The sequence below is a fragment of the Terrabacter sp. 01T434 genome (genome assembly GCF_056398545.1).
Map to the genome: position 1 here is coordinate 279,132 of NZ_JBFTPP010000001.1, position 112,164 is coordinate 391,295.

Here is a 112,164-nt window from a genome sequence, read left to right on the forward strand (position 1 = left end):
GGGCGACGGACTGGTGCACCCATCCGAGCGACCTTGCGGTGCAACGGGTTCGCGGCACCAAGAATCCTGACCTCAAGGCCATCGCGGCCTTGCGTCCCGACCTCGTCGTGGCCAACAAGGAGGAGAACCGCGAGCTCGACGTGCGGCGGCTGCGCGCCGACGGCATACCCGTGTGGGTGACCGACATCGAGACCGTGCCGGGCGCGCTCGACTCCCTGGGCCGCCTGTTCGCCGAGGTGCTGGACCTGGGGACGCCCGACTGGCTCGCGGCCGCCCGGAACGAGTGGGACCAACCCGTGCCCGAGCCGTGCCTCGACGTCGCCGTGGCGATCTGGCGCGACCCGTGGATGGCCGTAGGGCGCGACACGTTCACGGGTGACCTCGTGGCCCGGCTCGGCTGGCGCAACGTCCTGGCCGCCCACGCCGACCGCTATCCGCACGTCGAAGTGGTCGATCTCGACCGCGACGGCCTCGTCGTCCTGCTGCCCGACGAGCCCTACGTCTTCACCGCCGACGACGGCCCCGAGTCGTTCGCGCACGCGCGGACCGCACTCGTCAGCGGCCGACTGCTCACGTGGTACGGACCGAGTCTCGTCGGGGCCACCGCGGCCCTGACCGCGGCCGTCCCCGTCTGACCGGCAACACGTGGCCTCTCGACGGTCGTGACCCGACCAGACGTGGCCTCTCGACGGTCGTGACCCGGCCAGACGTGGCCTCTACACGGTGTGACCCGGCCAGACGTGGCCTCTCGACGGTCGTGACCCGGCCAGACGTGGCCCCTCGACGGTGTGAACCGTCGAGAGGCCACGTGTGGCCGCCTCGGCCACGTCGAGTGGCCAAGGTCTGCCGTCAGTCGTCGGTGGCGACGACGAGGCCGGCGAGCATGAGACGCCGAGCGAGGTCGAGCCCGATCATGTCGGCGCGCAGCACCCCTCCGGCGACGAGCGCGACGAACGTGCCGACGTCGTGCGCCTCGACGGGGAAATCGGCAAGCCGGGTGCGCAGGGTCGCGGGGCCGTCGCCCGAAGGGACGAGTCGAGCTCCCACGTAGGGCCGGAGCACGAGGGAGGCATCCGGGCGCAGGGCCTCGGCGGCCGCCACCTGGGCCAGTGGCCCGATGGGAGCGGGACGCTGGGTGCCACGCGCTCGCGCCTCGAGGGCGTCGACCACGGCGGCAGGCTCGATCGCGTCCAGCGCGCGCACGAGGGCGGCCCGGACGAGCTCGACGTCCGGGGCGACGGTGTCGTGGTCGAAGCCCGTCGGTGAGATGTCGAGCGAGGCGCGCACGCGCTCGTCCCGGCTGGCGGCGGCCAGGGCCATCGTCACGAGCTCGTCCGCGACGTGGCGCCGGGTCCAGACGTGGACTCCGAGGGTCACGTGCGTGCTGACACCGCCGAGGGCGGTGGCCGAGTGGATCCACCCGCGAGGCAGGTAGAGCACGTCACCGGGACGCAACGTGAACTCGTGGTCCGGCTCGCGCCGCCCGGCCTCCTCGACCTCGGGGCGGTGGTCGGTCCAGGGCTCGTCGCGCAACGGTGAGTCGTGCACCGGGGAGCGCACCTGCCAGCGCTTCTCACCGGCCATCTGGAGCACGAAGACGTCATGGACATCGTAGTGGTCGCTGAAGCCGGTGTTCTGACTCGGGGTGACGTAGGCGTTGGCCTGGACGGGATGGCCCAGCTCCTGCGCGAGCTGCTGGGTGAAGTCGATGAGCGGACCCCAGGTGCGGTGCAGGCCCTGCAGGACGAGGGTCGCCCCGCTCGCGAAAAGGCCGAGCAGCTTGTCGTCGCTCACCTGGTCGGCGATCGAGGCGCCGACCCCGCCGCCCTGGGTGAACTCGCGGTCGCCGAGGGTGCGGCCGTTCTGTGCGACCCGGAGGAAGGGGGCGCGAAGGCCGCGCCGCGAGACGAGCTCGTCGACGGAGCTCTCATCGAAGAGCTCGAGCAGCCCTCCGGGCAGGTCGGCGGCTTCCGTGACCACCGGCGTGTGCGCCCAGTGATGGCGGGCGAACGCGTCCGTGTCGAGGGCGACCAGAGACTGGAGGGCCGAGCGCCCACGCTGTCGCGCGGACACTCGGCTCGTCGTGCCAGCGGGCATCAGATCGAGATGCTCGGGTCCGCTCCGGCCCCACCGTCGGCGCCGCCGTCCTGGGTGCTGGTGTCGGCGCCGCCGTCAGCGGGGCCCTCGGTGTCGGCGCCGCCGTCGGCGCCACCGTCCTCGGCGTTCGTGTCGGCACCGCCGTCAGCGGGGCCCTCGGTCGTCGGGTCGTCGCTCACCGGGTCCAGCGGGTTGTCGCTCATGGCTGCTCCTCCAACGGGTGTGAGGCGGCGCCGGACGACGCCGTCGCTCGTGCACCTACCCGGTCGCGGCACCTCTGGCACAGACGCGGCAGGCGTGTTCTGATCGGTGCCATGGCCATCAGCAAGGGGGACACCGTCCACTGGAACACCTCACAGGGCCGCACCACGGGCACGGCCGTCGAGAAGCGCGTCTCGGAGTTCACCTTCGACGGACAGAAGTTCAAGGCGGCGAAGGACGAGCCCTACTGGATCGTGGAGTCGAGCAAGACCGGAGCGAAGGCCGCGCACAAGGAGTCCTCCCTCGACGCCGGGTGACGCGGGCACTCACGTCAAGTGGTCGAAGTCGCCCCGTGCCCACGCCGCGTGGCGATCCGCCGACCGGCGCAGCACCGCCTTGGCGTCTGACGGCACGACGGCGCCGAAGTTGTTGTAGAGCCGGTCGAAGTGCAGCCCCTCGAGGTGCCCGGCGATGCGCTGGACCACGTTGCCCGACAAGGGAATCCGGTTCGGATAGCTACGCATGAAGCTCACCGACCGACGATCCGGGTTGGGGAAGACGGCATCGCTCGCGAGGAGCACCCCCCGCCCATCAGCCCCCGCCGCCCACTCGACGACGGCCTGTCCAGGGAAGTGCCCGCCCACCCGATGGAGGGTGAGCCCGGGTGCGAGCTCGCGCCGCTCGTCGTAGAGCTCGACAAGGCAGTCCCGCCGGCGCACCCATTCGGCGTCCGGGGCCGCGACGAGGACCGGCACGTCGCCGAGCGCCCGGGCCCACTCCGTCTGGACGCCGTACATGTGCGGGTGGCTGGCGGCCACGGCCAGCGTCGGCCCGAGCGACCGCACGAAGTCGAGCGCCGCCTCGTCGACGTAGCCGACGCAGTCGAAGAGCAGCACGCCGTCGGGAGTGCGCACGACCATCGTCTGTTGGCCTATCCCGACGGCTGGCTGCGCACGCAGGCCCCAGAGTCCCGCCTCCACCTCGGTCACGGTGATGCGCGTCCCGGCCTCCCGCAGCTCTTCCAAGGTGGTCCAGCGCTGCCCGTCCTCCGGCACCCACTGCCGCTCGTCCTCGCAGACGGCGCACTCGACGGGCGGCGCGGGCAGGTCGTCGGTCTCGACGGCGCACGTGGCACAGATCCAGATCACGCGCCCAGAGTGCCCGTTCGCGGCGGCCTGCACCAGCAGGTTTGCGGGAGGATGCAGGGGTGATCCTGCACCTGCGCGCCGCCGTCGAGCAGCTGTATGCCGTCCCGCCCGCTCGCTTCACCCCGCTGCGTTCCGAGCTGGTGGCCGAAGCGAAGTCGGCCGGTGAGAAGGATCTTGCGTCCTCGATCGGTGCCCTGCGCAAGCCGACGGTGGCCGCGTGGGCGGTCAACCACTTCGTGCGTGAGCACGGCGACGAGGTCGACGAGCTCCGGTCGTTCGCCGCCCTGCTCCGCGAGGCGCAGCGCACCCTGGACGCCGACCAGCTGCGCCTCCTCGGGCGCGAGCGGGCCAAGCGCGTCGACGCCCTCGCCGACCGCATCGCCGAGGTCGCGGCGCAGGAGGGTCAGAAGCTCGGTGCCGGAGTCGCCCAGGAGGTGCGCGAGACGCTGACGGCCCTCATCGCCGACGAGGAGGCCGAGGCGTCCGTCGTCACCGGGTCCCTCGTCAAGTCCCTCAGCTACTCCGGGTTCGGCTCCGTCGACGTCGCGGACGTCGTCGCCCTCGGGGACCTCGGCGGCGAGTCCGACGACGCATCCCCGCGCCCGTCGCTGTCCGTGCTGCCCGGCGGCGGCGGCGATCCCGTCGACCTGGAGGAGCGGCGCCGCAACCGGCGGACCGCGGAGCGGGCGCGCCTCCAGTCGGCCCTCGAGACCGCCCGGGCCGAGCTGCGCGCCGCCGACCGTCAGGTCGCCGTGCTCACCGCCCGCCAGGAGGAGGTCACGGAGGGCATCGCCGACCTCGAGCGTCGCCTGGCTACTGCCAGAGCGCGCCTCGAGAAGGTGACGGGCGAGCTCGACGAGGCAGGCGGCATACGCGATCGGCGGGAGCGGGAGGAGGCTGCGGCGCAAGAGGCGCTCGACGCCCACGACGACGCCGATTGACCGCTACGACGATTTCCACCTCTGGCGGGACGGTGTCGAGGCTGCCCGCGGGAGGGGCGACGCCGGCGTCCCGACGAGCGGTCGCCAGACGCCTCCCCGATTTCGTATCCGCGCCGCCGACCGTGTAGTCTCGCCGTCGCACAACAGGTCGACCTGAAGGCGTTCTCGTGACGCTTTCTCCGTGTCGGCCGTGCCCCAATAGCTCAGTCGGCAGAGCGTTTCCATGGTAAGGAAAAGGTCTAGGGTTCGATTCCCTATTGGGGCTCTGGTCGGTCGGTCTCCGGTCCGGGTCGCAGTCGCGGCAGGACCGGAGGGCGACAGCCCATGGCGGGGTAGCTCAGCTGGTTAGAGCGCACGACTCATAATCGTGAGGTCGCGGGATCGAGCCCCGCTCCCGCTACCACTTCCGCGTGCACCCGGACGGATTTCTCGAATCATCGGGGTGTCGCGTAACCTTGGACGTCGCGCCTGCGTGCCACCCCGGGAGCCCGGAACGCGTGACGCGCCGCGCGACACCCGTCGCAAGACGACCGAACACCCGAGTACGTTTCCGAAAGAGCAGGTTGCCGTGGCCAGCAAGAGCAGCGACGTCCGTCCGAAGATCACGATGGCGTGTGTGGACTGCAAGGACCGCAACTACATCACCAAGAAGAACCGTCGGAACAACCCCGACCGTCTCGCGATGAACAAGTTCTGCCCGAAGTGCGGCAAGCACACGGAGCACCGCGAGACCCGCTGAGCACGACGCACGTCGACCGCTCCCTCGGCCCTCCCGGGCCGGGGGAGCGTTGTCGTTCCTGACGTCGACGAGTGCGGTGGACGCCGCAGGCTCTCGTCGGGCGCGGGTCGATAGGGTGCCCGTATGCCGGTGAACGCAGACTTCCAGGGCCGGGTCTACCCGCCCACCGAGACCTATCGGGTCAGTGCCGCCAAGATCCGCGAGTTCGCCGAGGCGGTCGGCTCCTCCGACCCGGTGCACGTCGACGCCGACGTGGCGCGAGCGCACGGCTACGCCGACGTCATCGCGCCGCCGACGTTCGCGGTGCTCATCGCCCAGCAGTGCGACGCGCAGCTGATCCGCGACCCCGAGGCCGGCATCGACTTCTCCCGCGTCGTCCACGGTGAGCAGCGGTTCACCCACCACCGGCCCCTGACGGCCGGCGACGCCGTCGTCGGCACGCTGCACGTCGACACGGTGCGCGAGGCCGGTGGCCACGCCATGGTCACGACCCGCACCGAGCTCGCCACCGAGCAGGGCGAGGCCGTCTGCACGGCCACGTCGACCATCGTCATCCGGGGAGGCGAGTGATGAGCACCCAGCAGAGCACCCCGAGGCCCGCGACAGTCCGGGCCTTCTCCGAGGTCACGGTCGGCGAGGCGCTGCCCCCGATGACCGTTCATGTCGACCGTGCCCGCCTCGTGCAGTACGCCGGAGCTTCGCTCGACCGCAACCGCATCCACTGGGACGAGCGGTTCGCCACGCAGGTCGGGCTGCCCGACGTCATCGCCCACGGGATGTTCACGATGGGTTCGGCGGTCACCCTCGTCACCGACTGGGTCGGCGACGCCGGGCGCGTCGTCGAGTACGGCGTCCGCTTCACCAAGCCGGTCGTCGTGCCCTACGAGACCGGCGCCGACATCGAGGTCGCCGGCGTCGTCAAGGCCGCCGACCCGGAGACGAAGCGCGTCACGGTCGAGCTGACCGCGACCAGCGGCGGCGAGAAGGTCCTCGGCCGCGCCCTGGCCGTCGCCGTCCTCGACTGAGCCGGCAGGTCCACCTCGTGCGCGAGCAACACGACGTCCCCCTCTCCACGCTGACGACGATGCGGGTCGGCGGCCCGGCGGCCCGGCTCGTGACCGTCGAGACCACCGACGAGCTCGTCGACGCCGTCCGCGAGGTCGACGATGCCGACGAGCCCCTGCTCGTCCTCTCCGGCGGCTCCAACCTCGTCGTGTCCGACGACGGCTTCGACGGCACGGTCGTGCACGTCGCCACCTCCGGCATCACACCCGAGTCCGCCGACTACTGCGGCGGAGCGGTTGTCAGGGTCGCCGCCGGCGAGGTGTGGGACGACGTCGTGGCCCGCGCGGTCGCGGAGGGCTGGGCCGGTGTCGAGGCGCTCAGCGGGATTCCCGGGTGCACGGGGGCCACCCCCGTCCAGAACGTCGGCGCCTACGGCCAGGACGTCTCACAGACGATCGCCCAGGTGCGCACGTGGGACCGGCAGGAGCAGGCCGTGCGCACCTTCATGAACGCCGACTGCGCCTTCACGTACCGGCACTCGCGCTTCAAGGGGCACTCGCGCTACGTCGTGCTCGACGTGCTCTTCCAGTTCGAGGTGGCCGACCTCAGCCGCCCGGTGGCGTATGCCGCCCTGGCGAAGGGTCTGGGCGTCGAGCTCGGTACGCGCGTCCCCCTCTCGGACGCCCGCGACGCGGTCCTCGAGCAGCGTCGGGCCCGCGGCATGGTGATCGACGACGCCGACCCCGACACGTGGTCCTGCGGGTCGTTCTTCACCAACCCGATCCTCACCCGCCGGGAGTTCGACGGGCTCGACGAGCGGGTCGGCGAGCGGCTCGGGTGGGAGGGGCCGACCGCGCCGCGCTTCCCCGAGCCCGACGGTCGGGTCAAGACGAGCGCGGCCTGGCTCATCGAGCACGCCGGGTTCGCCAAGGGCTTCGGCCTGCCCGCGCCGGCGGCCCTGTCGACGAAGCACACACTGGCGGTCACCAACCGGGGTGGCGCGACCACCGCCGACGTGCTCGCTTTGGCGCGGCAGGTGCGCGACGGAGTGCATGACGCGTTCGGGGTCACGCTGGTGAACGAGCCCGTCATCGTCGGCGAGCAGCTCTGAGCCGACGGGAGTCGCGTCTGTTGGGGCTCGCGGCAGGCGAAAGCGGTGAAGGCTACTTCGTCAGGACGACGGAGAAGGTCTTCTGGGGGATCGTCTTGCCAGTCGTACTGACGGTGTAGGGCGGGCGGTTGAAGGCCAGGCTCAGTGCGCTCGTCGTGCCCCGGTTGACCTTGAAGAAGACCCAGCCGGCCGTCTTCTGCGAGCGCGTCGCAGCCTTCAGCGGCGTGGCGCCCCACTGCTTGGCGAACTCGGCGGTGGGCATGACCGTCTGGGCCGGGCTCGCTGCCACGAGCGAGAGCATCGACGGCTCGACCGAGGCCGAGTAGCGAGAACCGGCGGCAACCGACACCCAGACGCCCACGATCTCGAACTGCTTCGCCCCGACGGGCTGTCCGGCCGGCCACGGGAAGTGCCGGACCACGCTGTCGGCCTTGATGGTGTGCCCGAGGTCGGGGTCCGTGATGGACGCCGCGATCTTCGTGGGCACCGGCCGGTCGACGATGGAGCCATCCGTGGCTGTCGTGCTCGTCGTGCTCGGCGTGCTCGGCGTGGCGGTCGAGGGCGACGCCGTCGTGCTCGACGTGCTCGTCGAGGCGGGAGTGGTGGCGGCCTGCGCGGTCGCGTCCGCGGTGGCGCCGGACCCGCCGCTGCACGCCGCGAGCGCGACGACAGGGGCGACGAGACCGACGACGGCGAGACGTCGCAGCTGGGCGCGGGAGGCGGTCGATGGGCGTGCGGGGGCAGGGGCAGAAGTCTTCATCTTCCCTCCAGCATGACCGGGCGCACCGATCCTGAGCAAACTCGATGGACCGCGGCGACCGCACTGACCCCTCGGCCACCGCCCGTCCCGTCCGGATACGACGCGATCGTGGAGGGGCTCGCCGTCACGCCGGAGCGGCGAGCCACGCGTCCACGTCGGCGAGCGCAGCCTGTCGCCGGGAGGGCGGCATCCGGCTCCCCTCGAGCGAGCCGCGAGCGAGCCGCGCGAGCTCCGCGTCGTCGAGACCCAGGTCGCGGGCCGCGGAGTACTGCGCGACGAGGCGCGAGCCGAAGAGCAGCGGATCGTCCGCACCGAGCGCCACGTGGATGCCCGCGTCGACGATGCGACGCAGCGGCACGTCGCCGGGGTCGGCATAGACCCCGAGGGCGACGTTGCTGCCGGGACAGACCTCCAGGGTCACCCCGGCTTCGGCGACGGCGTCGAGCACCTGGGGGTCCTCGACGCTGCGCACGCCGTGGCCGATCCGGTCGGGCTCGAGGTGCTCGAGCGTCTCCATGACCGACTGCGCGCCGAGCAGCTCGCCGCCGTGGGGCACGAGCGCGAGCCCGGCGCGCCGGGCGATGGCGAAGGCCGGCGCGAAGTCGGCGACGAGCCCGCGCCGTTCGTCATTGGACAGCCCGAAGCCGACGACGGACCCTGCGTCGTCACCAGCGTGGTGGGCAGCGAGCCGGGCGAGCGTCCGGGCCTCGAGGGGGTGGCGCATCCGACTCGCCGCGACGACGACGGCCACGCCGATCTCGCCCTCCGCCGTCACCTTCCGGGCCTCGTCGAGCACGATCTCGAGGGCTGGCGTGATGCCCCCGACGAACGGGGCGTACGACGTGGGGTCGACCTGGAGCTCGAGCCAGCGAGACCCCTCGGCCACGTCGTCCGCGGCGGCCTCACGCACGATGCGGCGCATGTCGGCCTCGCTGCGCACACATGCCCGGGCGCCGTCGTAGAGCCGTTGGAAGCGGAACCAGCCGCGCTCGTCGGTGGCCTTGGCCAGACGCGGCGGCCAGTCCTTGACGAGGGCGTCGGGCAGCCGGATGCCATGCGTCGCCGCGAGGTCACGCACGGTCTCGACCCGCATCGACCCCGTGAAGTGCAGGTGCAGGTGGGCCTTGGGGAGATCCCGCACCGAGCGTGTCATGCGCGTCAGTGTGTCACCCGCCCAACGGAGTCGTCCTCAGGCTCTGTCAGGCGTCGTCGGGCTCGGAGGCGATCTCGTCGACGACGTGCATCGCGGCCTCCTCGGCCGACGCCCCGGCGCCGTCGACACCCACGTCGCTGGCCCACACCTGCTTCTCGTCGTCCTCGTGGGCACCCTCGTCGTCCGCGACGAGGCGGCCGGCGCGGGCGTCGCCCACCTCGTTGTCGCCGAGCCAGTCGTCCTCGGCGTCGATCGAGTCGGGGTCGTCGCCGCCGACGCGGTCGTCGTCGAGGCCGCTCTCGTTGTCGGGAGCGCCGTAGGCCGAGTTGGGGTCGGGCACCTCCTGGCGGATGCGCTCGTCGATCGTCTCGTCGACGGACTCCTCGTAGGCGGTCGTGCCGTGGGCGTTGACCCCCTGCGGGCGATCGTTGGGGGAGTATCCACGGTCGAGCACGTCGTCGAGGTCGCCGTCCTCGAGGGTGTCCTCGGGCTGGAGCTGGTCCTCGTCGTCGACGCTGTAGGTCGTCAGGTCGTCGGAGATGTTCTCGTTGGGACCGGTGTCGCTCATCGCGAGACTCCTTCGGTGGCAGGGTTCGTGGCGTCGGGGTCCGACGCTGTCGCGCCGTCGCCTCCTGCCCCTACCCGCGTAGCGCGCTCGTGCGTCAGCTTCTCGGCGGCGGCGAGGGCGACGCAGGTGGCCACACCGGCCATGGCCGTGCGCACCTCGTCGAGCACCGGGAAGGTCGGCGCGAGGCGGATGTTGCGGTCGCGCGGGTCGTTGCCCAGCGGGAAGGAGGCGCCGGCGGGCGTGAGCGCGATGCCGGCCTCCTTGGCGAGGGCGACGACCCGTGAGGCGGTGCCGTCCAGCACGTCGAGGTTGACGAAGTAGCCGCCGGTCGGGTGGCTCCACTCGGCGACGTCGAGACCGTCGAGGCCGGTGGTCAGCGCCTCGTCGACGGCAGCGAACTTCGGCGCGATGATTTCCCGGTGCCGCCGCATGTGCGCCCGGACTCCGTCGGCGTCGCGGAAGAACTCGACGTGACGCAGGTGGTTGACCTTGTCCGGTCCGATCGAGCCCATCGCGAGGTGCCCGAGGTACCACTTCACGTTGGCCTCGCTGGCGGCGAGGACGGCCACGCCGGCGCCGGCGAAGGTGATCTTGGAGGTCGACGCATACATGATCGGTCGGTTGGGGTGTCCCGAGGCGGCGCAGAGGCTGAGGATGTCGGCGCTCTTCGCCTCGTCCTCGGTGAGGTGGTGGAAGGCGTAGGCGTTGTCCCAGAAGATCGTGAAGTCGGGGGCCGCGGCCGGCATGGCGGCCAGGCGCGCGGCGACCTCGTGCGACACCACGGCGCCGGAGGGGTTGGCATAGGTGGGGACGATCCAGATGCCCTTGATGCTCGGGTCGTCCCTGACGAGCGACTCGACGGCCGCCATGTCCGGTCCGTCCTGGTGCATGTCGACGGTCACCATCTCGATCCCGAACGACGCCAGCATCGAGAAGTGGCGGTCGTAGCCGGGGACCGGGCAGATGAAACGGACCTTCTCCTCCTGGCTCCAGGGGCGCGGGGAGTCGACCCCGCCGAAGAGGAGGAAGTCGACGATGGTGCTGTACATCATCGTCAGGCTCGAGTTGCCGCCGGCGACCACCTGGGCCGGCTCGACCCAGAGCAGCTCGGCGAAGATCTCGCGCAGCTCCGCCAGCCCTTCGAGGCCGCCGTAGTTGCGCACGTCGACGCCGTTGCGGTCCTTGGTCGACGTCGGCAGGTGGAGCAGGTCGTTGGCGAGGTCCAGCTGCGCTGCCGACGGTTTGCCCCGCGTCAGGTCGAGCTTGAGGCCGCGCGACTTCAGCGACGCGTACTCTGACCTCTGCTCGGCGAGGAAGCCGGCCAGGTCGTCGTCGGACAGGGACGCAAGGGGGGTGCGCGGGTTCGTCACGTCTCGATCCTGCCACTGCCTCAGGCGCCTCGGGCGGCCGAGTCCGTATGCCGGGTGGCCCGTCTCGACAGGGTCCGCCCAGGGCGTCGCGGGGGTGTTCCGGGCCGGTTCGCGCTGGGACGTGTCCGTCCCGTATGATCGTCCCTCGGACGGCTTCGCTGGCCATGCTGACGCATGCCGTCCCACCGAGGACACCCAACGTCCACGGTGAAGGGCAATAGCTCAATTGGTAGAGCACTGGTCTCCAAAACCAGCGGTTGGGGGTTCGAGTCCCTCTTGCCCTGCGCATCCCAGTGATGTGGTCGTCGTGCAAGGCGGCACGCGGCTTCTGCCCGACGCGGGACACCACGCGTCCGGGCTCCTGTCGCGGGTCGACACCCAGGCAGAAAGAAGGAATCGTGACGGAGACGAGCGCCAAGCGCGGGTCCGGCCGTGCCGACAAGGCTCGCGGCGGCAACCCGGTGTCGCGTCTCTTCGGCGCGATCAGCCTCTTCGTGCGCCAGATCCTCGACGAGCTGCGCAAGGTCGTGCGTCCCACGGGACCTGAGCTCGTGCGCTACACGACCGTCGTGGTCGTGTTCGTCGTGATCATGATGGCGCTCGTCTCAGGGCTCGACTTCGTGCTGAGCCGGCTGATCTCCTGGGCCTTCACGGGTTCGCCGACCTGACGCACCAGCCCTGCGGCCCGCGTCACGGATGTCACCGCCAGCCCGCACCGGTTGGTCCACGAACATGGAAGTAGGTCAGAGCGTGTCCGAGCAGTTCGCCCACGAGGGCGCCCCGAACGGCGAGAGCACCGAGAGCGACGTCGTCGACCCCGCGGTCGAGACCGACGACCTCTCGGCGTCCGACGTCGAGTCGGGTGCTGGGGACACCGACTCCGACGTGAGCGACGACCTCGAGGCCGGCGCGGTCAGCGCCGAGTCCGACGAGTCCGAGCAGTCCGACGCGTCCGAGCCGTCAGACGACGCGGAGCCGGTTGCCCAGGGCAGCGGTGACCCGGTCGCGGACTTCAAGGCCGACCTGCGCAGCCGCTTCGGCGACTGGTTCGTCATCCACTCCTACGCCGGTTACGAGAACCGCGTGAAGGCCAACCTCGAGACGCGCATCCAGACCCTGAACATGGAGGACTTCATCTTCGAGATCGAGGTCCCCATGGAGGAGGTCACCGAGATCAAGAACGGCCAGAAGAAGCAGGTCCGCCGCGTCCGGATGCCCGGATACGTCCTCGTCCGCATGGACCTCACCGACGAGAGCTGGGGCGCCGTGCGCCACACGCCCGGCGTCACCGGGTTCGTCGGCAACGCGCACCAGCCCGTGCCGCTGTCGATCGACGAGGTCTTCACGATGCTCGCGCCGACCTTCGAGGCCGCTGCCGGCGCCGAGGGCGCGGCCGCGTCGGGCACCGGCGCTCCCAAGGACGTCCGCGTCGTCGACTTCGAGGTCGGCGAGTCCGTCACCGTGATGGAAGGGCCCTTCGAGACCCTCCCCGCGACGATCTCCGAGATCAACCCCGACACCCAGAAGCTCAAGGTGCTCGTCTCGATCTTCGGCCGGGAGACCCCGGTCGAGCTGTCCTTCGCCCAGGTCGCCAAGATCTGAGCAAGGTCCCACCACGTTCGGTGCGGCATCCCGCACCGGCATGCAACCGGGTCATCGCCCATGGCGTCGGTCCACAACGAAGAAGGTAGGCACTCATGCCCCCCAAGAAGAAGGTCTCCGGCTTCATCAAGCTGCAGATCCAGGCCGGTCAGGCCACCCCCGCCCCGCCCGTCGGCCCGGCCCTCGGTCAGCACGGCGTCAACATCATGGAGTTCGTCAAGGCGTACAACGCCGCGACGGAGGCCCAGCGCGGCAACGTCATCCCGGTCGAGATCACGGTCTACGAGGACCGCTCGTTCACCTTCGTGACGAAGACCCCGCCGGCCGCCGAGCTCATCAAGAAGGCCGCTGGCGTCGCCAAGGGTTCCGGCGAGCCGCACAAGACCAAGGTCGCCAAGCTCTCGCGCGACCAGGTCCTCGAGATCGCCCGTCAGAAGATGGAAGACCTCAACGCCAACGACGAGGAGATGGCGGCACGCATCATCGCCGGCACCGCTCGCTCGATGGGCATCGACACCGAGCTCTGAGCCCAGCTCACGACTCGGGCGTCACCCCGGCCGCACGGCATACGGACCGTATGCCGTCGGCCACGTGGGAGGACCAGCGCTGGTCCGCACCACGACTCCACCACCACGCAAGGAGCAGTTCCATGAAGCGCAGCAAGAACTACCGCGCAGCCGCCGAGCTCGTCACGCCCGGCAAGGTCTACGCCCCGCTCGAGGCCGTCCGCGTTGCCAAGCAGACCGCCAAGGCCAAGTACGACGAGACCGTCGAGGTCGCCATGCGCCTCGGCGTCGACCCCCGCAAGGCCGACCAGGCCGTCCGCGGCACGGTCAACCTGCCGCACGGCACGGGCAAGACCGCCCGCGTCCTCGTCTTCGCCAACGGCGACAAGGCCGAGGCCGCCCGCGAGGCCGGCGCCGACCACGTCGGCTCCGACGACCTGCTCGAGAAGGTCCAGGGTGGCTGGCTCGACTTCGACGCCGTCGTCGCGACCCCTGACCTCATGGGCAAGGTCGGTCGTCTCGGCAAGGTGCTCGGCCCGCGTGGCCTCATGCCCAACCCGAAGACCGGCACCGTGACGATGGACGTCGCCAAGGCCGTCGCCGACATCAAGGGCGGCAAGATCGAGTTCCGCGTCGACAAGCACGCGAACCTCCACTTCATCATCGGCAAGGTCTCCTTCGACGAGGCCAAGCTCGTCGAGAACTACGCCGCGGCGCTCGAGGAGATCCTGCGTCTGAAGCCGGCCAGCTCCAAGGGCCGCTACATCGAGAAGGCCACCGTCTCCACGACGATGGGCCCGGGCATCCCGCTCGACTTCTCCAAGACGCGCAACCTCCTCGCCGAGGACGACCAGGCCTGACCGCCTGACCCAGCAGTCCGAGAGCCCGTCACCCCACTGGGGTGGCGGGCTCTCGTCGTCACACGTGTCTCGCTCCCCGGATCCGCGGGATGCTCCGGCGCGACCGCGGGGGAGTGCGCGAGTACGGTCGATGGATGACTCGTCACAGTGCACGCACCACGACACGGTCCAGATGGGTCCTCGGCGCCCTCGTCGTCGGACTCCCACTCTCCCTCCTCCCCGCCACGGCGGGCGCGCAGCCCACCACGGCACCCGCACCCCAGACCGATCGAGGCTGGCACGGCCGTCCGACGCCGTTGCCGAAGGTCCCGGTGATGACCGGGTCGGGCGGCGCCGTCAGCTCCGTCGACCGCGACGCCTCGCAGGTCGGCATCGACGTGCTGGCCCGCGGCGGCAACGCGGCGGACGCCGCGGTCGCGACGGCGGCGGCGCTCGGGGTCACCGAGCCCTACAGCGCCGGCATCGGCGGTGGCGGGTTCCTCGTCTACTACGACGCAAAGAGCAAGAAGGTCACGACCATCGACGGCCGCGAGACGGCGCCGGCGTCGTTCACGGACAAGACCTTCACCGACCCGGCCACGGGCAAGGCGATGAACTTCAACACCGTCGTGAACTCGGGTCTGTCGGTGGGCATCCCGGGCACCCCGGCGCTCTGGGCCAAGGCCCTGCGCGACTACGGCACGCTCTCGTGGGGCGAGGCCCTGAAGCCCGCCGAACGCCTCGCCGACAAGGGGTTCGTCGTCGACCAGACCTTCCACGACCAGACGGTGGCCAATGCCGCGCGCTTCTCGGTTTTCCCCGCCACGGCCAAGGTCTTCCTGCGCGACGGCAAGGCGCCGGCGGTGGGCTCGGTCTTCACCAACCCCGACATGGCCAAGGCCTACCGCACCCTGCGCACCCAGGGCGTCGACGTCCTCTACCGCGGACGCCTCGGTGAGGCCATCGTGCGCGAGTCCAACGCCCCGCACACCGCCCCCGGCGTCAGCGTCATGGGCGGCCAGATGACCCTGCGCGACCTCGCCGCCTACCGGGCGCTGACCAAGGCGCCGATCCACTCGCAGTACAAGGGGCTCGACGTGTTCGGCATGCCGGTGCCGAGCTCCGGTGGCATCGCCGTCGCCGAGATCCTCAACCTGATGAAGGCCTACGAGCGGCGCACCGGCACGCCGACGTCGCAGGTCTCCGACGTGCAGTACCTGCACCGGTTCTCCGAGGCGTCCGCCACGGCCTTCGCCGACCGCAACCGCTGGGTCGGTGACGTCCGGGGCGTTCCGGTCAAGGAGCTGACCGACCCGGCCTTCGCGGCCGAGCGGGCGTGCCTCTTCGACCCCATGAAGGCCCACCCGCGTCCCATCCCGTTCGGCTCGCCGGACGGCTCGTACACCTCCTGCGCCCCCGGCGCGGTCGCACAGGGCCAGCCGTACGAGGGCCAGTCGACGTCACACCTGACGGCGACCGACCGCTGGGGCAACGTCGCCTCCTACACCCTGACCATCGAGCAGACCGGCGGCTCGGGCATCACGGTGCCCGGCTACGGCTTCCTGCTCAACAACGAGCTCACCGACTTCAACTTCACCCCGCTGACGCCCGGTGTCCCGGACCCGAACCTGCCCGGTTCGGGCAAGCGCCCGCGGTCCTCGATGAGCCCGACCATCCTGCTCGACGGTGGCAAGCCCTTCCTCGCGGTCGGGTCGCCCGGCGGCGCCACGATCATCACGTCGGTGTCCCAGACGATCCTCGGCTACCTCGACCGACACCTCTCGCTCGTCGACGCGATCGCTGCTCCGCGCCTCAGCTCGCGCAACGGAGCGAGCGAAGGGGCCGAGCCGGCCATCCTCGACGGACCGACGGGTGCTGCGCTCACGGCCATGGGCCACACGCTCGCCTCCGCGGGCACACCCAACGAGATCGGGGCGGTGACCGCGATCCGCAGCCTGGGTCGGGGCATCTTCGAGGCGGCAGCAGAGCCGACTCGTCGTGGCGGCGGCTCGGCAATGGTGGTCCACCCCCGCTGACCGCTCCCTCCCACCACAGGACGCGTCAGGCCGGCCCCCGCACGGGGTCGGCCTGACGCGTTCCCGGGGGGTCGGGCGCCGTGCCCGTCGCGACGCGACGTCAGGCAGGCTTGGGCGTGGGCCACGGCCAAGCGGTGCAGCCCTGCAGGCCGTACGTCTGCTGCATCATCACCGGAGCCACCTGGCCCGTGCCGCCGCAGTACTCGTGCGGGTGGCCGATCCCGTGGCCGACCTCGTGGTTGACGAGGTAGACGCGGTACGTGGCGACGTCCTTGCCGTACGCCGCGGCTCCGAGCACCCAGCGACGAAGATTGAGCACGACCCGTCCGGAGTTGTGGCAGCTGACCTGGCCGCGCGTCTCCAGCGGCGCGCACAGCCGGTCGGTCGTGTCGGGACTGGCCAGGGTGATGCGAAGGTCGACCTTCGCACCCTTGGCCGCCTCCGCCGGCGGCACGTCGACGAACCGGACCCCGTCCTTGGTCTGCCAGCCACGGGGGTCGGTCAGGACCGTCCCGACCGTGGTGGCGAAGTCCTCGCCCGAGATGCCCGTGCCGTCCTCGACCTCGACGGTGTAGCGGACCGTGCGTCCGCCCGCAGGCGTCGGGCGAAGCGCCGCGGCCGGCATCGACACGACCGTGAACCTGCCGGACCCGGCCTCGATGACGGCGCCGGCGGTCGAGCCGGCGGCCTTCCCGGCCGCGCTGCTCCGGGGGGTGGGCGAGCTGCCACCGACCTGCGAGTCGGTCGACGCGTCAGGAACCTGCTCGGCCTGGTCCGCCGGCGAAAGGGGTGACCCACTCGCCGAGGGAGCGGGTGAGGCCTGCGGAGTGGGACGGTCGGACATCGGTTCGCGGGCGCCGGCCCGGGACACGGTCCACATGTCGGCCGCGAGGCAGAGCACGACGGCCAGCAGCGCCAACCATCGACGGCGGCGGACCGCCCGCCGCTCGGCGGGGGTCGGCCGGCGCACAGGACTGTCACTCGCCATCGATGTCACGGTAAATTCCTACCCGCTGCGGCCGGGGGACAGGCACAGGACCCGCCGGGGAGCGCCGAACCCGATTTGGTCGGGAGGGATCGAGCCCGTACTCTGGTCCACGACCAATGACCGCCGGTTGGAGGGCGTGGGCAACCACGATCTCCCGAAGGTTCCGCACGCGTTGCGGGCAGCCAGCGCAGGACACTCAGCCTCACGGCATACCTCGTGTATGTCGCTGCGAGCCCCGAGCGCCCTGCGCCGGGGCTCTTTTCGTGCAGGCCCTCCGGGCCCTTTCGACGGGCGGCACCACGCAAGGGAAGGAGGCCCAGATGGCAAACGCCGAGAAGAGCGCAGCCATTGCCGAGATCACGGACAAGTTCCGTGAGTCCGGTGCGGCCGTTCTCACCGAGTACCGCGGTCTGACCGTGGCCCAGCTCTCGCAGCTGCGCAGCTCGATCCGGGAACACGCCACCTACGCCGTGGTCAAGAACACGCTCACGGAGCGCGCCGCCAAGGAGGCCGGTATCACGGCCTTCGACGGCCACCTCCAGGGCCCCTCGGCCATTGCCTTCATCACCGGTGACCCGGTCGAGGCGGCCAAGGGTCTGCGTGACTTCGCCAAGGCACACCCCCTCCTCGTGATCAAGGCTGGCGTCCTCGACGGCAAGACCTTGTCCCCCGAGGAGATCACGAAGCTCGCGGACCTCGAGTCCCGCGAGGTTCTGCTGGCCAAGCTTGCGGGCGCCATGAAGGGCTCCCTCACCAAGGCCGCCTACCTCTTCGTTGCTCCTCTGTCGCAGACGGCCCGTGTGGTCGAGGCTCTGCGTCAGAAGCGCGAGGAGGAGGGCACCGCCACGGAGGCTCCGGCCGCCGAGGCAACCACCGACGTCGCCGAGGGTGGCGACGAGAGCTGACGCCCACCGGCGTCCGCTCGATTCATCAATCAGCCACTCACGGCAAGTAACAGGAAGGAAGCCACCATGGCGAAGCTCAGCACCGACGAGCTCCTTGACGCTTTCAAGGAAATGACCCTCATCGAGCTCTCCGAGTTCGTGAAGCAGTTCGAGGAGACCTTCGAGGTCACCGCTGCTGCCCCCGTCGCCGCCGCCCCCGCGGCCGGCGCTGGCGGCGCTGCCCCCGCCGAGGAGGAGGAGAAGGACTCGTTCGACGTCGTTCTCGTCGCCGCCGGTGAGAAGAAGATCCAGGTCATCAAGGAGGTCCGCGCGCTCACGAGCCTCGGCCTCAAGGAGGCCAAGGACCTCGTCGACGGCGCTCCCAAGCCCGTTCTCGAGGGTGTCGACAAGGCTGCGGCCGAGAAGGCCAAGGACCAGCTCGAGGGCGCCGGCGCCACCGTCGAGCTCAAGTGATCTGACCCGGCTGAGCCGGGATCACTGCTCTACCGCGAAGGCGGGTCCGACCACTGGTCGGACCCGCCTTCTGCTGTCCCCGGTCGGGGGGCGCGGGGCGCGGTCGCGGGGCGCAGCGGCACTCGCGGCGTGGAGCGTCGGCGGCCGTCCCAGCCAACGCACGGCTTCCGTATGCCGGGTGGCCGCCTCCGATGCCGCTCCCACCGCCGCGCCCCGCGTGGGTCGAGGTGATCCGCGACGGCATACGGTCGCGCAATACCTCGACCGGTCGGGGACGGGGGTCAGGCGGCGTGGGCCAGGGCGTCCTTGAGGGCGGCGAGGACGAGCGCGACGCGGTCGGGTCGGGCGTTGTGGCCCATCAGGCCGATGCGCCACACGGTCGAGGCGAACTCGCCCACCCCGGCGCCGATCTCGAGGTCGTGCCGCTCGAGCAGGTAGGCGCGGACCGCGGCGGAGTCGACGCCCTCGGGGACGCGGACCGTCGTCAGCTCCGGGAGACGCGCGCCCTCCTGCGCGAAGAGCGTCAGGCCCATCTCCTCGAGGGCGTCCTGGAGCAGGCGTCCGGCCTCGGCGTGGCGGTCCCAGACCTTCTCGAGGCCCTCGTCGGCGATGCGTTGCAGACCGGCGTGCAGGCTGACGACCATCGCCGTCGGGGCGGTGTGGTGGTAGGTGCGCTTGCCGGACCCGGAGGCCTCGCCGACGTAGCCGCCGAGCAGGCCGAGGTCGAGGTACCACGACGAGGGCTTGAGGACGCGACGCTCGAAGGCGCGGTCACTGATGGTGAAGGGGGCGAGTCCGGGGGCGACGCCGAGGCACTTCTGGGTGCCGGCATAGCCGATGTCGATGCCCCAGTCGTCGGCGCGCAGCTCGATGCCGCCGATGCTCGTCACGGCGTCGACGAGGAGCAGCGCGTCGCCCTTGAGCGCTCCGAGCGCGGCGATGTCGGAGCGGACACCCGTGGAGGTCTCGGCGTGGACGGCGGCGATGATCTTCGGTGACGGGTGGGCAGCGGCCACCCGCTCGGCGTCGACGGGGGTGCCCCACTCGTGCTCGACGCGGACGACGTCGGCACCGTGGCGTCCCGCGACGTCGACCATGCGCTCGCCGAAGAGGCCGTTGACCGCGACGACGACGACGTCGCCGGGGGAGACGGTGTTGACGAAGGCTGCCTCCATCCCGGCCGACCCGGTGGCCGACAGGGGCAGGGTGCGGCGGTTGTCGGTGCCCCAGACGTAGCGGAGCAGGTCGCAGGTCTCGTCCATGATGGCGAGGAAGTCGGGGTCGAGGTGCCCGAGCAGCGGCGCCGCCAGGGCCAGCGTCGCCTCGGGGTAGGGGTTGCACGGGCCGGGGCCGAAGAGGTGCCGGTCGGCGATCGGGCGGCGGGTGGTGGCGGGGGGAGTGGTCATCAGAATCCTGCTCCGGGGTTGAGGATGCCCTGCGGGTCGAGGGCGCTCTTGATGCGATGGGTGAGGGCCATGACGTCCGGCCCGAGCTGTTCGGGGAGGGCGTCGCGCTTGAGGCGGCCGATGCCGTGCTCGCCCGTGATGGTGCCGCCGAGACCGATCGCGAGGCTCATGACCTCCGAGAAGGCCAGGGTCGCGCGCTCCTTCGCGCCGGGGTCACCGGCGGGGTAGACGATGACGGGGTGGGTGTTGCCGTCTCCAGCGTGCGCGACGACGGGGATCTCCACCTCGTGGCGACGGGAGATCTCGGCGATGCCGGCCAGGAGGTCCGGCAGGCGCGGCACCGGCACCCCGACGTCCTCCAGCATGATCGCGCCGCGGCGTTCGATGGCGAGGATGGCGGCGCGGCGGGCTGCCACGAACATCTCTCCCTCGACCGCGTCCGTCGTCGTGAAGCACTCGCGAGCGCCCCCGGCCTCGCACAGCTGCTGCATGACGGCGATCTCCTCGCCGCGAGCTGCGCCGGGCGCGTCCGACTGCGCGAGCAGCATCGCCCCGGCGTCACGGTCGAGACCCATGCTGCGGTGGTCCTCGACGGCGTTGACGGAGGTCTGGTCCATCAGCTCCATCATCGACGCGCGGAGGGTGTTGCCGACCGCGACGACCACTCGGGCCGCGTCCTCGACGGTGTCGAAGGTGGCGACGAGCGTCGCGGGCGGCGCCTGGGCCGGAACGAGCCGCAGGGTCGCCCGCGTCACGATGCCGAGGGTGCCCTCGCTGCCGACGAAGAGCTTGACGAGCGAGAGCCCCGCCGTGTCCTTGACCCGCTGTCCGCCGAGGTGCACCAGCGTGCCGTCGGCGAGGACGACGTCGAGACCCAGCACGTAGTCGGTCGTCACGCCGTACTTGACGCAGCACAGCCCGCCGGCGTTGGTCGCGACGTTGCCGCCGATGGAGCAGATCTCGAACGACGACGGGTCGGGCGGGTACCAGAGCCCGTGCTCGGCCGCGGCCTGCTTGACCTCGACGTTGAGGGCGCCGGCCTCGACGACGGCGGTGCGCGTCGCCGGGTCGATCCCCACGGCCCGCATCCGCTCGAGACTCAGCACGAGGCAGCCGTCGATGGCGTTCGCGCCGCCCGACAACCCGCTGCCCGCTCCTCGAGGCACGACGGGTATGCCGTGCTCGCCGGCCCAGCGCACGGTGGCCTGCACGTCGGCCGCGCTCGACGCGCGGACCACGGCGAGCGGCACACCGGCGCCGGCGTCAGCGGTGTAGTCGAAGCGGTAGGCCGCCACGCTGTCGGGCTCGGTCACCAGGGCGCCCGGCGTCAGGGACTCGGCAAGCCCCTCGAGGGCCCTCAGGTCGGGAGCGTCCTTGCTCACTGTCGTCACCGGACCACCGTAACCACGACCGTCGGGTCGTGCGCCCGGCGATGCGATGGCGTATGCCGTTCCGCCCGGTCGGGACCGGCCGACCCGCTCCAGCGGACACCCCGCCACGCCACGTCGATCCGTCGACCCCGCCCGGTAGGTTTGCCGCATGGGATGGCTGTCGCGCACCTTCAGGCCCGATGCCGGCGACGTTGCCGAGGCAACGGCGCCCGCCGCCGGCGGCGCACCGCCGGCGCCGTCCGTCCCGGTGCCTGCTGCAGCCGGACGGACGACAGGAGCGTCGAGCCCCCAGGGCCGCTACGGGCCCCTCGTCTCGGTGACCCGTTTCGACACCGCGCCCCCGGAGCTCGAGTGGCAGCTGCCCCTCAACGGTGAGCTCTACCGGGTCGTGCCAGGCTCCGACCGTCCGGACTACTCACTCTTCGTCCTCGAGCGGCCCGTCCACTTCTACCCCCGCGACGGCTTCGACCTGGACCGGGTCGAGCCGGAGCAGCAGGTGCAGGACCGCAAGGGCCGCACCATGGTCCGGGTGCACGCGCTGCTGCTGTGCGCACGCTTCGTCGGCCAGCAGCTGCACCCGGGCATGACCGACCTCGCCGTCAACCTCGCCTACGTCATCGACAACTCCCTGGCCCGCGACGCCGAGGTCGACTTCGCCAAGATCGAGTTCGCCGGGACCGGCTTCCTCAGCGAGGGGCACGCACCCGGTCACGACACGGAGACCGCGGCCACCACGCGGCATACGACCTCGGACGTTCTCGACGAGCTGGCCTGGACGCTGCGGCACGGGATCGAGGAGCAGCGCGGTGCGCCCCTCCACCGGATGACCGCGGCCATCACCGTCGATGGTGACCACCGCCTGACCGGGCTGTCGGGCAACGCCGACGGGCAGGCCCCCGTGCCCACCCCGGACACGTTCGGCCGCATGGCCGAGGTGCTCGGGCGCCTCGCCGAGCTCGACGGCGGCGAGCGCATCGCGTCAGTCACGCTGCGCGTCGATGACGGCGGGGTCGGCCACGAGGTCACCGGCACCCACGGCTGACGTCGTCACGCCGCCGGCGTCGGTGATTCGTGGCGCCGAGCGCCACGAGTCCACGGCACAGAACTCACCCGTAACTTCCCCTGAGTCCTGTCGTTTCCCCCGTAGCCGAGTCGAGACGGCCAGAGAGACACAGGTAGGTGCCACATGGGTGTGGAGATCGCGGTCACGGGTCTGACCAAGACCTTCGGTTCGCAGACGATCTGGCGGGACGTGACCCTCACGCTTCCCGCGGGGGAGATCTCGGTCATGCTCGGGCCTTCGGGCACGGGCAAGTCCGTCTTCCTCAAGACGCTCGTCGGGCTGCTCAAGCCGGACGCCGGCTCGATCGTCATCAACGGGCGCGACCTGACGCGCCTGCGCGAGGCCGACCTCTACGAGGTGCGCAAGCTGTTCGGTGTCCTCTTCCAGGACGGCGCCCTCTTCGGGTCGATGACCCTCTACGACAACGTCGCCTTCCCGCTGCGCGAGCACACGAAGAAGACCGAGGCCGAGATCAAGCGCATCGTCAGCGAGAAGATGGAGCTCGTCGGTCTCTCGGGCGCCGAGAGCAAGCTCCCGGGTGAGATCTCCGGCGGCATGCGCAAGCGCGCCGGCCTGGCCCGCGCGCTGGTGCTCGACCCCGAGATCCTCCTCATCGACGAGCCCGACTCGGGCCTCGACCCGGTGCGCACCTCCTACATCAACCAGCTCTTCATCGACCTCAACGCCCAGATCGACGCGACCTTCCTCATCGTCACGCACGACATCAACACGGCTCGCACCGTGCCCGACAACATCGGGCTGCTCTACCACAAGCACCTGGCGATGTTCGGCCCGCGCGAGATGCTGCTGAGCTCGGAGGAGCCGGTCGTGCGCCAGTTCCTCAACGCCCAGACCGTGGGCCCGATCGGCATGTCGGAGGAGAAGGACGCCGACGAGCTGGCGGCCGAGGAGGGCCAGGAGCTGCCCCCACTGCCACCCATCGCCCTCCAGCTGCGCACGAGCGACGGGTCGCCGCGTCGCGCGGAGCGCCCGGCAGGGGACTGGTGTCGCGCCAACGGCGTGACCCCTCCGCCCGGCTCGTTCCTGTCCGACAAGGCGGGCGTCCCCGGCGTCCGCTCCGCGCCGGCCACGCCGACGGCCGTCCAGCCCACCACGGCGGAGTCTCCCGAGCTCGTCGGCGAGGTGAGCTGACGTGGCCGCGCCCCTCACCGGTGCCCTGAGGCAGTCGGGCTCCCTCTTCGCCCTCGCCCTCGACGTCATGAGGGCCCTGCCGAAACGTCCGTTCCAGGTCAAGGAGTTCATCCAGCAGGCGTGGTTCATCGCCAGCGTGACCATCCTGCCGACGGCCCTCGTGTCCATCCCGTTCGGCGCCGTCATCGCCCTCCAGCTCGGCACGCTGACCCGCCAGCTCGGGGCTCAGTCCTACACCGGAGCGGCGAGCGTGCTCGCGGTGCTCCGCGAGGCGAGCCCCATCGTGACCGCCCTGCTCATCGCGGGCGCCGGCGGCTCGGCGATCTGCGCCGACATCGGTTCCCGCAAGATCCGCGAGGAGATCGACGCCATGGAGGTGCTCGGCATCAGTCCGATCCAGCGCCTCGTCGTGCCCCGCGTCCTCGCCTCGATGCTCGTCGCCGTCCTGCTCAACGGCCTCGTCTCGGTCGTCGGGGTCGTCGGTGGCTACGTCTTCAACGTCATCGTCCAGGGCGGCACGCCGGGCGCCTACATCGCCAGCTTCACCGCACTGGCGCAGCTGCCCGACCTGTGGACCGCCGAGATCAAGGCGCTGATCTTCGGCGCCATCTCCGCGGTGGTGGCCGCCTTCAAGGGGCTGAACGCCGGCGGCGGTCCGAAGGGCGTGGGTGACGCCGTGAACCAGAGCGTCGTCATCACCTTCATGCTGCTCTTCGTCGTCAACTTCGTCATCACGGCCGTGTACTTCCAAGTCGTCCCGCAGAAGATCTGAGAGGCGACGATGGCAACCACGACGGACAAGACGACCCGTGGCGCGAGCGCGGAGCGGCTGCTCGACCTCGCGTCCAGGCCCTCGCGGGCGCTCGACTCACTCGGCGAGCAGATGCGCTTCTACGTGCGCTCGCTCGCGTGGAGCGGTCGCACGCTTCGCCGCTACAAGAAGGAGGTCGTCCGGCTGCTCGCCGAGGTGTCGCTCGGCACCGGTGCGCTCTCGGTCATCGGCGGCACGGTCGGCGTCATCGCCTTCCTCGCCTTCTTCACCGGGACCGAGGTCGGTCTGCAGGGTTACTCGTCCCTCGAGCAGCTCGGGACCGGCGCCTTCACCGGCTTCTTCTCGGCCTACCTCAACACCCGTGAGATCGCCCCGCTCGTCGCGGGCCTGGCGCTCGCCGCGACCGTCGGCTGCGGCTTCACGGCGCAGCTCGGCGCCATGCGCATCTCCGAGGAGGTCGACGCCCTCGAGGTCATGGGCATCCCCTCGCTGCCGTTCCTCGTCACGACCCGCATGATCGCAGGCTTCATCGCCGTCATCCCGCTCTACGTCCTGGGGCTGCTCAGCTCGTATGCCGCCACGCGGTTCATCGCCACGGCGTACTTCGGTCAGTCCGAGGGCACCTACGACCACTACTTCCACCTGTTCCTGCCGCCCGGTGACGTGTTCTGGTCGTTCGCGAAGGTCATGGTCTTCGCCGTCGTCATCATCCTCATCCACTGCTACTACGGCTACACCGCCTCGGGTGGTCCGGCCGGTGTCGGCGTCGCGGTCGGCACGGCGGTGCGCACCTCGATCGTCGCCATCAACATCGTCGACTTCTTCCTCTCCCTCGCCATCTGGGGTGCCACGACGAGCGTGAGGATCGCCGGATGACCGTCGCGCCGACCGATGCCGCCACGGACGTCAGCACCGACGCGACACCGGGCCCGATCACCCAGCACACGCGGAAACGCCTGGGGCAGAAGGCATACGGAATCGTCTTCCTCCTCGTGCTGGCGCTGCTCCTCGGCCTCGCGATCGCGTCGTTCCAGAAGCGCTTCACGCCCGTCGTCATGGTCACGCTCGAGACGGACCGCCTGGGCAGCCAGCTGCAGGAGAGCTCGGACGTCAAGCTGCGCGGCCTGCTCGTCGGCGAGGTGCGCCAGGTCGAGGCCACGCCCACGGGGGCCCGGCTGGAGCTGGCGCTCCAGCCCGACGAGGTCGCGAAGATCCCGTCGAACGTCACCGCGCGCCTGCTGCCCAAGACCCTGTTCGGCGAGCGCTACGTCGACCTCGTCACGGCGGCCCAGCCGGCGCGGCCGATCCGGGCCGGCGACGTCATCCCGCAGGACCGCAGCCGGGTGTCCATCGAGCTCGAGACCGTCCTCGACAACCTCTACCCGCTGCTGCGCACGGTCCAGCCGGCCAAGCTGGCCACCACCCTCAACGCGCTGTCGACGACCCTCGACGGCCGCGGCGACCAGATCGGTCGCAACCTCGTGCTGGTCGACCGCTATCTCAAGGCGCTCAACCCCAGCATGCCGACGATCCAGAAGGACATCTCGCTGGTCGCCGACACCGCTGACCTCTACGCCGGGGTCGCCCCCGACTTCTTCCGCCTCACCGAGTCGCTCCGGGTCACCAACAAGACCATCGTCGAGAAGAACCAGCAGCTCGCGGCCTTCCTCGTCGGCACGGGAGGCTTCGCCAACGACGCAGCGGGGTTCCTGCACGACAACGAGCAGCGCATCATCCAGGTCGGGCAGGTGAGCAAGCCGACCCTGCAGCTGCTCGCGGAGTACTCGCCCATCTACCCGTGCGTGGCCTCCGGCCTGGTCAACTGGCTCCCGCGCGCCAACGCGGCCTTCTCCGGCGGCACCTTCCACATCACCCTGGAGGTCGTGCCACCCCGCCAGCCGTACCGGCCGGGGGAGGAGCCGCGCTGGGACGACAAGCGCGGGCCCCACTGCTACGGCCTGCCGACACCGGGCGGTTCCCAGTCCAACCCCTTCGCCGGCAACCACTTCGACGACGGCACCCAGCCCGCGAGCAACGCCCAGCCCTTCTCCGCCGTGCCGCAGGCGCTGCTCGGCAACGCGTCCGCCGCGGACTCCGGGAGCTCCGGCACTGCCGATGAGCAGCGCGTCGTCGGCGCCCTCCTCGCCCGCGACGGCCACCCCGTCGACCAGGACACGAGCAGCATCCAGACCCTGCTCGCCGGTCCGATGATGCGCGGCACGGTGGTGAGCACGCGATGAAGGTCAAGGGCTCACTCGTCAAGCTCATCGTCTTCGCGGCGGTCACGCTCTTCGCGACGAGCATCCTCGCGCTGACCATCGCGAACATCCAGTTCGGTTCCAAGGCGACCTACACGGCCGTCGTCAGCGACGCCACGGGCGTGATCCCCGGTCAGGACGTCCGCATCGCCGGTGTCCGGGTCGGCGAGGTGACCGACGTGCGCGTCGCCCGTGACGCGACCTCCGACGGCGCCACGGCCGACATCGACTTCTCGGTGCTCAAGAGCTCGGTCCTCACCCAGGGCACCGAGGTGACGGTCAAGTACCGCAACCTCGTCGGCCAGCGCTACCTCGCGCTGTCCCAGGGCGCCGGCGCGCCGGCGCCGCTGGCGGACGGCTCGACGATCCCGCTGTCGCGCACCCACCCGGCGCTTGACCTGACCGTGCTCTTCAACGGCTTCAAGCCGCTCTTCGCGGCGCTGTCCCCGAGCGACGTCAACGAGCTCTCGGGTCTGCTCATCCAGACCCTGCAGGGGGAGGGCGGCGACGTGAACTCCCTGCTCGCCAAGACGGCCAGCCTCACGTCCGCCATCGCCGACCGCGACGCCGTCATCGGTCGCACCATCGACAACCTCAACACCGTGCTCGGCACGGTCGACTCCCATGACCAGCAGCTGCTCTCACTCATCGACCAGCTCCAGCGGTTCACAAGCGGGCTCGCCGCGGACCGCGAGACGATCGGCCGTTCGCTGTCCGGCATCAACACGCTCTCGGCCGAGACCGCCGACCTGCTCGTCTCGACGCGACCGCTCATCAAGGACGACGTCGCCCAGCTGCGTACTCTCGCCACGACCCTCAACAAGCCGGGGAACGTCAAGGAGTTCGAGGACTTCATCACCGGCGCCCCGGGCCGCATCACCACCCTGACCCGCACGGCGACCTACGGCTCCTGGTTCAACTTCTACCTCTGCAAGTTCGACACGCGGAGCCCGATCCTGCCCGGCGTCAGCCCCACCTACGACGTCGCGTCTGCGAGGTGCAAGTCGTGAGCATCCCCTTCCGAGAGCGCAACCCGGTCCCCATCGGCGCGGTCGGACTGCTCGTCATCGCCGTGCTGCTCTACCTGGCCTTCAACGCGTCCAACCTGCCGATCATCGGCGGCGGGACGGCCTACAGCGCAGCCTTCTCGGAGGCCGGCGGCATCAAGCCCGACGACGACGTGCGCATCGCCGGCGTCAAGGTCGGCAAGGTGACGGGCGTCGACCTCGAGAACGGCCACGTCCGTGTCGACTTCACGATCACCGAGGACGCGAGCTTCGGCCCGCAGACCGGCGCCTCGATCCGGATGAAGACGATCCTCGGCGAGAAGTACGTCGCGCTCGACCCCAAGGGCCAGGGCCAGCTCGACCCGGACGCGCAGATCCCCCTGGCGCGCACGGTCAGCTCCTACGACATCGTCAACGCCTTCCAGGACCTGACGACGACCACCGAACGCATCGACACCGGCCAGCTGGCGACGTCCCTCGGTGTCATCGCCACGGAGTTCAAGGACAGCCCGAAGTACGTCAAGGCCACCCTGGACGGCCTGTCCCGCCTCTCGCGCACCGTCGCGAGCCGCGACGCGGAGCTGGGCTCGCTGCTCCAGCGGGCCAACAGCGTCAGTGGTCTCGTGCGCAGCCGCAACGACCAGGTGAGCACCCTCATCAAGGACGCCGACCTGCTCATGGTCGAGCTGGTCAAGCGCCGCGACGACATCCGCACGCTCTTCCGCAACACCTCGGCGCTCGCGACGCAGCTCACCGGGCTGGCCCGGGACAACCGGGCCCAGCTGAAGCCGGCCCTCGCCGAGCTCGACAAGACCCTGGCCCTGCTCCAGAAGCACGAGACCGACCTGCAGAAGACGATCGACGCCATGGCGCCGTTCACGCGCGTCTACGCCAACACGCTCGGCACCGGTCGCTGGTTCGACACGTGGGTCTCCAACCTCGTCGTCCCCGTCGGCACGCCCGGGCTGGCCCTGCCCGGGACGAAGCTGCCCGACCTGCTCCTTCCCGGCACCTCCGGAGGTGGTCGCTGATGCCCGCGTCCCGCGTGTCACGTATGCCGTTCGGCCGCCTCCACGGTCCCGCCACCGTGCTCGGCAAGGTGGTGACCGGCCTCGTCGTCGTCGCGCTCGTCGCGGCGGCCGTCGTCTTCTGGCCGCACCAGGGCCAGACGGCGGTCAGTGCCGACTTCACCCGGGCGGTCGGTCTCTACCCGGGCTCCGACGTGCGCATCCTCGGGGTCAAGGTCGGCAAGGTCGACACCGTGACCCCCGAGGGTGACCACGTGCACGTGACCTTCAGCTACGACGACAAGTACCGCGTGCCGGCCTCGGCGAAGGCCGCCATCGTCGCCCCGTCGCTCGTCTCGGACCGTTACGTCCAGCTGCTCCCCGTCTACCAGTCCGGGCCCGCGATGGCCGCCGGGACCAGGATCCCGCTCGAGCGCACCGCGGTTCCCGTCGAGCTCGACCGCGTGTCCCAGAGCCTCGACGACCTCATGGTGGCGCTCGGACCCGACGGCGCCAACAAGAACGGCGCGCTCAACGAGCTGCTGCGCACGTCCGCGGCCAACCTGGACGGCAACGGCGACAAGATCAACGGCACGGTCCACGACCTGTCGACCGCGCTGTCGACCTTGTCCGGGAGTCGTGACGACCTCTTCGGCACGGTCAAGAACCTCCAGTCCTTCACCTCGATGCTGGCCACGAACAACACGCAGGTGCGTCGGCTCAACTCCGACCTCGCCACGGTCGCGACCCAGCTCAGCGAGGAGCGCGAGAACCTCAAGGCGACGCTCGAGAGCCTCGGTGTCGCCGTCGACGAGGTCTCGGGCTTCGTCGCCGACAACCGGGCCCTGCTCAAGAGCGACCTCGACCGGACGGTCAGCGTGACCAACGCGGTCGTCAAGAGCCGCCAGGCGCTGGCGCAGGTCCTCGAGAACGCGCCCGTCGCGCTGTCGAACCTCCAGAACGCCTACCACCCCCAGACCGGCACGCTCGACACCCGCAACAACGCCAAGGGACTCGACGACCCGTTGCTGCTCGTGTGCTCGATCCTGACCGGGCCGACGCAGACCGGGAACACCAAGCTGTGCGACTCGCTCAAGAGCGCACTCCTGCCGAAGCTGCCCACCCTCCCCTCGCTGCCGAGCGGCGCTGCGCTGCAAGGCACCCCCCAGCCGAGCGGCCTGGTCAACCTGCGCGGTGCCGACCCCACTCTCGGCGGACTGCTCGGAGGCTCCCGATGACGTATGCCGACCCACGGGGGGCCACGCCCCCCGTGACCCCCCCGAGGAAGACCCGCGTGGTGACCATCGCGCTCAGCCTGCTGACCCTCGTAGGGGCCTCCGGCTGCAGCGCCTACGACCTGCCACTCCCCGGCGGTGCCGGCACGGGCGACAACTCCTACACCGTCACGGCCGAGTTCGCCGACGTCCTCGACCTCGTGCCCCAGTCGTCGGTCAAGGTCAACCAGGTCACCGTGGGCTCGGTCGAGGACATCCAGGTGACGGGCTGGACCGCGACGGTGCGGATGCGGCTGCCCGGCAACGTCGTGCTGCCGGACAACGCCACCGCCGAGCTCAAGCAGACCTCGCTGCTCGGCGAGAAGTACGTCGCGCTCGCAGCTCCGACCGACGCGCCGCCCCAGGGCCGTCTCGGGCAGGGGGACCGCATCCCGCTGACGCGGACCGGCCGCAACCCCGAGGTCGAGGAGGTCCTCGGGGCGATGTCGCTGCTCCTCAACGGTGGTGGCGTCGCCCAGCTGAAGACCATCGAGGTCGAGCTCGACAACGCGCTCCGTGGCCGCACCGGTGACGTCAAGGACCTCGTCACGCAGCTGAACACGTTCGTCGGCGGACTCGACGCACAGAAGGGCGAGATCGTCCGCGCCATCGACAGCATCGACCGGCTGTCGTCGACGCTCGCGAAGAACCAGGCCAAGATCGCCGCAGCGCTGGACGAGCTGCCGAAGGGCCTGACGATCCTCGCCGACCAGCGCCGCCAGCTCACCGCGATGCTCACCGCCCTGCAGAACCTCGGCGAGGTCGGAACGCGCGTCATCCGCGGGTCGCGGGCCGACCTCGAGGCCAACCTCCGGGCGATCAGCCCGATCCTGCGCGAGCTCAACAAGGCAGGTGACGACCTGCCGAAGAGCTACCAGCTGCTGCTGACCTACCCCTTCCCGAACAACGCGCAGAACACCATCAAGGGTGACTTCACCAACCTCTGGGCGACCCTCGACACCAACCTCGGCACCATCGCCGACAACCTCGGCGTCGGCAAGCTGCCGAACGTCCCGGGTGCGGCACTGCCCTCGGTGCAACTGCCCTCCGTCCCCCTGCCTCCGGGGCAGGTGCCGAAGCTGCCCCTGCCGACGGTCCCGCTGCCGACGGTCACCGGCGTGCCGGCCCCGACCTTGCCAGGCGGGCTCCTTGGCTCGGGTCAGTCCGGGTCGGGCTCGGCCGATGCCGCCTCCTGGTCCACGCTCTTCCCCACGGGAGGTTCCCGATGATCACCAGGACCGTGCGGCTCCAGCTCGCCGCCTTCGCCCTGCTGTCCGTCACACTCGTCGCCATCCTCTCGGCCAGCTACGTCGGGCTGACCGACAAGATCGCCGGCGGCAGCTACGTCGTGTCAGCCGACCTCGCGCAGTCGGGCGGCATCTTCGTGGGCGCCGAGGTGACCTACCGTGGCGTCACGGTGGGCAAGGTCGAGGCGCTGCGCCTGTCAGGTGACGGCGTCGCGGTCGACGCCAGGCTCGATCGCGGTACCGAGATCCCGAAGGACACCAAGGCCGTCGTCGAGAACCGCTCGGCGGTGGGGGAGCAGTACCTCGACCTGCAACCGCGCAGCTCCCGGGCGCCCTACCTCGCCTCCGGTGACGTCATCCCCCGCGACCGCACCGCCTTCCCGATCCGCATCGACCAGCTGCTCCAGCACGTCGACGACACCGTCGCGTCGGTGCCGCGCGACGCCCTCGTCACCACGGTGGACGAGCTGGCCCAGGCGTTCAAGGGCGGCGGCACGGACCTGCAGCGGCTCATCGACTCGGGCGACGCCCTGACGGCCGTCGCGTCCGAGGCGCTTCCGCAGACCACGCGCCTCATCGACGACGGCCGGATCGTCCTCGACACCCAGGTCCGGAGCGGCGCCGACATCCGCACGAGCGTGTCCGGCTTCGCGAACGTCGCCGATGCCCTGCGCGAGGCCGACCCCGACCTGCGCGTCGTCCTCGACCGCGGGACCGTGGCGGTGCAGCAGCTCGATGCCCTGATCTCGGAGAACAAGCAGAGCCTCTCCGCGCTCCTCGCCAACTTCATCACCATCGGCAACGTGACGACCGCCCGTCTCGACGGCATCGAACAGCTCCTCGTCACCTACCCCGACGTCGTCACCGGTGGCTTCACGGTCGTGCCCGGGGACGGGACCGCCCACTTCGGTCTCGTCCTCAACGTGGACGACCCGAAGGCCTGCGAGGCCGGCTACGAGGGCACGACGAAGGTCGACCCGCACCGCACGACGGGGCTGCCGCCGGTCAACCTCGACGCCCACTGCGCCGCCTCGCGCGGCTCGGGCGTCAACGTCCGCGGTGCGCAGAACGCCCCGAAACCCACCCGGGGAGGACAGAGCGGCCAGAGCTACCCGATGGCCTTCGGGGCCACCCCCGTGGCACTGGGAAACCGGGCCGTGACCTCCGGCAGCCCCTCCTCGTTGACAGTGCAGTCGCCGGTCGCACCGGCCGGTGGCGACGGACGGACCGACAACGGCACGAGCTGGCTCTGGATGATGCAGGAGGCGCTCCGCTAGCCGGTGACGGAAGGAAACCCCCTCAATGACGATGGTCAACACCCACCCGGAGACCGAGCGGCCGCAGCCGCCCGAGAGCTCCCCGGACCGCGAGCCGAACCGCTCGGCCGCCACCGCCCCGGATGCGACGGACGCCGCAGGCACGTGGCGCCCCACCCCACGCCTGCTGTGGATCCTGGCTGCCGTGCTCCTGCTCGCTGCCGTCGCGGTCACGGCGACCCTCGGCCGCTCGGTCTGGCAGCAGCAGCGCGACGCCGACAACCGCGCTGCGGCCCTGGCCGCCGGGCGTCAGATCGCGGTGAACTTCGTGACGATGAACGCCGCGTCCTTCGACGCCGACACCAAGCGCGTCCTCGACGAGTCCACCGGCGCGTTCCAGAAGGAGTATGCGTCCACCCTGGCCCAGCTGAAGCCGGTCGTCACCGCCAACAAGACGGTCTCCACCGTGGAGCGGGCCGAGGCCTCGCTCGTGTCCAGTGACGACGACTCGGCGAAGGTCATCGTCGGGATCGTCGCCCCGACCTCCAACGCCTCGACCCCTCAGGCCGAGAAGAAGACCTATCGGCTCCGGCTCGACCTCGTCAAGGTCGGCGACGCGTGGAAGGTGAGCACCCTTGACTTCGTCAGCTGAACCCCGCCGTCCAGTCGGCGCAGCCAGCCCTCGCAAGCGGGTGGCCGGCGCCCGCCGCCGACCTTCCGCCGACGCGCCCGCCGCCTCGACGCTCGTGCTGCCGCCCCGCGTGGTCCCCGAGCGCCCGGTCGACGCGGAACCCTCGACGAGCGAGTTCGACGAGTCGAGCGAGCACGCCGGGAACCGTCGACGCACCGTGGGTGCCGGCGGCTCACGGCGCCTGTGGGCTCCGGCGATCGGTGGCAGCCTCGCGCTCGCCCTGCTCGCGGCATCCCTCGTCTACGCCCTTCGCCCCTCGGTCTCCGACACCGACCGCGCCGCCGCCGTCGGCTCGGCGCGCACGACGCTCGAGAGCCTGCTCAGCTACAGCGGTGCCGCCTTCGACAAGCACATAGGGGAGGTCACCCCCCAGCTGGCCTCGCCGTTCAAGGACCAGTTCACCAAGGTCGCGGCCACCGACATCAAGCCCATGGCCGTCAAGAACGACGCCACGGTGCAGGCGAAGGTCTACGACGCCGGCGTGATGGACTCGACGGGTGACGGCGGCGAGGGCACGACGGTGCGCGTCATGGCATTCGTCAACCAGGCGACGACCACCAAGGCGCAGCAGGCTCCCGCCATCGACCAGAACCGGGTCATCGCGACCATGCGCAAGGTCGGCGACCGCTGGCTGGTCAGCGAGCTGTCCGCCTACTGAGTCGGCCCAGACCCACCCTCGGTCGGCCGCGGTTCCACGGCCCACGGAGCCGCGACCCCGGGCGGCTTTCGGGGGTTCACGGGGGCGCAGGCCCGCCAGGGCCGTGAGCTCCCGTGGGGTGGTTTTCGGGGGTTCACGGGGGCGCAGGCCCGCCAGGGCCGTGAGCTCCCGTGGGGTGGTTTTCGGGGGTTCACGGGGGCGCAGGCCCGCCAGGGCCGTGAGCTCCCGTGGGTGCATACTTCCTGCTGTGAAGCTTCTCCAGGCCAATGGCGTCCCAGAGTCCCTCGCCCGAGTCCAGCAGCCCGACACGGCCCCCGTGCGGGTCGGCCTCGTCCAGCACGAGTGGGTCGACGATCCCGACGCCCTCGTCGAGACGCTCCGGGACGGCATCCGCACGGCGGCCGAGGCCGGCGCCTCGATCGTCTTCCTGCCCGAGCTGACGCTGTCCCGCTACCCGGCCGACACGTTGCCCGAGGGCACCCCGTCGGCCACTGCCGAGGACCTGGACACCGGCCCGACGGTGAGCTTCGCCCGAGCCGCTGCTCGCGACTTCGGGGTCCATGTCCACGCCTCCCTCTACGAACGTGCCGACCAGGGCGACGGGCTGGGCTTCAACACCGCCGTCGTCGTGGCCCCCAGCGGTGAGGTCGTGGCGCGGACCCGCAAGACCCACATCCCTGTCACCGCCGGCTACTACGAGGACAAGTACTTCCGTCCCGGACCCCCGGATGACGCGTATCCCGTTGTCGCGCTTGGCGACCCGTCCCTCAGGCTCGGGCTCCCGACGTGCTGGGACGAGTGGTTCCCCGAGGTGGCCCGGCTCTACTCCCTGGCCGGCGCCCAGGTGCTCTGCTACCCGACCGCCATCGGCTCGGAGCCCGACCATCCCGCCTTCGACACCCAGCCGCTGTGGCAGCAGGTCATCGTCGGCAACGGCATCGCCAACGGCCTGTTCATGGTCGTGCCCAACCGCTTCGGCACCGAGGGCCTCATCACCTTCTACGGCAGCTCGTTCATCTCCGACCCCTACGGCCGGATCCTCGTCCAGGCACCACGCGACGAGGCGGCCGTCCTCGTCGCGGACCTCGACCTCGCGCAGCGCCGTGACTGGCTCGAGCTCTTCCCGTTCCTCTCGACCCGCCGGCCGGACTCGTATGCAGCCCTGACGGCCCCGGTGCGTGACGAGCACCGTCACGAGGCGGGGCAGTGACCGACGCCGTCTCGGCACCGGGGGACGCGGCCGGCCCGGCCGGCTGGCGTATGCCGTCGGAGACCGATCGCCACGAGGGCACGTGGATGGCGTGGCCCAGCCAGGGCTACACGCTCGGTGACACCCCGGACGAGGTGGCCACCGCTCGTCGCACCTGGGCCGCTGTCGCGAACGCGGTCGTGCAGTTCGAGCCGGTCCGCATGGTCGTCGTCCCCGGAGACGTCGCCGTGGCCCGGGAGCACCTGCACCCGGACGTCGAGCTCGTGCCGGCCGCCCTGGACGACGCGTGGATGCGTGACATCGGCCCGACCTTCGTCCGGTCGGCGGACGGCACGCGCCTGGGAGCGGTCGACTGGGTGTTCAACGGTTGGGGCGCCCAGTCGTGGGCCACCTGGGAGCACGACGCGCGCATCGGCGCCCTCGTCGGCGGCCTGAGCGGCGCCGAGGTCATCGGCTCGTCGCTCGTGAACGAGGGGGGCGGCATCCACGTCGACGGGCTGGGCACCGTGCTGCTCACCGAGACGGTGCAGCTCGACCCGGGTCGCAACCCGGGACTGACCCGAGCGGACGTCGAGGCAGAGCTCGCCCGCACCATCGGCGTCACGTCGTGCGTGTGGCTGCCACGGGGTCTGACCCGCGACTACGACGAGTTCGGCACCCGCGGTCACGTCGACATCGTGGCGACGATCGCGAGCCCCGGAGTCGTGCTGCTCCACGAGCAGCGGGACCCGTCGCACCCCGACCATGCCGTCTCGCGCGAGCTGCGTGAGCTCCTCGAGGACGCCCGCGACGCTCGGGGCGAGCGCTTCGAGGTCGTCGGCGTCCCAGCGCCGCGGACCCTCGCCGACGCGGAGGGGCCGGTCGACTGGTCCTACATCAACCACCTCGTCGTCAACGACGGCGTCATCGCGTGCTCGTTCGGTGACGAGCAGGACGACGCGTCCCTGGGGATCCTCGGCGAGGCATACCCGGGGCGTCGCGTGGTCGGTGTCGATGCGCGTCCGCTCTTCGACCGCGGCGGAGGCATCCACTGCATCACCCAGCAGCAGCCCGCCCTCTGATCGAAGGAGCAGTTCGTCCGAAGCCGTCAAGGCCCGGACGAACTGCTCTTTCGATCGGGACGGGGGTGGCCGGTCAGGCCTGGGGGAGGCGCTTGTGGATGTCCTCGCTCATGCGCACGACCGAGAGGTAGAACTCGAGGGTCATCCGGATGACGGCGAGGTAGATCACGACGAAGACCGGCCCGAGGATGAGGGCGCCGAGGCCCGCGCCGAGACTGTTCGCGAAGCCGGCGATGACGAAGATGAGCCAGGTCACAGCGAGGGCGACCGTCGCGAGCACGTAGACGAAGCGCACGAGGATCGGCGTGACGAAGTTGGTGAAGCTGAAGTCGAAGAGTGCGGCGAAGAAGCCGGCGCCCTCCCTCGCGGGGTCGGGCAGGCTCGACATGCCGCCGGACCCGGCGGGCGGGGCCACGGGGACCCGCGGCGGTGGGGGAGGGGTGCTGCCTGCGCCGGGAGCGGGTGCCGTGGGCTGGCTGCTCGGCAGCGGGGTGGTCGGGTCGCCGCCGACCGGGCGGTTGAAGGACGGTTGCTCGGGCGGGTTGGGATCGGACATGGCTTCCCTCTCGGAAGGAGTCGTCAACGGATCGCTGGCGTGCCTCATGCTAGGACGGCGCCGTGCCGCTGCCCCCGGAACAGCGCGTCCACCGGGCGTGTTCCTGCAGGTCAGCGGGCTCCGACACCGGCCGCGCGGGGCGCGGCGACGCGCCTGCACAGGGGTGGGTCTTGACGCCAGCCCCGCGGAGGGCCATATTCGTCGCGTTCGCATCGCGAGCTCCCGGTCCAGGGGGCGTGGCAGGTCACGTCGAGGGCAGTCGGTCGTTTCGAGACCGGGTGGCCCCTCGTCGGACGACCTCCGCTCCTTGACCCGGCTGGACACTCCTGCCCTTTGTGGGTAGGCTAGGCCTTTGCGCTGCCCATGCCCATCCTTCGCGACCTCGGTCAGGCCACTCCCCATTGCCTCACGGCATTCGGCATGACCTCGGGACCCGCGAGCGGAGCCATGCGGCAACGCGGATCTGAAGATTCGAAAAAGGCCCGTGGAAGGACCCTCCTTGGCTGCCTCGCGTACTGCGACGAACATGTCCACCGCACAGACCCCTTCGGGGCGTCTGTCCTTCGCGAAGATTCGCGAACCACTCGAGGTCCCCGACCTCCTGGCGCTTCAGACGGAGAGCTTTGACTGGCTGCTCGGCAACGAGCGCTGGCAGGCTCGCGTCGCCGCGGCCAAGGCCGAGGGACGCACCGACGTCCCGGACCGGTCCGGGCTCGAGGAGATCTTCGAGGAGATCTCCCCGATCGAGGACTTCAGCGGCTCGATGTCGCTGTCGTTCCGCGACCACCGCTTCGAGGAGACCCGCAAGACGATCGAGTCGTGCAAGGAGCGCGACCAGACGTACGACGCGCCGCTCTTCGTGACCGCCGAGTTCATGAACGCCCAGACGGGCGAGATCAAGAGCCAGACGGTCTTCATGGGCGACTTCCCGCTCATGACCGAGCGCGGCACCTTCATCATCAACGGCACCGAGCGTGTCGTCGTCTCGCAGCTCGTCCGCAGCCCGGGCGTGTACTTCGAGCGCACGCCCGACAAGACGTCCGACAAGGACATCTACACCGCCAAGATCATCCCGAGCCGCGGTGCCTGGCTCGAGTTCGAGATCGACAAGCGCGACATGGTCGGCGTCCGCGTCGACCGCAAGCGCAAGCAGTCGGTCACCGTGCTCCTCAAGGCCCTCGGCTGGACCGAGGCCCAGATCCTCGAGGAGTTCGGCGAGTTCGAGTCGATGCGCCTCACCCTGGAGAAGGACCACACCCAGGGCCAGGACGACGCGCTGCTCGACATCTACCGCAAGCTGCGCCCGGGCGAGCCGCCGACCAAGGAGGCCGCGCAGACGCTGCTCGACAACCTCTACTTCAACGGCAAGCGCTACGACCTCGCCAAGGTCGGCCGCTACAAGGTGAACAAGAAGCTCGGTCTCGACGCCTCGATCAACGACTCGACCCTGTCGATCGACGACATCGTCAAGACGATCAAGTTCATCGTCACGCTGCACGACGGCCAGGACTCGATGAAGGGCGTCAAGAACGGCGACGAGATCGACGTGCGCGTCGAGGTCGACGACATCGACCACTTCGGCAACCGTCGCCTGCGCTCCGTCGGCGAGCTCATCCAGAACCAGGTCCGCACCGGCCTGTCCCGCATGGAGCGCGTCGTCCGTGAGCGCATGACCACGCAGGACGTCGAGGCGATCACGCCGCAGACCCTGATCAACATCCGCCCCGTGGTGGCCTCGATCAAGGAGTTCTTCGGCACGTCGCAGCTCTCGCAGTTCATGGACCAGAACAACCCGCTCGCGGGTCTGACGCACAAGCGTCGTCTGTCCGCGCTCGGCCCGGGTGGTATCTCCCGTGACCGCGCCCAGATGGAGGTCCGAGACGTCCACCCGTCGCACTACGGCCGCATGTGCCCGATCGAGACCCCGGAAGGCCCGAACATCGGCCTCATCGGCTCGCTCGCGTCCTACGGTCGCATCAACGCGTTCGGCTTCATCGAGACGCCGTACCGCAAGGTGCGTGACGGTCACGTCACCGACGAGATCGACTACCTGTCCGCCGACGAGGAGGACCGCTACGTCGTCGCCCAGGCCAACGCGCCGCTCGACAAGCAGAACAACTTCACCGAGGACCGCGTGCTCGTGCGCACCAAGGGTGGAGAGGTCGAGCTCGTCCCCGGCGACGAGGTCGACTACATGGACGTCTCGCCGCGCCAGATGGTGTCCGCCGCGACCGCGATGATCCCGTTCCTCGAGCACGACGACGCCAACCGTGCCCTCATGGGCGCGAACATGCAGCGTCAGGCCGTCCCGCTCGTCAAGAGCGAGGCGCCCATCGTCGGCACCGGCATGGAGTTCCGCGCCGCCCTCGACTCGGGCGACGTCGTCCGCGCCGAGAAGGCCGGTGTCGTGCAGGAGGTGTCGGCTGACCTCGTCACCGTCGCCAACGACGACGGCACCTACCAGACGTACCGCATCGCCAAGTTCGCGCGCTCCAACCAGGGCACGAGCTACAACCAGGTCGTCGTCGTCAACGAGGGCGACCGTCTCGAGGCCGGCGGCGTCATCGCCGACGGTCCCGCGACCGAGGGTGGCGAGATGGCGCTCGGACGCAACCTGCTCGTCGCGTTCATGTCGTGGGAGGGCCACAACTACGAGGACGCGATCATCCTCAGCCAGCGCCTGGTCCAGGACGACGTCCTCTCCTCGATCCACATCGAGGAGCACGAGGTCGACGCCCGTGACACCAAGCTCGGCCCCGAGGAGATCACCCGGGACATCCCGAACGTCTCCGAGGAGGTCCTGGCCGACCTCGACGAGCGCGGCATCATCCGCGTCGGCGCCGAGGTCCGCGACGGCGACCTGCTCGTCGGCAAGGTCACGCCCAAGGGTGAGACCGAGCTGACGCCGGAGGAGCGCCTGCTGCGCGCCATCTTCGGTGAGAAGGCGCGCGAGGTCCGTGACACGAGCCTCAAGGTGCCCCACGGCGAGACCGGCACGGTCATCGGTGTCAAGGAGTTCCGGGCAGACATGGGCGACGACCTGCCGCCCGGTGTCAACCAGCTCGTCCGCGTCTACGTGGCCAACAAGCGCAAGATCACCGACGGTGACAAGCTCGCCGGCCGCCACGGCAACAAGGGTGTCATCTCCAAGATCCTCCCGGTCGAGGACATGCCCTTCCTCGAGGACGGCACGCCGGTCGACGTCGTGCTCAACCCGCACGGTGTGCCGCGTCGTATGAACCTCGGCCAGATCCTCGAGCTGCACCTCGGCTGGGCCGCCTCGCGCGGCTGGAAGATCGAGGGCAGCCCGGAGTGGGCCAAGGAGATCGCGCCCGACGCGCACGAGGCCCCTGCGGGCACGCGCGTGGCGACGCCGGTCTTCGACGGTGCCTCCGAGGACGTCGTCACGGGTCTGCTCGACTCGACGCTCAAGACGCGCGACGGGGTTCGCCTCATCGACGCCTCGGGCAAGACGCGCCTCTTCGACGGCCGCTCCGGCGAGCCGTTCCCGGAGCCCGTCGCGGTCGGCTACATGTACATCCTCAAGCTCCACCACCTCGTCGACGACAAGATCCACGCTCGCTCGACGGGCCCCTACTCGATGATCACCCAGCAGCCGCTCGGCGGTAAGGCCCAGTTCGGTGGCCAGCGCTTCGGTGAGATGGAGGTCTGGGCCCTCGAGGCGTACGGCGCCGCCTACACGCTCCAGGAGCTGCTGACGATCAAGTCGGACGACGTTCCCGGCCGCGTGAAGGTCTACGAGGCCATCGTCAAGGGCGAGAACATCCCCGACTCGGGCATCCCGGAGTCGTTCAAGGTCCTCCTCAAGGAGATGCAGTCCCTGTGTCTCAACGTCGAGGTCCTGAGCAGCGACGGCACGACGATCGAGATGAAGGAGTCCGACGAAGAGGTCTTCCGCGCAGCGGAGGAGCTCGGCATCGACCTGAGCCGGCGTGAGCCGTCCAGCGTCGAAGAGGTCTGAGAAGGCCAACGCCCGGGGGGCTTCGCCCCCCGGGTCCCCCCCGGAAAGCCCGCGTTGCCCGGTAACGGGCACACGGCATACGGACCCAGACCACTCAGACCAAAGACTTAACGAGAGTTACGAGAGAAGGAACCACGTGCTCGACGTCAACTTCTTCGACGAGCTGCGCATCGGCCTCGCCACCGCGGAATCCATCCGCCAGTGGAGCCACGGCGAGGTCAAGAAGCCCGAGACCATCAACTACCGCACGCTCAAGCCCGAGAAGGAGGGCCTGTTCTGCGAGCGCATCTTCGGCCCCACCCGGGACTGGGAGTGCAACTGCGGCAAGTACAAGCGTGTCCGCTTCAAGGGCATCATCTGTGAGCGCTGTGGCGTCGAGGTCACGCGCGCCAAGGTGCGCCGTGAGCGGATGGGCCACATCGAGCTCGCCGCCCCCGTCACCCACATCTGGTACTTCAAGGGTGTGCCGAGCCGCCTCGGCTACCTGCTCGACCTTGCCCCGAAGGACCTCGAGAAGGTCATCTACTTCGCGGCCTACATGATCACGTCCGTCGACGAGGACCAGCGTCACGCTGACCTGCCGTCGCTCGAGGCGCAGATCCAGGTCGAGAAGAAGGAGATCGAGAACCGCCGCGACGCCGACGTCGAGTCCCGCGCGCAGCTGCTCGAGCGCAACGTCGCCGAGCTCGAGGCCGAGGGTGCCAAGGCCGACGCGAAGCGCAAGGTCCGCGACCAGGCCGAGCGCGAGATGAACAACATCCGCAAGCGTGCCGACCAGCAGGTCGAGCGCCTCGAGCAGGTCTGGGACCGGTTCAAGAACCTCAAGGTCCAGGACCTCGAGGGCGACGAGATCCTCTACCGCGAGATGCGTGACCGCTTCGGTCTGTACTTCGAGGGCGGCATGGGCGCCGCGGCGATCCAGAAGCGCCTCGAGTCCTTCGACCTCGACGCCGAGGCGGACCTCCTCCAGGAGATCATCGCCACCGGCAAGGGCCAGAAGAAGACCCGCGCCATCAAGCGCCTCAAGGTCGTCAACGCCTTCCAGATGACGACGAACCACCCGTCGGGCATGGTCCTCGACGCGATCCCGGTCATCCCGCCGGACCTGCGCCCGATGGTGCAGCTCGACGGTGGCCGCTTCGCGACGTCGGATCTCAACGACCTCTACCGTCGCGTCATCAACCGCAACAACCGCCTGAAGCGCCTCCTCGACCTCGGTGCCCCCGAGATCATCGTCAACAACGAGAAGCGCATGCTCCAGGAGGCCGTCGACAGCCTCTTCGACAACGGCCGTCGTGGTCGCCCGGTCACGGGCCCCGGCAACCGTCCGCTCAAGTCGCTGTCCGACATGCTCAAGGGCAAGCAGGGTCGTTTCCGCCAGAACCTGCTCGGCAAGCGCGTCGACTACTCCGGCCGTTCGGTCATCGTCGTCGGCCCGCAGCTGAAGCTGCACCAGTGCGGTCTGCCCAAGCAGATGGCGCTCGAGCTGTTCAAGCCGTTCGTGATGAAGCGCCTGGTCGACCTCGACCACGCGCAGAACATCAAGTCGGCAAAGCGCATGGTCGAGCGTGCCCGCCCGGTCGTGTGGGACGTCCTCGAAGAGGTCATCACGGAGCACCCGGTGCTGCTCAACCGTGCACCCACGCTGCACCGTCTCGGTATCCAGGCGTTCGAGCCGCAGCTCGTCGAGGGCAAGGCCATCCAGATCCACCCGCTCGTCTGCTCGGCCTTCAACGCCGACTTCGACGGTGACCAGATGGCCGTCCACGTGCCGCTGTCGGCGGAGGCGCAGGCCGAGGCCCGCATCCTCATGCTGTCGAGCAACAACATCCTCAAGCCGGCTGACGGTCGCCCCGTGACCATGCCGACCCAGGACATGATCACCGGCATCTACCACCTGACCGACGCCGTCGACGGTGGCGGCCCGGGTGCAGGCCGCGCGTTCTCGTCCCCGTCCGAGGCCCGCATGGCCTTCGATCGTGGCGAGATCCTGCTCGGCTCGGCGATCAAGCTGCGCCTGACGGACGCCGTGCCCCCTGCCGGCTTCGAGCTGCCCGAGGGTGTCGAGGCCGCCGAGGACGGCATCGTCAAGAGCATCACGCTCGAGACGACGCTCGGCCGCGCGATCTTCAACGACACGCTGCCGCTCGACTACCCGTTCGAGAACCGTCCGGTCGACCGCAAGCGCCTCTCGGCGATCGTCAACGACCTCGCGGAGCGCTACTCCAAGGTCCAGGTCGCTGCCTCCCTCGACGCCCTGAAGGAGGCCGGTTTCCACTGGTCCACCCGCTCGGGCTGCACCGTCGCGATCTCCGACGTCACGACGCCGGACAACAAGACGAACATCCTCGAGGGCTACGAGACCAAGGCCGCCAAGGTCCAGACGCAGTACGAGCGCGGTCTCATCACCGATGACGAGCGTCGTCAGGAGCTCGTCGAGATCTGGACCCAGGCGTCCAACCAGGTCGCCAAGGAGATGGAGACCAACTTCCCGCGCACGAACCCCATCTACCGGATGGTGTCCTCGGGTGCTGGTGGTAACTGGTTCCAGATCCGTCAGATCGCCGGCATGCGAGGCCTGATGGCCAACCCGAAGGGCGAGATCATCCCGCGCCCGATCAAGGCGAACTTCCGTGAGGGCCTCACGGTGCTCGAGTTCTTCATCTCGACGCACGGTGCCCGTAAGGGTCTGGCCGACACGGCGCTCCGTACCGCCGACTCGGGCTACCTGACCCGTCGTCTCGTCGACGTGTCGCAGGACGTCATCATCCGTGAGGACGACTGCGGCACCGAGCGTGGCCTCAAGCTGCCGATCGCCCAGGTCAACGAGACCACGGGCACGCGTGCGCCGAGCGAGGTCGTCGAGGCCTCGGTCTACGCCCGCACGCTGGCCGAGGACGTCGTCGTCGACGGCGAGACCCTCGCCGTCGCCGGCATCGACCTCGGTGACGTCGTCATCGACGCGCTCTACGCGGCCGGTGTCGACGAGGTGCGGATCCGTTCGGTCCTCACCTGCGACAGCAAGGTCGGCACCTGTGCCGCCTGCTACGGCCGTTCGCTCGCCACGGGCAAGCTCGTCGACATCGGCGAGGCCGTCGGCATCATCGCGGCCCAGTCGATCGGTGAGCCCGGCACGCAGCTGACGATGCGTACCTTCCACACGGGTGGTGCGGCTGCGGCCGACGACATCACCCAGGGTCTGCCGCGTGTCGTCGAGCTGTTCGAGGCGCGCACCCCCAAGGGTGTCGCCCCGATCGCCGAGGCCACCGGTCGCGTCGAGATCGAGGACACCGACAAGGCGCGTCGCATCCTGCTCACGCCGGACGACGGCTCCGAGCAGCACGCCTACCCGGTGAGCAAGCGCTCGCGCCTCGTCGTCGCCGACGGTGACCACGTCGAGGTCGGCACCAAGCTGGTCCAGGGCGCGATCGACCCCAAGCAGGTCCTTCGCATCCTCGGCCCGCGCGCGGCCCAGAAGCACCTCGTCGACGAGGTGCAGCGGGTCTACCGCCAGCAGGGTGTGTCGATCCACGACAAGCACATCGAGGTCATCGTGCGCCAGATGCTGCGTCGCGTGACGATCATCGAGGCCGGCGACGCCGACCTGCTGCCCGGCGAGCTCGCCGAGCGTGGTCGCTTCGAGGACGAGAACCGTCGCGTCATGGCCGAGGGTGGCCGTCCGGCTGCCGGTCGTCCCGAGCTCATGGGCATCACCAAGGCCTCGCTCGCGACCGAGTCGTGGCTGTCGGCCGCGTCCTTCCAGGAGACGACCCGCGTGCTCACGCAGGCCGCCATGGAGGCCAAGTCCGACCCGCTGCTCGGCCTCAAGGAGAACGTCATCCTCGGAAAGCTCATCCCTGCCGGCACGGGCCTGCCCCGCTACCGGAACGTCAAGGTCGAGCCCACCGAGGAGGCCAAGGCCGCGATGTACTCGCTGCCGAGCTACGACGCCTACGACTACGCAGGCTTCGGCTCGGGCACCGGCGAGGCCATCCGTCTGGACGACGAGGCCCTCGGTCTCGACCAGTTCTGACCGGACCTGCCGTATGCCGCTGGGCCGGCTTCCCTTCGGGGGAGCCGGCCCAGCGGCGTTCCGGGACGTCTGCGCGCCTCGATAGGGTGGGGACATGACCGAGCCCACGGCCGACGTGCCCACCGCGCCCGAGCGCGACGACCTGACCGCCGCGCCGAGGGAGTCGAGCGAGCCGACCCACCAGAGCGGCCAGAGCAGCCAGAGCGGCCACCCCGGCACCTCCGGGCAGGGCGAGCAGGTCGACGGCGGCCCCGCGCCGGCGATCATCGTCCTCACCGAGGAGGCGCTCAAGCCGGTCGACGTCGACAAGATCATCGCCCTGCACCAGGACGAGGCCCCGACGTACCGGGTCCTCGTCCCCGCCGACACCGACCGCAACATGCTCTCCGAGTTCCTCGACCACCTCAGCCTCTTCGAGATGCGCGAGGCGCTCGACGCCCTGAAGCCGGTCGACCGCACGGAGGCGCACGCCGACGCGCACACCGCCCTCGCGACGACCCTGGCCGAGCTCGAGGCGCACGCGGTGGTGGCAACGGGGGAGATCACCGGCGACGACCCCCTGCCGACCCTCCGCGAGGAGGTCACGCGCCTCGGCGCCTCCGAGGTCGTCGTCGTCACCGAGCCCCACGCGGTCGAGGACACCTTCCACACGGACTGGGCCTCCAAGGCCCGCGAGACGCTCGGCGTGCCCGTGCTGCACATGTATGCCGGGGACTGGCGGCTCGGCTGAGGGGGCCGGCCGCGGGTCACGGCCCCCGGCATACCTCATCAGCCCCGTCAGGGCCGGTCTCACCGATTTGGTCGGCGTGCCGCGCCCCGGTACGCTTGAACACTGTGTCTGAGACACGCATTCAGGCATGCGCGATGACGGCCTCGGTGCCCTGTCCGCCCGCTCCTCGCGGACGAGACATCACTGCGGTCCAGAGCACACCTTTCGCCGGGCAACCTTGTCGACCGACCGCCTTCCGGCAGCCGGCGCAGCAGGGGAGTGCAGGGGAAAGAACCGGTTCCGACACGCCCGACCTCGGGGGTCGAGGAGCCGAACAGCCAAGGAGCGTCCTGCCGGACGCCTGACCACGAGCAACGTTATGGAGTAACCAGGTTGCCTACCATCAACCAGCTGGTCCGCAAGGGCCGCCAGGACAAGGCCAGCAAGGCCAAGACCCCGGCGCTCAAGGGTTCGCCCCAGCGCCGCGGTGTGTGCACCCGCGTGTACACCACCACCCCCAAGAAGCCGAACTCTGCCCTTCGGAAGGTCGCCCGCGTGCGCCTCTCCAGCGGCATCGAGGTCACGGCCTACATCCCCGGCGTCGGCCACAACCTGCAGGAGCACTCGATCGTGCTCGTGCGCGGTGGCCGTGTGAAGGACCTTCCGGGTGTGCGTTACAAGATCGTCCGCGGCACGCTCGACACCCAGGGTGTCAAGAACCGCAAGCAGGCTCGTAGCCGTTACGGCGCGAAGAAGGAGAAGAGCTGATGCCTCGTAAGGGACCCGCTCCGAAGCGCCCGCTCGTCGTCGACCCGGTCTACTCCAGCCCGCTCGTCACGCAGCTCGTCAACAAGATCCTCCTCGACGGCAAGAAGTCGATCGCCGAGACGATCGTCTACGGCGCCCTCGAGGGCTGCCGCCAGAAGACCGGCACCGACCCCGTCGCCACGCTCAAGCGTGCGCTCGACAACGTCAAGCCGGCCATGGAGGTCAAGAGCCGTCGCGTCGGTGGCGCGACCTACCAGGTGCCGATCGAGGTCAAGCCCAACCGCTCGACCACGCTCGCCCTGCGCTGGCTCGTCGGCTACTCGCGGCAGCGTCGCGAGAAGACGATGACCGAGCGCCTCATGAACGAGATCCTCGACGCGAGCAACGGCCTCGGTGCCGCTGTCAAGCGCCGCGAGGACACCCACAAGATGGCCGAGTCCAACAAGGCCTTCGCGCACTACCGCTGGTGACCAGCGGTCCGGTCGGTATGCCGGGGAGCTCGCTCCACGGCATACCGACCGGGCACGCGCCCGCCCGTCACGAGACGCGGCCCCCGGCGCCCCTAGATTCACTACACGACGAATGAGACGAGAAACCTGACGTGGCACTCGACGTCCTGACGGACCTCAAGAAGGTCCGCAACATCGGCATCATGGCGCACATCGACGCTGGGAAGACCACGGTGACGGAGCGCATCCTCTTCTACACCGGTGTCAACCACAAGATCGGTGAGACCCACGACGGTGCGTCGACGACCGACTGGATGGAGCAGGAGAAGGAGCGCGGCATCACGATCACGTCTGCCGCCGTGACCTCCTTCTGGGAAGGCACCCAGGTCAACATCATCGACACCCCCGGGCACGTCGACTTCACGGTCGAGGTGGAGCGCTCGCTGCGCGTCCTCGACGGTGCCGTTGCCGTGTTCGATGGCAAGGAGGGCGTCGAGCCCCAGTCCGAGACGGTGTGGCGTCAGGCCGACAAGTACGACGTGCCGCGCATCTGCTTCGTCAACAAGATGGACAAGCTCGGCGCGGACTTCTACTTCACCGTGCAGACGATCAAGGACCGCCTCGGCGCGGAGCCGCTCGTCATGCAGCTCCCGATCGGTGCCGAGAACGACTTCCTCGGTGTCATCGACCTCGTCTACATGCGTGCCCTCGTGTGGCCCGGCGACGCCAAGGGCGACGTGACCATGGGTGCCAAGTACGAGATCGCCGAGATCCCGGCGGACCTGCAGGCCAAGGCCGAGGAGTACCGCATGGCACTCGTCGAGCGCGTCGCCGAGTCCGACGACGAGCTCATGGAGAAGTACCTCGGTGGCGAGGAGCTGACCCCGGAGGAGATCAAGGGCGGCATCCGCAAGCTCACGGTCAACTCCGAGCTCTACCCGGTGTTCTGTGGCTCCGCCTTCAAGAACCGCGGCGTTCAGCCCATGCTCGACGCCGTCGTCGACTACCTCCCGTCGCCGCTCGACGTGCCCCCGATGATCGGCCACAAGCCCGGCGACGAGACCGTCGAGCTGACGCGTGCACCCAGCAAGGACGAGCCGTTCTCGGCTCTCGCCTTCAAGGTCGCCACGCACCCGTTCTTCGGCACGTTGACCTTCATCCGCGTCTACTCGGGCCACATCAGCTCGGGCACGAGCGTCATCAACTCGACCAAGGGCCGCAAGGAGCGCATCGGGAAGCTCTTCCAGATGCACGCCAACAAGGAGAACCCCGTCGAGGAGGCCATGGCCGGCCACATCTACGCGGCCATCGGCCTCAAGGACACGACGACCGGCGACACCCTGTCGGACCTCAACGAGCAGATCGTGCTCGAGTCGATGACCTTCCCCGACCCGGTGATCCAGGTCGCCATCGAGCCCAAGACCAAGGGTGACCAGGAGAAGCTCGGCACGGCCATCCAGAAGCTCTCGGCGGAGGACCCGACCTTCCAGGTCCACCACGACGAGGACACCGGCCAGACGATCATCGCCGGCATGGGCGAGCTGCACCTCGACATCCTCGTCGACCGCATGAAGCGCGAGTTCAAGGTCGAGGCCAACGTCGGCAAGCCGCAGGTGGCCTACCGCGAGACGATCCGTCGTCCCGTCCTCAAGTACGACTACACGCACAAGAAGCAGACCGGTGGCTCTGGCCAGTTCGCCAAGGTCCAGGTCAGCTTCGAGCCGCTGGGCGAGACCGAGGACGGCTCGATGTACGAGTTCGTCAACGGCGTCACCGGTGGCCGTGTCCCGCGTGAGTACATCCCGTCGGTGGACGCTGGTATCCAGGACGCCATGCAGTACGGCGTGCTCGCCGGCTACCCGCTCGTGGGTATCCGTGCGACGCTCAACGACGGCGCCTACCACGACGTCGACTCCTCGGAGATGGCGTTCAAGATCGCCGGCTCGATGGTGCTCAAGGAGGCCATCAGGAAGGCGGACCCGGTCCTGCTCGAGCCGATGATGGCCGTCGAGGTCCGTACGCCCGAGGACTACATGGGCGAGGTCATCGGTGACATCAACTCCCGCCGTGGCCAGATCCAGGGCATGGAGGACATCAGCGGTGCCAAGGTCGTCAAGGGCCTCGTCCCGCTGTCCGAGATGTTCGGCTACGTCGGCGACCTGCGCTCCAAGACGCAGGGTCGCGCGAGCTTCTCCATGGAGTTCGACTCCTACGCAGAGGTCCCCAAGGCCGTTGCCGAGGAGATCATCAAGAAGACCCGCGGGGAGTGACTGCGGGACATCCCGTAGTCTCTTCCATCGGAAACCACCCCATCGCGCCACGTCCTGCCCTGGTCGTACGGCGTAACACGAGAAAGTCCTGAGGAGGACCACAGTGGCGAAGGCAAAGTTCGAGCGGACCAAGCCGCACGTCAACATCGGCACCATCGGTCACATCGACCACGGCAAGACGACGCTGACGGCTGCGATTTCCAAGGTTCTGCACGACAAGTACCCCGACCTGAACCCCCAGTTCGCGTTCGAGGACATCGACAAGGCTCCCGAGGAGCGCCAGCGCGGTATCACCATCTCGATCGCGCACATCGAGTACCAGACGGAGGGTCGTCACTACGCCCACGTCGACTGCCCGGGCCACGCTGACTACGTGAAGAACATGATCACGGGTGCGGCTCAGATGGACGGCGCGATCCTCGTGGTCGCCGCCACCGACGGCCCCATGCCGCAGACGAAGGAGCACGTCCTCCTGGCCCGCCAGGTCGGCGTCCCCTACATCGTCGTGGCGCTCAACAAGGCCGACATGGTCGACGACGAGGAGATCCTCGAGCTCGTCGAGATGGAGGTCCGTGAGCTCCTGTCGCAGTACGAGTTCCCGGGTGACGACCTTCCTGTCGTGCAGGTCTCGGCGCTCAAGGCGCTCGAGGGCGACGAGAAGTGGGGCCAGTCGGTCCTCGACCTCATGGACGCCGTCGACAACTCCATCCCGGAGCCCGAGCGCGACGTCGACAAGCCGTTCCTCATGCCCGTCGAGGACGTCTTCACGATCACCGGTCGTGGCACCGTCGTCACCGGTCGTATCGAGCGCGGCATCCTCAAGGTCAACGAGGAGATCGAGATCGTCGGCATCCACACCGGCCCGCCGGCCAAGACGACCGTCACGGGCGTCGAGATGTTCCGCAAGCTCCTCGACGAGGGTCGCGCGGGTGAGAACGTCGGTCTGCTCCTTCGTGGCACCAAGCGCGAGGACGTCGAGCGCGGGCAGGTCATCTGCAAGCCGGGCTCGATCACCCCGCACACGGACTTCGAGGCTCAGGTCTACATCCTCTCGAAGGACGAGGGCGGCCGTCACACGCCGTTCTACGACAACTACCGTCCGCAGTTCTACTTCCGTACGACGGACGTGACGGGTGTCGTGCACCTGCCCGAGGGCACCGAGATGGTCATGCCCGGCGACAACACCGACATGACGGTCGAGCTCATCCAGCCGATCGCCATGGAGGACGGCCTCAAGTTCGCCATCCGTGAGGGTGGCCGCACGGTCGGCGCCGGTCGCGTCACGAAGATCATCAAGTGATCTGACGCTGCACCTGCAGCACCAGCTTCATCGGTAGGGCCCGTTCCGCTTCGGCGGGGCGGGCCCTTCCGCGTGCACCCCGCGGCCGCGGTCCCGCTCCGCGTCGTCGCGGAACGGGCGAGGCGGCTCGCGGCGAGAGCGTCGGCGGCCGCTTCCAGCGTCCCTGCTTGTGTATGCCGTCGGCCGCCTCCGATGCCGCTCCCCACCTCGGGCGTCCCGCTCCCTCTCGTATGCCGCGCGCTCCCTTCCTGTCGAGTGCTCACTTTCCTACGCGGGGGCGCCAGGACCACGGGGTGACCCCGTGGAGGACGGCTGCGACCTGCGTGCGCACGAGCTCGCCGTGCTGGACGATGACAGGCTCGCCGCGGCGGAGCGGCTGCTCGCCGAGGGCGACGTGCAGCGAGCGCAGGGTCCGCATCGTGTTGCTCGCCGCGGGTGGGACGGGGCCGGGGGAGCCCGACGCGAAGAGGCGGCCGACGTGGTCGAGCCACCCGACGGCCGTCGGCGCGTCGACGTCGTCACGCGCGAGCACCAGGGCCATGGCACACGCGAGCCGGTCCTCCTCCTGGTCGCGCCACACGAAGCCGGTGGGCTCGACCATCCGCCGGACGAGGGCGTCGAGCAGGGCGGCCGGGTCCCCGACGCCGGCGGCCCCGCACGCGCCGAAGAAGTCGGCGCCGTGCGCGACGGTGTGAACCCACCCCAGCTCCGGATCGTGCCCGCGCAGGTCCTGCTCGTTGCAGAACCAGCGGGTCACGGCCGGGATCCAGGCCTCGTCGAGATCGCCGACCGCCACGAGCGAAGCGAGGACGAGGGGCGCGAAGGAGCGGGCTTCCGCCCGTTCGTGGCGCAGCCGCTGGACCATCGCGTCCCCGAGCCAGGACCGGTCGTCCACGGTGAGGTCACCGTCGCGCACGAGGCGCGTCAGGGTGGCATACGCCCCGTCGTCCCGGACCGCGGGGTCGGGGGAGGCGAGGTCGTCGACGAGAGAGCGGAGGTCGGTGTCGGGCATGGGTGGATCCTGCCACCGGTGCGGACGTTGCCCTGGCAGGGCCGATGCCGTATGACTTGCGCATGACGTCGACAGGGGAGCCGGCCGGATCTTCGCGAGGGCGGGCGCTGCGCCTGGCCGTCGGCGTCTGCTCGGTCCTGCTGCTCCTGTCGACCGCGGCGTGCTCGAAGGCCGGAGGGTCGGCCCTGGCCGCACCGGCCGGGACGGCGCCGAGCCCGCCGGCGCCCTCCCGCGTGATCTCGTCGGGTCCCGTGTCGGTCCAGCCGACGGCCTCACCGTCGGCGGATGGGATGTCGACCGCCCCCACCACCCCCGCGACCGCGGGTGTCCCGCTCCTCGTCGGGCGCAGGGTCACTGCGGTGCAGGCCGGGCTGTCGTTCGAGGTGCCTGCCGGATGGCAGGCCTTCGACCCCTCCCGGGCGCTGCGCGCGGGAGGCGCGGCCCTGCCCGACCAGGCCAAGGACCTGGCGGCGCGGTCCGGCCTGTCCGTCGACGAGTACCTCCAGCGGGTCGGCAGCGCGATGGAGGTCATGGTCATGGGGCCGCGGGGGACGGCGGACAACATCTCCGTCATCCCGACGCCCGTGTCGCAGCTGCTGAGCCCGGACGAGCTGCGCGCGCAGCTCGAGTCCGTCGGCGCGAACGTCGTGCGGGTGGACCGGGTGACGACGCCGCTCGGTCCCGCGATCGTCGCAGAGTCGCGCCTGCCGATGGGCTCGTTCGTCACCCACACCCGCTCTCTCGCCGTGGAGCACGCCGGCCACGTCAGCTTCCTCACGGTGACGGCGACGACGGAGGCTTCCGCCGACTCGCTCCTGCGCGAGATGCTGGCCAGTCTGAGACCGGTCTGACCGGACGGATAGGGTCGGGGGCCATGGCGCACTCGTTCGACACCGACACCGAAGCCCAGGGCCTGATCGACTACGTCGACGCCTCTCCCACCCCGTTCCACGCGTGCGAGCAGGCTGCAGCCCGCCTCGCCGCGGAGGGCTTCACCGAGGTCGTCGAGACCGAGCCGTGGCCGACAGAGCCGGGGCGGCGCTACCTCGTGCGCGGCGGCTCGCTCATCGCCTGGGACACGACCGGCGCGCACGGCGCCGGGGCCGGACCGGCCGCGGGGTTCCGCGTCGTGGGGGCGCACACCGACAGCCCGAACCTGCGGGTCAAGCCGAATCCCGACCACTCGCGGGCCGGCTGGCAGCTGCTCGGGATCGAGCCCTACGGCGGCCTCATCCTCAGCTCCTGGCTCGACCGTGACCTCGGCCTCGCCGGTCGGGTGGCCGTTCGGGGGAGGGACGGCGTCGAGTCGCGCACCTTCCACGGCCGCGACGCGCTGCTGCGGGTCGCCCAGCTCGCGATCCACCTCGACCGCACCCAGAACGAGGCGCTCACGCTCAACAAGCAGGCCCACATGGAGCCGCTGTGGGGCGTCGGCGGCGAGCCCGGCGACTTCGTCGGCTACCTCGCCGAGCAGGTCGGCGTCGCCCGCGAGGACGTCCTGTCCTGGGACGTCATGACGCACCCGATCCAGCCGTCGACGAGGCTGGGGCGGGCACGCGAGCTCATCGCCGCGCCGCGCCTCGACAACCTCGCCACGTCGTATGCGGGTGTCCGGGCCCTCCTGGACGCCGTGGCCACCGAGCCCGCACACGTCCCCGTCCTCGTCCTCTTCGACCACGAGGAGATCGGCAGCACGTCCGAGCGCGGTGCCACCTCGACGCTGCTGCCGTCGGTCCTCGAGCGCATCGTCGCCGCGGGCGGGGGCAGCCGCGACGACTACTGGCGCGCCCTCGCGGGGACCGTCATCGCCTCCGGTGACATGGGCCACGCGACGCACCCCAACTACGCCGATCGCCACGAGCCGCTGCACCAGATCCTCGTCAACGGCGGCCCGGTGCTCAAGGTCAACACCAACCTGCGCTACGCCACGGACTCCGTCGGCGCCGCGGCGTTCCGGCTGGCCTGCGAGCAGGCCGGTGTCCCGATGCAGACCTTCGTCACCCGCAGCGACCTGCCGTGCGGCTCGACCGTCGGCCCGGTCACGTCCTCCCTCACGGGCGCCACCACCGTCGACTTCGGGGCGGCCATGCTGTCGATGCACAGCACGCGCGAGCTCATGGGCGCCGAGGACCCCGCGATGTATGCCGGCGCGCTGAGCGCGTTCCTCGCCCCGGCCTGAGGGGCCCGCCCCACGGCATACGCCAGCAGGTCGACGCAGTCGGGCGCACGACGGGTGCGAGGATGGGGTCGTGGAGACCACGCTCTTCGTCCCGACCCGGCCCACTCTCGTCTACGACGCCGACTGCGGCTTCTGCACGCGCAGCGTCCAGCTGCTCGGGCGCTGGGTCGACCGGCGCGGCCGCTACGACGTGCGGCCGTGGCAGGAGCTCGACCTCGCGGCCGTGGGGCTGACGGAGCAGGATTGCGACGAGGCGGCCCAGTTCATCACCGCGGACGGCTCGATCCGGGCTGGCCACCGGGCCATCGCCAGTGCCGTGACGCACGGGGCCCCGGCCTGGCGGCCGCTCGGCCACCTCCTCGAGGCGCCCGGGATCTCGTGGCTGGCGGGGCGCGCGTACCGCTGGATCGCCGCCCACCGCCACCAGCTGCCGGGCGGCACCGCGGCCTGCGCCCGCCCACTCGCCTGACGCGACGCGCCACCTCGCCGACCCTGCGCGTCCACCTCGCCTCGATTTGATAGTGCGGTGCGCGCTCTGGCACACTGTTCAGGTTGCTTGACGCGCGTCGCTGACCCATGTCGGTGGCGCCGCCCCTTGAGAGCCTCCTGACGGGGACTCGCCCGGACTCCTCTCGGAGGCCCGAGGGAAGCGCAAGTTACCCGGTTCGGCCGGGCAATCCACACGAGAAGTGGCACTCAGGTGCGCACCTTTCACCGCGAAGCGGGCGCGACACGCCCGACCTCGGGGGTCGGATGGCCAAGGGAACCGGTAGTCAGAAGCGAGAGAGAGACGTTCATCAGATGGCGGGACAGAAGATCCGCATCCGGCTGAAGTCGTACGACCACGAGGTCATCGACAACTCGGCGCGGAAGATCGTTGACACAGTGACGCGCGCCGGCGCGACCGTGGTGGGCCCCGTCCCGCTGCCGACGGAGAAGAACGTCTTCGTCGTCATCCGGTCGCCGCACAAGTACAAGGACAGCCGCGAGCACTTCGAGATGCGCACGCACAAGCGCCTCATCGACATCATCGACCCGACGCCCAAGGCCGTCGACTCGCTGATGCGTCTCGACCTGCCGGCGGACGTCAACATCGAGATCAAGCTCTGAGGCGGCCCGCGATGACTGTTGCTCAGAAGAACGTGAAGGGCGTGCTCGGCGAGAAGCTCGGCATGACCCAGGTGTGGGACGCAGACAACAAGCTCGTCCCCGTGACCGTGGTCAAGGCCGGCCCCTGCGTCGTGACGCAGGTGCGCGCCGACGCGACCGACGGCTACTCCGCGGTCCAGATCGCCTTCGGTGCGATCGACCCCCGCAAGGTGAACAAGCCCATGAGCGGCCACTTCGAGAAGGCCGGCGTCACGCCGCGCCGTCACCTCGTCGAGCTCCGCACGGCCGACGCCGCCGACTACGAGCTCGGCCAGGAGATCACGGCCGAGTCCTTCGAGGCCGGCCAGCGCGTCGACGCGACGGGCACGACCAAGGGCAAGGGCTTCGCCGGTGTCATGAAGCGTCACGGCTTCCACGGTGTCAGCTCCTCGCACGGCGCCCACCGCAACCACCGCAAGCCGGGCTCCATCGGCGGCTGCTCGACCCCGGGCCGTGTCTTCAAGGGCATGCGCATGGCTGGTCGCATGGGTGGCGTTCGCCAGACGACCCAGAACCTCCAGATCCACGCCGTTGACGCCGAGAAGGGCCTGCTGCTCATCAAGGGTGCCGTTCCCGGCCCCCGCGGTGGCATCGTCCTGATCCGCACGGCTGCGAAGGGTGCATGAACGACATGGCAACCAAGACGCAGAACCTCCCCGCCGAGATCTTCGACGTCCAGACCAACGTCCCGCTGATCCACCAGGTCGTGGTGGCCCAGCTCGCGGCTGCTCGTCAGGGCACGCACTCGACCAAGACCCGCGGCGAGGTCCGCGGCGGTGGGCGCAAGCCGTACCGCCAGAAGGGCACCGGCCGCGCCCGTCAGGGCTCGACCCGCGCACCGCAGTTCGCCGGCGGTGGCGTCGTCCACGGCCCGCAGCCGCGTGACTACTCGCAGCGCACCCCCAAGAAGATGAAGGCGGCCGCCCTGCGCGGTGCCCTCTCCGACCGGGCCCGCTTCGACCGCATCCACGTCGTCGACTCCATCGTCTCGGGCGACCTGCCCTCGGCGAAGGACGCCGCCGCGCTGCTCGCCGGTCTGACCGAGCGTCCCAACCTGCTCGTCGTGCTCGAGCGCGGCGACGAGGTGGCGTTCAAGTCGGTCCGCAACCTGCAGAACGTCCACGTGCTGGTCGCCGACCAGCTCAACACGTACGACGTCCTGTGCGCCGACGACATCGTCTTCACCCAGGCCGCCCTCGACGCGTTCGTCGCCGGTCCCGTGAAGGCCGACAAGGCCGACAAGGAGGCCACCAAGTGAGCATCCACACCAAGGACCCCCGCGACATCCTCATCGCGCCGGTCGTCTCCGAGAAGTCCTACGGTCTGCTCGACGAGGGTAAGTACACCTTCATCGTCGACCCCCGTGCGAACAAGACGGAGATCAAGATCGCCATCGAGGCGATCTTCAACGTCAAGGTCGACAAGGTCCACACCCTGAACCGCCAGGGCAAGACCCGTCGCACCCGATTCGGCCTCGGCAAGCGCAAGGACACCAAGCGTGCGATCGTCTCCCTCCGCGAGGGCTCGATCGACATCTTCGGTGCGGGCGCCTGAGATCGACGAAGGATAAGGACACACGAACATGGGTATCCGTAAGTACAAGCCGACCACGCCGGGCCGTCGTGGCTCGTCGGTCGCCGACTTCGTCGAGATCACGCGTTCCACCCCCGAGAAGTCGCTGGTGCGCCCCCTGTCGAAGACGGGTGGCCGCAACAACGCCGGTCGCATCACGACGCGCCACATCGGTGGCGGTCACAAGCGCGCCTACCGCGTCATCGACTTCCGTCGCCATGACAAGGACGGCGTGCCGGCCAAGGTCGCTCACATCGAGTACGACCCGAACCGCACCGCGCGCATCGCGCTCGTCCAGTACGCCGACGGCGAGAAGCGCTACATCCTGGCCCCGAACAAGATGAAGCAGGGCGACCCGATCGAGAACGGCCCCGCGGCCGACATCAAGCCGGGCAACTCGCTTCCGCTGCGCAACATCCCCGTGGGTACGGTCGTTCACGCGATCGAGCTCAAGCCCGGTGGTGGCGCCAAGATCGCCCGCTCCGCGGGTGCTCGCGTGCAGCTCGTCGCCAAGGACGGCCCCTACGCCCAGCTGCGTATGCCGTCCGGTGAGATCCGCAACGTCGACGCGCGCTGCCGCGCGACCGTCGGCGAGGTGGGCAACGCCGAGCAGAGCAACATCAACTGGGGCAAGGCCGGCCGCATGCGGTGGAAGGGCAAGCGCCCGACCGTCCGTGGTGTCGCCATGAACCCGGTTGACCACCCGCACGGTGGTGGTGAGGGCAAGACGTCCGGTGGACGTCACCCCGTCAGCCCGTGGGGTCAGGCCGAGGGCCGGACCCGCAAGGGACACAAGGAAAGCGACAAGCTCATCGTGCGTCGCCGCCGTACTGGCAAGAAGCGCTGATAAGGAGCCTTTGGAATGCCTCGTAGCCTGAAGAAGGGCCCCTTCATCGACGACCACCTTCAGAAGAAGGTGGACGCCCAGAACGAAGCGGGCACCAAGACCGTCATCAAGACCTGGTCGCGCCGTTCGGTCATCAGCCCGGACATGCTCGGCCACACCTTCGCCGTCCACGATGGCCGCAAGCACGTCCCGGTGTTCGTCACCGAGTCGATGGTCGGCCACAAGCTCGGCGAGTTCGCGCCGACCCGCACGTTCAAGGGTCACGTGAAGGACGACAAGAAGGGTCGTCGTCGCTGATGGCCATCGAATCCAAGGAAGAAGTCATGGAAGCCAAGGCTTCGGCGCGGCACGTCCGTGTCAGCCCGCAGAAGGCTCGCCGTGTCGTGGACCTGATCCGCGGCAAGGTCGCCACCGACGCCGTCACGACGCTGCAGTTCGCGCCGCAGGCTGCCTCGGAGCCGGTGCAGAAGGTGCTCGAGAGCGCCATCGCCAACGCCCGCGTCAAGGCCGACCGTGAGTCGGTCGCCTTCGACGAGCGCAACCTGGTCATCACGGCCGCGTTCGTGGACGAGGGCCCGACGATGAAGCGGTTCCGTCCGCGCGCCCAGGGCCGCGCCGGCCGCATCAACAAGCGCACGAGCCACATCACGGTGGTCGTCGCCCAGCCCGAGAACACGAAGGGAGCCCGCTGATGGGTCAGAAGGTCAACCCCCATGGCTTCCGTCTGGGCATCACGACGGACCACAAGAGCCGCTGGTTCGCCGACTCGACCAAGTCGGGTCAGCGTTACCGCGACTACGTCAAGGAAGATGTCTCGATCCGTCGCCTGATGGAGAAGGGCATGGAGCGCGCCGGCATCGCCTCGGTCGAGATCGAGCGCACCCGTGACCGCGTCCGCGTCGACATCCACACGGCCCGCCCCGGCATCGTCATCGGTCGCCGCGGCGCCGAGGCCGACCGCATCCGTGGCGAGCTCGAGAAGCTCACGGGCAAGCAGGTCCAGCTGAACATCCTCGAGGTCAAGAACCCCGAGATCGTCTCCCAGCTGGTCGCCCAGGGCATCGCCGAGCAGCTCTCGGCCCGCGTGGCGTTCCGCCGCGCCATGCGCAAGGGCATGCAGTCCGCCCAGCGCGCCGGCGCCAAGGGCATCCGCGTGCAGGTCTCCGGCCGTCTCAACGGCGCCGAGATGAGCCGCACGGAGTTCTACCGCGAGGGTCGCGTCCCGCTGCACACCCTGCGTGCGCAGATCGACTACGGCTTCTACGAGGCCCGCACCACGTTCGGTCGCATCGGCGTCAAGGTGTGGATCTACAAGGGCGACATGACGGCCAAGGAGCTCGCGGCCCAGCAGGCCGCCGCCCCGCGCCCGTCGCGTGGTCCGCGCCGTGACGGCGGTGACCGTCCGAACCGCGCCCGTCGTGGTGACCGCAACGAGACCGCCGCTGCTCCGGCAGTGAACGAGACCGCTGCTGCCGAGGCCCCCGCCGCGGCCAGCACCGAGAATGAGCAGGCCTGACCATGTTGATTCCCCGTCGAGTCAAGCACCGCAAGCAGCACCACCCGAACCGCCACGGTGCGGCCAAGGGTGGCACGACGATCGCCTTCGGTGACTACGGCATCCAGGCTCTCGAGCCGGCCTACGTGACCAACCGTCAGATCGAGTCCGCTCGTATCGCGATGACCCGCTACATGAAGCGTGGCGGAAAGGTGTGGATCAACATCTACCCCGACCGTCCGCTCACCAAGAAGCCCGCCGAGACCCGCATGGGTTCCGGTAAGGGTTCGCCGGAGTGGTGGATCGCCAACGTCAAGCCGGGTCGCGTCATGTTCGAGATCTCGGGCGTGGCCGAGCCGGTGGCACGTGAGGCCATGCGTCTCGCGATGCACAAGCTCCCCATGAAGTGCCGCTTCGTCCAGCGTGAGGGTGGTGACATCTGATGGCAGTCGGAACCAAGGACCTGGCTCCCGAGCAGCTGCGTGGTCTCGATGACACCAAGCTGGCGGACGAGCTGAAGAAGGCCAAGGAAGAACTGTTCAACCTGCGTTTCCAGTCGGCCACCGGCCAGCTGGACAACCACGGCCGTCTGCGCGCCGTCAAGAAGGACATCGCGCGGATCTACACCGAGATGCGTGAGCGCGAGCTCGGCATCGGCTCGGCCCCCGCCGCCCCGCAGGTGGAGGAGAAGGCCGAGAAGAAGTCGGCCAAGGCCGACAAGAAGGCCGACAAGGCCGAGAAGGCTGACAAGGCCGAGAAGAAGGCCAAGAAGGCTGACAAGGCGCAGGAGGCTGACGCATGAGCGAGCAGGAGAAGGTCGTGAGCGACCAGGCGAGTGAGCGCAACTACCGCAAGACCCGCCAGGGTTACGTGGTGAGCGACAAGATGGACAAGACCGTCGTCGTCGAGGTCGAGGACCGCGTCAAGCACGCGCTCTACAGCAAGGTCATCCGTCGCACCAGCAAGGTCAAGGTGCACGACGAGCAGAACGCCGCCGGCGTCGGTGACCGCGTGCTCATCATGGAGACGCGTCCGCTCTCCGCGACGAAGCACTGGCGCATCGTCGAGATCCTCGAGAAGGCCAAGTAAGCACCGCCGGGGGGCTGTCGCCCCCCGGCTGCCCTCCGGAGGCCCGCCAGCCGCGGGCCCCGGAGGACACAGACCACAGTCCAGTTCGGCAAGGCTTCGCCACGCGCGAAGAACCAGCACGACGACAGGAGTTAGACAGTGATTCAGCAGGAGTCGCGGCTTCGCGTCGCCGACAACACCGGTGCCAAGGAAATCCTTTGCATCCGTGTTCTCGGTGGCTCGGGCCGTCGGTACGCCGGCATCGGCGACACCATCGTCGCCACCGTCAAGGACGCGATCCCTGGCGGCAACGTGAAGAAGGGTGACGTCGTCAAGGCCGTCATCGTCCGCACCGTCAAGGAGCGTCGCCGCGCCGACGGTTCCTACATCAAGTTCGACGAGAACGCTGCGGTGATCCTCAAGGCCGACGGTGACCCTCGTGGTACCCGCATCTTCGGCCCGGTGGGTCGTGAGCTGCGCGAGAAGAAGTTCATGAAGATCATTTCTCTCGCGCCGGAGGTGCTGTGAACATGGCCAAGGCGAAGATGAAGATCAAGAAGGGTGACCTCGTCCAGGTCATCTCCGGCCGCAGCCAGAAGAACGGCGGCGACCGGGGCAAGCAGGGCAAGGTCATCGCGGTCTACCCGGAGACCTCGCGCGTGCTCGTCGAGGGCATCAACCGCGTCACCAAGCACGTCAAGGCCGGCGCGACCGCCCGTGGCACCCGCACCGGTGGCCTGACGCACACCGAGGCCGCGATCCACGTGAGCAACGTCGCGATCGTCGACCCCGAGTCGAAGAAGCCGACCCGTGTGAAGACGCGTGTCGAGACCGTCGAGCGCAACGGCCGTCAGAAGGCGTCCCGCGTCCGTGTCGCGGTCACGTCGGACAAGGACCTCTGAGAATGACTGACACCAGCACCAAGCCGCGCCTTCAGCAGCGCTACCAGGACGAGATCAAGAGCTCGATGCTCGAGCAGTTCGGCTACGCGAACGTCATGCAGGTTCCCGGCGTCGTCAAGGTCGTCGTCAACATGGGTGTGGGCGACGCGGCCAAGGACAGCAAGCTCATCGAGGGTGCCGTCCGCGACCTCACCGCCATCACCGGCCAGAAGCCGGTCGTGACCAAGGCTCGCAAGTCGATCGCCCAGTTCAAGCTGCGTGAGGGTATGCCGATCGGCGCCCACACGACGCTGCGCGGCGACCGGATGTGGGAGTTCCTCGACCGTCTCGTGACGATCGCCCTCCCGCGTATCCGTGACTTCCGTGGCCTGTCGCCGAAGCAGTTCGACGGCAACGGCAACTACACGTTCGGTCTGACCGAGCAGTCGATGTTCCACGAGATCGACCAGGACCGGATCGACCGCGTGCGGGGCATGGACATCACCGTGGTCACCACGGCGACCAACGATGACGAGGGTCGCGCGCTGCTCAAGCAGCTCGGCTTCCCCTTCAAGGAGAACTGACATGGCCAAGACCGCGCTCGTTAACAAGGCGAACCGGAAGCCGAAGTTCAAGGTCCGCGCGTACACCCGCTGCCAGAAGTGCGGTCGCCCGCACTCGGTGTACCGCAAGTTCGGCCTCTGCCGCATCTGCCTTCGCGAGATGGCGCACGCGGGCGAGCTGCCGGGCGTGACCAAGAGCTCCTGGTAACCACACGCTCGGGGGGCTCCGCCCCCCGAGTGCCCCCGAAACGCCCGCGTGGCGGGGGACGCACACTCAGACCAACCAAAAACCTCTGACACCGTAGGTCGGCCCCACGGCATACGCCGAACGGCATCACTGCCAAAGGTCGAAACCCCGGTGAGGAAGGGCGGAGAGCCCACATGACCATGACTGACCCGATTGCGGACATGCTGACCCGCGTCCGGAACGCCAACTCGGCGCACCACGACGTCGTCTCCATGCCGTACTCGAAACTGAAGAAGAACATCGCCGAGATCCTCCAGAGCGAGGGCTACATCGCCTCGTGGAAGATCGAGGAGGCGGAGGTCGGCCAGACGCTGACCATCGACCTCAAGTACGGCCCGAACCGCGAGCGCTCCATCGCCGGCGTGCGTCGCGTGAGCAAGCCCGGCCTGCGCGTCTACGCCAAGTCGACGAACCTGCCCAAGGTTCTCGGTGGCCTCGGCGTCGCGATCCTGTCGACGTCGAACGGTCTGCTGACCGACCGCCAGGCACACGAGAAGGGCGTGGGTGGGGAAGTCCTCGCCTACGTCTGGTAAGGAGACACTGACATGTCGCGAATCGGACGACTTCCGGTCTCCATCCCCTCGGGTGTGGACGTCAAGGTCGAGGGCCAGGACGTCTTCGTCAAGGGCCCCAAGGGTGAGCTCTCCCTGACCGTCGTCCAGCCGATCACGGTCGAGCTGGGCGAGGGCAACCTCGAGGTCAAGCGCCCCGACGACGAGCGCGACTCGCGCTCGCGCCACGGCCTGACCCGCTCGCTCATCAACAACATGGTCCTCGGTGTCACCGAGGGCTACGAGAAGAAGATGGAGATCCACGGCACGGGTTACCGTGTCGCCGCGAAGGGCTCGGACCTCGAGTTCTCGCTCGGATACTCGCACCCGATCCTCATCCAGGCTCCCGCCGGCATCAACTTCGCCGTCGAGAACCCGACCCGCTTCTCGGTGCAGGGCATCGACAAGCAGCTCGTCGGCGAGGTCGCGGCGAACATCCGCAAGCTGCGCAAGCCCGACCCGTACAAGGGCAAGGGTGTTCGCTACGCGGGCGAGCAGATCCGTCGCAAGGTTGGAAAGGCCGGTAAGTAAGCCATGGCAATGATCATCAAGCGCGGCAAGTCCAAGGCTGCCGCCCGCATCCGTCGCCAGGTGCGCGGTCGCAAGAAGATCGCCGGCACCGCGGTCCGTCCCCGCCTCGTCGTGTCGCGCTCCACCCGTCACCTCTTCGTCCAGGTCGTCGACGACACCGTCGGCAAGACCGTGGCCTCGGCCTCGACGATGGAGGCCGACCTGCGCTCCTTCGACGGTGACAAGACGGCCAAGGCCAAGAAGGTCGGCGAGCTCGTGGCCGCCCGTGCCAAGGACGCCGGTATCGAGGCCGTCGTGTTCGACCGTGGTGGCAACAAGTACCACGGCCGGGTCGCGGCGATCGCCGAGGGCGCCCGCGAAGGCGGTCTGTCCCTGTGAGCAACTTCGTGAACGCAATTGTTGAGATGAGGAACATCTGATGCCCGGACAGCAGCGTCGAGGCACCGGCCCCGCCGGTGGCGGCGAGCGCACCGAGCGCGGAGACCGCCGTGACAACCGCGGCGGCCGCGACAACCGCGACAGCCGTGACGACAAGAACCAGTACGTCGAGCGCGTCGTGACCATCAACCGTGTCGCCAAGGTCGTCAAGGGTGGTCGTCGCTTCAGCTTCACCGCCCTCGTCGTCGTCGGTGACGGTGACGGCACGGTGGGTGTCGGCTACGGCAAGGCCAAGGAAGTTCCCGCGGCCATCGCCAAGGGTGTCGAGGAGGCCAAGAAGAACTTCTTCAAGGTTCCCCGCATCCAGGGCACCATCCCGCACCCCGTCCAGGGTGAGGCGGCCGCCGGTGTCGTCATGCTCCGTCCCGCAGCCCCCGGTACCGGTGTCATCGCCGGTGGCGCGGTGCGTGCGGTGCTCGAGTGCGCCGGCATCCACGACGTCCTCAGCAAGTCGCTGGGCTCCGACAACGCCATCAACGTCGTGCACGCCACGGCCCAGGCCCTGCGCGAGCTCGAGCGCCCCGAGTCGGTCGCTGCCCGTCGTGGCAAGACCCTCGAGGAGGTCGCTCCGGCGGCCATGCTCAGGGCCCGTGCCGCCGGCCTGGCCGAGGCGCAGGCCGCGAAGGCTGGTGCCTGATGGCTCGTCTCAAGGTGACCCAGACCCGTTCCGAGATCGGTGGCAAGCAGAACCAGCGCGACACGCTGCGCAGCCTCGGTCTGAAGCGCATTGGCGACGTCGTCGTCAAGGAGGACCGTCCCGAGATCCGCGGGATGGTCAAGACGGTCACGCACCTCGTGTCCGTCGAGGAGGTTGACTGACCATGACCGACAACGCCAAGAAGTCGGGCGAGTCCGCCCTCAAGGTCCACCACCTGCGTCCGGCCCCCGGAGCCAAGACCGCCAAGACCCGCGTCGGTCGTGGTGAGGGCTCCAAGGGCAAGACCGCTGGTCGTGGTACCAAGGGCACCAGCGCTCGCTACCAGGTCCCGGAGCGTTTCGAGGGCGGCTCGATGCCGATGCACATGCGCCTTCCGAAGCTCCGTGGCTTCAAGAACCCGTTCCGCACGGAGTACCAGGTCGTCAACCTGGACCGCCTGCAGCTGCTCTTCCCGGAGGGTGGTCAGGTGTCCGTCGCCGACCTCGTCGCCAAGGGTGCCGTCCGCGACGGCTTCCCGGTGAAGGTGCTCGGCACGGGCGAGATCTCCGTCAAGGTCGAGGTCGAGGCGCACAAGTTCTCGGCCTCCGCCAAGGAGAAGATCGAGGCCGCCGGCGGCTCGGTCACGGCCCTCGCGGGCTGATCGACCGGTCCCGAGCCTCGCTCGGGTGACCACCACACCACTCGTGTGAGCAGCGCCCCGGACGCCGATCCGCGGTCCGACGTGACGTCGGACACCGCGGACGGTGACCGGGGCGCTGTGCTTTTGCGTTAACCTTCCACGGATCGCATGAATGACGCCGCGCCACCCGCGCGGCCCCCCAGGAGGACCCAGTGCTCGCCGCTTTCGTACGCGCGTTCCGAACCCCGGACCTGCGCAAGAAGCTGCTCTTCACGCTCGGCATCATCGTGCTGTTCCGGCTCGGATCGCACGTGCCGACGCCCGGCATCAGCTACAGCCTGGTGCAGAACTGTCTCGAGGCCAGCAAGGGCAAGTCCGGCGACCAGAGCGGGTTCCTCAACCTCGCCAACCTCTTCAGCGGCGGTGCGCTGCTCCAGCTGTCGGTGTTCGCGCTCGGGATCATGCCGTACATCACGGCGAGCATCATCATCCAGCTGCTCACGGTGGTCATCCCGCGTTTCGAGGCGCTCAAGGAGGAGGGCCAGTCGGGGCAGAGCAAGCTGACGCAGTACACCCGCTACCTGACGATCGGTCTCGCGATCCTCCAGTCGGCGACGCTCGTCACCTTCGCGCGCAACCCGTCCAGTCTCTTCGGCGGCTCGTGCGACACGATCATGACGGACCAGTCCATGGTCACGATCCTCATCATGGTCCTGACCATGACGGCCGGCACCGGCCTCATCATGTGGTTCGGCGAGCTCATCACCGACAAGGGCGTCGGCAACGGCATGTCCCTGATGATCTTCACCTCGATCGCGGCCGGCTTCCCGGCCTCGCTCTGGAGCATCAAGGAGAACAAGGGCTGGGGCACCTTCCTCGGCATCCTGATCCTCGGCGTCTTCGTCATCGCGGCGGTCGTCTTCGTCGAGCAGTCCCAGCGCCGCATCCCGGTGCAGTACGCCAAGCGGATGGTCGGCCGACGGATGTACGGCGGCACGTCGACCTACATCCCGCTCAAGGTCAACATGGCCGGCGTCATCCCCGTCATCTTCGCGAGCTCGCTGCTCGCCCTCCCGGGCCTCGTGGCGCAGTTCAACACGCACGCCAACGGCGACAACCCCGCCTGGGTCTCGTGGGTGCAGGAGAACCTCGTCAAGGGTGACCACCCGTTCTACATGGCGACGTATGTCGCCCTCATCCTCTTCTTCACGTTCTTCTACGTCTCGATCACGTTCAACCCGACCGAGGTCGCGGACAACATGAAGAAGTACGGCGGATTCATCCCGGGTATCCGGGCCGGGCGACCCACGGCCGAGTACCTCAACTACGTCCTGACCCGAATCACCGTGCCGGGTGCCATCTACCTCGCCATCGTCTCGCTCATCCCGCTCGTGGCTCTCGTCCTCGTCGGTGCCAACCAGAACTTCCCGTTCGGTGGCACCTCGATCCTCATCGTCGTCGGTGTGGGTCTGGAGACCGTGAAGCAGATCGAGGCGCAGCTGCAGCAGCGTCACTACGAAGGGTTCCTCCGTTAATGTCACCCCAGAAAGTCACTCGCTGCGCTCCCGACTTCCCGGAGGCCCCGACATGCGACTGATCATCCTCGGCCCGCCCGGCGCCGGTAAGGGCACCCAGGCGGCCCGGATCGCCGAGCGCCTCGGCATCCCGGCCATCTCGACCGGCGACATCTTCCGCGCCAACATCAAGGACCAGACCCCGCTCGGGGTCAAGGTCGACGAGATCATCAAGTCCGGCGGCTACGTCTCCGACGACATCACCAACGAGATCGTCGAGGACCGTCTCTCCTGGGACGACGCCGAAGACGGCTTCCTCCTCGACGGCTACCCGCGCACCGCCGGGCAGGTCGAGGCTCTCGACGCCATGCTGTCGCGTCACGGTCACGCGCTCGACGCCGTGCTGGAGCTCGAGGTCGACGAGGACGCCATCGTCGAGCGCCTCCTGAAGCGCGCCGAGACCGAGGGTCGCGCCGACGACACCGAGGCCGTCATCCGCGAGCGCCAGGCGATCTACCGTAAGGAGACGGCGCCGCTCGCGCAGCACTACGAGCTCGTCGGTCTCCTCGTCAAGGTCGACGGCATGGGTGCCGTCGACGAGGTCACCGACCGTGTCATCGCGGCGCTGCCGCAGCACGCCTGAGCACAGCTGCACCACCGCAGCCACCGAGAAGGACCACCGATGTTCGGACGCCGCAACCGGCTCCAGGGTCGCACCGACGAGCAGCTCGTCCTCATGCGTGAGGCGGGGCTGCTCGTCGGGCGCACCCTCGAGCTTCTCGCCGGGGAGGTGCGGCCCGGCACGACGACGCTCGAGCTCGACCGTCTCGCCGAGGAGTTCATCCGCAGCAACGGCGGCATCCCGAACTTCCAGCTGGTGCCGGGCTACAGCCACACCCTGTGCACCAGCGTCAACGACGAGGTCGTCCACGGCATCCCGGGCCCGCGGGTGCTCGAGGCCGGCGACATCGTGTCGATCGACTGCGGCGCCGAGGTCAAGGGCTGGAACGGCGACGCCGCGTTCACGGCGGTCGTCGGTGGCCGCCAGGCGGGTCGTCCCGAGGACGTCGCGCTCATCGACGCGACCGAGGCGAGCCTCTACGCCGGCATCGCCGCCATGCAGGTCGGCGGTCGGTTGTATGCGGTCGGTGATGCCGTCGAGGCCAGCATCGAGGCAGCGGCCGAGCGCGACGGCCGGGGCTACGGCGTCATCGACGAGTACGTCGGCCACGGCATCGGCACGCAGATGCACATGGACCCCCAGATCCCGAACTACTCCGTGCGCGAGACCGGGCCCAAGCTCGTCGACGGCTTCACCGGCGCCATCGAGCCGATGGTGACGCTCGGCTCCACCGACACCAAGGTCCTGGCCGACGACTGGACCGTGGTGACCCTCGACGGCACGCGAGCCGCGCACTGGGAGCACTCGGTCGCCGTGCGTGAGGACGGCCTGTGGATCCTCACGGCCGTCGACGGAGGCAAGGCTGCCCTCGAGGCTGTCGGGGCGGCATACGCCCCCCTCGACGCGAGCGCCTGACCCGCTCGCGCACCTGAGGGCTGCGGGCGCGTAGCCTCGCGCTCGTGACCCTTCCTCGCAGCACCCCGTCGGCGCAAGGCGTCGATGCGACCGGCATCCTCGCTTTCGTCGACGCCGCCGAGCGCGACGACCTCGGACTGCACAGCCTCATGGTCGTGCGCCACGGGCACGTCGTGGCCGAGGGCTGGTGGAGGCCGTATGCCGCCGGCCGCGCCCATCTCGCGTACTCGCTCTCGAAGACGGTGACGGCCACGGCCGTGGGCTTCCTCGTGCAGGAGGGGCGCCTGTCGCTCGACGACCGCGTGCTCGACCACTTCCCGGAGCTGGACCGAAGTGTCGTCGCCGCCGGCTGGGACGAGGTGCAGGTCAGGCACTGCCTCTCCATGACGGTCGGGCACGAGGAGGACGCCTGGCCGCAGGTCTTCGACCGGATGAGCGGGAGCGCCGCCGACGCCGCCGACCCCAGCGACTGGGTGCCGCGCGTCTTCGCGACGAAGCCCACCCGGCCGCCGGGCACGGTCTTCGCCTACAACCAGGTGGCGACCTACCTGCTGTCCGTCATCGTGCGGCGGCTCGCCGGGGTCGGCGTCGCCGAGATGCTGCGATCGCGGCTGCTCGCGCCGATGGGGCTGCCCGACATCCCGTGGCACCGCGACCCGCTGGGTCGCGAGCTGGGCTTCACCGGCTCCCACCTGACGACGGAGGCCATCGCGTCCCTGGCCCAGCTCTACCTCGACGGCGGCCGGTGGGATGGACGGCAGCTGCTGTCCGAGGCCTGGGTCGAGGAGGCCACCCGGGCGTTCGGTCCACTCAACGAGGACGCGAACGCCGACGAGGACTGGCGCCGGGGCTACGGGTACTCGTTCTGGATGCAGCGCTTCGGCTACCGGGGGGACGGCGCCTACGGCCAGTTCCTCGTCGTCCTTCCCGACCACGACACCGTCGTGGCGATCACGGCGGAGCAGTGGCGCATGCAGTCGACCCTCGACGGGCTCTGGGCGCACCTCGTGCCTGCTCTCGGCGGGGGCGGGTCGCAGGCGGCCGACCACCAGCTGGCCGAGCGACTCGCCGATCTCGAGATCCCGGCCTTGTCGGGTGACGCGCTGGGGCCGGAGCACGCCGAGTTCACCCGCTCGGACGCCTCGGACCTCGCGGCCGACTACACGGCGGTCTCGGTGACCCGGGACGGGCCGGAGCACATGCTCGGGCTGAAACGGCGCGGCGAGTGGCTGCGGGTGCCCGTCGGCCGGGGGCTGTGGCGCGAGGGCGAGATGGTCGCCGGGGGAGCGACGTTGCCGGTCGTCTCCAGCGGCGGCTGGGTCGATGACGACACCTTCCACGCCGAGGTCATCGCCATCGAGTCGCCGCACCGCTTCCGCATCGAGGCGCGCCTGCGCGGCTCGGATGCCGACCTGACGTGGCGGATGGTCCCGCTCACCGGCCACGACCCCCTGTGGCTCGCGACGCGCTGGTCGGACGCCTGACCGGTTCGCGGGGGCCTCGCTCCCGACGGGGCGGTGACGGCTGTCGGTGGCCGGGTGGACAATCGTGGGTGCTGCGCGAGGCAGCGCGAGGGGAGCACCATGGCAGGCGACGACCGCACCACCGGCGTGACCGAGCAGGAAGGGCGGGGGAGCGCCGCTCGGCCCACGCCCGCCCCACCCCTTGGAGGGGTGCCGGCAGGGCACAACCCGTGGCCGGCGCTCTGGGCGATGGTCATCGGCTTCTTCATGATCCTCGTCGACTCGACGATCGTGTCGGTCGCGACGCCCGCGATCCTGCGGGGGCTGCACACCGACGTCAACAGCGTCATCTGGGTGACCAGCGCCTACCTGCTCGCCTATGCCACGCCCCTGCTCATCACCGGGCGGCTCGGTGACCGCTACGGCCCGAAGAACCTCTACCTCGTCGGCCTGACGGTCTTCACGCTCGCGTCGCTGTGGTGCGGCCTGACCGGCACGATCACCGGCCTCATCCTCGCCCGGGTCGTCCAGGGCCTCGGGGCCGCCATGCTGACCCCGCAGACGATGGCGGTCATCACGCGGACGTTTCCTGCAGCCTCGCGCGGCCAGGCCATGGCCCTGTGGGGTGCGACCGCCGGCGTCGCGATCCTCGTCGGCCCGGTGGTCGGCGGTCTGCTCGTCGACGGTCCCGGGTGGGAGTGGATCTTCTTCATCAACGTCCCCGTGGGCGTCGTCGCCTTCGTGCTCGCCTCCCGGCTCGTGCCGCGGCTCGAGACCCACAGCCACACCTTCGACTGGGTGGGGGTCGCGCTCTCGGCGGTGGGCATGTTCCTGCTCGTCTTCGGCGTGCAGGAGGGCGAGACCTACGACTGGGGAACCATCACCGGGTTCATCTCGGTGCCGCTGCTCATCGCCACCGGCCTGCTTGTGCTCGGGGCGTTCGTGTGGTGGCAGGCGCACAACACACGCGAGCCGCTGCTGCCGTTGCGGCTCTTCGGCGACCGCAACTTCTCGCTGGCCAACATCGCGATCACGACGATCGGTTTCTCGATCACCGCGATGGCGTTCCCGTTCATGCTCTACGCCCAGGCCGTCCGGGGGCTCTCGCCCACCTCCTCGGCCCTGCTCCTCGCCCCGATGGCGGTCATCTCCGGGGGCCTGGCGCCGGTGGCCGGGCGGATGTCGGACCGGGTGCACCCCCGCGGCATCACCGCCGTCGGGATCGGCCTCACCTCGGCCTCCCTGCTGTGGCTCGCCCTCGTCATGCATCCGGCGACGCAGACGTGGCTGCTCCTGCTCCCGATGGCGCTCATGGGGGTGGGCAACGCCTTCATGTGGGGCCCGCTCGGGGCCACCGCCACCCGCAACCTGCCGCTGTCGTCGGCCGGGGCCGGCTCCGGCGTCTACAACACCACCCGCCAGGTCGGGGCGGTCCTCGGCAGCGCAGCCATCGCCGCCGTCATCCAGGCACGGCTGAGCGCGGACCTGCCCGGCATCCCGGGAGACCTCGGTGGCATGCAGTCATCGGGCGCCTCCATGCCGGCGCAGGTGGCCGACGGGTTCGCCTCGGCGATGTCGGAGTCCATGCTGCTCCCGGCCGCGGTGCTCGTCGTGGGCGTCGTCGCGGTCCTCTTCTTCGAGCGTCCGGCCAGCCACCCGCACTGACGACCGGCCGGCGGTCGTCCGCCACGGATGGAACCGAATCTGCCGCTCGCAGGGGTCCTACCGTCCGAGCCCACCCGGGCGGCCGCCGAGGTGGACGACCATCCGCTCGGCGACCACCCGGGCGTTGGCCTGCAGCACGTCCAGCGGCACGCGGGGGAGGTTCTCCTCCCAGTCGATGAGGGGGGACCCGCGGAACTGGAGCATCCGGGCGGGGCGGCCGAGGAAGAAGAGGTGCAGGTGCGCCCCGCCGTCGCCGTACTTCGCGAGCTGCACGCGGCCGACCGAGGGAACGTGCTCGACCGCGTCCGAGACCGCGACGATGAGCTGGCCCATCTCGGCTGCGAGGTCGCCGGGCAGCGAGGGCAGGTCATGGTGCTCGACCGGCATGAGCGTGAGCATGACGGGCAGCCCGGTGTCACGCGAGAGCGTCAGCCGCCAGCGCGGGTTGGTCCAGACCAGGCACTCGTCGGCATCGTCGAAGCCGTGGGCGCAGTGGCAGTCCGACGCCTGCTCGCCTCGTCGCGCGGGCTCCTCGTCGGCCGGTGGCCGCACCGGCTTGAGGCGCAGGCCGTCGAGCTCGTACGGGTAGATGTCCCAGCCGGGCATCTCCTCGACCGCGACCGGCAGCCGGCCGTCCTCGCCCGCCGCGGCAACGATGCGCGCGTAGTAGTCGTCGACGGGCTCCGCCTCGCTCGGGGGAGCGCTCACGAGGTCGGTCTCGTCGTCGGGTGCGGGCGGGGGAGTGGCGTCGTCGCCGGTCTCGGTCACCCCGTCAGTATGCCGCGCGGCCAGTACGCGGCGCGGCGCGGAGCGTGCTCCGGCGGTCGCGCACACGGCATACGCCACAGTCGCCTCCGGACGTGGCGAGCGTGAGACCGTGGGGTGATGGGGACGATGGGTGACTACCTCGCCGGCCTCGCGCCGGATCAGCGCGAGGCCCTGCAGCGGGTCGTCGACGTCGCGACGCGGGTCGCGCCTGACGCGGAGGAGGGCACGAGCTACGGCATGCCGGCCCTGCGCGTTGGCGGACGCCCGCTCATCGGCGTCACGGCATCGGCCCAGCACCTGTCGGTCTTCCCGTTCAGCCCGGCCGTCGTCGAGGCGGTCGCCGCGGACCTCGAGGGCTTCTCGCTCGGCAAGGGCACGATTCGCTTCACGGTCGACCGCCCGATACCGGACGACGTCCTCGAGCGGGTCGTGCGACTGCGCCGTGCCGAGCTCGGATCCTGAGGCCGGCCCTGGCCCGACGGGCCGGAGGCCGCTGGACCGATTTCAGGAACGGCGGCGTCTGGCGTATTCTTGTGCGTTGGGTGTCGTGTGTCTCGGCGCCTGAGTCACGCCTGTGCTTCGGGAACGATCTCGAGCGCGGCACCAAGGCACGCCCCAAGGCCGCCTCAGTCCGAGTCGGCCAGCTACAGATAGACGGAGGATATGGCCAAGAAGGACGGTGTCATCGAGATCGAGGGCACGATCGTCGAGGCTCTCCCGAACGCGATGTTCCGGGTGGAGCTCTCCAACGGTCACAAGGTGCTCGCACACATCTCGGGCAAGATGCGACAGCACTACATCCGGATCCTCCCTGAGGACCGTGTCGTGGTGGAGCTCTCGCCCTATGACCTGACCCGCGGTCGGATCGTCTTCCGCTACCGCTGAGCACCAGGGTCGGCCGCGACCACGCCGCGCGAGCGGGGTGTCCGGCCGGGACGAGTGCGAGGCACCAACTCCCGATTACACAACCAAGCGCCTGGCCCTCACGTGCCCTCCGGGGCCCGCGATGTCAGGTGCGCGATCTGAAGACAGCAGGCAGATGAAGGTTCAGCCGAGCGTCAAGAAGATCTGCGACAAGTGCAAGGTGATCCGCCGTAACGGTCGGGTCATGGTGATCTGCGAGAACCTGCGCCACAAGCAGCGCCAGGGCTGAGCAGAAGCACCACCTCGCCGTCGACAGACTTTCGACAGCACGCAAGACAAGTGAATGAAAGCAGCACCCGGCCCCTGATGACCGACCGTCGTGTCGGCGCAGGACGTCACCCCCGGCACGGAGGCCGGGGACCGGTGGCCCGTCCTTCTGAGTGGCGGACCGTGACCCCGGATCGGTGACCTGCTCCAGACCTCCGCGAAACAGAAATCAGGAGACAACCCAACATGGCTCGTCTTGTTGGAGTCGACCTTCCGCGCGAGAAGCGCGTCGAGGTCGCACTGACCTACATCTTCGGTGTCGGTCGCACCCGTTCCAAGCAGGCGCTGGTTGCCACCGGCGTCGACCCCAACACCCGCGTCAAGGACCTCGGTGAGACCGAGCTCGTTGCGCTTCGTGACTTCCTCGAGGGCAACTACCGCCTCGAGGGTGACCTTCGCCGTGAGGTGCAGGCCGACATCCGCCGCAAGGTCGAGATCGGTTCCTACGAAGGTCTGCGTCACCGTCGTGGTCTGCCCGTGCGCGGTCAGCGCACCAAGACCAACGCGCGCACCCGCAAGGGTCCGAAGCGCACCGTGGCCGGCAAGAAGAAGGCCCGCTGACGCTGATCGCTTCCGCGATCGCGTCTCACCGACATTCAGTTCTGACGTAGGAGAAAAATGCCTCCCAAGGCTCGCGTGACGAAGGTTCGTCGCAAGGAGAAGAAGAACGTCGCCCACGGGCACGCTCACATCAAGAGCACGTTCAACAACACGATCATCTCGATCACGGACCCCACCGGCGCCGTGATCGCCTGGGCCTCTGCCGGCCAGGTCGGCTTCAAGGGCTCGCGCAAGTCCACCCCGTTCGCTGCCCAGATGGCTGCCGAGGCTGCTGCCCGCCGCGCCATGGAGCACGGCATGCGCAAGGTCGACGTCTTCGTGAAGGGCCCGGGCTCGGGTCGCGAGACGGCGATCCGTTCGCTCACCGCCACCGGCCTGGAGGTCGGCGCGATCAGCGACGTCACGCCCACGCCGCACAACGGTGTCCGCCCGCCCAAGCGCCGTCGCGTCTGATCCGGCACTGAGCGAGAGAGAGAACTAGGAACATGGCTCGTTACACCGGCCCGATCACCAAGAAGTCCCGCCGCCTGAAGATGGACCTCGTCGGCGGCGACAAGAACTTCGAGCTCCGCCCGTTCCCGCCCGGCCAGCACGGCCGTCGCCGGATCCAGGAGAAGGAGTACCTGACGCAGCTTCAGGAGAAGCAGCGCGCTCGCTTCCAGTACGGCGTCATGGAGAAGCAGTTCGTCCGCTACTACAAGGAAGCGGCGAAGCGCCCCGGCAAGACCGGTGAGAACCTTCTCCAGATCCTCGAGTCGCGTCTCGACAACGTGGTCTACCGCGCGGGCCTGGCCCGCACGCGTCGCCACGCGCGTCAGCTCGTCACGCACGGTCACTTCGAGGTCAACGGCGTGCGCGTCGACGTCCCGAGCTACCGCGTCGAGCAGTACGACATCATCACGGTCCGCAAGCAGTCCGTCGAGAGCTTCCCGTTCGAGCTGGCTCGCCAGACGTTCGGCGAGCGTCCCGTCCCGGCCTGGATGCAGGTCGTCGACGGCTCGCTGCAGATCCTCATCCACCAGCTCCCGGTGCGCGCGCAGATCGACTCGCAGCTCACCGAGCAGCTCATCGTCGAGCTCTACTCGAAGAACTAACGCCCTCGGGGGCTCACGGCCGCTGGCGGCCTGCGCCCCCGAGTGCCCCCGAACGACCCGCGTGGTTTCGTTGGTCTTTCGGGTCCGGATCCCGCCGTATGCCGTGAAGCCCGCTTCACGGCATACGGGATCCCTTGCCCTTGGGGTCGGCTCGCAGACAGAGGCGAGCCGGCCCGCCCGGATCACGACCGGGCAGTTTCACGAGGCGTCATATGGCGGTCGCCCGTGGGAAGGAAATGAACAGTGCTCATCGCACAGCGTCCCGTGCTCTCCGAAGAGGTCGTGGTCGAGAACCGCAGCCGCTTCACCATCGAGCCGCTCGAGCCCGGCTTCGGCTACACGCTCGGCAACTCCCTCCGTCGCACCCTGCTCTCGAGCATCCCGGGCGCGGCGGTCACCTCCATCCGCATCGACGGCGTGCTCCACGAGTTCACGACCGTGCCGGGCGTGAAGGAGGACGTCACCGAGATGATCCTCAACATCAAGGGCCTCGTCGTCTCCTCGGAGCACGACGAGCCGGTCGTCATGTACCTGCGCAAGCAGGGCCCGGGCGCGGTCACCGCCGCCGACATCACGCCGCCGGCGGGTGTCGAGGTGCACAACCCCGACCTGCACATCGCGACGCTGAACGACAAGGGCAAGCTCGAGATGGAGCTGACCGTCGAGCGTGGCCGTGGCTACGTCTCGGCGCAGCAGAACAAGTCCGGTGACCAGGAGATCGGCCGCATCCCGGTCGACTCGATCTACAGCCCGGTGCTCACCGTGACCTACAAGGTCGAGGCGACCCGTGTCGAGCAGCGCACCGACTTCGACAAGCTCATCGTCGATGTCGAGACGAAGAACTCGATGACCCCGCGTGACGCCATGGCCTCGGCCGGCAAGACGCTGGTCGAGCTGTTCGGTCTGGCTCGCGAGCTGAACGTCGAGGCCGAGGGCATCGACATGGGCCCGTCGCCGACGGACGCCGCGCTCGCCGCGGACCTCGCCCTGCCGATCGAGGACCTGGACCTCACCGTTCGTTCCTACAACTGCCTCAAGCGCGAGGGCATCCACACCGTGGGTGAGCTCGTGGGCCGCAGCGAGGCCGACCTGCTCGACATCCGCAACTTCGGTGCGAAGTCGATCGACGAGGTCAAGGCCAAGCTCGTCGGCATGGGTCTGGCCCTCAAGGACAGCCCGCCCGGGTTCGACCCGTCGGCCCTCGTCGACGGCTACGGCGATGACGACTACAACGACGAGGACGACGACCAGTCCTTCGTCGAGGACGAGCGTCTCTGACCAACCGCTTCTTGACCGAGCCCTCGGCACACTGCTCGAGAACGGCCTGGTCGGACTTCTAGGAGAAATGAAATGCCCACCCCCACCAAGGGTCCCCGCGTCGGTGGCGGCCCCGCCCATGAGCGGCTGATCCTGGCCAACCTCGCGACGTCGCTCTTCGAGCACGACAAGATCACGACGACCGAGGCGAAGGCCAAGCGCCTGCGCCCGCTCGCCGAGCGCCTCATCACGTTCGCCAAGCGCGGCGACCTCCACGCTCGCCGCCGTGTCCTCACGGTCGTGCGCGACAAGGGTGTCGTCCACCGCCTCTTCGCCGAGATCGCCCCCGACATGGCGGCTCGCGAGGGTGGCTACACCCGCATCACGAAGATCGGCGCCCGCAAGGGTGACAACGCCCCCATGGTCGTCATCGAGCTCGTCCGCGAGCCGCTGTCGGCCAAGAAGGCGACGGTCAAGGAGGCCGAGGGCGCGACCCGTCGCGCCGCCAAGCAGGAGGAGGCCAAGGCCGCTGCTGCCGAGACGAAGGCCGCCGAGGACGCCGACTCAGCTGACACGACGGACGAGGCCGCTGCGGCCGAGCTGCCCGAGGGCGCTGTCGCCGCGAACGAGGACGGCTCGGCACCCGAGGGCTACACCGTCAAGGGCAACGCCGACTCGAACCTCTACCACGAGCCCGACGGCCAGTGGTACGACCAGACGGTCGCCGAGGTCTGGTTCAAGACGGCCGAGGACGCCGAGAAGGCCGGCTTCAAGAAGGCCGGCTCCGGTTCCTGAGCCTCAGACACCATCGAGAGAGCAGCTCGTCCCGCTGGGGACGAGCTGCTCTTTCGCTTTCCGGGGCCGACGAACTGCTCTGTCGATCTACCAGCGGTGGGCGACGTCGATGACGAGACGGCGGCCACCGTCGGCGTTGGTGAGCACGAACACCCGCATCGGCAAGCGGGCCCGCACCCCGAGCCCGTAGTCGGTGTAGCCCTCGAAGCTGCCGAGGTTCTTTAGCTGACGGAAGGTGCGCCACCCGGAGAAGGTCCTCGTGCCCGCGCTGAGAGTGGACGGGGCGTTGATGGTGATCTGGATCTTCGCCCCGCCGCTGATGGGTATCGGGAGTCCGCTGCCGGGTCCGGTCAGCTCGCCCACGTAGCGGACGTCGTAGCCGAGCCGGCCGCTTCCCCGGGCGACGTCGAAGACGAGGCGGTCGTAGCACTCGTGCTGGCCGGTGCGTGCCCCGATGACGTTGCCGGTCCACAGCTGGCTGGGGCTGGTGGCCTTGGGCAGCGAACCCCACGTGATCCCGCAGAAGGGCGCTGCGCTCGTGGCCGCCGCGGCGGAGGTGGAGGCGACGGTGGCGGCGACGGGCGTCGTCAGTGCCGCGACGATGCCGACGGCCGCCAGGCGGCGTCGTGTGGTGGTGTGCATAGGAAAAGCCCCCTCTCCCCGGAGGCCGGGCCCGCTGCCCGACGTCCACTTCTAGGATGCTCCTCAGCGGCCGCCGGTTGACTGGATGCCGACCATGCGGTGCCGGGGCCTCCCGGCGCGACGACTAGGCTCGGTCGCCATGAGTGGGTCGAACGGGTCGAGTGCGCCGAGCGGGCCGGGCGAGGCGAGCCGACCCCTGCTGCGCGTCCGGCTCGACCTCGCCTATGACGGGACGGCCTTCTCGGGCTGGGCCGCCCAGCCGAGCCTGCGGACGGTCCAGGGAGACCTGTCGGCGGCCCTGACCACCGTCCTGCGCAGCCCCGACCCCGTACGCGTGACCGTGGCCGGACGCACGGACGCCGGCGTGCACGCGCGCGGGCAGGTCGCCCACGTCGACGTCGACCCTGCGGCCTGGGCATCGCTGCCCGGACGCTCCGACCGGGACCCGGGTGTCGCCCTCGTCAGCCGTCTGGGCGGCATCCTGCCGGCTGACGTCGTGGTGCGTGAGGCGCGCCTGGCGCCTGACGGCTTCGACGCTCGCTTCTCCGCGGTCGAGCGGCGCTACCTCTACCGCATCGCCGACACCGGCGCGGTCCGTGACCCCCTGCGTCGCCACGACACGGTCTGGTGGCGCAAGCCGCTCGACGTCGACGCGATGGACGAGGCGGCCCGGTCACTTGTCGGTCTGCGTGACTTCGCGGCGTTCTGCAGGCAGCGCGAGGGTGCCACGACCGTGCGCACCCTGCTCGACTTCTCGTGGATCCGCCTGGCCGACGGTGTGCTGGCCGCCACCGTGCGCGCCGACGCGTTCTGCCACTCCATGGTGCGCTCCCTCGTCGGGGCCGTCGTCCCGGTGGGGGAGGGGCGGCGGGGGCCGGACTGGCCACGGGCGCTGCAGGACCGTGCCCAGCGGGCTGCCGGCATCCACGTCATGCCGCCCCACGGGCTCAGTCTCGAGGAGGTCGTCTACCCGGACGACTCCGAGCTGGCGGCGCGGGCGCTCGCCACCCGGGCCCGTCGCGCGCCCGTGGCAGGATGAGCCTGTGCGGGCGTGGGGTTAACCGCGTGACGCGGCCACACGGCATACGACAGGCTTGACCCTCGTGGGCCACGTCGACGTCAACTCCGTCTCCTTCAGCCTGCCGGACGGCAGGCCGTTACTCAACGACGTCTCGGTGCGGGTGGGGGAGGGCGCCAAGGTCGCCCTCATCGGCCCCAACGGGACGGGCAAGACAACGCTGACGCGGATCATCGCCGGCGACATCGCCGCGCACGAGGGTGCGGTGACCCGCTCGGGCGGCCTCGGCGTCATGCGCCAGTTCATCGGCAAGGTCCGCGACGACACGACGGTGCGCGACCTGCTCGTCTCGGTCGCGCCCGACCGGATCCGCTCGGCGGCCGAGGAGATCGACCGCACCGAGCTGCTCATGATGGAGCGCGACTCCGAGGCCGACCAGATGGCCTACGCCCACGCCCTCGTCGAGTGGGGCGAGGCCGGCGGCTATGAGCAGGAGACGCTCTGGGACCAGTGCACGATGGCGGCGCTCGGCATCCCCTACGACCAGGCCCAGTGGCGCAAGGTCACGACGTTGTCGGGTGGGGAGCAGAAGCGGCTCGTGCTCGAGGCCCTGCTCCGCGGGCCGGAGGAGGTGCTACTCCTCGACGAGCCGGACAACTACCTCGACGTGCCGACCAAGCGGTGGCTCGAGGAGGCTCTCGTCGCCTCTCCCAAGACGGTGCTGTTCATCAGCCACGACCGTGAGCTGCTCGACCGCGTCGCATCGCGCGTCGCGACGCTCGAGCCGGGCGCGGCCGGTGCGACGCTCTGGGTGCACCCGGGCCGCTTCGCGACGTATGCCCAGGCCCGCGCGGACCGCAACGACCGCCTCGAGGAGCTGCGTCGGCGCTGGGACGAGGAGCACGTCAAGCTCAAGACGCTCGTGCAGACCCTCAAGGTCAAGGCCAAGTTCAACGACGGCATGGCCTCGCGCTACCAGGCCGCCCAGACCCGTCTGGCGAAGTTCGAGCAGGCGGGACCGCCCGAGGAGACGCCGATGACGCAGTCGGTCAAGATGCGCCTCACCGGCGGCCGCACGGCCAAGCGCGCCATCGTCGCGACCGGCCTCGAGCTGACCGGCCTGATGAAGCCCTTCGACCTCGAGGTCTGGTACGGCGAGCGCGTCGCGATCCTCGGCAGCAACGGCTCGGGCAAGTCGCACTTCCTCCGGCTGCTGGCATGTGGCGGGACCGACCCCGAACGCGAGCACCAACCCGTCGGGGACGTGCGGCCGGTGCCCGTCCCGCACGACGGCGTCGTGCGGCTCGGGTCACGCGTGCGGCCCGGGTGGTTCGCCCAGACGCACGAGCACCCGTCGCTCATGGGTCGCACCCTCCTCGAGATCCTCCACCGCGGGGACGAGCACCGGGAGGGTCGGCCCCGCGAGCAGGCGGCCCGCGCGCTCGATCGCTACGAGCTGGCCCGGTCGGGCGAGCAGAAGTTCGAGTCGCTGTCGGGCGGTCAGCAGGCGCGCTTCCAGATCCTGCTGCTCGAGCTGTCGGGCGCGACCATGCTGCTGCTCGACGAGCCCACCGACAACCTCGACCTCCAGTCGGCCGAGGCGCTCGAGGAGGGGCTCGACCGCTTCGAGGGCACCGTCGTCGCCGTGACCCACGACCGGTGGTTCGCCCGCGGCTTCGACCGCTTCCTCGTCTTCGGCGCCGACGGTCGCGTCTACGAGTCGACCGAGCCGGTGTGGGACGAGGGGCGCGTCGTCCGACCCCGGTGACCCTCCCCACGCCGCCGCCCGGCACCTGTGCCGGGCGGTGGGGAGCGGAGTAGCGTCGGGCCATGCTGCTGCGATCGCTCGACACGGGTGTGGTCGGAGCCCCGATGGCCGGGGGCCCCACGACGCCCGAGCTCGTTGCCACCGTCGGTGAGGCCGGCGGGCTCGGCCTCCTCGCGGGGGGTTACCTCACCGCTCCGCAGCTGGCGGCGGCCATCGCGGAGGTGTGGGACGCGTCGTCCCGCCCGTTCGGGGTGAACCTCTTCGTGCCGGCCCAGGCGAACGCGTATGCCGTGGGGTCGGGTGAGCTGACCGGCTCGGAGCGGGCAGACGCGGTCGCGGCCTACCGCGCGGCGCTGGTGGACGATGCGGAGGGGCTGGGCGTGCAGCCGGGTGAGGCGAGGCCCGGCGACGACGACGACTGGGAGCGCAAGCTCGACCTCGTCGTTCGTGAACGGGTGCCCCTCGTGTCGTTCACGTTCGGGCTTCCGAGTGGTGCCGTCCTGGGCGAGCTCCGCCGGGCCGGCATCGAGACGGTGGTGACGGTCACCGACGTCGACGAGGCAGCCGCCGCACTCGCCGCCGGAGTCGACGGCCTCTGTCTCCAAGGTCCCGACGGCGGAGGGCACCGCGGCACCCTCGACCCGGTCAAGGAGCCCTCGGGCGCCGACCTGCTCGACCTCGTCACCGTCGTCAGGTCGCACACGGACGTGCCGATCGTCGCCGCGGGCGGCATCTCCACCCCCGAGCGGGCCGCGCAGGTGCGCGCGGCCGGGGCCGATGCCGTCCAGATCGGGACCGCCCTGTTGCTGACCCCCGAGGCGGGGACCGGCCTGGCCTACCGGCGGGCGCTCGCGGATCCCGCGTACGAGCGCACTGCGGTGACGCGGGTCTACTCCGGCCGCCTCGCCCGCGGCCTCGAGACCGACTTCATGCGGCGGCTCGACGGCCGCGCCCCCGCCGCCTATCCCGAGGTGCACCACGTCACGGTCCCGCTTCGACGGGCGTCCGCCCGGGCGGAGCGAGCCGACCTGCTCGCGCTGTGGGCCGGAACGGGCTGGCGATCGGCGCGATCGGTCCCGGCCGCCACGGTCGTGGCCGAGTTCGCGCACTGACCGAGCCGGCGGCCCTCGCGGGGTGGCTCGTGGCCGCGGTGCCGGGCGGGCGGCATACGCTCGGGGCATGCCCAGTGCCGAAGGAAACCTGACGTGGGTGGCTGCTGACGAGCGACCCGACCTGCTCGCGCCGGCTGTCGCCGCGGCGCTCGGGCACGTGCCGGGGGCGCGCGTGGCGCCCATCGACGCGACGCTCGCCGACACTGCCGCGTTCTGCGAGTTCTACGACGTGGCGCCGGAGGCGTCGGCCAACTGCGTCGTCGTCGAGGCCCGCCGGGGCGAGGAGACGACGCTGGCCGCTGTCATGGTGCTCGCCACCGACCGGGCCGACATCAACCGTGTCGTGCGCAAGCACCTCGGCGCCCGCAAGATCTCGTTCGCCGACCAGGTGAAGGCGCAGGAGCTGACGGGGATGCAGCAGGGTGGGATCACGCCTGTCGGGCTGCCGCTGGAGTGGCCGGTGCTCGTGGACGAGGCCGTCGTCGCGGCGGGCCCGGTCGTCGTGGGAGCAGGAGTGCGGGGGGCCAAGCTGCTGCTCGACGGTGCCGCCCTCGCTGCCCTGCCCACGGCTCAGGTCATCGCCCTGGCCGTGCGCTGACGCGACGGAGGGTCAGCCGGCGACGTCCCAGAGCATCTGCGCCCGCTCGGTCGGTGTGGTGCCACCCCAGATGCCGAAGGTCTCGGGGACCCTCAGGGCGTGGTCGAGACACCGTTGCTGGACGGGGCAGGCTCCGCACACCCTGCGGGCAGCCTCGGTCTGCTCGCGGCGCTCACGCTGGTCGAGCTCCTGGTCGTCGGCGAAGAACTGCTCGACGGCCTTGGTGCGGCATCGGCCCTGCTCCTGCCACTCGTACGAGGAGTAGGTGGGGCGCGGAAGGCGGGTGATCGTCATGGCTTCCTCCGTCGGGGTCCGGTTCTTCGATCTGATGCAGAACCTACGCAGAACTTATGCATTGCACAAGAGACTTGCATAAGTTTATGATCACTGGGCCCGACCGGCGTCGGAGCGGACCATGACGGGAATCTCGGACCGCTCCGCCCGTGGCGGGCGACCAACGTGACGGTGAGGATCGAGATGAACGCGCACCCGGCAGGCTCGACGGGGCCCGGCGCGCCAGGCCCCGTCGACCCTGACCTGGGGGAGCGTGCGGCCGAGCTGGGCTGGCCGGTCGGCGTCGTGGCCGAGCGTCTCGGGATCGCGGCACCGACGTTGCGCTCCTGGGACAGGCGTCACGGGGTCGGGCCGAGCGTGCGCACCAGCGGGAACCATCGCCGCTACACCGAGCTCGACATCCGGCGCGTCGAGCTGATGTCCCGGCTCACGGCCCAGGGCGTGCCGGCGCAGAGCGCCGCCGACTCGGTGCTCGCCATGGGTGTCGACGGGCTCGGACAGGAGCCCGCAGATGCGAGCCCGTCCGAGCATGACGCCACCGACCTGGTGGACGCTCTCGTCGGCGCTGCGAGTGCCCTCGACGCCGGCACCCTGTCGCTGCTCCTCCGGAGGGTCCTTCGTCGTCGGGACGCCGGCCAGGCCTGGGTCGAGGTCTTCGCGCCGGCCCTGCGGAAGGTGGGTGACCTCTGGCAGGAGGGGCGGGTGGGCGTGCAGGCCGAGCACCTGACGAGTGAGCTGATCCAGTCCGAGCTCCGCGCGGTCGTCCGGGACCACCGGCTCCGGGTGGCGGGTCTGCCGGTCGTCCTCGCAGGTGCAGACGACGAGCTGCACCACCTGCCCCTCGTCGCCCTCGAGGCCGAGCTCGCACGCAACGGCGTGGCCAGCCTCTTCCTCGGACCGCGCGTGCCGGCGGACGCCCTCATCTCGGCGCTGCGTCAGTCCCGGCCGCGTGCGGTGTTCCTCTGGGCCTCGCTGCCGCGCCCACGGGACGAACCGTTCTGGCGTCAGCTCGAGGTCGTCGACTGGCCGCTCGAGGTCGTCATCGGCGGCCCGGGGTGGGCTGGTGGGCTCGCGGCGCCCGAGGGGCCCGTGGTCGTCAGGCGCGTCGAGGACTTCGGCTCTGCGGTGCGCGCGCTGGCCCCGCCGCCCGCAGCCTGAGGCGGGGTGCGAGGAATCGCAACTTCTTGAAGACGGATGCAAGATTTTGCAGTCCAAGTCTGGCGCGATGTCCGATATGGGCGCTAGGTTCTCCCCGGTGGTCGAGCGTCCAGACACGGGCGTGTGAGCGACCCCGCCCACAAAGGAGTGCGCATGCGCCGTCGCCCGGCCCTGTCCGTCGCCAGCATCTCGGCCCTCGTTCTGGCCGGACTCGCAGTCCCGCTGGCGGGGGCGCCGACAGCCCGAGCCGACGCCCCGCGCACGGCCACCCTCGTCGGCAGCCTGCAGGACGAGCTCGGCTGCAGCAGCGACTGGCAGCCCGACTGCACCAAGACCGACCTCGCGCTCGTGCCCGGCACGAGCTCGTATGCCGCCGAGTTCCGGGTGCCCGCGGGCAGCTACGAGCTCAAGGTCGCGATCAACCACTCGTGGGGTGAGAGCTACGGCCAGGGCAGCGGCAACGTGCCGCTCGTGCTCACGGCTCCGGCCACGCTGCGCTTCACCTACGACGACACGACGCACGCCGTCGGCGTAGCACCCACGGACCTCCCCGGCGCTGCGACGAAGGCCGACTCGAAGCTCGCGACCCCGTCGCTGCGCAATCTCGCGACGAAGGAACGCTTCTACTTCGTCATGGCCGACCGCTTCGCCAACGGCGACACCGCCAACGACCAGGGCGGTCTGACGGGCGGCCCTCTCGCGACGGGCTTCGACCCGACCAACGAGGGCTTCTATCACGGTGGTGACCTCAAGGGCCTGGCGAGCAAGCTCGACTACATCAAGGGTCTCGGCACGACCGCCATCTGGCTCACCCCGTCGTTCAAGAACCGCGCCGTCCAGGGGAGTGGTTCCGATGCGAGCGCCGGCTACCACGGCTACTGGATCACCGACTTCACGCAGGTCGACCCCCACCTCGGCACGAACGCCGACATGAAGACGCTCATCTCCGCCGCCCATGCCAAGGGGATGAAGGTCTACTTCGACATCATCACCAACCACACGGCCGACGTCATCTCCTACGACGGCGGCTCGTACACCTACGTCAACAAGGCCACCAAGCCGTACAAGGACGCCCAGGGCAACGCGTTCGACGACGCCGCGGTTGCCGGCAAGCCGGCCTGCACGGGCGGCGCCACGGCGCCCGACTGCTTCCCGGCGATGTCCCCGGCCACGTCGTTCCCCTACGTGCCGAAGGTCGCCGACGCCGACAAGGACGTCAAGGTCCCCGCCTGGCTCAACGACACGACTCTCTACCACAACCGCGGTGACTCGACGTATGCCGGCGAGTCCGCCACGTACGGCGACTTCTCCGGCCTCGACGACCTCTTCACGGAGAACCCCAAGGTCGTCTCGGGCATGGAGGACATCTACAAGTCGTGGGTCGACTTCGGGGTCGACGGCTTCCGCATCGACACCGTCAAGCACGTCGACATGCCGTTCTGGCAGTCCTTCTCGCCCGCGATCCTCGACCACGCGAAGGCGACCGGCAAGAACAACTTCTTCATGTTCGGCGAGGTCTACGACGGCAACCCGGCCTACACGAGCCAGTTCACGACGAAGGGCAAGCTGCCTGCGACGCTCGACTTCGGCTTCCAGGGTGCGGCGCTCGGCTTCGCGCAGGGCAAGGCGACCACCGGCATCCGCGACCTCTTCGCGGGGGACGACTACTACACCGACACCGACTCGAACGCCTACGAGCTGCCGACGTTCCTCGGCAACCACGACATGGGTCGAGTCGGTGCGATGCTCCTCGCCGGGGGCGCCACGGGTGACGACCTGCTCGCCCGGGACCGGCTCGCGACGTCGCTGATGTTCCTGACCCGCGGCCAACCGGTCGTCTACTACGGCGACGAGCAGGGCTTCACCGGGCCGACGAGCGACTTCGGCGACAAGCGTGCCCGCCAGGACATGTTCGCCACGAAGACGCCGATCTACCAGGACGACGTCGTCGTCGGCAGCAGCAAGCCGGCCGGGACGGCCGCTCACTACGACACGTCCGCCCCGCTCTACCGCGAGATCAAGGCGCTCTCCGCGCTGCGGGCGGCGAACCCGGCGCTCGCCGACGGCGCCCAGGTGCACCGGTACGCCTCGGACGCGGCCGGCATCTACGCGGTCAGCCGTATCGACAAGGCAGCCAGGCGCGAGTACGTCGTCGTCGCCAACAACGCGACGACCGCCAAGACCGCGACCTTCTCCACCTACTCGGCGGGCTCGAAGTTCGTGCCCCTCCTCGGGGGCACGGCCGACCTCCGGGCGGCACGTGACGGCCGCGTGACCGTGACCGTCCCGCCGCTGTCGGTGGCGGTCTACCGCGCGAACGGGACCATGGCACAGCCGAAGTCGGCCCCGGCGATCTACCCGACGTCGCCGAGCGCGGGTGGCGTCGTGGGTGGCCGTGCGGAGATCGGCGCGGCCCTGCCCGGCAACACGTTCGCCGAGGTGACCTTCCTCCAGCGCCCGGTCGGCACGTCCGCCTGGACGCCGATCGGCACCGACGACAACGCCCCGTACCGCGTCTTCCACGACGTGTCCGGACTCGCCAAGGGAACGTTGGTCGAGTACCGAATGGTCGCGAAGGACCTCGCCGGACACGTGTCGGCGACGTCCACCTACGGCATCGTCGGCGAGCCGACGACCGCCGGGAGCAGCGGGAGTGGCGGCGTCGGCCCGGTCACCCAGCCCGACAACGTCAGCGTCCCGGGCAGCCACAACTCCGAGATGGGATGCCCCGGCGACTGGCAGCCGGACTGCGCTCAGGCGCAGCTGGCCCTCGACCCCAAGGACGACATCTGGAAGGGCCGGTCCGACTCGATCCCCGCCGGCGACTACGAGTACAAGGCCGCCATCAACAAGTCGTGGGACGAGAACTACGGCGTGGGCGGCGTCAAGGGCGCGGGCAACATCGCCTACACCGCGCCCGGCGGCAAGCCCGTCAACTTCTACTACGACCACCGCACGCACTGGGTCACGAGCGACGCCCAGAACCCGATCATCACGGCGGCCGGCAGCTTCCAGAGCAAGCTCGGCTGCCCCGGTGACTGGGCACCGGACTGCATGCGTTCGTGGCTGCAGGACCCCGACGGTGACGGCACCTACACCTTCACCACCGACCAGATCCCGGCCGGCAACTACGAGTTCAAGGTCGCCCACGGTCTGGGCTGGGACGAGAACTACGGCGCCGGTGGTGCGCCGGGCGGCGCCAACATCGCCTTCTCGGTGCCCTCCGACGGCGTCCTGACGACCATCACGTACGTCCTGTCGACGCACGCGATCTCGGTCAAGACGTCCCGGCCCGGGGCCGCCCCGGACCTGACGAAGTCCAAGGCGTACGTCGTCGGTCCCGACCTCGTCGCCTGGCCCGCCTCGGCCCTGCCTGCCGGCACCGACCCGGCGACGCTGAACTGGCGCCTGCACTGGTCGGCCGACGGTGGCCTCGGCGTCGACGCCGAGGCGGTGACGGGCGGTTCGGTCGCGACCCTGACCCGTGACCCTGCCGGCCTGCCTGCCTCGTTGCTCGCCGCCCACCCCGAGCTCGCCGGGGCCGTGGCCCTGCGTCTCGACAAGGCGACGGCCCGCAAGCTGCCGGAGATCCTCAAGGGTCAGGTCGCCGTGGCGATGTACGACTCGAACGGGTCGCTCCTCGACGCCACGGGCGCCCAGACGGCCATCGCGCTCGACGCGTTGTATGCCGCGTCCGCCCGGACGCGCTCCTACGGCGTCAGCTTCTCGGGCTCGGGCCGGGTCGGCTTCTCGCTGTGGGCACCCACCGCCTTGCAGGTCACCCTGCTGACCTGGCCCGCGGGCAGCGCCGACCAGCCGGTCTCCACCGCCCACCGGACCGCCATGACCCGGGACGGGTCTGGGTCCTGGACCACAGCCCTCGGCGCCTCGGCCCGCAACGCCCGCTACCTCTACGAGGTGAAGGTGTGGGCGCCCACGACCGGGAAGGTCGAGACCAACGTCGTCACCGACCCGAGCTCGGTCGCGCTGACGCTGAACTCGACACGGTCCGTCGCGGTCGACCTGCGCGACCCGGCGTTCATGCCGTCGACGTGGCGCAGCACGCCGTCGCCGAAGCTGGCGCAGGACGTCGACTCGACGATCTACGAGCTGCACATCCGCGACTACTCGATGTCCGACGCCAAGGTCCCTGCTACCGAGCGCGGGAGCTACCTCGCCTTCGCGGCAGACGGCGACGGCCGGGCGCACCTCAAGGCGCTGGCCAAGGCCGGACTCAACACCGTCCACCTGCTGCCGAGCTTCGACATCGCCTCCATCGAGGAGGACCCGGCGAAGCAGGAGACGCCGAAGTGCGACCTCGCCTCGTACGCTCCGGACAGCGAGGAGCAGCAGAAGTGCGTCGGCGCCGTCGCATCCAAGGACGCCTTCAACTGGGGCTATGACCCCTACCACTACAGCGTGCCGGACGGGTCGTACGCCTCCAGTGCCAAGGCGGCCGACGGCGGATCGCGCGTGGCCGAGTTCCGCACCATGGTCGGCGCGCTGCACCAGGATGGGCTGCGCGTCGTGCTCGACCAGGTCTTCAACCACACGGCCCAGTCGGGCCAGGGCGACAAGTCCGTGCTCGACAAGATCGTGCCCGGCTACTACCAGCGGCTCAATGCGACCGGTGCCGTCGAGACCTCGACGTGCTGCCAGAACGTCGCGACGGAGCACGCGATGGGAGAGAAGCTCATGGTGGACTCGGTCGTGTCGTGGGCCCGGAACTACCACGTCGACGGCTTCCGCTTCGACCTCATGGGACACCACAGCCGGGCCAACATGCTCGCGGTGCGCTCGGCGCTCGATGCCCTGACGCTCGAGAAGGACGGCGTGGACGGCAAGTCCATCTACCTCTACGGCGAGGGCTGGAACTTCGGCGAGGTGGCGAACAACAAGCTCTTCGTCCAGGCGACGCAGGGACAGCTCGGCGGGACGGGTATCGGCACCTTCTCCGACCGTCTGCGCGACGGAGTGCGCGGCGGCGGCCCGTTCGACGAGGACCCGCGTCGTCAGGGCTTCGGTTCCGGCGAGGCCACCGACCCCAACGGGGCGCAGATCAACGCCGACGCGGCCACCCGGCTCGGGAGCGACACCGACCTCGTCCAGCTCGGGCTGGCCGGCAACCTCAAGACGTTCACGTTCCGCAGCCAGAAGACGGGAGCCGTCGTCAACGGCACGCAGGTCGACTACAACGGAGCCCCGGCCGGCTACGCCGACCAGCCTGACGAGGTCGTCAGCTACGTCGACGCCCACGACAACGAGACACTCTTCGACTCGCTGACGTACAAGCTGCCCGTGGCCACCTCGATGCAGGACCGGGTGCGGATGAACACCCTGTCGCTCGCGACGACCGCCCTCGCGCAGACGCCGTCGTTCTGGCACGCCGGAGCCGACCTGCTGCGCAGCAAGTCGCTCAACCGCGACTCCTACGACAGCGGTGACTGGTTCAACCGCCTCGACTGGACGGGCGCCGACAACGGCTTCGGTCACGGCCTGCCCCCGCAGGAGCAGAACTCCGCGAAGTGGCCCTTCATGAAGCCGCTGCTCGCCAACCCGGCGCTCAAACCGACGGCGGCCGACGTGCGCAGCGCCGACGCGATGGCGCAGGACCTGCTGCGACTTCGCTTCAGCACCAAGCTGTTCCGGCTCGGCAACGCCGCCGCCATCAACGCCAAGGTGAGCTTCCCGGTCTCCGGCACAGCCGACGCGAAGCAGGGCGTCATCGTCATGCGGATCGACGACACGAAGGGTGCGGACGTCGACCCGGCACTGCGCGGCGCGGTCGTCGTCTTCAACGCGACGCCCGACGCCGTGAGCCAGAAGGTGCCCGGCCTCACCGGCCCGGTCCGGCTGAGCCCGGTCCAGGCGAACGGCGCTGACAGCGTCGTCCGGCAGGCGGCCTACGACTCGGGCAGCGGCTCCTTCTCGGTGCCCGCCCGCACGGTCGCGGTGTTCGTCCAGCCGAACTGACGTCCGGCAGCGGGCTGTCCACGAGTCCTCGGTGTCCCGGTCTCCGGGACGCCGAGGGCTCCTGCCGTGCGCCACAGGCCTGTGGGCGAGGCTGCCGACCTCTGTCCTGCGCGCGGAGCCCCCACCTGTTGCGAGCCCGCCCCGCGGCATACGTTGGTCCGGTGACGACACGTGAGACCAACGACATGACCTACCGCCAGCTCGGCGACAGCGGACTGACCGTCTCGACGGTTGGCCTGGGCTGCAACAACTTCGGACGACGCCTCGACCAGGAGGGCACCACCGCCGTCGTGAACGCCGCGATCGACGCAGGCGTGACGCTCTTCGACACCGCCGACATCTACGGCCTCGGTGCGAGCGAAGAGCTGCTCGGTGCGGCACTGGGCAAGCAGCGGGAGAACGTCGTGGTGGCAACGAAGTTCGGCATGGACATGCAGGGTGCCAACGGACCCGACTGGGGGGTGCGGGGCTCACGGCGCTACGTGCGAACCGCGGTGGAGGCCAGCCTCCGACGTCTCGGCACGGACTGGATCGACCTCTACCAGCTGCACCGTCCCGACCCGCACACGCCGATCGGCGAGACCCTCGCCGCCCTCGACGAGCTCGTGCGTGAGGGGAAGGTGCGCTACATCGGCAGCAGCAACCTCACCGGGTGGCAGGTCGTAGACGCCGACTGGACCGCTCGTTCGGCCGGCACCGAACGCTTCGTCTCGGCGCAGAACGAGTACTCCCTGCTCGAGCGCGACGTCGAGGAGGAGCTGGTGCCGGCCTGCGAGCACGTCGGGGTCGGGCTGCTGCCGTTCTTCCCCCTCGCATCGGGCCTGCTGACCGGTAAGTACCGGCGCGGCGAGGCGGCGCCGCAAGGGACCCGCCTCGCATCGATGGGTGAGCGCCTCGACTCGGCGGACTGGGACACGATCGAGCGTCTCGAGGGGTATGCCGCGGAGCGCGGTCTGCGGCTCATCGACGTGGCCATCGGCGGCCTCGCTGCCCAGCCTGCGGTGGCCTCGGTCATCGCCGGGGCGACCCGTCCCGAGCAGGTGCACGACAACGTGCGGGCCGGGTCGTGGCAGCCGACCGTCTCCGACCTCGCCGCCCTCGACGAGATCACGATCCCGGCGTCCTAGCGGTCGCCCACGAGCTCGCTCACTCGACCACGACGGGGTCGTCGCCGGCTCGCGGTCGAGCGCCCGCCGACTCGGTCGGCGCGGCGCTCGGCAGGCCGCACTTCCCGCGCCTCTCGGCGCGGAGCGCGTGGCGGTAGAACCACGCGCCGGCGATGCTGAAAGCGCCTGCACCCACCATGGCTACCTGCGTGGAGGTGCGCTCGGCGAGGAGGCCGAGCAGGGGAGCGGCGAGACCGAATGCGACCGAGGCGACCATCGAGTTCATCGACAGGACGGTGGCACGGTTGCGCGCCTGCGCCTCGCGGTGGAGCAGGGCCGAGTGCATGGGGCCCGCGGAACCGTGCACGAGGTACGTCACGCCGTAGGCGGCGATGAGGGCGGCCGGGCCCGCCACGAGCCCCATGACGACGGCCCCGAGCCCGTTGAGGATGCGCGCGACGATGGCGGTCCGGGCCACGCCGATGCGCCGGCTCGACCACCCGCCCAGTGCCGCGCCGACGGCGAAGACCGCCCAGCCGGCCGCGGCCACCGGGCCCATGATGGCCCCGGCGCGCTCCTCGCCGCCGACGAGCTCCGCGAGCCGGATTGGCTGGAAGGTCTCGAAGACGATCATCGCGACCGACCAGAAGAGCTCGACGGTGACGATGCCGCGCAGCACCGCGTTGTCGCGCAGCAGGCCGAGGCCCTCACGGACGACGCTCGGGGACTGCTTGGCCGAGGCCAGGGCCCGTCGTGCCGCCGACGTGTCGAGGTGCTCGGCCGAGCGCGGCTCCCGCAGCAGCACGAGGACGGCGAGCAGGTGGAGGACGTTGAGGGTCACGAAGACGGCGACCGGCAGGACGAGCGCCGACGCGCCGGCGAACGGGTGCCACCACACGAGGCCACCCGAGACCAGCGCACCGGCCGCGATGCCGACACCGACCACCGTGCCCTGCGCGGAGAGCGCGCCGTCCACGTCGGCTCCGGGCCTGCTCGCGTGCACCGTGTCGACGAACCATGCCTCGAGCGGGCCGGAGTCGAGGGCCCGGAAGATCCCGGTGAGCACGGCGGCGAGCAGGAACGCCCAGAACGAGTGCGCGACGAGCAGGGTCCCGCTCGCGACGACGTTGACGACGGCGGAGACGACGAAGACGGGGCGGCGCCCGAAGACGTCGGCGAAGCCGCTCGTCGGCAGCTCCAGGGCGAAGATCGTCAGCCCGGCGGCCGACGTGACCGTCATCGCCTGCGCGACGGTGAGGCCCCGCTCCAGCTGCCAGAGCGTGAGCAGGCCGACGACCAGGCCCACCGGGAACCAGCGGGTGAAGGTCAGGGCGAGGAAGACGCGGCGCGCAGCGTCGGGGGACAGGACGGCATACGTGCTCGTCGCGCTCATCGGGACGACTCGCGTGCAGGGTCCGCCGGCGGCCGGTCGAGGTCGAGGGGGTACGCGAAGGCGTACACCGCGATCCGTCGGGCCTGCGGGTTGCCCTGTCCGACCCGGCGATAGCGCTCGATGAGCTCCCACATCTCCTCGCGCATGACCTCGAGGGACTCCGTGGTCACGAGGACGGAGGCGTCGCTCGATCCGCACGCGTCCTGCCAGGCAGTGGGCCACGTCGTCGAGACGTCGAGCCAGCGGTCGTACTGCTCGCTGAAGTGACGGGCATAGTCACGGGTCAGCCAGTTGAGGGCGGTCTCGGAGTCCTCGTCGCCCTCGAAGTCGCTCGGGTGCCACGAGTGGTACTCCGAGCTGGCTCGCCACAAGCGCCGTTTGCCCTCGCCCTCCTCGGTGTCCTGGACGAGCCCGACCGACTCGAGCTTGCGCAGGTGGTAGCTCGTCGCGCCCGAGTTCGTGCCGAGCAGGCTCGCGAGATCGGTGGCCGTCGAGGGGCCGTGCCGCCGCAGGGCACCGAGCAGGCGGGAGCGGAGCGGGTGGGCCAGCACGCGCAGGCTCGCCGGAGTGAGCCAGACGCTGTCGTCACCGGGAGCCTTCGAGGAGTCATCTGCAGCCATAGTGTGCACAATACCTTTGCACAGTCTCGCTGCACAAGATGTGTGCACAGGTGGGACTTGCCGGCATCAGTGCAGGTCAGGCCGGGTTTCCGTGCCTGGTGCGCGGGATTTGAGGGCGTGACCCAGAGCCCGTAACATGGGTGAGGTTGTGCACCGGGCCGTCAGGCGAACCCGCCACACCCCACGGGAGCGGGCGACGCGGACCGAGCCCAGCGGCATTCACTGCTCCACCATTTCTTAAAGCGAAGGCAGACTCCATTGCGCACGTACACCCCGAAGCCCGGCGAGGTCACTCGCACGTGGCACGTCATCGACGCGACCGACGTCGTGCTCGGCCGTCTCGCGAGCCAGGCCGCTGTCCTGCTCCGGGGCAAGCACAAGCCGCAGTTCGCGCCGCACGTCGACACCGGTGACTTCGTCATCATCATCAACGCCGAGAAGGTCGCCCTCACGGGCGCCAAGCTCGAGCAGAAGAAGGCGTACCGCCACTCGGGCTTCCCGGGCGGTCTGCGTTCGACCTCCTACACCGAGCTGCTCGCCCAGAGCCCCGAGAAGGCCGTCGAGAAGGCCATCCGCGGCATGCTCCCTAAGAACTCGCTGGCCCGCCAGCAGCTCTCCAAGCTCAAGGTCTACCGCGGCGCCGAGCACCCGCACGCGGCCCAGCAGCCCGTCCCCTTCGAGATCACCCAGGTTTCGCAGTAAGCCCCCGGCTGCTGCGTAGAAAGCGACAAGACACGTGACTGACATCGTGAACGAGGAAGTCCTCGACACCGACGAGCCCGAGCTGACCGAGTACACCTCGGAGTCCGACGGCTCCGTGGTCGGCGAGCCGAAGCGCGCCCGTGAGGTCTCGACCCCCGGTGCCGCCACCGGCCGACGCAAGCAGGCCATCGCCCGCGTGCGCATCGTCCCGGGCACCGGCGAGTGGAAGATCAACGGCCGCACGCTCGACGCCTACTTCCCCAACAAGGTGCACCAGCAGATCGTCAAGGAGCCCCTGACGCTCCTCGAGCTCGACGGCTCCTACGACGTGCTCGTGCGCGTGCACGGCGGTGGCCCCTCCGGCCAGGCCGGCGCAGTGCGCCTCGGCGTCGCCCGCTCCCTCAACGGCATCGACGAGGAGCTCAACCGTCCCGCCCTCAAGAAGGCCGGCTTCCTCACCCGTGACCCCCGCGTCCCGGAGCGCAAGAAGGCCGGTCTCAAGAAGGCCCGCAAGGCGCCCCAGTACAGCAAGCGCTGACCTGGCTGCCCCAGCAGGACAGTCGAAGGCCCCCGAGCACTGCTCGGGGGCCTTCGTCGTCCACTGCGGGCGTCTGCGTCGGGTGGAGGAACGCTCACGGCCCACGGATGTTGGCTCGCTGCATCGGGGCGCGCCCCTGCGTGGCACCCTTGGGAGCATGCAGGCGTCCGTGGGCACTCCGGACCGCCGGGCCACGGGCGGCCTCGTCTCCGTCGTCGGCCTGCTCGTCCTGAGCGGCGCCGGCCTGGGTCTCGCGTGGACGACCACCGGCTCCGAACCTGCGGTCGTCGGCTGGTGGCTCGCCGTCGTCGGACTGGGGGTGCTCCTGCCGGGATGGGCGCTCACGCGCTGTCTGCACGCCTCGTCCGCGAGCCCCACCGACGTGGGTTGGGCCGGCCCGGTCGGAATCCTGGTCGCCCTGCTGACCTGGCTCGTCGCGCACCTGCTCGGAGTCGACCTGCCCAGTCTGGTCGTCGGACCCGCCCTCGCTCTGCTGCTCGTCGCGCTGCCGGCGACGCGATGGCGTCTGGTCGGATCGTCCGCCGCGAAGGTTCGCTGGCCCGTGGGGGCCTGGGCGGCTCTCACCGTGACGGCGCTCCTGACGGTGCGGTGGATGTGGGTCGGCGGCCTCGCCGGCACCGCGCCGGTGCCGACGGCCCGGTTCCGGCACTACGACCAGGACCTGCTCTACCAGACCGCCCTCACCGGCGAGGCGCGACGCAACCTCGTGCCCGGCTACCCCATGGTGGACGGCGAGCCCTTGGGCTACCACTGGTTCTTCCATGCTCTCGCCGCCCAGCTCGGCGGCTCCGGACTGCACGACCTCGATGTCGTGACCAGGTTGCTCCCTGCCACGCTCGTCGTCATGGTGACGCTGCTGGCGGCAGCCGTGGGGTCGCAGGTGACCGGCCACTGGACCGGGGCCGTGGGAGCCACGGTCGCGGTCACGCTCGTCCGGCCGTTGGCCCCCGACCCGTGGCTCCAGGGACCGCTGGCCGTCGTCGGCACGTACTGGCAGCTGAGCCCGACGGCCACCCTGGGCTGGGTGCTCGGCCTGGCCCTCACCGGCTGCCTCGTCGCCGTCCTGCGCCGAGGCCCCTTCGACCGTCCGGTGCCCGTCTGGCTCCTGCCCCTCTTCGCGATCGGCGCGGCCGGGGCGAAGTCGGCACAGGTGCCCGTCATCGCCTGCGGGGTGGCCCTCGCGGGACTCGTGTGGGTGGTGGCCGCCCGGGGCCGCGGTGGGTGGCGGCGGACGGCCGCGATCCACGGCGGTGCTGTCGCCGGCCTCCTCGTCGTGATCGCCCTGGCGGTGCTCTTCCTCTATCCGGGTTCCTACGGCCTTCGTGTCGACCTCGGGGCGTGGCCGGCCAGCGCTGCCGAGCAGGTCTACGGCACCACGGGCGTGAGTCCCGTCGCCGTCGCGGCCGCGTCCCTCGTGGCGCTGGTGCGCCGGTGGGTCCCCATGCTGCTGCCGTGCGCGGGCCTGCTCGTCCTGCTGCGTCGTCGGCCGCTCGAACCTGCGGGGTGGATCGGCCTCGGGACGGTGGTCGGGGGACTGCTCCCTGCGCTGGTCCTGACCCATCCGGCCGGTAGTCAGGTCTACTTCGCGGTGGCGGCTCTCCCGATCGGACTGGTGCTCTCGGGTGCCGGGGCGGGACTGTTCGTCCAGCACGTCGTCGCCGGTGACGGTCTGCACGGCCTGCCGAGGCCGCCGGGCCTGTCCGGCTGGGCGGGACCGTTCCGGCCGGGACGTGCCCTGTTCGTCCCGGGTGTCGTCGTGATCGGGGCGCTGGCCCTCGTCGCCGTGTGGCGGGTGACCCATGCCGCCTCCACGGCAGCCCCGGCGCCTCCGGCTCAGGCCACCCCCGGAGCGTCGGACAAGGGGTACCTGCTCTGGGGGTGGGCGTCAGGCACCCTGCTGCTCGTCGGGATGATCCTGCTCATCGTCACCCTCGGCTGGGCAGCGGTCGCCCGCCGCCGAGGCAGAAGACCGGCTGGTGCCTGGGGCGGCCTGCTCGCCCTCGGCGTCTTCGGCTGCGGACTGTGGGCCCTGACGCCCGATCTCCGGATCGGCGTCGTCCCGGGGCCGCCGGTGTCGGCCGAGCCGGTGCCCGGCTCCGGAGAGCCGGTCATCAGCCCGGCACTCTTTGCCGCCGGGCAGTACCTTCGGGAGCACGCAGATCCTCACGACGTCATCGCGACCAACCGGGTCTGGAACGGGCCTTGGCCGGGCCCGTACGACCATCATGACAACCGCGACTTCTCGGTCGCCGCCCTGTCGGGCCTGCGCACCGACGTGTCTGGCTACGGCTACGCGCCGCGGATGGTCCGGTCACCCCCATCAGCCGACCTTCCTCCATTTCAGCAGCCCTTCTGGGACCCGGAACGCCTCGCCGAGGAGCTGACGCTCGTGACCGACCCGACCCGGGCGAGGCTCGACGCGGCGTATCACGGTCGCGGGGTGCGCTGGATCCTGGCCGATGAACGGTCCGGTCCCGTCTCGACGGTCCTCGCACGGCTCACCGACGTCGTCATGCACCGGGACGGAGTCTGGCTCGCACGGCTTCGCCCGCCCGGCTCGTGATCAGGTGTCGGCCGTGGTCGCGGCCCCACGACGGAGCGCCAGCCGGCACCCCACACGGGCTCGGCACGCCTCGTCGGGCGGTATTGTCGTGCGAGCACATCTGCGACCGCCCCCCGGCCGCAACCCCTCGGGAAGGCAGAACACGCGTGGCTCGACTCTTCGGCACGGACGGCGTCCGTGGTGTGGCGAACAAGGACATCACCGCCGAGCTCGCGCTCGATCTCTCCGTCGCCGCGGCGCACGTGCTGGCGGAGGTGGGGGCCTTCAACGGCCACCGACCCGTTGCGGTCGTCGGGCGGGACCCGCGGGCGTCGGGGGAGTTCCTCGCGGCAGCGACCATGGCGGGCCTCGCCTCGGCCGGCATCGACGTGCGTGACGCCGGCGTGCTGCCGACCCCCGCCATCGCCTACCTCGTGGGGGAACAGGACGCCGACCTCGGTGCCATGCTCTCGGCCTCGCACAACCCCATGCCTGACAACGGCATCAAGTTCTTCGCACGGGGCGGCCACAAGCTCGCCGACGACCTCGAGGACCGCATCGAGGACCGGTTGCGCGACGAGTGGCAGCGCCCCACCGGGGGTGACGTCGGCCGCATCACGCCGCTCGCCGACGGCGCTGATCGCTATGTCGCCCACCTGTTGGCCTCCCTGCCGCACCGGCTCGAGGGGCTGCACGTCGTCGTCGACGCTGCGCACGGAGCTGCCTCGGAGGTCGCCCCGCGCGCCTTCCGCGAGGCGGGTGCCCGGGTCACCGTCATCGGCGGCGAGCCCGACGGCCTCAACATCAACGACGGCTACGGCTCCACCCACACGGGGCGACTCAAGGAGACCGTCGTCGCGACCGGCGCCGACTTCGGCATCGCCCTCGACGGCGATGCCGACCGCTGCCTCGCGGTGGACGCCACCGGCTGCGAGGTCGACGGCGACCAGATCATGGCGATCCTCGCCCTGGCCATGAAGGAGCAGGGAGTGCTGCGCGGTGACACGCTCGTCGCCACCGTGATGTCCAACCTCGGCATGATCCAGGCGCTCGGCGGCGCCGGCATCAAGGTGCTGCAGACCGCCGTCGGTGACCGCTACGTCCTCGAGGGGATGAAGGGGGGCGGCTACTCCCTCGGCGGCGAGCAGTCCGGTCACGTCGTCATGCTCGACCACGGGACGACCGGCGACGGCACGCTCACCGGCCTCATGCTGGCCTCGCGGGTCGCCGCCACCGGCCGCACGCTAGCCGACCTCGCCGGAATCATGACCCACTTCCCGCAGGTGCTCGTCAACGTCAAGGACGTCGACAAGTCAGCGCTGGAGGCCAACGCCGCCGTGGCCGATGCCGTGCGCGCGGCCGAGGGCGAGCTCGGCGACACCGGGCGCGTCCTGCTGCGCAAGTCCGGCACCGAGCCGGTCGTCCGCGTCATGGTCGAGGCCGCCGACGGCGACCAGGCCGCTGCGGTCGCCGAGCGGCTCGTCGGCGTGGTCAGGGCCGAGCTCTCCCTCTGAGGCCGGCACGGCGACCTCACGCCCTGCCGCTGGCAGAATCGAGCACGTGAGCCACGCCAACGTCGTGCCCCTGCACCGGCGGATGCAGCCCCGGGACCCGCACGAGACGCACCGTGTGGCGACCCCGCTCGAGCTGTTCTTCGACCTGGTCTTCGTCGTGGCCATCGCGGGCGCTGCGGCCCAGTGGCACCACGGCCTCACGGAGGGCCGTCTCGAGGACCTCCTCAGCTTCGTCATGGTCTTCTTCGCCATCTGGTGGGCGTGGATGAACTACACGTGGTTCGCCTCGTCCTACGACTGCGACGACGTCCCCTATCGGTTGCTGACGTTCGCCATCATGACCGGTTCGCTGATGCTCGCCGCCGGCATCCCGGATCTCTTCGCCACGGAACAGTCGGGACTCGTCGTCGGCGGCTACGCCGTCATGCGCTTCGCGATGGTCGCCATGTGGCTCCGGGCCGCGGCGAGCCACCCCCAAGGCCGCGCGACCGCGCTGGCGTATGCCGTCGGCATCTCCGTCGTGCAGGTGCTGTGGATCGCCCGGTTGCTGCTCCAGGGCCACGCGGTGCTGCTCGGGTCCTTCTTCGCGCTGGTCGTCCTCGAGCTGCTCGTGCCGATCCTGGCCGAGCGGCGGGGCATCACGCCCTTCCACCCGCACCACATCGCCGAGCGCTACGCCCTGCTGACGCTCATCGTGCTCGGCGAAGTCATCCTCGCCTCGGTGCAGGCCGTCCAGGCAGCGCTCGGACAGGGCGCCGACCCAGGCCTGCTGCCACTGGTGGTGGGGGGACTCTTCGTCGTCTTCTCGATGTGGTGGCTCTACTTCAAGCGGGATCACGCCGGACTCTTCGGGCGCAGCATCCGGAGCACCTTCCTCGCCGGCTACGGCCACTACCTGGTCTTCGCCTCGGTGGCCGCCACCGGGGCGGCCCTCGCGGCGGCCGTCGACCGCGTCCAGGGCGAGGGGCACGCCTCGGTGCGCATGGTCGGGCTCGCGCTGGCGGGGGCGGTCGCGGTGTACCTCTGGGGCCTCACGGCGATGCACGCCCTGGCCGGGGCGCCGACGTCGGAGACCCGGGTCGGTGTGGCGGTCGGTGTGGCGGTGCTCCTCGTCGCGGCGGTCGTGCCGGCGATCGGCATCACGGTGCTGATGATCGGCCTGCTGCTCGCAGCCGCAGTGGCCCACCACGTCTGGAGCACCCGCGACGCCGCCTGAAGGTGACGGGACGTGGGCACTCGACACAGGGATCGCGTCGAGTGCCCACGTGCCCACGTGCCCACGTGCCGACGTGCGTCCGGCGCGGTCAGTCGACGAGCCGGAGCAGACCCGAGTCGACGTCGTAGATGAAGCCGCCCACGAGCGTCCCCTCGGCGATGAGGGGATGGCTGCGGACCGTGGCGAGGTCCGCACGCAGGGCGCGCTCCTGGTCGGAGATCGCGTGGAAGCTCATCCAGGACGCGTCCTTGCCGGCGCTGGCTCCGACCCGCTCGCGCAGCTCCGCCTCGGTGTTCAAGGCCATGGCGCACCTGGTGTGCGGCACGATGAGGATGCGGTCCACGTTGAGCAGGTGCGTGGCGAGCACCAGCGCCTCGAGGGCTTCGGAGGCGACCCGACCGCCCGGGTTGCGGAAGATCTTGGCGTCCCCTGCCTTGAGGCCGACGAGGTTCAGGGGGTCGATGCGGGAGTCCATGCAGGTCACGATCGCCACGCCGGCACGGGCGATGCCGTCGAATCCGGCCAGGTCGAAGGTGTCCGCGTAGGCACGGTTCGCGGCGAGCAGGTCATCGAAACCCTTGCCGGCTGAAGCGACGTCGCTCATTCTGTGTCCTCTCTCGTCTGTCACTGGAGTCCGGGTCGCCTGGAGATGGTGAAGGCCACCGGCTTGCTCACCTCGGCGAAGAAGTCGTTGCCCTTGTCGTCGACGACGATGAAGGCCGGAAAGTCCTCGACGTCGATCTTCCAGACTGCTTCCATGCCGAGCTCTTCGTATTCGAGCACCTCGACGTGCTTGATGCAGTCCTGCGCCAGCCGGGCGGCCGGACCGCCGATCGACCCGAGGTAGAAGCCCCCGTGCGTGCCGCAGGCGTCGGTGACCTGCTTGCTGCGGTTGCCCTTGGCCAGCATGACCTTCGAGCCTCCGGCGGCCTGGAACTGTTCGACGTAGGAGTCCATGCGGCCCGCCGTGGTCGGCCCGAAGGAACCGGAGGGCATGCCCTCCGGCGTCTTGGCCGGACCGGCGTAGTAGACGGGGTGGTCCTTGAGGTACTGCGGCATCTCCTCGCCGGCGTCGAGGCGTTCCTTGATCTTCGCGTGCGCGATGTCCCGGGCGACGACGAGCGGTCCGGTGAGCGACAGTCGCGTCTTGACCGGGTGCTTCGAGAGCTCGGCGAGGATGTCGTCCATCGGCTGGTTGAGGTCGATCTTCACGACGACGTTGCGGCTCGTCGAGCTGACACCGACCGCGTCGTCCTCGTGCTCGCCGAGGTCGACCGACCCGGCGTCGGGAAGGAAGCGCGCGGGGTCGGTCTCGAGCTGCTCGATGAAGACCCCGTCGGCGGTGATCTTGCCGAGCACCTGGCGGTCGGCCGAGCACGACACCGCGATCGCCACCGGCAGCGAGGCGCCGTGGCGGGGGAGGCGCACGACCCGCACGTCGTGGCAGAAGTACTTGCCGCCGAACTGCGCACCGATGCCGAACTGGCGGGTCAGCTCGAGGACCTTCTCCTCGAGCTCGGTGTCGCGGAACCCGTGGGCGCTGATCGACCCCGACTTCGGCAGCGTGTCGAGGTACTTCGCCGAGGCGTACTTGGCTGTCTTCAGGGCGAACTCGGCGCTCGTGCCCCCGATGACGATGGCGAGGTGGTAGGGCGGGCACGCCGCCGTGCCGAGCGACCGCAGCTTCTCGTCGAGGAAGCGCATCATCGCCTCCTCGTTGAGGATGGCCTTGGTCTCCTGGTAGAGGTAGCTCTTGTTGGCAGACCCGCCGCCCTTGGCCATGAAGAGGAACTTGTACTGCGCCTCGTGGCCCGGGAGGGTGTCGGCGTAGAGCTCGACCTGGGCCGGGAGGTTGGAGCCGGTATTCTTCTCCTCCCACGTCGTGATCGGCGCCATCTGCGAGTAGCGCAGGTTGAGGCGGGTGTACGCGTCGAACACACCCTCGCTGATCGCCCGCTCGTCGGTGCCCGCCGTCAGCACGTGCTGGCCGCGCTTGCCCATGACGATCGCCGTGCCGGTGTCCTGGCACATCGGCAGCACGCCACCGGCCGCGATGTTGGCATTCTTGAGCAGGTCGAGCGCGACGAACTTGTCGTTGTTGCTGGCCTCCTCGTCCTCGAGGATGTTGCGCAGCTGCTGCAGGTGGCCGGGCCGCAGGTAGTGGGCGATGTCGTGCATCGCCGTCTCGGTCAGCAGCCGCAGGGCCTCCGGGTCGACCTCGAGGAAGGTGCGTCCTCCCGGTCCCTCGACGGCGCGCACGCCCTCGGTCGTCAGCAGCCGGTACGGCGTCTCGTCGGCGCCGATCGGCAGCAGGTCCTCGTAGACGAAGTCGGGCACGACGTGCTCCTCGCGATCTTGGTGGGCTCGTGGTGATGACGTATGCCGCCGAGCCCGCGGCATACGACAGTCCCCTCCCAGCCTAGTGACGGCCGGGAGGGGACTGGCGAGCAGGTCGGTGCGGGGTCGCCGAGGCGGGTGCCTCAGCCCTTGACCGCGCCGGAGGTCATGCCACGGACCATGAACCGCTGCAGGGTGAAGAAGACGATCATCGGGACGACGATCGCGATGAACGCGCCCGCCGTGAGCAGCTCCTGCCCCTGACCCTGCGTGCCGAGGAGCTGCTGGAGCTTGACGATGACGGTGGTGTTCTCGCTCTTGAGGAAGAGCTTGGCGATGAGCAGGTCGTTCCACACCCAGAGGAACTGGAGCGTGGCGAAGGCCGCGATGGCCGGGATCGACATGGGTGCGACGAGCCTCCAGAACGTCTGGAAGTGGCTGCACCCGTCGATCTTGGCCGACTCGACCACACTGCGCGGCAAGGTGCTCATGTAGTTGCGCAGCGTGTAGATGCACAGTGGCATGCCGAACCCGGTGTGCAACAGCCACGCCGAGATGTACTGACCGCTGATGCCGAGACCACGGGGGCCGAGGATGTTGAGCATCGGCTGGAAGGCCACCTGGATGGGGACCACCATGACGGCGATGATCAGCAGGAAGAAGAACTCCTTGAACGGGAAGTCCATGAACGTGAACGCGTAGGCAGCGAAAGCGGCGAACATGATCGGGATGACCGTGGCCGGGATGGCCACGACGATGCTGTTGATGAAGCCGGAGCTGAGGTCCGCCCCCGTCCAGACCCCGGAGTAGTTGCTCGTCGTCCAGCTGCTGCTGAACGGGTGGAGCAGCGCCGTCCACCAGCCGGAGCTCGCGGCGTCGTCACGGGTGCGGAACGAGGTGACGAGCAGACCCAGCGTCGGGATGGTCCACAGCAGCGCGAGGATGGTCATGGTGACCATCGAGAAGGGGCTCCTGGGTCGCCCGTCCTTCATCAGCTTGCGGCTCATCGCCCTGCCTCCTCGTCGCGGAAGTGCTTGACCTGGTACCAGATGAGCGGGATGACGGCGATGAGGAGCACGACGACGATGGCGGTCGCCTGCCCGGCCTCGCTCGCGGCGAACAGCTTGTTGAAGAAGAGGTTCGCGATGACGTTGGTGCCGTAGGCGCCGTTGGTCGTGACGTAGACGATGTCGAAGATCTTGAGCACCGTGATGAAGACCGTGACGAAGACCGTGATGATCGTCCCCTTGATCTGGGGGATGACGACCCGCCAGAAGATCTGCAGCTCGGTGGCGCCGTCGATGCGCGCCGCCTCGACGGTGTCCTCGGGGACGCCCTTGATGGCGGAGCTGAGCAGCACCATGGCGAAGCCCGCCTGCAGCCAGATGAGGATCACCATGAGCAGGATCGAGTTGAGCTTGACGGTGTCGATGGCGAGCCACGTCTGCGGCTCACCACCGAGACCGACCCAGATCGCGTTGAGCAGGCCGGTCTGAGGCTGTCCGGGGTTGTTGTACGCGTAGATCAACAGCCAGACGGCCGAGGCGCTGACGGCGGAGATCGCCATCGGCAGGAAGATCATGCTCTTGGCGACCTTCTCGCCTCCTGCTGACAGCTTGTCGGACAGGACGGCGACGACGACGCCGAACCCGACGACGGTGGCGGGCACGATGAGCAGCCACAGCACGTTGTTGACGATCGACTGCCAGAACTCGGGGTCGCTGAAGATCGTCTTGTAGTTCTGCAGCCCGACGTAGGCCGTGCTGTCGGAGTTGGCGAACGAGTAGTTGATCGTCTGGAAGGTCGGGTAGATGAGCATGAGCCCGACGAGCAGGAGCCCCGGCAGGATGAACGCGTAGGGGATGACGCCCTCGGACAGCCGGCGCGGCAGACCCTCGACGAACATGTTGAGGAAGTAGAAGAGCAGCGCCGCGCCGCCCACGCCACCGATGATCGCGAGGATGCCGATGACGAACTTGTTGCCGAACCACTCGGGGTAGTAGCCGAACGCGAGGAAGAGGTTGGCCAGGCCCCAGACCACGGCGATCATGCCGACGAGGCCCAGGGCGACCCTCATCGGGTTGGTCCGGAGGTGCGCGTCCGGGTCGGTCCCGCTGCGCAGACGCTGGCTCGTGGGTGCCGTGCTGGTGTGGGCGGTCATGACTTCGGCCAGGAGGCTTCGATGTTGTCAGCCGTCTGCTGGGAGCTCTGCCCGCTCTCCCACTTGACCATCTCGGTCCAGAAGGTTCCCGATCCGACGGCCTTCGGCATGAGGTCCGAGCCGTCGAAGCGCAGCACGGCGGCGTTGTTGGCGATGGCCGCGATCTTGCGCGTCGTGTCGTTCGGGTAGTTGCTGACGTCGAACGTCTTGTGCGGTGAGAGCCAACCGCCGGCCTTGGCCCAGGGGCCGCCGAACTTGTCGGAGGTGATGAAGGCCATGACCTTCTTGGCGTCGGGGTCCGTGCCGTTGAAGAGGGCCGCGAGGTCGCCGCCGCCGAGGATCGCCGAGCCGTTGTAGCCGCCCTCGAACCGCGGGAAGACGTAGATGCCGACCTGGTTGTCGAGGTCCGCCTGGACGTTCTTGGGGTAGAACGTCGTGGCGAAGTTGCCCTGGCGGTGCAGCAGGCACTTCGGCGGGTTGGCGAAGGCCGGGGTCATCGCGTCGCCGAACTTGGTGTTGAGCACGCCCTTGGTGCCGCCGAGGACCATCTTCGGGTCCTTGTTGAACTTGGCGGCCTCGTCGAGGGCCTTGACGACGCGCGGGTCGTTGAAGGGGATGCGGTGCGAGGTCCACTGGTCGTAGACGTCGGGGCCCCACATGCGCAGCATGAGCTCCTCGACCCAGTCGGTGCCGACCCAGCCGGTGGCCTGGTCGGACCCCCACCCGATGCACCACGGGGTGGTGCCGGTGGCCGCGATCTTGGCGGCGACGTCGGTCTGCAGCTGCTGGATGGTGTCGGGCGACGTGTTGTAGCCACCCTTGGTGTAGGCAGCCTTGGGGTACCACACGATGCTCTTGACCGCGTTGCGCATCGGGGCGCCGTAGACCCTGCCCTTGTAGCGGGCGGCGTCGAGGAAGCCGGGGAGCAGCGTGCTCTGGAGCTTGTCGTAGTCGAGATAGGTGTCGATGGGCCAGACCTTCTTCTGGCTCGCGAACTCGATCATGCCGCCGGGCTGCGGGAACAGGCCGATGTCGGGGGAGTCTCCGGCGGCGACCTTCTGCTTGATGGTCGTGGTGAAGTCCTGGTCCGACGTGTACTGGATCTTGATGCCGCTGCTCTTCTCGAAGTCCGCGAGCGAGGCCTTGAAGTTCTTCTCCTCGTCACCACCGAACGCCCCGAGGATCGTCACGACCTTGTCGCCGTCGGCCGTGCCGCCGTCGATGAAGCCACCGGCCCCGCCGCCAGCGCCGCCACCGCCGGAGGCGTTGGGGTTCTGCAGGCAGCCGCCCAGCACCAGGGCTGCCGCGGCGACCACCCCACCCGCCTGCAGTGCCCGCCTGGGAAATCCGCTCATGGTCGCTCCTCGTCGTTGAGTTGTGCGTCGATCCCCACCAGATCAACGTGACCACGGTCACGTGAAGTAAGTCATTCCTACCGCGTGTTCGCAGGTCGGTCCAGTGATTCGGGTGGCCGTGACCTACCCGGTACCTGCGTTCGACGATCCCGCTCAGCCACCGCGACCTCGACGGGGAACCGGCGGCCCGGGCGTGTGTCGCCTGTGAAGGGTGTGACCAGAGGGTCGAGCCGGGCTACGTGAGAACGGCCCGCGTCGGGGCGTAGGCCCCGGCACGTTCGACCGTGAGCGCCCCGGCGCGCAGCCCGCGCTGCACGGCGGGCACCAGCTCGGCGAGGCCAGCGTCGTGCAGTCGCGTCCTCGCCTCGGTCCCGCCGAGCATCCCTGCGTCGAGCAGCCCAGAGACGAGACCGGCCATGAAGGAGTCGCCGGCGCCGACGGTGTCGACGACGTCGACGCTGGGCGCGGGCAGGGCCTGCTGCTCGCCGGTGCGGGAGACGTGGACGACGGCGCCGGCACCGCCGCGCGTCACGACGACGACGGCCGGGCCGAGCTCTCCCCACCTGCTCAGCACCTCGTCGAGCGCCTCGCCGGGACAGAGCCACTCGACGTCCTCGTCGCTCAGCTTGACGACGTCCGCGAGGGCGATGGAGCTCTCGACGAGGCGGCGGGCCTGCTCCGGCCGGCCCATCAGGGACGGTCGGGCGTTGGGGTCGTAGGACACCGTCGCGCCGAGCTCGCGGGCCGCCGCCAGGAGGGCGCGCACCTGGCTGCCGCCGGGTTCGAGGACGGCCGCGATGCTGCCGGTGTGGACGTGGTCGTATGCCGTCAGGCCCGGGACCGCGGCCACCTGCCACTCGAGGTCGAACACGTAGGTCGCGGCGCCGGTGGCGTCGATCGTCGCGTGGGCGACGGACGTGAAGGGCGCGCCCTGGGAGCCGGCGGTGAGTGTCACGCCGCGCTCGCGGCATACGTCCTCGATGCGCCCGCCCCGCTCGTCGGTCGCGATCCACGTCGCGAGGTCCACGGGGTGCTCGAGCGCGGCCAGCCCGAAAGCCACGTTGGCCGGGCTGCCACCGACGTGCTCCTCGGTCTCGCCGTCGGGTCTCGTGACGGCGTCGACGAGGGCCTCGCCGATGACGAGGGTGCGGACGTGCCCGGTGCGCTCGCTCACGTCGTGCGCCTCAGGCGTCGATCATGTCGGTGCTGCCGAACCAGCCCGGCCGGTCGAAGCGGTGCTCGCTGTCGATGGTGCGGATGGTGCCGCTGCGCGAGCGCATGACCAGGGAGTTGGTGCGCGCCGACTTCGCGCCGTAGCGCACGCCGCGGAGCAGCTCGCCGTCGGTGATGCCGGTCGCGACGAAGAAGCACTCGCCCACGACGAGGTCGTCGGTGGACAGGACGCGGTCGAGGTCGTGACCGGCGTCGAGGGCCTTCTGGCGCTCCTCGTCGTCCTTGGGCCAGAGCCTGCCCTGGATGACGCCGCCGGTGCACTTGATGGCGCACGCGGCGATGATGCCCTCCGGGGTGCCGCCGATGCCGAGGAGCAGGTCGACGCCGGTGTCGGGACGGGCCGCCATGACGGCACCCGCCACGTCACCGTCGACGATGTAGCGGATGCGGGCACCAGTGTTGCGGATCTCCTCGGCGAGCTGGTCGTGGCGCGGACGGTCCAGCATGACGACCGTGACGTCGGCCGGGGTCTCCCGCTTGGCCTTGGCGATGCGCCGGATGTTCTCGGCGACCGGGAGCCGGATGTCGACGACGTCGGCCGCATCGGGTCCGGTCGCGAGCTTGTCCATGTAGAACACGGCGGACGGGTCGTACATCGCGCCGCGGTTGGCGACCGCCATGACGGCGACGGCGTTGTTCATGCCCTTGGCGGTCAGCGTCGTGCCGTCGATCGGGTCGACGGCGACATCGACCTCGGGGCCGGTGCCGTCACCGACCTGCTCGCCGTTGAAGAGCATCGGGGCGTTGTCCTTCTCGCCCTCACCGATGACGACGACCCCGCGCATGCTGACGGTCGAGATCATCGCGCGCATGGCCTCGACGGCGGCACCGTCTGCCTTGTTCTTCTCGCCGCGGCCGACCCAGCGACCTCCGGCCATGGCTGCCGCCTCGGTCACCCTGACCAGCTCGAGAGCGAGGTTGCGATCCGGCTGGCTGTGCTTCATCAAGGTCCTCCGTCGGCGCAGAACAAGTCCGCGCCAGCCTAGCGGTGAGCACGGCCGGGTTTGGATGGTGTCCGGGAGTCGGGGACGATGGGGGGCATGAGCACCCCGTCGACCCCGTCGACACCCCCGGCAGAGAGCACCACGACCCCGGCGAGCGAGCCGACGGAGTCGACGGAGGCGGGGGAGGCGGTGCAGGCGGTGCAGGCGACGGAGTCGGTGCAGGCGACGGTGCCGGCTGCTCCGCCGAGCCGCTACTCGCTCGGCACGTTCCCCAACATGTTCCGCTCGATGTTCGTCATCGCGCTGCTGGTCCTGGCGCTCGTGGCCATCGTGCCGCGCATCACGCACGTCCAGCGACCGGCGGTCGACGCGGCCGCGAAGGCGAGCCAGGTCGCTGCGCAGACGACCTGGCCGATCGAGCTGCCCACGGGCCTCGGCGACGGCTGGGTGCCGACGGTGGCTACGTACGCGCCGGGCACGGAGAAGGTGCCGACGTTCACGACGGTCTGGAGCACCCCGAGCGGCGCCGACATCGCCCTCAAACAGGCCGTCGGTGCCACGCAGGGCTGGGTCGACCGCTCCGTCGACGACGGCGCGGCCGCCGGCACCGTGACGGTCTCGGGTCGCACCTTCGAGAAGTTCGTCGCGAGCGACAAGGGCCAGCTCGCCTACGTCGCCAAGGGCCAGGGAGCCAAGGGGCTGACCCTCGTGGCGAGCGGGACGGCGCCGGAGGACGAGCTCAAGGCCTTCGTCGCGGCTCTGGGGCCGGTGAAGCCGGCACCGGGCGTCAGGCCTGCGCCGGCCAGCCCGACCGGCTGACCGGAGCGTGCGTCAGGAGCCGTCGTCCTCGTCGAAGATGTCGTCGTCGGCGTGGAGCTCACCCGCGGCAGCGGGCGGGCGTGTGGTCCGCTCGACCTCGGCCTGCGCCCCGTCGAGCCACGTCGCGCAGTGCGCGGCCAGTGCCTCGCCGCGACGCCAGAGCTGCATCGAGTCCTCGAGCGGCGCCTGACCCGCCTCGAGCTTCGCGACGATCGCGATGAGCTCCTCGCGGGCGTCCTCGTAGCGCATGCCGGCGATGTCGGGGAACGAGCCGTCGGTCGTCGTCGCGTCAGCCATGGGCGTCACCCTACGACGTGCTGTCGTCTGCGCCGGCCGACACCGGCCGCACGCCGAAGTCGCCCCGGGCCACGCGGACCCGCAGCAGCTCGCCCACCCCGACGTCGTCCTGGTCCATGACGATGCGCCCGTCGCGGTGCTGCACGACGGCATAGCCCCGCTCCAGGGTCGACTGGGGGGAGAGGGCGACGACCTGCCGGCGGAGGTGCTCGGCCTGGTCGGCGGCACGGTGCAGCCGCGCCTCCATGCGGCTCGTGGCCCGCGCCCGCAGGGCGGCCACCTCCTGTCGTCGGACCCGGACGAGCGCGACCGGGTCGGCCATGACCGGACGAGAGACGAGGGAGCGAAGCCCCGACCGCTCCGCCTCGACCCGGCGCACCAGGGCCCGTCGGACGCGGTCGCGGGCGGTGTCGACCAGAGCCCGCTCGTGGGCCGCGTCGGGGACCACCTTCTTGCCGGCATCGGTCGGCGTCGACGCGCGCCAGTCGGCGACGAGGTCGAGCAGGGGCGTGTCGACGTCGTGGCCGATGGCGCTGATGACGGGCGTCCGGGCCTGTGCGACGGCGCGGATCATGGCCTCGTTGGAGAAGGGCAGCAGCTCCTCGAGCGCCCCGCCACCGCGGGCGATGACGATGACGTCCACGGCTGGGATGGCGTCGAGCTCGCGGAGGGCCTCGACCACCTCGGTGACGGCCGAGCTCCCCTGGACCGCGACCTCGCGGATCTCGAAGACGACTGCGGGCCAACGACGCCGGGCGTTCTCGACGACGTCCTTCTCGGCCGCGGAGTTGCGGCCGGTGATGAGGCCGACACGGTGCGGCAGGAAGGGGATCGGTCGCTTGCGCCCGACGTCGAAGACCCCCTCTGCGGCGAGCGTGCGCTTGAGGATCTCGACTCGGGCGAGGAGGTCGCCGATGCCGACGGGGCGGATCTGACGGGCCTCGAGCTGCAGGGTGCCGCGCTTGGTCCAGAAGGTCGGCTTGGCCTGGAGCACGACCCGAGCGCCCTGCGCGAGCGGGATCGGCATCGCGTTGACGGCGTTCATCGGCACCGACACCGACAAGGACATGTCGACGTCGGGATCGCGCAGCGTGAGGAAGGCGGTGCCGCCGCGTGGGTTGAACTGCACGACCTGGCCCTCGACCCACAGCTGGCTCATCCGGTCGACGTAGTCGGAGATCTTGAGACTGAGCACGCGCACCGGCCAGGGTTGCTCGGCCGTCGTGTCGGCGGCCTTGTCGGGCAGCGGGCTCGTCATGCTCACCCGCGCCACCCTAAACGTGTTGCCGTCCCGGTGGCGCCCACCAACCGTCGGCGCGGTGACTGTCGATGCCGGCCCCCTGGATCGCGGAGCAGCTCGCGCTGGGTCGGGTCAGCTCGACGGAGTGGGTGGCACGGGGCGCCATCGCGGAGGTCCACCGACTCGTCACCGATGCCGGGGCGTATGCCGTCAAGCGGGCGCCGTCCTGCTCCACCACGTGCCGACGCTCAACGTGCCGACGCTCGACGTGCCTACGCTCGACGTGCTGAGGCGGTGCGCGTTGGTGGCCGCGGGAACGACGAGTCGGGAGTCACCGACCGGTCCCCGTACGATGAGGCCATGAGTGAGCCAGTCGACCAGACGTCCGGCAAGAAGGTCCTCCTCGCAGCGCCACGCGGCTACTGCGCCGGTGTCGACCGTGCCGTCGTGACCGTCGAGAAGGCCCTGGAGCTCTACGGTCCGCCCGTCTACGTGCGCAAGCAGATCGTGCACAACAAGCACGTCGTCAGGACGCTCGAGAAGCGTGGAGCGATCTTCGTCGACGAGACGGACGAGGTGCCCGAGGGCGCCACCGTGATCTTCTCCGCCCACGGCGTCGCTCCGGTGGTCCACGACGAGGCGAGGGCCCGAAGCCTCAAGACGATCGACGCGACCTGCCCGCTCGTGACCAAGGTGCACCGCGAGGCCGTCCGCTTCGCTGACGACGACTTCGACATCCTGCTCATCGGCCACGAGGGCCACGAGGAGGTCGTGGGGACCTCCGGGGAGGCGCCCGACCACATCACGCTCGTCGACGGGCCCGACGACGTCGAGAACGTCACCGTCCGCGATCCGGAGAAGGTCGTCTGGCTGTCGCAGACCACGCTCTCGGTCGACGAGACGATGGAGACGGTCGCCCGGCTCAAGGAGAAGTTCCCCCTGCTGCAGAGCCCGCCGTCCGACGACATCTGCTACGCCACGCAGAACCGACAGCTGGCGGTCAAGCAGATGGCCAAGGACACCGATCTCATGATCGTCGTGGGGTCGCGCAACTCGTCGAACTCCGTGCGTCTCGTCGAGGTCGCGGTCGAGCACGGCGCCCGTGACGGGCACCTGGTCGACTTCGCCGACGAGATCCACGAGGAGTGGCTCGAGGGCGTGACGACGGTCGGCGTGACCTCGGGCGCCAGCGTCCCCGAGGTGCTCGTCCGTGACGTGCTCTCGTGGCTCGCCGAGCGCGGCTACGGCGAGGTCGAGGCCGTCATCGCGGCGGAGGAGTCGCTGCTCTTCTCGCTGCCGAACGAGCTGCGGCGCGACCTCAAGGCCCGCAAGGGTGAGGACGCCGGGAACGTGCGCCACGACGCCGCGTTCGAGGACTCCGGCTCCCTTCACTGAGCCGCCGCGTCAGGCGGAGGCCTCTACGCTCGAGGCGTGCCCGGGCGGGGACTCGCGCGCCAGGAAGGCGTCGTCGCGTGCGTCGCGGCCGAGGTCGTCGGTCAGCTCGGCCGCGCTGAGCGAGCGCGGAGCGACCTCGAGGGGCGTCAGGGTCGGCGGGGCGTCGCTGGCCAGGTGCAGCTCGTGCATCCGGCGCGCCGTGACGAGCACTCGCGACTCCAGCGTGCCGACGAACTTGTTGTACTGCTCGACCGACCGGGACAGCGACTGGCCCATCGTCGTGACGTGACCGCCGAGGGTGGCGAGGCGGGCGTAGAGGTCCTGGCCGATGGCGAGGAGCTCGCGGGCGTTCTGCTCGAGCGCGTCCTGCTGCCAGATGGCCCCGATGGTGCGCAGCACCGCGAAGAGGGTGCCCGGCGAGGCCAGGACGACCTTGCGCGAGAGCGCGTGCTCGTAGAGGCCGGGGTCGTCGGCGAGTGCCGTGGCGAGGATCGCCTCGCCGGGGACGAAGCAGATGACGACCTCGGGGGAGCGGGTGAAGGCGCTCCAGTAGGCCTTGGCCGCCAGGCCCTCGACATGTCGCCGCAGGGCGGTCGCGTGGGCGGCGAGCAGCTCGGCCCTCTCGACCTCGTCGACCGTCTCGCTGTGCGCCTGCAGGAAATGCGCCATCGGCGCCTTGGAGTCGACGACGACGTGGCGCGCGCCGGGAAGGTTGACGACGGCGTCGGGCCGCACGGTCGCCCCGTGCCGGCTCACGCTCGTGACCTGCTCGTCGAAGTCGCAGCGTGCGAGCAGTCCGGAGAGCTCGAGCACCCGGCGCAGCTGCACCTCGCCCCACGCGCCGCGGATCGTCGACGCGTTGAGCGCTGTCGCCAGGGTCGCGGTCTCGGAACGCAGCGACTCGGTGGACCGGCTGACCTCGGTGAGGCGTTCGCCGAGCTGGCCGAACTGCAGTGACCGATCCCGCTCGAGCGCCCCGACCTGCCGCTCGACGCGACCGATGGTGTCGCGCAGGGGAGTGAGCAGGGCGGCGGTCGTGTCGTCGACGTCGCGGGCGGCCTCGAGGTCGGCCACCCGGTCGCGCAGGACGTCACGCTCGGCCTCCGCCCCCGCGGAGCGGGCGAGCAGGGTCGAGCGGGCCGACAGCCACGCGAGCAGGCCGCCGACGAGTGCGCCGATGACGAGCCCGACGAGCAGAGCGGTGAGGTCCATGCGAGCACCGTCCCAGACGCCGCCGACAGGAGGGGTCCGCGACACCCGGTGGCGGGCGACCCGGCCCTGCCGACCGACGTGGCCGACGGCATACGCCCGGCGTGCCTGCGAGGTCGGCAGGGTCTGTTAGACCTGTCCCGTGACCGAGTACGACGACGCGACCCGGCTCGAGGCCGGCAACGACCCCACGCAGCGCCACGGCGCCTTCCACGAGGACTGGATGATCGGCAACGCCGTCAACGGAGGCCTCGTCATGACCACGGCGCTGCGCGCGCTCGGCGAGCACCTGGCCGCCGACCCCACCGAGACGACAGAGCACGTGGATCCGGTCGTGCTCTCGGCGTACTTCATGACGGCGTCGCAACCGGGCCCGTTCACGGTGACGACCGAGGTCATGCGCTGTGGCCGCAAGCTCTCCACCGGGCAGATGGCGATCCACCAGACGGACGACGACGGGCAGCCCGTCGAGCGGATGCGCGCCATCGGCTCGTTCGGCAACCTCACCGATCTCGACGTCCAGCGCCAGGCGTCCCCGCCCGAGATGCCGCCGCCCGAGCAGTGCGTCTCGGCCGACCAGGCGCCCCCGGACTTCCTCGCCAACGCGAAGTTCCTCGAGCGCCTCGACCTGCGCCTCGACCCGAGCACGGCCGGGTGGGCGATGGGCAAGCCGTCGATGCGGGGCGTCATGCGCGGCTGGCTACGGTTGCGCGACGGCCGCGAGCCCGACACCACGATGCTCGTGATGGCGCTCGACGCGCTCCCGCCCGTCGCCTTCGACCTCGGGCTCTTCGGCTGGACCCCGACGCTCGAGTTCACGGGCCACGTGCGACGCCGGCCCCAGCCGGGCTGGCTGCAGGTCTCGCTAGGCAGCGACACCCTCGGCGGCGGCATGATGGAGGAGGACGCCATGATCTGGGACTCCGCAGGCAACCTCGTCGCCCAGTCGCGCCAGCTCTGCGGCGTCCGGCTGCCCCGAGGTGGCGCCCGGGACGGCGCGTGACGGTCGAGCTGGTCTACGAGACGCACTCCATCACCGAGGACAACGAGCAGGGCATCGCGACCGGCTGGCGCCCCGGGCGACTCTCCGACCAGGGACGCCGCCTCGCGGTCGCGCTGGGAGAGCGACGTCCCGCGGACGGTTTCGCGGCCGTCTACTCCTCGGACCTCGCGCGTGCGCTCCAGACCGCCGAGCTGGCCTACGGCGGCAGCGCCGTGGCCGTGCGTGTCGACGCCCGGCTGCGTGAGTGCGACTACGGCCGCCTCAACGGCTGCCCGGTGACCGAGCTCGAGCGCGTCCGGCTCGCCCACATCGAGGTGCCGTTTCCCGGCGGGGGCCAGAGCTACCGCGAGGTCGTCCAG

General features: G+C 70.0%; 115 protein-coding genes and 3 tRNA genes (2 of these 118 running past the window's edge). 91 read left to right on the plus strand and 27 right to left on the minus strand.

Features of this window, described 5'->3' with window-relative positions; genetic code table 11:
* A protein-coding gene (locus AC1DIW_RS01340; protein ID WP_478106214.1) for a helical backbone metal receptor crosses the window boundary here: on the plus strand, positions 1-635 show its 3' portion. The gene continues 121 nt to the left of window position 1, outside the view; the window shows 635 of its 756 coding nt (coding positions 122-756); its start codon lies off the left edge, out of view; its stop codon occupies positions 633-635.
* 214 nt (positions 636-849) lie between these two features.
* Here AC1DIW_RS01340 and AC1DIW_RS01345 read toward each other — a convergent pair whose 3' ends face one another.
* Together AC1DIW_RS01345 and AC1DIW_RS01350 are read right to left on the minus strand one after the other, a co-directional pair.
* On the minus strand, positions 850-2,073 hold the full coding sequence (locus tag AC1DIW_RS01345) for a cupin domain-containing protein (protein WP_478106215.1): 1,224 nt from the start codon (positions 2,071-2,073) through the stop codon (positions 850-852).
* A gap of 23 nt (positions 2,074-2,096) precedes the next feature.
* Positions 2,097-2,300 carry a BatC protein gene (locus tag AC1DIW_RS01350; protein WP_478106216.1) on the minus strand — a complete coding sequence of 68 codons (204 nt, stop codon included), beginning with the start codon at positions 2,298-2,300 and terminating at the stop codon, positions 2,097-2,099.
* A 111-nt stretch (positions 2,301-2,411) separates the two neighbouring features.
* On the opposite strand from AC1DIW_RS01350, the gene AC1DIW_RS01355 reads away from it, so the two are divergent.
* Positions 2,412-2,615 carry a hypervirulence associated TUDOR domain-containing protein gene (locus AC1DIW_RS01355; protein WP_478106217.1) on the plus strand — a complete coding sequence of 68 codons (204 nt, stop codon included), beginning with the start codon at positions 2,412-2,414 and terminating at the stop codon, positions 2,613-2,615.
* A gap of 9 nt (positions 2,616-2,624) precedes the next feature.
* Here the strand turns inward: AC1DIW_RS01355 and AC1DIW_RS01360 are convergent, their stop codons facing one another.
* Positions 2,625-3,446, minus strand: coding sequence for an MBL fold metallo-hydrolase (locus AC1DIW_RS01360; RefSeq protein ID WP_478106218.1), 822 nt, complete (start codon positions 3,444-3,446; stop codon positions 2,625-2,627).
* A 59-nt stretch (positions 3,447-3,505) separates the two neighbouring features.
* Here AC1DIW_RS01360 and AC1DIW_RS01365 point away from each other — a divergent pair, with 59 nt between their 5' ends.
* From AC1DIW_RS01365 to AC1DIW_RS01395, 7 genes are all read left to right on the plus strand, one after another.
* Complete coding sequence (locus AC1DIW_RS01365; RefSeq protein ID WP_478106219.1) at positions 3,506-4,387, plus strand: hypothetical protein; 882 nt, start codon at positions 3,506-3,508, stop codon at positions 4,385-4,387.
* 192 nt (positions 4,388-4,579) lie between these two features.
* A tRNA-Thr gene (locus tag AC1DIW_RS01370) sits at positions 4,580-4,652 on the plus strand.
* A 61-nt stretch (positions 4,653-4,713) separates the two neighbouring features.
* Positions 4,714-4,790 (plus strand) — tRNA-Met (locus tag AC1DIW_RS01375).
* A 165-nt stretch (positions 4,791-4,955) separates the two neighbouring features.
* Complete coding sequence (gene rpmG / locus AC1DIW_RS01380; protein WP_020143294.1) at positions 4,956-5,126, plus strand: 50S ribosomal protein L33; 171 nt, start codon at positions 4,956-4,958, stop codon at positions 5,124-5,126.
* Positions 5,127-5,249: 123 nt separating this feature from the next.
* Positions 5,250-5,696: an FAS1-like dehydratase domain-containing protein gene (locus AC1DIW_RS01385; RefSeq protein WP_442279640.1), complete on the plus strand. Its 447-nt coding sequence runs from the start codon at positions 5,250-5,252 to the stop codon at positions 5,694-5,696.
* Positions 5,696-6,151, plus strand: a complete 456-nt coding sequence (locus AC1DIW_RS01390) for a MaoC/PaaZ C-terminal domain-containing protein (RefSeq protein ID WP_442279641.1) — start codon at positions 5,696-5,698, stop codon at positions 6,149-6,151. Before AC1DIW_RS01385 ends, AC1DIW_RS01390 begins: the two co-directional genes overlap by 1 nt.
* A gap of 17 nt (positions 6,152-6,168) precedes the next feature.
* Positions 6,169-7,242: a UDP-N-acetylmuramate dehydrogenase gene (locus tag AC1DIW_RS01395; protein ID WP_442279642.1), complete on the plus strand. Its 1,074-nt coding sequence runs from the start codon at positions 6,169-6,171 to the stop codon at positions 7,240-7,242.
* A 52-nt stretch (positions 7,243-7,294) separates the two neighbouring features.
* On the opposite strand, the gene AC1DIW_RS01400 is transcribed toward AC1DIW_RS01395, so the two are convergent.
* The 4 genes from AC1DIW_RS01400 to AC1DIW_RS01415 form a co-directional block, all read right to left on the minus strand.
* Positions 7,295-8,002 (minus strand): hypothetical protein, encoded by a 708-nt coding sequence (locus tag AC1DIW_RS01400; protein ID WP_478106220.1) that lies wholly within the window; start codon positions 8,000-8,002, stop codon positions 7,295-7,297.
* Positions 8,003-8,126: 124 nt separating this feature from the next.
* Positions 8,127-9,155 carry an adenosine deaminase gene (locus AC1DIW_RS01405; protein WP_478106221.1) on the minus strand — a complete coding sequence of 343 codons (1,029 nt, stop codon included), beginning with the start codon at positions 9,153-9,155 and terminating at the stop codon, positions 8,127-8,129.
* Between the two features lie 46 nt (positions 9,156-9,201).
* Positions 9,202-9,723, minus strand: coding sequence for a DUF5709 domain-containing protein (locus tag AC1DIW_RS01410; RefSeq protein ID WP_442279645.1), 522 nt, complete (start codon positions 9,721-9,723; stop codon positions 9,202-9,204).
* Positions 9,720-11,093: an aspartate aminotransferase type Ic gene (locus tag AC1DIW_RS01415; protein WP_442279646.1), complete on the minus strand. Its 1,374-nt coding sequence runs from the start codon at positions 11,091-11,093 to the stop codon at positions 9,720-9,722. Before AC1DIW_RS01415 ends, AC1DIW_RS01410 begins: the two co-directional genes overlap by 4 nt.
* A 211-nt stretch (positions 11,094-11,304) precedes the next feature.
* Between AC1DIW_RS01415 and AC1DIW_RS01420 the strand changes: the two genes are divergently transcribed.
* The 6 genes from AC1DIW_RS01420 to ggt all read left to right on the plus strand — a co-directional run bounded on the left by AC1DIW_RS01420 (position 11,305) and on the right by ggt (position 16,076).
* Positions 11,305-11,377 (plus strand) — tRNA-Trp (locus AC1DIW_RS01420).
* Positions 11,378-11,491: 114 nt separating this feature from the next.
* Entirely contained in the window at positions 11,492-11,761 is a 270-nt protein-coding gene (secE, locus tag AC1DIW_RS01425; RefSeq protein WP_442279647.1) for a preprotein translocase subunit SecE, read from the plus strand.
* Positions 11,762-11,843: 82 nt separating this feature from the next.
* Positions 11,844-12,695 carry a transcription termination/antitermination protein NusG gene (nusG, locus tag AC1DIW_RS01430; protein WP_478106222.1) on the plus strand — a complete coding sequence of 284 codons (852 nt, stop codon included), beginning with the start codon at positions 11,844-11,846 and terminating at the stop codon, positions 12,693-12,695.
* A 95-nt stretch (positions 12,696-12,790) separates the two neighbouring features.
* Positions 12,791-13,222 (plus strand): 50S ribosomal protein L11, encoded by a 432-nt coding sequence (gene rplK / locus AC1DIW_RS01435; protein ID WP_188032349.1) that lies wholly within the window; start codon positions 12,791-12,793, stop codon positions 13,220-13,222.
* Between the two features lie 122 nt (positions 13,223-13,344).
* Positions 13,345-14,061, plus strand: coding sequence for a 50S ribosomal protein L1 (gene rplA / locus AC1DIW_RS01440; protein WP_442279649.1), 717 nt, complete (start codon positions 13,345-13,347; stop codon positions 14,059-14,061).
* A gap of 134 nt (positions 14,062-14,195) precedes the next feature.
* Positions 14,196-16,076 carry a gamma-glutamyltransferase gene (ggt, locus tag AC1DIW_RS01445; RefSeq protein ID WP_478106223.1) on the plus strand — a complete coding sequence of 627 codons (1,881 nt, stop codon included), beginning with the start codon at positions 14,196-14,198 and terminating at the stop codon, positions 16,074-16,076.
* 100 nt (positions 16,077-16,176) lie between these two features.
* Here the strand turns inward: ggt and AC1DIW_RS01450 are convergent, their stop codons facing one another.
* Positions 16,177-17,064 (minus strand): DUF3152 domain-containing protein, encoded by an 888-nt coding sequence (locus AC1DIW_RS01450; RefSeq protein WP_478106224.1) that lies wholly within the window; start codon positions 17,062-17,064, stop codon positions 16,177-16,179.
* A 320-nt stretch (positions 17,065-17,384) separates the two neighbouring features.
* On the opposite strand from AC1DIW_RS01450, the gene rplJ reads away from it, so the two are divergent.
* The gene (gene rplJ / locus AC1DIW_RS01455) at positions 17,385-17,969 is read left to right on the plus strand and encodes a 50S ribosomal protein L10 (RefSeq protein WP_442279652.1); all 585 of its coding nucleotides are present in this window, start codon (positions 17,385-17,387) and stop codon (positions 17,967-17,969) included.
* Positions 17,970-18,035: 66 nt separating this feature from the next.
* Positions 18,036-18,422 (plus strand): 50S ribosomal protein L7/L12, encoded by a 387-nt coding sequence (gene rplL / locus AC1DIW_RS01460; RefSeq protein WP_442279653.1) that lies wholly within the window; start codon positions 18,036-18,038, stop codon positions 18,420-18,422.
* A 281-nt stretch (positions 18,423-18,703) separates the two neighbouring features.
* Here rplL and AC1DIW_RS01465 read toward each other — a convergent pair whose 3' ends face one another.
* A complete protein-coding gene (locus tag AC1DIW_RS01465) occupies positions 18,704-19,828 on the minus strand; it encodes a pyridoxal-phosphate-dependent aminotransferase family protein (protein WP_478106225.1) in 1,125 nt (374 codons plus the stop codon).
* Entirely contained in the window at positions 19,828-21,219 is a 1,392-nt protein-coding gene (locus tag AC1DIW_RS01470) for an FAD-binding oxidoreductase (RefSeq protein WP_478106226.1), read from the minus strand. The genes AC1DIW_RS01465 and AC1DIW_RS01470 overlap by 1 nt, the downstream gene beginning before the upstream one ends.
* Positions 21,220-21,367: 148 nt before the next feature.
* Here AC1DIW_RS01470 and AC1DIW_RS01475 point away from each other — a divergent pair, with 148 nt between their 5' ends.
* From AC1DIW_RS01475 to AC1DIW_RS01540, 14 genes are all read left to right on the plus strand, one after another.
* Entirely contained in the window at positions 21,368-22,261 is an 894-nt protein-coding gene (locus tag AC1DIW_RS01475; RefSeq protein ID WP_478106227.1) for a hypothetical protein, read from the plus strand.
* 144 nt (positions 22,262-22,405) lie between these two features.
* Entirely contained in the window at positions 22,406-23,434 is a 1,029-nt protein-coding gene (locus AC1DIW_RS01480) for an ABC transporter ATP-binding protein (protein WP_478106228.1), read from the plus strand.
* 1 nt (position 23,435) lies between these two features.
* Positions 23,436-24,206, plus strand: coding sequence for an MlaE family ABC transporter permease (locus AC1DIW_RS01485; protein WP_442279658.1), 771 nt, complete (start codon positions 23,436-23,438; stop codon positions 24,204-24,206).
* A 9-nt stretch (positions 24,207-24,215) separates the two neighbouring features.
* On the plus strand, positions 24,216-25,082 hold the full coding sequence (locus AC1DIW_RS01490) for an MlaE family ABC transporter permease (RefSeq protein ID WP_478106229.1): 867 nt from the start codon (positions 24,216-24,218) through the stop codon (positions 25,080-25,082).
* Positions 25,079-26,446, plus strand: coding sequence for an MCE family protein (locus tag AC1DIW_RS01495; protein WP_478106230.1), 1,368 nt, complete (start codon positions 25,079-25,081; stop codon positions 26,444-26,446). The genes AC1DIW_RS01490 and AC1DIW_RS01495 overlap by 4 nt, the downstream gene beginning before the upstream one ends.
* Positions 26,443-27,474 (plus strand): MCE family protein, encoded by a 1,032-nt coding sequence (locus AC1DIW_RS01500; protein WP_478106231.1) that lies wholly within the window; start codon positions 26,443-26,445, stop codon positions 27,472-27,474. Before AC1DIW_RS01495 ends, AC1DIW_RS01500 begins: the two co-directional genes overlap by 4 nt.
* Entirely contained in the window at positions 27,471-28,502 is a 1,032-nt protein-coding gene (locus tag AC1DIW_RS01505; protein ID WP_442279662.1) for an MCE family protein, read from the plus strand. Before AC1DIW_RS01500 ends, AC1DIW_RS01505 begins: the two co-directional genes overlap by 4 nt.
* Positions 28,502-29,716, plus strand: coding sequence for an MCE family protein (locus AC1DIW_RS01510; protein ID WP_442279663.1), 1,215 nt, complete (start codon positions 28,502-28,504; stop codon positions 29,714-29,716). Before AC1DIW_RS01505 ends, AC1DIW_RS01510 begins: the two co-directional genes overlap by 1 nt.
* Before the next feature lie 56 nt (positions 29,717-29,772).
* The gene (locus AC1DIW_RS01515; protein WP_478106232.1) at positions 29,773-30,981 is read left to right on the plus strand and encodes an MCE family protein; all 1,209 of its coding nucleotides are present in this window, start codon (positions 29,773-29,775) and stop codon (positions 30,979-30,981) included.
* Complete coding sequence (locus AC1DIW_RS01520; RefSeq protein ID WP_478106233.1) at positions 30,978-32,276, plus strand: MCE family protein; 1,299 nt, start codon at positions 30,978-30,980, stop codon at positions 32,274-32,276. Before AC1DIW_RS01515 ends, AC1DIW_RS01520 begins: the two co-directional genes overlap by 4 nt.
* Positions 32,277-32,301: 25 nt before the next feature.
* Complete coding sequence (locus tag AC1DIW_RS01525) at positions 32,302-32,907, plus strand: hypothetical protein (protein WP_478106234.1); 606 nt, start codon at positions 32,302-32,304, stop codon at positions 32,905-32,907.
* Positions 32,891-33,604, plus strand: a complete 714-nt coding sequence (locus AC1DIW_RS01530; RefSeq protein WP_478106235.1) for a hypothetical protein — start codon at positions 32,891-32,893, stop codon at positions 33,602-33,604. Before AC1DIW_RS01525 ends, AC1DIW_RS01530 begins: the two co-directional genes overlap by 17 nt.
* Before the next feature lie 247 nt (positions 33,605-33,851).
* Positions 33,852-34,814, plus strand: a complete 963-nt coding sequence (locus AC1DIW_RS01535) for a nitrilase-related carbon-nitrogen hydrolase (protein WP_442279668.1) — start codon at positions 33,852-33,854, stop codon at positions 34,812-34,814.
* A 50-nt stretch (positions 34,815-34,864) separates the two neighbouring features.
* Positions 34,865-35,875 carry an agmatine deiminase family protein gene (locus AC1DIW_RS01540; RefSeq protein WP_478106701.1) on the plus strand — a complete coding sequence of 337 codons (1,011 nt, stop codon included), beginning with the start codon at positions 34,865-34,867 and terminating at the stop codon, positions 35,873-35,875.
* 73 nt (positions 35,876-35,948) lie between these two features.
* Here AC1DIW_RS01540 and AC1DIW_RS01545 read toward each other — a convergent pair whose 3' ends face one another.
* Positions 35,949-36,431 (minus strand): DUF4282 domain-containing protein, encoded by a 483-nt coding sequence (locus tag AC1DIW_RS01545; RefSeq protein ID WP_478106236.1) that lies wholly within the window; start codon positions 36,429-36,431, stop codon positions 35,949-35,951.
* A gap of 499 nt (positions 36,432-36,930) precedes the next feature.
* On the opposite strand from AC1DIW_RS01545, the gene rpoB reads away from it, so the two are divergent.
* The 7 genes from rpoB (at position 36,931) to tuf (ending at position 49,942) form a co-directional block, all read left to right on the plus strand.
* Entirely contained in the window at positions 36,931-40,413 is a 3,483-nt protein-coding gene (rpoB, locus tag AC1DIW_RS01550) for a DNA-directed RNA polymerase subunit beta (RefSeq protein WP_442279670.1), read from the plus strand.
* 136 nt (positions 40,414-40,549) lie between these two features.
* On the plus strand, positions 40,550-44,446 hold the full coding sequence (locus AC1DIW_RS01555) for a DNA-directed RNA polymerase subunit beta' (RefSeq protein WP_442279671.1): 3,897 nt from the start codon (positions 40,550-40,552) through the stop codon (positions 44,444-44,446).
* Positions 44,447-44,540: 94 nt separating this feature from the next.
* On the plus strand, positions 44,541-45,176 hold the full coding sequence (locus AC1DIW_RS01560) for a hypothetical protein (protein WP_478106237.1): 636 nt from the start codon (positions 44,541-44,543) through the stop codon (positions 45,174-45,176).
* Between the two features lie 372 nt (positions 45,177-45,548).
* Complete coding sequence (gene rpsL / locus AC1DIW_RS01565; RefSeq protein ID WP_020143255.1) at positions 45,549-45,923, plus strand: 30S ribosomal protein S12; 375 nt, start codon at positions 45,549-45,551, stop codon at positions 45,921-45,923.
* Positions 45,923-46,393, plus strand: a complete 471-nt coding sequence (rpsG, locus tag AC1DIW_RS01570) for a 30S ribosomal protein S7 (RefSeq protein WP_030194180.1) — start codon at positions 45,923-45,925, stop codon at positions 46,391-46,393. Before rpsL ends, rpsG begins: the two co-directional genes overlap by 1 nt.
* 131 nt (positions 46,394-46,524) lie before the next feature.
* Positions 46,525-48,642: an elongation factor G gene (gene fusA / locus AC1DIW_RS01575; protein WP_478106238.1), complete on the plus strand. Its 2,118-nt coding sequence runs from the start codon at positions 46,525-46,527 to the stop codon at positions 48,640-48,642.
* 103 nt (positions 48,643-48,745) lie between these two features.
* Positions 48,746-49,942, plus strand: a complete 1,197-nt coding sequence (gene tuf, locus AC1DIW_RS01580; protein ID WP_020143252.1) for an elongation factor Tu — start codon at positions 48,746-48,748, stop codon at positions 49,940-49,942.
* A 259-nt stretch (positions 49,943-50,201) separates the two neighbouring features.
* Here the strand turns inward: tuf and AC1DIW_RS01585 are convergent, their stop codons facing one another.
* Positions 50,202-50,954, minus strand: a complete 753-nt coding sequence (locus AC1DIW_RS01585; protein WP_478106239.1) for a DUF2785 domain-containing protein — start codon at positions 50,952-50,954, stop codon at positions 50,202-50,204.
* 62 nt (positions 50,955-51,016) lie between these two features.
* Between AC1DIW_RS01585 and AC1DIW_RS01590 the strand changes: the two genes are divergently transcribed.
* The 29 genes from AC1DIW_RS01590 (at position 51,017) to AC1DIW_RS01730 (ending at position 69,931) form a co-directional block, all read left to right on the plus strand.
* On the plus strand, positions 51,017-51,805 hold the full coding sequence (locus AC1DIW_RS01590) for a hypothetical protein (protein WP_478106240.1): 789 nt from the start codon (positions 51,017-51,019) through the stop codon (positions 51,803-51,805).
* A 23-nt stretch (positions 51,806-51,828) separates the two neighbouring features.
* Positions 51,829-53,133, plus strand: coding sequence for a M18 family aminopeptidase (locus tag AC1DIW_RS01595; RefSeq protein WP_478106241.1), 1,305 nt, complete (start codon positions 51,829-51,831; stop codon positions 53,131-53,133).
* Between the two features lie 70 nt (positions 53,134-53,203).
* A complete protein-coding gene (locus AC1DIW_RS01600) occupies positions 53,204-53,602 on the plus strand; it encodes a thiol-disulfide oxidoreductase DCC family protein (protein WP_478106242.1) in 399 nt (132 codons plus the stop codon).
* Positions 53,603-53,934: 332 nt separating this feature from the next.
* Positions 53,935-54,243 (plus strand): 30S ribosomal protein S10, encoded by a 309-nt coding sequence (gene rpsJ, locus AC1DIW_RS01605; protein WP_009775966.1) that lies wholly within the window; start codon positions 53,935-53,937, stop codon positions 54,241-54,243.
* An 11-nt stretch (positions 54,244-54,254) separates the two neighbouring features.
* On the plus strand, positions 54,255-54,908 hold the full coding sequence (rplC, locus tag AC1DIW_RS01610; protein ID WP_026864145.1) for a 50S ribosomal protein L3: 654 nt from the start codon (positions 54,255-54,257) through the stop codon (positions 54,906-54,908).
* Positions 54,905-55,540, plus strand: coding sequence for a 50S ribosomal protein L4 (gene rplD / locus AC1DIW_RS01615; protein WP_442279678.1), 636 nt, complete (start codon positions 54,905-54,907; stop codon positions 55,538-55,540). The genes rplC and rplD overlap by 4 nt, the downstream gene beginning before the upstream one ends.
* Positions 55,537-55,836: a 50S ribosomal protein L23 gene (rplW, locus tag AC1DIW_RS01620; RefSeq protein ID WP_142176968.1), complete on the plus strand. Its 300-nt coding sequence runs from the start codon at positions 55,537-55,539 to the stop codon at positions 55,834-55,836. Before rplD ends, rplW begins: the two co-directional genes overlap by 4 nt.
* 28 nt (positions 55,837-55,864) lie before the next feature.
* Complete coding sequence (gene rplB, locus AC1DIW_RS01625) at positions 55,865-56,701, plus strand: 50S ribosomal protein L2 (RefSeq protein ID WP_442279679.1); 837 nt, start codon at positions 55,865-55,867, stop codon at positions 56,699-56,701.
* A gap of 15 nt (positions 56,702-56,716) precedes the next feature.
* Positions 56,717-56,998: a 30S ribosomal protein S19 gene (gene rpsS / locus AC1DIW_RS01630; protein ID WP_141823434.1), complete on the plus strand. Its 282-nt coding sequence runs from the start codon at positions 56,717-56,719 to the stop codon at positions 56,996-56,998.
* Between the two features lie 26 nt (positions 56,999-57,024).
* Positions 57,025-57,393 (plus strand): 50S ribosomal protein L22, encoded by a 369-nt coding sequence (gene rplV / locus AC1DIW_RS01635; protein WP_442279680.1) that lies wholly within the window; start codon positions 57,025-57,027, stop codon positions 57,391-57,393.
* The gene (gene rpsC, locus AC1DIW_RS01640) at positions 57,393-58,217 is read left to right on the plus strand and encodes a 30S ribosomal protein S3 (protein ID WP_020143238.1); all 825 of its coding nucleotides are present in this window, start codon (positions 57,393-57,395) and stop codon (positions 58,215-58,217) included. Before rplV ends, rpsC begins: the two co-directional genes overlap by 1 nt.
* 2 nt (positions 58,218-58,219) lie before the next feature.
* On the plus strand, positions 58,220-58,639 hold the full coding sequence (gene rplP, locus AC1DIW_RS01645; RefSeq protein ID WP_020143237.1) for a 50S ribosomal protein L16: 420 nt from the start codon (positions 58,220-58,222) through the stop codon (positions 58,637-58,639).
* Complete coding sequence (rpmC, locus tag AC1DIW_RS01650; protein WP_442279681.1) at positions 58,639-58,998, plus strand: 50S ribosomal protein L29; 360 nt, start codon at positions 58,639-58,641, stop codon at positions 58,996-58,998. The genes rplP and rpmC overlap by 1 nt, the downstream gene beginning before the upstream one ends.
* Positions 58,995-59,285, plus strand: a complete 291-nt coding sequence (gene rpsQ, locus AC1DIW_RS01655) for a 30S ribosomal protein S17 (protein ID WP_147066118.1) — start codon at positions 58,995-58,997, stop codon at positions 59,283-59,285. The genes rpmC and rpsQ overlap by 4 nt, the downstream gene beginning before the upstream one ends.
* A 138-nt stretch (positions 59,286-59,423) precedes the next feature.
* Positions 59,424-59,792, plus strand: a complete 369-nt coding sequence (gene rplN / locus AC1DIW_RS01660; RefSeq protein WP_020143234.1) for a 50S ribosomal protein L14 — start codon at positions 59,424-59,426, stop codon at positions 59,790-59,792.
* A gap of 2 nt (positions 59,793-59,794) precedes the next feature.
* Complete coding sequence (rplX, locus tag AC1DIW_RS01665; RefSeq protein ID WP_442279682.1) at positions 59,795-60,166, plus strand: 50S ribosomal protein L24; 372 nt, start codon at positions 59,795-59,797, stop codon at positions 60,164-60,166.
* A 2-nt stretch (positions 60,167-60,168) separates the two neighbouring features.
* Complete coding sequence (gene rplE, locus AC1DIW_RS01670) at positions 60,169-60,729, plus strand: 50S ribosomal protein L5 (protein ID WP_056752812.1); 561 nt, start codon at positions 60,169-60,171, stop codon at positions 60,727-60,729.
* Between the two features lies 1 nt (position 60,730).
* Positions 60,731-60,916 (plus strand): type Z 30S ribosomal protein S14, encoded by a 186-nt coding sequence (locus tag AC1DIW_RS01675; protein ID WP_020143231.1) that lies wholly within the window; start codon positions 60,731-60,733, stop codon positions 60,914-60,916.
* 173 nt (positions 60,917-61,089) lie between these two features.
* Positions 61,090-61,488, plus strand: coding sequence for a 30S ribosomal protein S8 (gene rpsH / locus AC1DIW_RS01680; RefSeq protein WP_020143230.1), 399 nt, complete (start codon positions 61,090-61,092; stop codon positions 61,486-61,488).
* Between the two features lie 12 nt (positions 61,489-61,500).
* A complete protein-coding gene (gene rplF / locus AC1DIW_RS01685) occupies positions 61,501-62,037 on the plus strand; it encodes a 50S ribosomal protein L6 (protein WP_478082760.1) in 537 nt (178 codons plus the stop codon).
* Between the two features lie 3 nt (positions 62,038-62,040).
* On the plus strand, positions 62,041-62,415 hold the full coding sequence (gene rplR / locus AC1DIW_RS01690) for a 50S ribosomal protein L18 (RefSeq protein WP_142176974.1): 375 nt from the start codon (positions 62,041-62,043) through the stop codon (positions 62,413-62,415).
* 40 nt (positions 62,416-62,455) lie between these two features.
* Entirely contained in the window at positions 62,456-63,112 is a 657-nt protein-coding gene (gene rpsE, locus AC1DIW_RS01695) for a 30S ribosomal protein S5 (protein ID WP_442279685.1), read from the plus strand.
* Complete coding sequence (rpmD, locus tag AC1DIW_RS01700) at positions 63,112-63,294, plus strand: 50S ribosomal protein L30 (protein WP_020143226.1); 183 nt, start codon at positions 63,112-63,114, stop codon at positions 63,292-63,294. Before rpsE ends, rpmD begins: the two co-directional genes overlap by 1 nt.
* 2 nt (positions 63,295-63,296) lie before the next feature.
* Positions 63,297-63,773, plus strand: a complete 477-nt coding sequence (gene rplO, locus AC1DIW_RS01705; protein ID WP_442279686.1) for a 50S ribosomal protein L15 — start codon at positions 63,297-63,299, stop codon at positions 63,771-63,773.
* A 191-nt stretch (positions 63,774-63,964) separates the two neighbouring features.
* A complete protein-coding gene (gene secY / locus AC1DIW_RS01710) occupies positions 63,965-65,287 on the plus strand; it encodes a preprotein translocase subunit SecY (protein ID WP_442279687.1) in 1,323 nt (440 codons plus the stop codon).
* A gap of 52 nt (positions 65,288-65,339) precedes the next feature.
* Entirely contained in the window at positions 65,340-65,909 is a 570-nt protein-coding gene (locus tag AC1DIW_RS01715) for an adenylate kinase (protein WP_442279688.1), read from the plus strand.
* 39 nt (positions 65,910-65,948) lie between these two features.
* Positions 65,949-66,803, plus strand: coding sequence for a type I methionyl aminopeptidase (gene map, locus AC1DIW_RS01720; protein ID WP_442279689.1), 855 nt, complete (start codon positions 65,949-65,951; stop codon positions 66,801-66,803).
* 44 nt (positions 66,804-66,847) lie between these two features.
* Entirely contained in the window at positions 66,848-68,287 is a 1,440-nt protein-coding gene (locus AC1DIW_RS01725) for a serine hydrolase domain-containing protein (protein ID WP_478106243.1), read from the plus strand.
* 99 nt (positions 68,288-68,386) lie between these two features.
* Positions 68,387-69,931 carry a DHA2 family efflux MFS transporter permease subunit gene (locus AC1DIW_RS01730; RefSeq protein ID WP_442279691.1) on the plus strand — a complete coding sequence of 515 codons (1,545 nt, stop codon included), beginning with the start codon at positions 68,387-68,389 and terminating at the stop codon, positions 69,929-69,931.
* A gap of 57 nt (positions 69,932-69,988) precedes the next feature.
* On the opposite strand, the gene AC1DIW_RS01735 is transcribed toward AC1DIW_RS01730, so the two are convergent.
* Positions 69,989-70,699, minus strand: coding sequence for a hypothetical protein (locus tag AC1DIW_RS01735; RefSeq protein WP_478106244.1), 711 nt, complete (start codon positions 70,697-70,699; stop codon positions 69,989-69,991).
* A 117-nt stretch (positions 70,700-70,816) separates the two neighbouring features.
* Between AC1DIW_RS01735 and AC1DIW_RS01740 the strand changes: the two genes are divergently transcribed.
* From AC1DIW_RS01740 to rplQ, 8 genes are all read left to right on the plus strand, one after another.
* Complete coding sequence (locus AC1DIW_RS01740) at positions 70,817-71,161, plus strand: iron chaperone (protein WP_442279693.1); 345 nt, start codon at positions 70,817-70,819, stop codon at positions 71,159-71,161.
* 201 nt (positions 71,162-71,362) lie between these two features.
* A complete protein-coding gene (gene infA / locus AC1DIW_RS01745) occupies positions 71,363-71,584 on the plus strand; it encodes a translation initiation factor IF-1 (RefSeq protein WP_013493543.1) in 222 nt (73 codons plus the stop codon).
* A gap of 154 nt (positions 71,585-71,738) precedes the next feature.
* Positions 71,739-71,852: a 50S ribosomal protein L36 gene (gene rpmJ, locus AC1DIW_RS01750; RefSeq protein WP_006592630.1), complete on the plus strand. Its 114-nt coding sequence runs from the start codon at positions 71,739-71,741 to the stop codon at positions 71,850-71,852.
* A gap of 224 nt (positions 71,853-72,076) precedes the next feature.
* Positions 72,077-72,451, plus strand: coding sequence for a 30S ribosomal protein S13 (gene rpsM, locus AC1DIW_RS01755; RefSeq protein WP_030194267.1), 375 nt, complete (start codon positions 72,077-72,079; stop codon positions 72,449-72,451).
* Between the two features lie 57 nt (positions 72,452-72,508).
* Positions 72,509-72,904 (plus strand): 30S ribosomal protein S11, encoded by a 396-nt coding sequence (rpsK, locus tag AC1DIW_RS01760; protein WP_020143208.1) that lies wholly within the window; start codon positions 72,509-72,511, stop codon positions 72,902-72,904.
* A 32-nt stretch (positions 72,905-72,936) separates the two neighbouring features.
* Complete coding sequence (gene rpsD / locus AC1DIW_RS01765) at positions 72,937-73,545, plus strand: 30S ribosomal protein S4 (RefSeq protein ID WP_045191881.1); 609 nt, start codon at positions 72,937-72,939, stop codon at positions 73,543-73,545.
* A 243-nt stretch (positions 73,546-73,788) separates the two neighbouring features.
* Positions 73,789-74,823: a DNA-directed RNA polymerase subunit alpha gene (locus AC1DIW_RS01770; protein WP_442279694.1), complete on the plus strand. Its 1,035-nt coding sequence runs from the start codon at positions 73,789-73,791 to the stop codon at positions 74,821-74,823.
* A gap of 72 nt (positions 74,824-74,895) precedes the next feature.
* The gene (rplQ, locus tag AC1DIW_RS01775) at positions 74,896-75,597 is read left to right on the plus strand and encodes a 50S ribosomal protein L17, sunset domain variant (RefSeq protein ID WP_478106245.1); all 702 of its coding nucleotides are present in this window, start codon (positions 74,896-74,898) and stop codon (positions 75,595-75,597) included.
* A gap of 87 nt (positions 75,598-75,684) precedes the next feature.
* On the opposite strand, the gene AC1DIW_RS01780 is transcribed toward rplQ, so the two are convergent.
* Positions 75,685-76,239, minus strand: a complete 555-nt coding sequence (locus AC1DIW_RS01780) for an AMIN-like domain-containing (lipo)protein (RefSeq protein ID WP_478106246.1) — start codon at positions 76,237-76,239, stop codon at positions 75,685-75,687.
* 139 nt (positions 76,240-76,378) lie between these two features.
* Between AC1DIW_RS01780 and truA the strand changes: the two genes are divergently transcribed.
* The 4 genes from truA to AC1DIW_RS01800 all read left to right on the plus strand — a co-directional run bounded on the left by truA (position 76,379) and on the right by AC1DIW_RS01800 (position 80,735).
* The gene (truA, locus tag AC1DIW_RS01785) at positions 76,379-77,278 is read left to right on the plus strand and encodes a tRNA pseudouridine(38-40) synthase TruA (protein WP_478106247.1); all 900 of its coding nucleotides are present in this window, start codon (positions 76,379-76,381) and stop codon (positions 77,276-77,278) included.
* Positions 77,279-77,342: 64 nt separating this feature from the next.
* Positions 77,343-79,025, plus strand: a complete 1,683-nt coding sequence (locus AC1DIW_RS01790; protein WP_442279698.1) for an ABC-F family ATP-binding cassette domain-containing protein — start codon at positions 77,343-77,345, stop codon at positions 79,023-79,025.
* A gap of 62 nt (positions 79,026-79,087) precedes the next feature.
* Positions 79,088-80,137, plus strand: coding sequence for a nitronate monooxygenase (locus AC1DIW_RS01795; protein WP_442279699.1), 1,050 nt, complete (start codon positions 79,088-79,090; stop codon positions 80,135-80,137).
* Between the two features lie 67 nt (positions 80,138-80,204).
* Positions 80,205-80,735, plus strand: coding sequence for a YbaK/EbsC family protein (locus AC1DIW_RS01800; RefSeq protein ID WP_442279700.1), 531 nt, complete (start codon positions 80,205-80,207; stop codon positions 80,733-80,735).
* 12 nt (positions 80,736-80,747) lie between these two features.
* Here the strand turns inward: AC1DIW_RS01800 and AC1DIW_RS01805 are convergent, their stop codons facing one another.
* Entirely contained in the window at positions 80,748-81,029 is a 282-nt protein-coding gene (locus AC1DIW_RS01805; RefSeq protein ID WP_442279701.1) for a WhiB family transcriptional regulator, read from the minus strand.
* Between the two features lie 183 nt (positions 81,030-81,212).
* On the opposite strand from AC1DIW_RS01805, the gene AC1DIW_RS01810 reads away from it, so the two are divergent.
* The 3 genes from AC1DIW_RS01810 to AC1DIW_RS01820 all read left to right on the plus strand — a co-directional run bounded on the left by AC1DIW_RS01810 (position 81,213) and on the right by AC1DIW_RS01820 (position 89,287).
* Positions 81,213-82,187 carry a MerR family transcriptional regulator gene (locus AC1DIW_RS01810; protein ID WP_478106248.1) on the plus strand — a complete coding sequence of 325 codons (975 nt, stop codon included), beginning with the start codon at positions 81,213-81,215 and terminating at the stop codon, positions 82,185-82,187.
* Positions 82,188-82,340: 153 nt separating this feature from the next.
* Positions 82,341-88,160 (plus strand): pullulanase-type alpha-1,6-glucosidase, encoded by a 5,820-nt coding sequence (gene pulA / locus AC1DIW_RS01815; RefSeq protein ID WP_478106249.1) that lies wholly within the window; start codon positions 82,341-82,343, stop codon positions 88,158-88,160.
* Positions 88,161-88,345: 185 nt separating this feature from the next.
* A complete protein-coding gene (locus AC1DIW_RS01820; protein ID WP_442279705.1) occupies positions 88,346-89,287 on the plus strand; it encodes an aldo/keto reductase in 942 nt (313 codons plus the stop codon).
* A 19-nt stretch (positions 89,288-89,306) separates the two neighbouring features.
* Here the strand turns inward: AC1DIW_RS01820 and AC1DIW_RS01825 are convergent, their stop codons facing one another.
* Both AC1DIW_RS01825 and AC1DIW_RS01830 read right to left on the minus strand, forming a co-directional pair.
* The gene (locus tag AC1DIW_RS01825) at positions 89,307-90,659 is read right to left on the minus strand and encodes an MFS transporter (RefSeq protein WP_478106250.1); all 1,353 of its coding nucleotides are present in this window, start codon (positions 90,657-90,659) and stop codon (positions 89,307-89,309) included.
* Positions 90,656-91,279 (minus strand): ArsR/SmtB family transcription factor, encoded by a 624-nt coding sequence (locus AC1DIW_RS01830; protein WP_478106251.1) that lies wholly within the window; start codon positions 91,277-91,279, stop codon positions 90,656-90,658. Before AC1DIW_RS01830 ends, AC1DIW_RS01825 begins: the two co-directional genes overlap by 4 nt.
* A 258-nt stretch (positions 91,280-91,537) precedes the next feature.
* On the opposite strand from AC1DIW_RS01830, the gene rplM reads away from it, so the two are divergent.
* The 5 genes from rplM (at position 91,538) to AC1DIW_RS01855 (ending at position 97,812) form a co-directional block, all read left to right on the plus strand.
* Positions 91,538-91,981 carry a 50S ribosomal protein L13 gene (gene rplM / locus AC1DIW_RS01835; RefSeq protein ID WP_478106252.1) on the plus strand — a complete coding sequence of 148 codons (444 nt, stop codon included), beginning with the start codon at positions 91,538-91,540 and terminating at the stop codon, positions 91,979-91,981.
* A 34-nt stretch (positions 91,982-92,015) separates the two neighbouring features.
* A complete protein-coding gene (rpsI, locus tag AC1DIW_RS01840; protein ID WP_442280017.1) occupies positions 92,016-92,519 on the plus strand; it encodes a 30S ribosomal protein S9 in 504 nt (167 codons plus the stop codon).
* A 157-nt stretch (positions 92,520-92,676) separates the two neighbouring features.
* Positions 92,677-95,103, plus strand: a complete 2,427-nt coding sequence (locus AC1DIW_RS01845; RefSeq protein WP_478106253.1) for a hypothetical protein — start codon at positions 92,677-92,679, stop codon at positions 95,101-95,103.
* 146 nt (positions 95,104-95,249) lie between these two features.
* Positions 95,250-96,596, plus strand: coding sequence for a phosphoglucosamine mutase (glmM, locus tag AC1DIW_RS01850; RefSeq protein WP_478106254.1), 1,347 nt, complete (start codon positions 95,250-95,252; stop codon positions 96,594-96,596).
* Between the two features lie 46 nt (positions 96,597-96,642).
* Complete coding sequence (locus tag AC1DIW_RS01855; RefSeq protein ID WP_478106255.1) at positions 96,643-97,812, plus strand: low temperature requirement protein A; 1,170 nt, start codon at positions 96,643-96,645, stop codon at positions 97,810-97,812.
* 88 nt (positions 97,813-97,900) lie between these two features.
* Here the strand turns inward: AC1DIW_RS01855 and AC1DIW_RS01860 are convergent, their stop codons facing one another.
* From AC1DIW_RS01860 to glpX, 7 genes are all read right to left on the minus strand, one after another.
* Entirely contained in the window at positions 97,901-98,416 is a 516-nt protein-coding gene (locus AC1DIW_RS01860) for a beta-class carbonic anhydrase (RefSeq protein WP_478106256.1), read from the minus strand.
* A gap of 20 nt (positions 98,417-98,436) precedes the next feature.
* Complete coding sequence (locus AC1DIW_RS01865) at positions 98,437-100,149, minus strand: fumarate hydratase (protein ID WP_478106257.1); 1,713 nt, start codon at positions 100,147-100,149, stop codon at positions 98,437-98,439.
* A gap of 143 nt (positions 100,150-100,292) precedes the next feature.
* Positions 100,293-101,156, minus strand: a complete 864-nt coding sequence (locus AC1DIW_RS01870; RefSeq protein ID WP_478106258.1) for a carbohydrate ABC transporter permease — start codon at positions 101,154-101,156, stop codon at positions 100,293-100,295.
* The gene (locus AC1DIW_RS01875; protein WP_478106259.1) at positions 101,153-102,310 is read right to left on the minus strand and encodes a carbohydrate ABC transporter permease; all 1,158 of its coding nucleotides are present in this window, start codon (positions 102,308-102,310) and stop codon (positions 101,153-101,155) included. The genes AC1DIW_RS01870 and AC1DIW_RS01875 overlap by 4 nt, the downstream gene beginning before the upstream one ends.
* Positions 102,307-103,665 (minus strand): ABC transporter substrate-binding protein, encoded by a 1,359-nt coding sequence (locus tag AC1DIW_RS01880; protein ID WP_478106260.1) that lies wholly within the window; start codon positions 103,663-103,665, stop codon positions 102,307-102,309. The genes AC1DIW_RS01875 and AC1DIW_RS01880 overlap by 4 nt, the downstream gene beginning before the upstream one ends.
* A 235-nt stretch (positions 103,666-103,900) precedes the next feature.
* On the minus strand, positions 103,901-104,839 hold the full coding sequence (locus tag AC1DIW_RS01885; RefSeq protein ID WP_478106261.1) for a carbohydrate kinase family protein: 939 nt from the start codon (positions 104,837-104,839) through the stop codon (positions 103,901-103,903).
* 10 nt (positions 104,840-104,849) lie between these two features.
* Positions 104,850-105,842, minus strand: a complete 993-nt coding sequence (glpX, locus tag AC1DIW_RS01890) for a class II fructose-bisphosphatase (RefSeq protein WP_442280007.1) — start codon at positions 105,840-105,842, stop codon at positions 104,850-104,852.
* 96 nt (positions 105,843-105,938) lie between these two features.
* Here glpX and AC1DIW_RS01895 point away from each other — a divergent pair, with 96 nt between their 5' ends.
* The gene (locus tag AC1DIW_RS01895) at positions 105,939-106,661 is read left to right on the plus strand and encodes a DUF4245 domain-containing protein (RefSeq protein WP_478106262.1); all 723 of its coding nucleotides are present in this window, start codon (positions 105,939-105,941) and stop codon (positions 106,659-106,661) included.
* A gap of 12 nt (positions 106,662-106,673) precedes the next feature.
* On the opposite strand, the gene AC1DIW_RS01900 is transcribed toward AC1DIW_RS01895, so the two are convergent.
* Together AC1DIW_RS01900 and xseA are read right to left on the minus strand one after the other, a co-directional pair.
* A complete protein-coding gene (locus AC1DIW_RS01900) occupies positions 106,674-106,958 on the minus strand; it encodes an exodeoxyribonuclease VII small subunit (protein WP_478106263.1) in 285 nt (94 codons plus the stop codon).
* Between the two features lie 10 nt (positions 106,959-106,968).
* Entirely contained in the window at positions 106,969-108,216 is a 1,248-nt protein-coding gene (gene xseA, locus AC1DIW_RS01905) for an exodeoxyribonuclease VII large subunit (protein ID WP_442280021.1), read from the minus strand.
* A gap of 342 nt (positions 108,217-108,558) precedes the next feature.
* Between xseA and AC1DIW_RS01910 the strand changes: the two genes are divergently transcribed.
* Positions 108,559-109,593, plus strand: coding sequence for a 4-hydroxy-3-methylbut-2-enyl diphosphate reductase (locus AC1DIW_RS01910; RefSeq protein WP_442280004.1), 1,035 nt, complete (start codon positions 108,559-108,561; stop codon positions 109,591-109,593).
* 9 nt (positions 109,594-109,602) lie between these two features.
* Here the strand turns inward: AC1DIW_RS01910 and AC1DIW_RS01915 are convergent, their stop codons facing one another.
* Positions 109,603-110,805, minus strand: a complete 1,203-nt coding sequence (locus AC1DIW_RS01915) for a DNA recombination protein RmuC (RefSeq protein WP_478106264.1) — start codon at positions 110,803-110,805, stop codon at positions 109,603-109,605.
* 139 nt (positions 110,806-110,944) lie between these two features.
* Here AC1DIW_RS01915 and AC1DIW_RS01920 point away from each other — a divergent pair, with 139 nt between their 5' ends.
* Together AC1DIW_RS01920 and AC1DIW_RS01925 are read left to right on the plus strand one after the other, a co-directional pair.
* Positions 110,945-111,805 carry a thioesterase family protein gene (locus AC1DIW_RS01920; RefSeq protein ID WP_478106265.1) on the plus strand — a complete coding sequence of 287 codons (861 nt, stop codon included), beginning with the start codon at positions 110,945-110,947 and terminating at the stop codon, positions 111,803-111,805.
* Positions 111,802-112,164 carry the 5' portion of a histidine phosphatase family protein gene (locus AC1DIW_RS01925; RefSeq protein ID WP_478106266.1) on the plus strand. It continues 177 nt past the right edge of the window, so 363 of the gene's 540 nt are visible here — the first part of the coding sequence; it begins with the start codon at positions 111,802-111,804; its stop codon lies off the right edge, out of view. The genes AC1DIW_RS01920 and AC1DIW_RS01925 overlap by 4 nt, the downstream gene beginning before the upstream one ends.

Excerpts from the sequence above, each read along its gene's own strand:
- AC1DIW_RS01350 (WP_478106216.1), bottom strand. The coding sequence starts at position 2,300 with ATGAGCGACAACCCGCTGGACCCGGTGAGCGACGACCCGACGACCGAG.
- AC1DIW_RS01355 (WP_478106217.1), top strand. The coding sequence starts at position 2,412 with ATGGCCATCAGCAAGGGGGACACCGTCCACTGGAACACCTCACAGGGC.
- AC1DIW_RS01385 (WP_442279640.1), top strand. The coding sequence starts at position 5,250 with ATGCCGGTGAACGCAGACTTCCAGGGCCGGGTCTACCCGCCCACCGAG.
- AC1DIW_RS01390 (WP_442279641.1), top strand. The coding sequence starts at position 5,696 with ATGAGCACCCAGCAGAGCACCCCGAGGCCCGCGACAGTCCGGGCCTTC.
- AC1DIW_RS01400 (WP_478106220.1), bottom strand. The coding sequence starts at position 8,002 with ATGAAGACTTCTGCCCCTGCCCCCGCACGCCCATCGACCGCCTCCCGC.
- AC1DIW_RS01405 (WP_478106221.1), bottom strand. The coding sequence starts at position 9,155 with ATGACACGCTCGGTGCGGGATCTCCCCAAGGCCCACCTGCACCTGCAC.
- AC1DIW_RS01410 (WP_442279645.1), bottom strand. The coding sequence starts at position 9,723 with ATGAGCGACACCGGTCCCAACGAGAACATCTCCGACGACCTGACGACC.
- rplK (WP_188032349.1), top strand. The coding sequence starts at position 12,791 with ATGCCCCCCAAGAAGAAGGTCTCCGGCTTCATCAAGCTGCAGATCCAG.
- rplA (WP_442279649.1), top strand. The coding sequence starts at position 13,345 with ATGAAGCGCAGCAAGAACTACCGCGCAGCCGCCGAGCTCGTCACGCCC.
- ggt (WP_478106223.1), top strand. The coding sequence starts at position 14,196 with ATGACTCGTCACAGTGCACGCACCACGACACGGTCCAGATGGGTCCTC.
- AC1DIW_RS01450 (WP_478106224.1), bottom strand. The coding sequence starts at position 17,064 with ATGGCGAGTGACAGTCCTGTGCGCCGGCCGACCCCCGCCGAGCGGCGG.
- rplJ (WP_442279652.1), top strand. The coding sequence starts at position 17,385 with ATGGCAAACGCCGAGAAGAGCGCAGCCATTGCCGAGATCACGGACAAG.
- rplL (WP_442279653.1), top strand. The coding sequence starts at position 18,036 with ATGGCGAAGCTCAGCACCGACGAGCTCCTTGACGCTTTCAAGGAAATG.
- AC1DIW_RS01465 (WP_478106225.1), bottom strand. The coding sequence starts at position 19,828 with ATGACCACTCCCCCCGCCACCACCCGCCGCCCGATCGCCGACCGGCAC.
- AC1DIW_RS01475 (WP_478106227.1), top strand. The coding sequence starts at position 21,368 with ATGGGATGGCTGTCGCGCACCTTCAGGCCCGATGCCGGCGACGTTGCC.
- AC1DIW_RS01480 (WP_478106228.1), top strand. The coding sequence starts at position 22,406 with ATGGGTGTGGAGATCGCGGTCACGGGTCTGACCAAGACCTTCGGTTCG.
- AC1DIW_RS01490 (WP_478106229.1), top strand. The coding sequence starts at position 24,216 with ATGGCAACCACGACGGACAAGACGACCCGTGGCGCGAGCGCGGAGCGG.
- AC1DIW_RS01495 (WP_478106230.1), top strand. The coding sequence starts at position 25,079 with ATGACCGTCGCGCCGACCGATGCCGCCACGGACGTCAGCACCGACGCG.
- AC1DIW_RS01500 (WP_478106231.1), top strand. The coding sequence starts at position 26,443 with ATGAAGGTCAAGGGCTCACTCGTCAAGCTCATCGTCTTCGCGGCGGTC.
- AC1DIW_RS01510 (WP_442279663.1), top strand. The coding sequence starts at position 28,502 with ATGCCCGCGTCCCGCGTGTCACGTATGCCGTTCGGCCGCCTCCACGGT.
- AC1DIW_RS01520 (WP_478106233.1), top strand. The coding sequence starts at position 30,978 with ATGATCACCAGGACCGTGCGGCTCCAGCTCGCCGCCTTCGCCCTGCTG.
- AC1DIW_RS01525 (WP_478106234.1), top strand. The coding sequence starts at position 32,302 with ATGACGATGGTCAACACCCACCCGGAGACCGAGCGGCCGCAGCCGCCC.
- AC1DIW_RS01540 (WP_478106701.1), top strand. The coding sequence starts at position 34,865 with ATGCCGTCGGAGACCGATCGCCACGAGGGCACGTGGATGGCGTGGCCC.
- AC1DIW_RS01545 (WP_478106236.1), bottom strand. The coding sequence starts at position 36,431 with ATGTCCGATCCCAACCCGCCCGAGCAACCGTCCTTCAACCGCCCGGTC.
- AC1DIW_RS01560 (WP_478106237.1), top strand. The coding sequence starts at position 44,541 with ATGACCGAGCCCACGGCCGACGTGCCCACCGCGCCCGAGCGCGACGAC.
- rpsG (WP_030194180.1), top strand. The coding sequence starts at position 45,923 with ATGCCTCGTAAGGGACCCGCTCCGAAGCGCCCGCTCGTCGTCGACCCG.
- AC1DIW_RS01585 (WP_478106239.1), bottom strand. The coding sequence starts at position 50,954 with ATGCCCGACACCGACCTCCGCTCTCTCGTCGACGACCTCGCCTCCCCC.
- AC1DIW_RS01590 (WP_478106240.1), top strand. The coding sequence starts at position 51,017 with ATGACGTCGACAGGGGAGCCGGCCGGATCTTCGCGAGGGCGGGCGCTG.
- AC1DIW_RS01595 (WP_478106241.1), top strand. The coding sequence starts at position 51,829 with ATGGCGCACTCGTTCGACACCGACACCGAAGCCCAGGGCCTGATCGAC.
- rpsJ (WP_009775966.1), top strand. The coding sequence starts at position 53,935 with ATGGCGGGACAGAAGATCCGCATCCGGCTGAAGTCGTACGACCACGAG.
- rplC (WP_026864145.1), top strand. The coding sequence starts at position 54,255 with ATGACTGTTGCTCAGAAGAACGTGAAGGGCGTGCTCGGCGAGAAGCTC.
- rplD (WP_442279678.1), top strand. The coding sequence starts at position 54,905 with ATGAACGACATGGCAACCAAGACGCAGAACCTCCCCGCCGAGATCTTC.
- rplB (WP_442279679.1), top strand. The coding sequence starts at position 55,865 with ATGGGTATCCGTAAGTACAAGCCGACCACGCCGGGCCGTCGTGGCTCG.
- rpsS (WP_141823434.1), top strand. The coding sequence starts at position 56,717 with ATGCCTCGTAGCCTGAAGAAGGGCCCCTTCATCGACGACCACCTTCAG.
- rplV (WP_442279680.1), top strand. The coding sequence starts at position 57,025 with ATGGAAGCCAAGGCTTCGGCGCGGCACGTCCGTGTCAGCCCGCAGAAG.
- rpsC (WP_020143238.1), top strand. The coding sequence starts at position 57,393 with ATGGGTCAGAAGGTCAACCCCCATGGCTTCCGTCTGGGCATCACGACG.
- rplP (WP_020143237.1), top strand. The coding sequence starts at position 58,220 with ATGTTGATTCCCCGTCGAGTCAAGCACCGCAAGCAGCACCACCCGAAC.
- rpmC (WP_442279681.1), top strand. The coding sequence starts at position 58,639 with ATGGCAGTCGGAACCAAGGACCTGGCTCCCGAGCAGCTGCGTGGTCTC.
- rpsQ (WP_147066118.1), top strand. The coding sequence starts at position 58,995 with ATGAGCGAGCAGGAGAAGGTCGTGAGCGACCAGGCGAGTGAGCGCAAC.
- rplX (WP_442279682.1), top strand. The coding sequence starts at position 59,795 with ATGGCCAAGGCGAAGATGAAGATCAAGAAGGGTGACCTCGTCCAGGTC.
- rplE (WP_056752812.1), top strand. The coding sequence starts at position 60,169 with ATGACTGACACCAGCACCAAGCCGCGCCTTCAGCAGCGCTACCAGGAC.
- AC1DIW_RS01675 (WP_020143231.1), top strand. The coding sequence starts at position 60,731 with ATGGCCAAGACCGCGCTCGTTAACAAGGCGAACCGGAAGCCGAAGTTC.
- rpsH (WP_020143230.1), top strand. The coding sequence starts at position 61,090 with ATGACCATGACTGACCCGATTGCGGACATGCTGACCCGCGTCCGGAAC.
- rplF (WP_478082760.1), top strand. The coding sequence starts at position 61,501 with ATGTCGCGAATCGGACGACTTCCGGTCTCCATCCCCTCGGGTGTGGAC.
- rplR (WP_142176974.1), top strand. The coding sequence starts at position 62,041 with ATGGCAATGATCATCAAGCGCGGCAAGTCCAAGGCTGCCGCCCGCATC.
- rpsE (WP_442279685.1), top strand. The coding sequence starts at position 62,456 with ATGCCCGGACAGCAGCGTCGAGGCACCGGCCCCGCCGGTGGCGGCGAG.
- rpmD (WP_020143226.1), top strand. The coding sequence starts at position 63,112 with ATGGCTCGTCTCAAGGTGACCCAGACCCGTTCCGAGATCGGTGGCAAG.
- rplO (WP_442279686.1), top strand. The coding sequence starts at position 63,297 with ATGACCGACAACGCCAAGAAGTCGGGCGAGTCCGCCCTCAAGGTCCAC.
- AC1DIW_RS01715 (WP_442279688.1), top strand. The coding sequence starts at position 65,340 with ATGCGACTGATCATCCTCGGCCCGCCCGGCGCCGGTAAGGGCACCCAG.
- map (WP_442279689.1), top strand. The coding sequence starts at position 65,949 with ATGTTCGGACGCCGCAACCGGCTCCAGGGTCGCACCGACGAGCAGCTC.
- AC1DIW_RS01730 (WP_442279691.1), top strand. The coding sequence starts at position 68,387 with ATGGCAGGCGACGACCGCACCACCGGCGTGACCGAGCAGGAAGGGCGG.
- AC1DIW_RS01740 (WP_442279693.1), top strand. The coding sequence starts at position 70,817 with ATGGGGACGATGGGTGACTACCTCGCCGGCCTCGCGCCGGATCAGCGC.
- infA (WP_013493543.1), top strand. The coding sequence starts at position 71,363 with ATGGCCAAGAAGGACGGTGTCATCGAGATCGAGGGCACGATCGTCGAG.
- rpmJ (WP_006592630.1), top strand. The coding sequence starts at position 71,739 with ATGAAGGTTCAGCCGAGCGTCAAGAAGATCTGCGACAAGTGCAAGGTG.
- rpsM (WP_030194267.1), top strand. The coding sequence starts at position 72,077 with ATGGCTCGTCTTGTTGGAGTCGACCTTCCGCGCGAGAAGCGCGTCGAG.
- rpsK (WP_020143208.1), top strand. The coding sequence starts at position 72,509 with ATGCCTCCCAAGGCTCGCGTGACGAAGGTTCGTCGCAAGGAGAAGAAG.
- rpsD (WP_045191881.1), top strand. The coding sequence starts at position 72,937 with ATGGCTCGTTACACCGGCCCGATCACCAAGAAGTCCCGCCGCCTGAAG.
- rplQ (WP_478106245.1), top strand. The coding sequence starts at position 74,896 with ATGCCCACCCCCACCAAGGGTCCCCGCGTCGGTGGCGGCCCCGCCCAT.
- AC1DIW_RS01780 (WP_478106246.1), bottom strand. The coding sequence starts at position 76,239 with ATGCACACCACCACACGACGCCGCCTGGCGGCCGTCGGCATCGTCGCG.
- truA (WP_478106247.1), top strand. The coding sequence starts at position 76,379 with ATGAGTGGGTCGAACGGGTCGAGTGCGCCGAGCGGGCCGGGCGAGGCG.
- AC1DIW_RS01795 (WP_442279699.1), top strand. The coding sequence starts at position 79,088 with ATGCTGCTGCGATCGCTCGACACGGGTGTGGTCGGAGCCCCGATGGCC.
- AC1DIW_RS01800 (WP_442279700.1), top strand. The coding sequence starts at position 80,205 with ATGCCCAGTGCCGAAGGAAACCTGACGTGGGTGGCTGCTGACGAGCGA.
- AC1DIW_RS01805 (WP_442279701.1), bottom strand. The coding sequence starts at position 81,029 with ATGACGATCACCCGCCTTCCGCGCCCCACCTACTCCTCGTACGAGTGG.
- AC1DIW_RS01810 (WP_478106248.1), top strand. The coding sequence starts at position 81,213 with ATGAACGCGCACCCGGCAGGCTCGACGGGGCCCGGCGCGCCAGGCCCC.
- pulA (WP_478106249.1), top strand. The coding sequence starts at position 82,341 with ATGCGCCGTCGCCCGGCCCTGTCCGTCGCCAGCATCTCGGCCCTCGTT.
- AC1DIW_RS01820 (WP_442279705.1), top strand. The coding sequence starts at position 88,346 with ATGACCTACCGCCAGCTCGGCGACAGCGGACTGACCGTCTCGACGGTT.
- AC1DIW_RS01825 (WP_478106250.1), bottom strand. The coding sequence starts at position 90,659 with ATGAGCGCGACGAGCACGTATGCCGTCCTGTCCCCCGACGCTGCGCGC.
- AC1DIW_RS01830 (WP_478106251.1), bottom strand. The coding sequence starts at position 91,279 with ATGGCTGCAGATGACTCCTCGAAGGCTCCCGGTGACGACAGCGTCTGG.
- AC1DIW_RS01845 (WP_478106253.1), top strand. The coding sequence starts at position 92,677 with ATGCAGGCGTCCGTGGGCACTCCGGACCGCCGGGCCACGGGCGGCCTC.
- AC1DIW_RS01860 (WP_478106256.1), bottom strand. The coding sequence starts at position 98,416 with ATGAGCGACGTCGCTTCAGCCGGCAAGGGTTTCGATGACCTGCTCGCC.
- AC1DIW_RS01870 (WP_478106258.1), bottom strand. The coding sequence starts at position 101,156 with ATGAGCCGCAAGCTGATGAAGGACGGGCGACCCAGGAGCCCCTTCTCG.
- AC1DIW_RS01875 (WP_478106259.1), bottom strand. The coding sequence starts at position 102,310 with ATGACCGCCCACACCAGCACGGCACCCACGAGCCAGCGTCTGCGCAGC.
- AC1DIW_RS01880 (WP_478106260.1), bottom strand. The coding sequence starts at position 103,665 with ATGAGCGGATTTCCCAGGCGGGCACTGCAGGCGGGTGGGGTGGTCGCC.
- glpX (WP_442280007.1), bottom strand. The coding sequence starts at position 105,842 with ATGAAGCACAGCCAGCCGGATCGCAACCTCGCTCTCGAGCTGGTCAGG.
- AC1DIW_RS01895 (WP_478106262.1), top strand. The coding sequence starts at position 105,939 with ATGAGCACCCCGTCGACCCCGTCGACACCCCCGGCAGAGAGCACCACG.
- AC1DIW_RS01900 (WP_478106263.1), bottom strand. The coding sequence starts at position 106,958 with ATGGCTGACGCGACGACGACCGACGGCTCGTTCCCCGACATCGCCGGC.
- xseA (WP_442280021.1), bottom strand. The coding sequence starts at position 108,216 with ATGACGAGCCCGCTGCCCGACAAGGCCGCCGACACGACGGCCGAGCAA.
- AC1DIW_RS01910 (WP_442280004.1), top strand. The coding sequence starts at position 108,559 with ATGAGTGAGCCAGTCGACCAGACGTCCGGCAAGAAGGTCCTCCTCGCA.
- AC1DIW_RS01915 (WP_478106264.1), bottom strand. The coding sequence starts at position 110,805 with ATGGACCTCACCGCTCTGCTCGTCGGGCTCGTCATCGGCGCACTCGTC.